Origin of the sequence: Spongiactinospora sp. TRM90649, from assembly GCF_029382225.1 — a bacterium.
In the GTDB taxonomy this organism is placed as follows: Bacteria; Actinomycetota; Actinomycetes; order Streptosporangiales; family Streptosporangiaceae; genus Spongiactinospora.
In genome coordinates, this window is the sequence record NZ_JARLTC010000026.1 from 56940 (window position 1) to 170849 (window position 113910).

Annotated in this window: 104 protein-coding genes (2 of these 104 running past the window's edge); 43 read left to right on the forward strand and 61 right to left on the reverse strand. The window is 70.0% G+C overall.

Features of this window, described 5'->3' with window-relative positions; genetic code table 11:
• The 4 genes from P3X83_RS26940 to P3X83_RS26955 form a co-directional block, all read left to right on the forward strand.
• On the forward strand, window positions 1-431 hold the 3' portion of the coding sequence (locus tag P3X83_RS26940) for an SDR family NAD(P)-dependent oxidoreductase (protein WP_277308022.1). It extends 418 nt beyond the left edge of the window; 431 of the gene's 849 nt are visible here — the last part of the coding sequence; its start codon lies off the left edge, out of view; the stop codon is at window positions 429-431.
• Between the two features lie 142 nt (window positions 432-573).
• Complete coding sequence (locus P3X83_RS26945) at window positions 574-1539, forward strand: ATP-binding cassette domain-containing protein (protein WP_277308023.1); 966 nt, start codon at window positions 574-576, stop codon at window positions 1537-1539.
• Window positions 1536-2339 carry an ABC transporter permease gene (locus tag P3X83_RS26950; RefSeq protein WP_277308024.1) on the forward strand — a complete coding sequence of 268 codons (804 nt, stop codon included), beginning with the start codon at window positions 1536-1538 and terminating at the stop codon, window positions 2337-2339. Before P3X83_RS26945 ends, P3X83_RS26950 begins: the two co-directional genes overlap by 4 nt.
• Window positions 2336-2872, forward strand: coding sequence for a DUF1707 domain-containing protein (locus P3X83_RS26955; RefSeq protein WP_277308025.1), 537 nt, complete (start codon window positions 2336-2338; stop codon window positions 2870-2872). Before P3X83_RS26950 ends, P3X83_RS26955 begins: the two co-directional genes overlap by 4 nt.
• A 246-nt stretch (window positions 2873-3118) precedes the next feature.
• Here P3X83_RS26955 and P3X83_RS26960 read toward each other — a convergent pair whose 3' ends face one another.
• From P3X83_RS26960 to P3X83_RS26970, 3 genes are all read right to left on the reverse strand, one after another.
• On the reverse strand, window positions 3119-4489 hold the full coding sequence (locus P3X83_RS26960) for a Dyp-type peroxidase (protein WP_277308026.1): 1371 nt from the start codon (window positions 4487-4489) through the stop codon (window positions 3119-3121).
• Between the two features lie 131 nt (window positions 4490-4620).
• A complete protein-coding gene (locus P3X83_RS26965; protein WP_277308027.1) occupies window positions 4621-5190 on the reverse strand; it encodes a TIGR03086 family metal-binding protein in 570 nt (189 codons plus the stop codon).
• Complete coding sequence (locus P3X83_RS26970) at window positions 5187-5684, reverse strand: MerR family transcriptional regulator (RefSeq protein ID WP_277308135.1); 498 nt, start codon at window positions 5682-5684, stop codon at window positions 5187-5189. The genes P3X83_RS26965 and P3X83_RS26970 overlap by 4 nt, the downstream gene beginning before the upstream one ends.
• Window positions 5685-6275: 591 nt before the next feature.
• Between P3X83_RS26970 and P3X83_RS26975 the strand changes: the two genes are divergently transcribed.
• Window positions 6276-9410 carry a S8 family serine peptidase gene (locus tag P3X83_RS26975; protein WP_277308028.1) on the forward strand — a complete coding sequence of 1045 codons (3135 nt, stop codon included), beginning with the start codon at window positions 6276-6278 and terminating at the stop codon, window positions 9408-9410.
• Window positions 9411-9475: 65 nt separating this feature from the next.
• Here P3X83_RS26975 and P3X83_RS26980 read toward each other — a convergent pair whose 3' ends face one another.
• Together P3X83_RS26980 and P3X83_RS26985 are read right to left on the reverse strand one after the other, a co-directional pair.
• A complete protein-coding gene (locus P3X83_RS26980; protein ID WP_277308029.1) occupies window positions 9476-10594 on the reverse strand; it encodes a hypothetical protein in 1119 nt (372 codons plus the stop codon).
• 250 nt (window positions 10595-10844) lie between these two features.
• Complete coding sequence (locus tag P3X83_RS26985) at window positions 10845-11969, reverse strand: hypothetical protein (RefSeq protein WP_277308030.1); 1125 nt, start codon at window positions 11967-11969, stop codon at window positions 10845-10847.
• A gap of 757 nt (window positions 11970-12726) precedes the next feature.
• On the opposite strand from P3X83_RS26985, the gene P3X83_RS26990 reads away from it, so the two are divergent.
• Window positions 12727-13221, forward strand: coding sequence for a MarR family transcriptional regulator (locus P3X83_RS26990; RefSeq protein WP_277308031.1), 495 nt, complete (start codon window positions 12727-12729; stop codon window positions 13219-13221).
• A 4-nt stretch (window positions 13222-13225) separates the two neighbouring features.
• Here P3X83_RS26990 and P3X83_RS26995 read toward each other — a convergent pair whose 3' ends face one another.
• Together P3X83_RS26995 and P3X83_RS27000 are read right to left on the reverse strand one after the other, a co-directional pair.
• Window positions 13226-14008 (reverse strand): glucose 1-dehydrogenase, encoded by a 783-nt coding sequence (locus tag P3X83_RS26995; RefSeq protein WP_277308032.1) that lies wholly within the window; start codon window positions 14006-14008, stop codon window positions 13226-13228.
• A gap of 70 nt (window positions 14009-14078) precedes the next feature.
• Window positions 14079-14870 carry a helix-turn-helix transcriptional regulator gene (locus tag P3X83_RS27000; protein WP_277308033.1) on the reverse strand — a complete coding sequence of 264 codons (792 nt, stop codon included), beginning with the start codon at window positions 14868-14870 and terminating at the stop codon, window positions 14079-14081.
• A 165-nt stretch (window positions 14871-15035) separates the two neighbouring features.
• Here P3X83_RS27000 and P3X83_RS27005 point away from each other — a divergent pair, with 165 nt between their 5' ends.
• Together P3X83_RS27005 and P3X83_RS27010 are read left to right on the forward strand one after the other, a co-directional pair.
• Entirely contained in the window at window positions 15036-16217 is a 1182-nt protein-coding gene (locus tag P3X83_RS27005; RefSeq protein ID WP_277308034.1) for a hypothetical protein, read from the forward strand.
• Window positions 16217-17140 (forward strand): hypothetical protein, encoded by a 924-nt coding sequence (locus P3X83_RS27010; protein ID WP_277308035.1) that lies wholly within the window; start codon window positions 16217-16219, stop codon window positions 17138-17140. Before P3X83_RS27005 ends, P3X83_RS27010 begins: the two co-directional genes overlap by 1 nt.
• On the opposite strand, the gene P3X83_RS27015 is transcribed toward P3X83_RS27010, so the two are convergent.
• Window positions 17127-17579 carry a hypothetical protein gene (locus P3X83_RS27015; RefSeq protein WP_277308036.1) on the reverse strand — a complete coding sequence of 151 codons (453 nt, stop codon included), beginning with the start codon at window positions 17577-17579 and terminating at the stop codon, window positions 17127-17129. The genes P3X83_RS27010 and P3X83_RS27015 overlap by 14 nt on opposite strands.
• Before the next feature lie 112 nt (window positions 17580-17691).
• On the opposite strand from P3X83_RS27015, the gene P3X83_RS27020 reads away from it, so the two are divergent.
• Together P3X83_RS27020 and P3X83_RS27025 are read left to right on the forward strand one after the other, a co-directional pair.
• Window positions 17692-17946, forward strand: coding sequence for a hypothetical protein (locus P3X83_RS27020; protein ID WP_277308037.1), 255 nt, complete (start codon window positions 17692-17694; stop codon window positions 17944-17946).
• Window positions 17947-17991: 45 nt separating this feature from the next.
• A complete protein-coding gene (locus P3X83_RS27025; RefSeq protein ID WP_277308038.1) occupies window positions 17992-18981 on the forward strand; it encodes a zinc-binding dehydrogenase in 990 nt (329 codons plus the stop codon).
• Between the two features lie 202 nt (window positions 18982-19183).
• On the opposite strand, the gene P3X83_RS27030 is transcribed toward P3X83_RS27025, so the two are convergent.
• The 5 genes from P3X83_RS27030 to P3X83_RS27050 all read right to left on the reverse strand — a co-directional run bounded on the left by P3X83_RS27030 (window position 19184) and on the right by P3X83_RS27050 (window position 23821).
• Window positions 19184-19573, reverse strand: a complete 390-nt coding sequence (locus P3X83_RS27030) for a hypothetical protein (protein ID WP_277308039.1) — start codon at window positions 19571-19573, stop codon at window positions 19184-19186.
• Between the two features lie 96 nt (window positions 19574-19669).
• Complete coding sequence (locus P3X83_RS27035) at window positions 19670-20707, reverse strand: iron-siderophore ABC transporter substrate-binding protein (RefSeq protein WP_277308040.1); 1038 nt, start codon at window positions 20705-20707, stop codon at window positions 19670-19672.
• Between the two features lie 135 nt (window positions 20708-20842).
• Window positions 20843-21658 (reverse strand): ABC transporter ATP-binding protein, encoded by an 816-nt coding sequence (locus P3X83_RS27040; RefSeq protein ID WP_277308041.1) that lies wholly within the window; start codon window positions 21656-21658, stop codon window positions 20843-20845.
• 13 nt (window positions 21659-21671) lie between these two features.
• Window positions 21672-22757, reverse strand: a complete 1086-nt coding sequence (locus tag P3X83_RS27045; protein WP_277308042.1) for an iron chelate uptake ABC transporter family permease subunit — start codon at window positions 22755-22757, stop codon at window positions 21672-21674.
• Entirely contained in the window at window positions 22754-23821 is a 1068-nt protein-coding gene (locus P3X83_RS27050) for an iron ABC transporter permease (protein WP_277308043.1), read from the reverse strand. The genes P3X83_RS27045 and P3X83_RS27050 overlap by 4 nt, the downstream gene beginning before the upstream one ends.
• A 227-nt stretch (window positions 23822-24048) precedes the next feature.
• Here P3X83_RS27050 and P3X83_RS27055 point away from each other — a divergent pair, with 227 nt between their 5' ends.
• Complete coding sequence (locus P3X83_RS27055) at window positions 24049-24450, forward strand: hypothetical protein (RefSeq protein WP_277308044.1); 402 nt, start codon at window positions 24049-24051, stop codon at window positions 24448-24450.
• Window positions 24451-24496: 46 nt separating this feature from the next.
• Here P3X83_RS27055 and P3X83_RS27060 read toward each other — a convergent pair whose 3' ends face one another.
• Window positions 24497-24919: a hypothetical protein gene (locus P3X83_RS27060; RefSeq protein WP_277308045.1), complete on the reverse strand. Its 423-nt coding sequence runs from the start codon at window positions 24917-24919 to the stop codon at window positions 24497-24499.
• Between the two features lie 159 nt (window positions 24920-25078).
• Complete coding sequence (locus P3X83_RS27065; RefSeq protein WP_277308046.1) at window positions 25079-25732, reverse strand: hypothetical protein; 654 nt, start codon at window positions 25730-25732, stop codon at window positions 25079-25081.
• Window positions 25733-26337: 605 nt separating this feature from the next.
• Here P3X83_RS27065 and P3X83_RS27070 point away from each other — a divergent pair.
• From P3X83_RS27070 to P3X83_RS27080, 3 genes are all read left to right on the forward strand, one after another.
• Window positions 26338-35454 (forward strand): SpvB/TcaC N-terminal domain-containing protein, encoded by a 9117-nt coding sequence (locus tag P3X83_RS27070; RefSeq protein ID WP_277308047.1) that lies wholly within the window; start codon window positions 26338-26340, stop codon window positions 35452-35454.
• 13 nt (window positions 35455-35467) lie between these two features.
• Window positions 35468-35908 (forward strand): hypothetical protein, encoded by a 441-nt coding sequence (locus P3X83_RS27075; protein WP_277308048.1) that lies wholly within the window; start codon window positions 35468-35470, stop codon window positions 35906-35908.
• A gap of 133 nt (window positions 35909-36041) precedes the next feature.
• Window positions 36042-37469 carry a S1 family peptidase gene (locus P3X83_RS27080; RefSeq protein ID WP_277308049.1) on the forward strand — a complete coding sequence of 476 codons (1428 nt, stop codon included), beginning with the start codon at window positions 36042-36044 and terminating at the stop codon, window positions 37467-37469.
• Between the two features lie 23 nt (window positions 37470-37492).
• On the opposite strand, the gene P3X83_RS27085 is transcribed toward P3X83_RS27080, so the two are convergent.
• Window positions 37493-38572, reverse strand: a complete 1080-nt coding sequence (locus tag P3X83_RS27085; protein WP_277308050.1) for a P1 family peptidase — start codon at window positions 38570-38572, stop codon at window positions 37493-37495.
• On the reverse strand, window positions 38572-39177 hold the full coding sequence (locus P3X83_RS27090) for a TetR family transcriptional regulator C-terminal domain-containing protein (RefSeq protein ID WP_277308051.1): 606 nt from the start codon (window positions 39175-39177) through the stop codon (window positions 38572-38574). Before P3X83_RS27090 ends, P3X83_RS27085 begins: the two co-directional genes overlap by 1 nt.
• 151 nt (window positions 39178-39328) lie before the next feature.
• Between P3X83_RS27090 and P3X83_RS27095 the strand changes: the two genes are divergently transcribed.
• Window positions 39329-40756, forward strand: coding sequence for an APC family permease (locus P3X83_RS27095; RefSeq protein ID WP_277308052.1), 1428 nt, complete (start codon window positions 39329-39331; stop codon window positions 40754-40756).
• A gap of 30 nt (window positions 40757-40786) precedes the next feature.
• Here P3X83_RS27095 and P3X83_RS27100 read toward each other — a convergent pair whose 3' ends face one another.
• On the reverse strand, window positions 40787-42424 hold the full coding sequence (locus tag P3X83_RS27100; RefSeq protein ID WP_277308053.1) for a PucR family transcriptional regulator: 1638 nt from the start codon (window positions 42422-42424) through the stop codon (window positions 40787-40789).
• Between the two features lie 126 nt (window positions 42425-42550).
• Here P3X83_RS27100 and P3X83_RS27105 point away from each other — a divergent pair, with 126 nt between their 5' ends.
• From P3X83_RS27105 to P3X83_RS27130, 6 genes are all read left to right on the forward strand, one after another.
• Window positions 42551-44047, forward strand: a complete 1497-nt coding sequence (locus tag P3X83_RS27105; protein WP_277308054.1) for a CoA-acylating methylmalonate-semialdehyde dehydrogenase — start codon at window positions 42551-42553, stop codon at window positions 44045-44047.
• Window positions 44048-44074: 27 nt separating this feature from the next.
• Window positions 44075-45487 carry an aspartate aminotransferase family protein gene (locus P3X83_RS27110; RefSeq protein ID WP_277308056.1) on the forward strand — a complete coding sequence of 471 codons (1413 nt, stop codon included), beginning with the start codon at window positions 44075-44077 and terminating at the stop codon, window positions 45485-45487.
• A 226-nt stretch (window positions 45488-45713) separates the two neighbouring features.
• On the forward strand, window positions 45714-46883 hold the full coding sequence (locus tag P3X83_RS27115) for an ABC transporter substrate-binding protein (RefSeq protein WP_277308057.1): 1170 nt from the start codon (window positions 45714-45716) through the stop codon (window positions 46881-46883).
• Window positions 46883-48772 (forward strand): ABC transporter permease, encoded by a 1890-nt coding sequence (locus tag P3X83_RS27120; RefSeq protein ID WP_277308058.1) that lies wholly within the window; start codon window positions 46883-46885, stop codon window positions 48770-48772. Before P3X83_RS27115 ends, P3X83_RS27120 begins: the two co-directional genes overlap by 1 nt.
• Window positions 48769-49461, forward strand: a complete 693-nt coding sequence (locus P3X83_RS27125; RefSeq protein ID WP_277308059.1) for an ATP-binding cassette domain-containing protein — start codon at window positions 48769-48771, stop codon at window positions 49459-49461. The genes P3X83_RS27120 and P3X83_RS27125 overlap by 4 nt, the downstream gene beginning before the upstream one ends.
• Window positions 49458-50141 carry an ATP-binding cassette domain-containing protein gene (locus tag P3X83_RS27130; protein ID WP_277308060.1) on the forward strand — a complete coding sequence of 228 codons (684 nt, stop codon included), beginning with the start codon at window positions 49458-49460 and terminating at the stop codon, window positions 50139-50141. Before P3X83_RS27125 ends, P3X83_RS27130 begins: the two co-directional genes overlap by 4 nt.
• 12 nt (window positions 50142-50153) lie before the next feature.
• Here P3X83_RS27130 and P3X83_RS27135 read toward each other — a convergent pair whose 3' ends face one another.
• The gene (locus P3X83_RS27135; RefSeq protein WP_277308061.1) at window positions 50154-51233 is read right to left on the reverse strand and encodes a hypothetical protein; all 1080 of its coding nucleotides are present in this window, start codon (window positions 51231-51233) and stop codon (window positions 50154-50156) included.
• A gap of 457 nt (window positions 51234-51690) precedes the next feature.
• Here P3X83_RS27135 and P3X83_RS27140 point away from each other — a divergent pair, with 457 nt between their 5' ends.
• Both P3X83_RS27140 and P3X83_RS27145 read left to right on the forward strand, forming a co-directional pair.
• Window positions 51691-52794, forward strand: coding sequence for a histidine kinase (locus P3X83_RS27140; protein ID WP_277308062.1), 1104 nt, complete (start codon window positions 51691-51693; stop codon window positions 52792-52794).
• The gene (locus P3X83_RS27145; protein WP_277308063.1) at window positions 52791-53465 is read left to right on the forward strand and encodes a response regulator transcription factor; all 675 of its coding nucleotides are present in this window, start codon (window positions 52791-52793) and stop codon (window positions 53463-53465) included. The genes P3X83_RS27140 and P3X83_RS27145 overlap by 4 nt, the downstream gene beginning before the upstream one ends.
• Here P3X83_RS27145 and P3X83_RS27150 read toward each other — a convergent pair.
• Window positions 53355-54179, reverse strand: a complete 825-nt coding sequence (locus P3X83_RS27150; protein WP_277308064.1) for a DUF2306 domain-containing protein — start codon at window positions 54177-54179, stop codon at window positions 53355-53357. The genes P3X83_RS27145 and P3X83_RS27150 overlap by 111 nt on opposite strands.
• Window positions 54180-54350: 171 nt before the next feature.
• On the opposite strand from P3X83_RS27150, the gene P3X83_RS27155 reads away from it, so the two are divergent.
• From P3X83_RS27155 to P3X83_RS27170, 4 genes are all read left to right on the forward strand, one after another.
• Window positions 54351-55340 (forward strand): NAD(P)-dependent alcohol dehydrogenase, encoded by a 990-nt coding sequence (locus P3X83_RS27155; RefSeq protein ID WP_277308065.1) that lies wholly within the window; start codon window positions 54351-54353, stop codon window positions 55338-55340.
• Between the two features lie 80 nt (window positions 55341-55420).
• Window positions 55421-55720, forward strand: coding sequence for an STAS domain-containing protein (locus P3X83_RS27160; RefSeq protein ID WP_277308066.1), 300 nt, complete (start codon window positions 55421-55423; stop codon window positions 55718-55720).
• A gap of 46 nt (window positions 55721-55766) precedes the next feature.
• Window positions 55767-56222 (forward strand): DUF4383 domain-containing protein, encoded by a 456-nt coding sequence (locus tag P3X83_RS27165; RefSeq protein ID WP_277308067.1) that lies wholly within the window; start codon window positions 55767-55769, stop codon window positions 56220-56222.
• A 121-nt stretch (window positions 56223-56343) separates the two neighbouring features.
• Complete coding sequence (locus P3X83_RS27170) at window positions 56344-56508, forward strand: hypothetical protein (RefSeq protein WP_277308068.1); 165 nt, start codon at window positions 56344-56346, stop codon at window positions 56506-56508.
• A gap of 157 nt (window positions 56509-56665) precedes the next feature.
• Here P3X83_RS27170 and P3X83_RS27175 read toward each other — a convergent pair whose 3' ends face one another.
• Window positions 56666-57076: an Hsp20/alpha crystallin family protein gene (locus P3X83_RS27175; protein ID WP_277308069.1), complete on the reverse strand. Its 411-nt coding sequence runs from the start codon at window positions 57074-57076 to the stop codon at window positions 56666-56668.
• Window positions 57077-57168: 92 nt separating this feature from the next.
• Window positions 57169-57633 (reverse strand): WSD1 family O-acyltransferase, encoded by a 465-nt coding sequence (locus P3X83_RS27180; protein WP_277308136.1) that lies wholly within the window; start codon window positions 57631-57633, stop codon window positions 57169-57171.
• A gap of 176 nt (window positions 57634-57809) precedes the next feature.
• Between P3X83_RS27180 and P3X83_RS27185 the strand changes: the two genes are divergently transcribed.
• Window positions 57810-58670, forward strand: coding sequence for a universal stress protein (locus P3X83_RS27185; RefSeq protein WP_277308070.1), 861 nt, complete (start codon window positions 57810-57812; stop codon window positions 58668-58670).
• 83 nt (window positions 58671-58753) lie between these two features.
• Here the strand turns inward: P3X83_RS27185 and P3X83_RS27190 are convergent, their stop codons facing one another.
• Together P3X83_RS27190 and P3X83_RS27195 are read right to left on the reverse strand one after the other, a co-directional pair.
• Window positions 58754-59443: a CBS domain-containing protein gene (locus P3X83_RS27190; RefSeq protein WP_277308071.1), complete on the reverse strand. Its 690-nt coding sequence runs from the start codon at window positions 59441-59443 to the stop codon at window positions 58754-58756.
• Window positions 59444-59481: 38 nt separating this feature from the next.
• The gene (locus P3X83_RS27195) at window positions 59482-59907 is read right to left on the reverse strand and encodes a CBS domain-containing protein (protein WP_277308072.1); all 426 of its coding nucleotides are present in this window, start codon (window positions 59905-59907) and stop codon (window positions 59482-59484) included.
• Between the two features lie 415 nt (window positions 59908-60322).
• Here P3X83_RS27195 and P3X83_RS27200 point away from each other — a divergent pair, with 415 nt between their 5' ends.
• Window positions 60323-61015 carry a TNT domain-containing protein gene (locus P3X83_RS27200; protein WP_277308073.1) on the forward strand — a complete coding sequence of 231 codons (693 nt, stop codon included), beginning with the start codon at window positions 60323-60325 and terminating at the stop codon, window positions 61013-61015.
• 6 nt (window positions 61016-61021) lie between these two features.
• Here P3X83_RS27200 and P3X83_RS27205 read toward each other — a convergent pair whose 3' ends face one another.
• The 3 genes from P3X83_RS27205 to P3X83_RS27215 form a co-directional block, all read right to left on the reverse strand.
• Window positions 61022-61219 (reverse strand): hypothetical protein, encoded by a 198-nt coding sequence (locus tag P3X83_RS27205; RefSeq protein WP_277308074.1) that lies wholly within the window; start codon window positions 61217-61219, stop codon window positions 61022-61024.
• Between the two features lie 72 nt (window positions 61220-61291).
• Window positions 61292-61942 (reverse strand): response regulator transcription factor, encoded by a 651-nt coding sequence (locus tag P3X83_RS27210; protein ID WP_277308075.1) that lies wholly within the window; start codon window positions 61940-61942, stop codon window positions 61292-61294.
• Window positions 61939-63096 carry a sensor histidine kinase gene (locus tag P3X83_RS27215; protein WP_277308076.1) on the reverse strand — a complete coding sequence of 386 codons (1158 nt, stop codon included), beginning with the start codon at window positions 63094-63096 and terminating at the stop codon, window positions 61939-61941. Before P3X83_RS27215 ends, P3X83_RS27210 begins: the two co-directional genes overlap by 4 nt.
• 174 nt (window positions 63097-63270) lie before the next feature.
• Here P3X83_RS27215 and P3X83_RS27220 point away from each other — a divergent pair, with 174 nt between their 5' ends.
• Window positions 63271-63804 (forward strand): hypothetical protein, encoded by a 534-nt coding sequence (locus P3X83_RS27220; RefSeq protein ID WP_277308077.1) that lies wholly within the window; start codon window positions 63271-63273, stop codon window positions 63802-63804.
• Window positions 63805-63828: 24 nt separating this feature from the next.
• Here the strand turns inward: P3X83_RS27220 and P3X83_RS27225 are convergent, their stop codons facing one another.
• The 6 genes from P3X83_RS27225 to P3X83_RS27250 all read right to left on the reverse strand — a co-directional run bounded on the left by P3X83_RS27225 (window position 63829) and on the right by P3X83_RS27250 (window position 68726).
• A complete protein-coding gene (locus P3X83_RS27225) occupies window positions 63829-64134 on the reverse strand; it encodes a hypothetical protein (protein WP_277308078.1) in 306 nt (101 codons plus the stop codon).
• An 87-nt stretch (window positions 64135-64221) separates the two neighbouring features.
• Entirely contained in the window at window positions 64222-64977 is a 756-nt protein-coding gene (locus tag P3X83_RS27230) for a GntR family transcriptional regulator (protein WP_277308079.1), read from the reverse strand.
• A gap of 9 nt (window positions 64978-64986) precedes the next feature.
• Complete coding sequence (gene trpA, locus P3X83_RS27235; RefSeq protein ID WP_277308080.1) at window positions 64987-65784, reverse strand: tryptophan synthase subunit alpha; 798 nt, start codon at window positions 65782-65784, stop codon at window positions 64987-64989.
• Window positions 65781-66941: a tryptophan synthase subunit beta gene (trpB, locus tag P3X83_RS27240; protein WP_277308081.1), complete on the reverse strand. Its 1161-nt coding sequence runs from the start codon at window positions 66939-66941 to the stop codon at window positions 65781-65783. The genes trpA and trpB overlap by 4 nt, the downstream gene beginning before the upstream one ends.
• 139 nt (window positions 66942-67080) lie before the next feature.
• Window positions 67081-67914, reverse strand: a complete 834-nt coding sequence (locus P3X83_RS27245; RefSeq protein WP_277308082.1) for an LLM class F420-dependent oxidoreductase — start codon at window positions 67912-67914, stop codon at window positions 67081-67083.
• Window positions 67911-68726, reverse strand: a complete 816-nt coding sequence (locus P3X83_RS27250) for an SDR family NAD(P)-dependent oxidoreductase (RefSeq protein ID WP_277308083.1) — start codon at window positions 68724-68726, stop codon at window positions 67911-67913. Before P3X83_RS27250 ends, P3X83_RS27245 begins: the two co-directional genes overlap by 4 nt.
• Before the next feature lie 88 nt (window positions 68727-68814).
• On the opposite strand from P3X83_RS27250, the gene P3X83_RS27255 reads away from it, so the two are divergent.
• Window positions 68815-69570, forward strand: a complete 756-nt coding sequence (locus P3X83_RS27255) for a carboxymuconolactone decarboxylase family protein (RefSeq protein ID WP_277308084.1) — start codon at window positions 68815-68817, stop codon at window positions 69568-69570.
• Here the strand turns inward: P3X83_RS27255 and P3X83_RS27260 are convergent.
• The 11 genes from P3X83_RS27260 to P3X83_RS27310 form a co-directional block, all read right to left on the reverse strand.
• Window positions 69567-70292 (reverse strand): ABC transporter ATP-binding protein, encoded by a 726-nt coding sequence (locus P3X83_RS27260; RefSeq protein WP_277308085.1) that lies wholly within the window; start codon window positions 70290-70292, stop codon window positions 69567-69569. The two genes, P3X83_RS27255 and P3X83_RS27260, sit on opposite strands and share 4 nt — an antisense overlap.
• Complete coding sequence (locus P3X83_RS27265; RefSeq protein ID WP_277308086.1) at window positions 70285-72135, reverse strand: branched-chain amino acid ABC transporter ATP-binding protein/permease; 1851 nt, start codon at window positions 72133-72135, stop codon at window positions 70285-70287. Before P3X83_RS27265 ends, P3X83_RS27260 begins: the two co-directional genes overlap by 8 nt.
• 8 nt (window positions 72136-72143) lie before the next feature.
• The gene (locus P3X83_RS27270; protein ID WP_277308087.1) at window positions 72144-73010 is read right to left on the reverse strand and encodes a branched-chain amino acid ABC transporter permease; all 867 of its coding nucleotides are present in this window, start codon (window positions 73008-73010) and stop codon (window positions 72144-72146) included.
• Window positions 73011-73096: 86 nt separating this feature from the next.
• Window positions 73097-74281, reverse strand: a complete 1185-nt coding sequence (locus tag P3X83_RS27275) for an ABC transporter substrate-binding protein (RefSeq protein ID WP_277308088.1) — start codon at window positions 74279-74281, stop codon at window positions 73097-73099.
• Window positions 74282-74588: 307 nt separating this feature from the next.
• On the reverse strand, window positions 74589-75395 hold the full coding sequence (locus P3X83_RS27280; protein WP_277308089.1) for an IclR family transcriptional regulator: 807 nt from the start codon (window positions 75393-75395) through the stop codon (window positions 74589-74591).
• A gap of 4 nt (window positions 75396-75399) precedes the next feature.
• Window positions 75400-75813 (reverse strand): cobalamin-dependent protein, encoded by a 414-nt coding sequence (locus P3X83_RS27285; protein WP_277308090.1) that lies wholly within the window; start codon window positions 75811-75813, stop codon window positions 75400-75402.
• On the reverse strand, window positions 75810-77375 hold the full coding sequence (locus P3X83_RS27290) for a methylmalonyl-CoA mutase family protein (protein ID WP_277308091.1): 1566 nt from the start codon (window positions 77373-77375) through the stop codon (window positions 75810-75812). The genes P3X83_RS27285 and P3X83_RS27290 overlap by 4 nt, the downstream gene beginning before the upstream one ends.
• A 1-nt stretch (window position 77376) precedes the next feature.
• Window positions 77377-77823: an OB-fold domain-containing protein gene (locus P3X83_RS27295; RefSeq protein ID WP_277308092.1), complete on the reverse strand. Its 447-nt coding sequence runs from the start codon at window positions 77821-77823 to the stop codon at window positions 77377-77379.
• The gene (locus tag P3X83_RS27300) at window positions 77814-79016 is read right to left on the reverse strand and encodes a thiolase family protein (protein ID WP_277308093.1); all 1203 of its coding nucleotides are present in this window, start codon (window positions 79014-79016) and stop codon (window positions 77814-77816) included. The genes P3X83_RS27295 and P3X83_RS27300 overlap by 10 nt, the downstream gene beginning before the upstream one ends.
• Window positions 79009-80592, reverse strand: coding sequence for an AMP-binding protein (locus tag P3X83_RS27305; RefSeq protein ID WP_277308094.1), 1584 nt, complete (start codon window positions 80590-80592; stop codon window positions 79009-79011). The genes P3X83_RS27300 and P3X83_RS27305 overlap by 8 nt, the downstream gene beginning before the upstream one ends.
• A gap of 27 nt (window positions 80593-80619) precedes the next feature.
• Window positions 80620-82029 (reverse strand): amidase, encoded by a 1410-nt coding sequence (locus P3X83_RS27310; protein ID WP_277308095.1) that lies wholly within the window; start codon window positions 82027-82029, stop codon window positions 80620-80622.
• A 73-nt stretch (window positions 82030-82102) separates the two neighbouring features.
• Here P3X83_RS27310 and P3X83_RS27315 point away from each other — a divergent pair, with 73 nt between their 5' ends.
• The 7 genes from P3X83_RS27315 to P3X83_RS27345 all read left to right on the forward strand — a co-directional run bounded on the left by P3X83_RS27315 (window position 82103) and on the right by P3X83_RS27345 (window position 90445).
• A complete protein-coding gene (locus P3X83_RS27315; protein WP_277308096.1) occupies window positions 82103-82990 on the forward strand; it encodes a carbon-nitrogen hydrolase family protein in 888 nt (295 codons plus the stop codon).
• A gap of 7 nt (window positions 82991-82997) precedes the next feature.
• A complete protein-coding gene (locus P3X83_RS27320; RefSeq protein WP_277308137.1) occupies window positions 82998-83978 on the forward strand; it encodes an aldo/keto reductase in 981 nt (326 codons plus the stop codon).
• 308 nt (window positions 83979-84286) lie between these two features.
• Entirely contained in the window at window positions 84287-84955 is a 669-nt protein-coding gene (locus tag P3X83_RS27325) for a Crp/Fnr family transcriptional regulator (protein ID WP_277308138.1), read from the forward strand.
• 104 nt (window positions 84956-85059) lie between these two features.
• Complete coding sequence (locus P3X83_RS27330) at window positions 85060-85986, forward strand: hypothetical protein (RefSeq protein WP_277308097.1); 927 nt, start codon at window positions 85060-85062, stop codon at window positions 85984-85986.
• A 19-nt stretch (window positions 85987-86005) separates the two neighbouring features.
• Complete coding sequence (locus P3X83_RS27335) at window positions 86006-88000, forward strand: hypothetical protein (protein ID WP_277308099.1); 1995 nt, start codon at window positions 86006-86008, stop codon at window positions 87998-88000.
• Window positions 87997-89121 carry a hypothetical protein gene (locus P3X83_RS27340; RefSeq protein WP_277308100.1) on the forward strand — a complete coding sequence of 375 codons (1125 nt, stop codon included), beginning with the start codon at window positions 87997-87999 and terminating at the stop codon, window positions 89119-89121. The genes P3X83_RS27335 and P3X83_RS27340 overlap by 4 nt, the downstream gene beginning before the upstream one ends.
• 1 nt (window position 89122) lies before the next feature.
• Entirely contained in the window at window positions 89123-90445 is a 1323-nt protein-coding gene (locus tag P3X83_RS27345; protein WP_277308139.1) for a DUF4407 domain-containing protein, read from the forward strand.
• An 11-nt stretch (window positions 90446-90456) separates the two neighbouring features.
• Here P3X83_RS27345 and P3X83_RS27350 read toward each other — a convergent pair whose 3' ends face one another.
• Entirely contained in the window at window positions 90457-90834 is a 378-nt protein-coding gene (locus P3X83_RS27350; RefSeq protein ID WP_277308101.1) for a hypothetical protein, read from the reverse strand.
• Complete coding sequence (locus P3X83_RS27355; protein WP_277308103.1) at window positions 90831-91991, reverse strand: aminotransferase class I/II-fold pyridoxal phosphate-dependent enzyme; 1161 nt, start codon at window positions 91989-91991, stop codon at window positions 90831-90833. Before P3X83_RS27355 ends, P3X83_RS27350 begins: the two co-directional genes overlap by 4 nt.
• A gap of 52 nt (window positions 91992-92043) precedes the next feature.
• Between P3X83_RS27355 and P3X83_RS27360 the strand changes: the two genes are divergently transcribed.
• Window positions 92044-92496 (forward strand): Lrp/AsnC family transcriptional regulator, encoded by a 453-nt coding sequence (locus tag P3X83_RS27360; protein WP_277308104.1) that lies wholly within the window; start codon window positions 92044-92046, stop codon window positions 92494-92496.
• Between the two features lie 136 nt (window positions 92497-92632).
• On the opposite strand, the gene P3X83_RS27365 is transcribed toward P3X83_RS27360, so the two are convergent.
• Both P3X83_RS27365 and P3X83_RS27370 read right to left on the reverse strand, forming a co-directional pair.
• Window positions 92633-93136 carry an inclusion body family protein gene (locus P3X83_RS27365; protein ID WP_277308105.1) on the reverse strand — a complete coding sequence of 168 codons (504 nt, stop codon included), beginning with the start codon at window positions 93134-93136 and terminating at the stop codon, window positions 92633-92635.
• 393 nt (window positions 93137-93529) lie between these two features.
• A complete protein-coding gene (locus tag P3X83_RS27370) occupies window positions 93530-93715 on the reverse strand; it encodes a hypothetical protein (protein WP_277308106.1) in 186 nt (61 codons plus the stop codon).
• Between the two features lie 1068 nt (window positions 93716-94783).
• Between P3X83_RS27370 and P3X83_RS27375 the strand changes: the two genes are divergently transcribed.
• From P3X83_RS27375 to P3X83_RS27385, 3 genes are read left to right on the forward strand one after another with little or no spacing between them, the layout of a single operon-like run.
• Window positions 94784-95434, forward strand: coding sequence for a response regulator transcription factor (locus P3X83_RS27375; RefSeq protein ID WP_277308107.1), 651 nt, complete (start codon window positions 94784-94786; stop codon window positions 95432-95434).
• 38 nt (window positions 95435-95472) lie between these two features.
• The gene (locus P3X83_RS27380) at window positions 95473-96861 is read left to right on the forward strand and encodes a HAMP domain-containing sensor histidine kinase (protein WP_277308108.1); all 1389 of its coding nucleotides are present in this window, start codon (window positions 95473-95475) and stop codon (window positions 96859-96861) included.
• 44 nt (window positions 96862-96905) lie between these two features.
• Window positions 96906-97808 carry a TAXI family TRAP transporter solute-binding subunit gene (locus tag P3X83_RS27385; protein WP_277308140.1) on the forward strand — a complete coding sequence of 301 codons (903 nt, stop codon included), beginning with the start codon at window positions 96906-96908 and terminating at the stop codon, window positions 97806-97808.
• 35 nt (window positions 97809-97843) lie between these two features.
• Here P3X83_RS27385 and P3X83_RS27390 read toward each other — a convergent pair whose 3' ends face one another.
• From P3X83_RS27390 to P3X83_RS27400, 3 genes are read right to left on the reverse strand one after another with little or no spacing between them, the layout of a single operon-like run.
• A complete protein-coding gene (locus P3X83_RS27390) occupies window positions 97844-98449 on the reverse strand; it encodes a response regulator transcription factor (RefSeq protein WP_277308109.1) in 606 nt (201 codons plus the stop codon).
• The gene (locus P3X83_RS27395) at window positions 98446-99531 is read right to left on the reverse strand and encodes a histidine kinase (protein WP_277308110.1); all 1086 of its coding nucleotides are present in this window, start codon (window positions 99529-99531) and stop codon (window positions 98446-98448) included. Before P3X83_RS27395 ends, P3X83_RS27390 begins: the two co-directional genes overlap by 4 nt.
• Window positions 99528-100250, reverse strand: coding sequence for an ABC transporter permease (locus tag P3X83_RS27400; protein ID WP_277308111.1), 723 nt, complete (start codon window positions 100248-100250; stop codon window positions 99528-99530). Before P3X83_RS27400 ends, P3X83_RS27395 begins: the two co-directional genes overlap by 4 nt.
• Before the next feature lie 101 nt (window positions 100251-100351).
• Here P3X83_RS27400 and P3X83_RS27405 point away from each other — a divergent pair, with 101 nt between their 5' ends.
• Window positions 100352-101485 (forward strand): IS110 family transposase, encoded by a 1134-nt coding sequence (locus tag P3X83_RS27405; RefSeq protein ID WP_277308141.1) that lies wholly within the window; start codon window positions 100352-100354, stop codon window positions 101483-101485.
• A gap of 17 nt (window positions 101486-101502) precedes the next feature.
• On the opposite strand, the gene P3X83_RS27410 is transcribed toward P3X83_RS27405, so the two are convergent.
• From P3X83_RS27410 to P3X83_RS27455, 10 genes are all read right to left on the reverse strand, one after another.
• Window positions 101503-102399, reverse strand: a complete 897-nt coding sequence (locus tag P3X83_RS27410) for an ABC transporter ATP-binding protein (protein ID WP_277308112.1) — start codon at window positions 102397-102399, stop codon at window positions 101503-101505.
• 68 nt (window positions 102400-102467) lie between these two features.
• Complete coding sequence (locus P3X83_RS27415) at window positions 102468-103724, reverse strand: cytochrome P450 (RefSeq protein WP_346742753.1); 1257 nt, start codon at window positions 103722-103724, stop codon at window positions 102468-102470.
• Window positions 103721-104362, reverse strand: a complete 642-nt coding sequence (locus P3X83_RS27420; RefSeq protein ID WP_277308113.1) for a TfuA-like protein — start codon at window positions 104360-104362, stop codon at window positions 103721-103723. Before P3X83_RS27420 ends, P3X83_RS27415 begins: the two co-directional genes overlap by 4 nt.
• Window positions 104362-105690 carry a YcaO-like family protein gene (locus tag P3X83_RS27425; protein ID WP_277308114.1) on the reverse strand — a complete coding sequence of 443 codons (1329 nt, stop codon included), beginning with the start codon at window positions 105688-105690 and terminating at the stop codon, window positions 104362-104364. The genes P3X83_RS27420 and P3X83_RS27425 overlap by 1 nt, the downstream gene beginning before the upstream one ends.
• Complete coding sequence (locus P3X83_RS27430; protein WP_277308115.1) at window positions 105687-107057, reverse strand: nitroreductase family protein; 1371 nt, start codon at window positions 107055-107057, stop codon at window positions 105687-105689. The genes P3X83_RS27425 and P3X83_RS27430 overlap by 4 nt, the downstream gene beginning before the upstream one ends.
• Entirely contained in the window at window positions 107054-108136 is a 1083-nt protein-coding gene (locus P3X83_RS27435) for a thiopeptide maturation pyridine synthase (RefSeq protein ID WP_277308116.1), read from the reverse strand. Before P3X83_RS27435 ends, P3X83_RS27430 begins: the two co-directional genes overlap by 4 nt.
• Complete coding sequence (locus P3X83_RS27440) at window positions 108133-109062, reverse strand: lantibiotic dehydratase C-terminal domain-containing protein (RefSeq protein ID WP_277308117.1); 930 nt, start codon at window positions 109060-109062, stop codon at window positions 108133-108135. Before P3X83_RS27440 ends, P3X83_RS27435 begins: the two co-directional genes overlap by 4 nt.
• Window positions 109055-111667 carry a lantibiotic dehydratase gene (locus tag P3X83_RS27445; protein WP_277308118.1) on the reverse strand — a complete coding sequence of 871 codons (2613 nt, stop codon included), beginning with the start codon at window positions 111665-111667 and terminating at the stop codon, window positions 109055-109057. Before P3X83_RS27445 ends, P3X83_RS27440 begins: the two co-directional genes overlap by 8 nt.
• Window positions 111668-111678: 11 nt before the next feature.
• The gene (locus P3X83_RS27450) at window positions 111679-113163 is read right to left on the reverse strand and encodes a SagB family peptide dehydrogenase (RefSeq protein WP_277308119.1); all 1485 of its coding nucleotides are present in this window, start codon (window positions 113161-113163) and stop codon (window positions 111679-111681) included.
• A 13-nt stretch (window positions 113164-113176) separates the two neighbouring features.
• Window positions 113177-113910 carry the final stretch of a TOMM precursor leader peptide-binding protein gene (locus P3X83_RS27455; protein WP_277308120.1) on the reverse strand. 1213 nt of this gene lie beyond the right edge of the window, so 734 of the gene's 1947 nt are visible here — the last part of the coding sequence; its start codon lies beyond the right edge, outside the window — the gene reads right to left on this strand; its stop codon occupies window positions 113177-113179.

Below are 113910 nucleotides of genomic sequence, written 5' to 3' on the forward strand. Positions count from 1 at the left end.
CCGCGAGCGTCTCGCATCGGCTGGGCCGTCTCGACCTCGACCGGGTGGCGACCCCCGGCCTGCGCTCCGGGTTCCGGGCCTACTGCGATTCCAAGCTGGCCAACGTGCTGTTCACCCGGGAGCTGGCCCGGCGTCTCGCGCCCGCCGGCGTCACCGCGAACTGCATGCATCCGGGGTTCGTCCGCAGCCGGTTCTTCGCCCGCGACTCCCGGTTCTGGACGGCGGTGGCCGGGAGCCCGCTCGCCGCGGCGCTCGCCCGCGCCCCCGAGCGGGCCGCCGACACCCTGGTCTGGCTCGCCGCCGACCCCGGGGCGGCGGCGCACACCGGTGAGTACTTCGTCGATCGCGCGGTGACCCCGGTGAGCCGGATGGCCCGCGATGCCGCCCTGGCGTCGGATCTTTGGGCGCTGAGCGAGCGTCTCGCGTCCTAGTGACGCCAGCCCGACGTCACTCTTCTATCCCTGGTTGACCATGCCTTTCGTGGTATGGCGTCATTATGCGCAGAATTGCACTTGTCTTGACGCCATAGTGGCGTCATTATGAGGTCAGGCGCCAAAGTGAAGGAGAGATCCCATGCCCCCTGCGATCGAGGCTGAAGGACTGGTCAAGAAGTACGGCGACGTGACGGCTTTGGACGGGCTGAACCTGTCGGTCCCCCAGGGCACGGTGTTCGGCCTGCTCGGCCCGAACGGCGCGGGCAAGACCACCACGGTGCGAATCCTCACCACCCTGCTGAAGCCGGACGGCGGGCACGCCCGCGTGGCCGGATTCGACGTCGTCCGCGACGCCGGTCGGCTGCGCTCCCACATCGGTGCGTCCGGCCAGTACGCCGCCGTGGACGACCACCTCACCGGCGCCGAGAACCTGGAAATGGTCGGCCGCCTCTACCACCTGGGCGTAAAGCGCAGCCGGGCGCGGGCCCGCGAGCTGCTGGAGCGCTTCGACCTGACCGACGCCGGCGACCGTCCCGTGCACGGCTACTCCGGCGGCATGCGGCGGCGGCTCGACCTGGCCGGTGCGCTGGTCGCCGATCCACCGGTGCTGTTCCTCGACGAGCCCACGACCGGGCTCGACCCCCGCGCCCGGGTGGGCCTGTGGGAGGTCATCGCGGAACTCGTCGCGGCGGGCACGACCGTGCTGCTCACCACCCAGTACCTGGAGGAGGCCGACCGGCTCGCGAGCCGGATCGCGGTCGTCGACCACGGCCGCATGATCGCCCTCGGCACCCCCGACGAGCTGAAGGCCCAGGTGGGCGGCGACCGGATCGAGCTGTCGCTGACCAGCGCGGCCGACCTGATGGCGGCGGAGCGGGCGCTCGCGCCGCTGGCCGCCGGAGAGGTGCGGACCGACCTCGCCGTGCTCCGGCTGACCGTCCCGGTCGCGGGCGGCGTCGCCGCGCTGACCACGGCGCTCGGCCACCTGGCCGCCGAGCGCGTCGCCGTCCGCGACGCCGGCCTGCGCAGGCCGGCCCTAGACGACGTGTTCCTGGCCCTGACCGGACAGCAGACCCGCGAGACGCACAAGGAGACCGTCCGATGAACACCCTCCAGATGGCCGTCGCCGACGGCATGACCATCGCCAAGCGCAACGCGCTGAAGATCAGGCGGGCCCCCGACCTGCTGGGCGGCGTCATCATGCTGCCGATCGTGTTCGTGCTGCTGTTCGCCTACGTGTTCGGCAGCATGATCGAGCTGCCCGGCATGTCGTACGGGGAGTACCTGCTCCCCGGCATCTTCGTCATGACGATCGTGAGCAGCGCGCAGATCACCGGCTATACGCTCACCCTGGACCTGCAGAAGGGCATCTTCGACCGGTTCCGCACGCTGCCGATGTCGCCGTCGGCGGTGCTGACCGGCCAGACCCTCAGCGACGTGATCATGAATCTGACGAGCGTCGTCGCGATGGCGCTGGTCGGGCTGCTGGTCGGCTGGCGGGTGCACTCGTCGCCGCTGGAGGCCGCCGGAGGGTTCCTGCTCCTGCTGTTCTTCTCCTACGCCTTCTCATGGGTGACGGCGACGGTGGCGCTCAGCCTGCGCACCCCCGAGGTCTTCAACAACGTGGCCACCATCATGTCGTTCCCGCTGGTCTTCCTCTCCAACGCCTTCGTGGACAGCGCCCGCCTGCCCGGCCCGCTGCGGGTGATCGCCGACTGGAACCCGGTCTCCACGCTGATCCAGGCCGCGCGTGAGCTGTTCGGCAACACCAGCCCGGCCATGGCGGTGCCCGACGTCTGGCCGCTGCGGCACGCGGTGCTGGTGTCGGTGCTCTGGTCGGTGCTGCTCCTGGCGGTGTTCGCGCCGCTGGCCACGCGGCTGTACCGGCGGGCCGTCAGCCGATGAACGGCGGGCGCCTCTCCGACGAGGACCGCGAAGACGCGGTGGACCGGCTCCAGCGGGCGTACGCGGACGGGTGGTTCGGCCCGGCCGAGCTGGAGCGCCGGCTGGAGCTGGCGCTCACCGCCACCCGCGGGGGCGAACTGGAACCGGCCCTCGCCGACCTGCCGGACGAGGCGGACGAGGTGACCGAGATCGTCTCCACCGCCGGGAACATCGTCCGCACCGGCGACTGGCAGGTCCCGAGGCTGCTGCGGGTGGACTCCGAGTACGGCAAGGTGCGGCTCGACATGTCCCGGGCCGCCCTCGGCTCCCAGACCGACATCGAGCTCTGCCTCACCTACGGCTCGGCCGTCATCCTCCTGCCGTCCCTGGCGACCGCGAACGCCGACGGCACCCGAACCCGGTGGGGCACCGTGACCTGCACGGCCCCGGGCCGCACCCGGCAGGGACGGCCGCACGTCAGGGTCACCGGGGAACTGACCTACGGCAACCTGGTGATCCGCCACCCGCGCGCCTGGCGATGGAACGCCCGCTGAGCCGACCGCTTCCGGACGGCACCGTGGGCGACGAGCTCGACGCCACCCGCGCCCGTCTGGAACAGGACGCCCCAGCGCCGGAGCTGGAAGCGCTCTGGCGCGACCGGCTGCGCCGCCTGCTCGACCTGGATCCCGGCCGCGCCCTCGCCCTCGGGCCGCTGACCGAAAGCCTCGCGCCCAGCGGAATGAGCGCGGGCCGTCCGGGGACGGCCCGCGTCATCACGGCCTCACAGGTTCTTCAGGGCCTCACAGGTTATTCAGGTAGGCCAGCGAGGGCATGAAGAAGTACTCGCCGCCCTTCATGGTGACCGTCTGCGCCACCTGCGGCTGGGCGGGCGACATCTCCGGCTTGCCCCAGACCTTGGGGAACGTGACCTTGAGGCTCCTGGTCCCCTGCCCGATCACCGCGTCGTGCCCGGTGCCCGGGTTCTGGAAGTCCGGGTTGTTCGCCCACGACTGCTGGGTGAACTCGAACTGGTCGATCAGGCGGGCGTTGAACGCCATGAACAGCAGCCCGACGCCCGAGCTCGGCCGGTTCTCCGGCGGGGAGTCGTCCGTGGGGTCGTCGGTGCGCTCGCCGTAGGTCTGCCCGCGCCGCGCCATCAGCACCTCACGGCCGAACGAGCGCGGATTGGTCTTGCGGACGTGACCGCTGAACGGGCACTTGCTCCCGGTGTCGGCGTCGAAGTTGAAGTCGTTGCTCACCGGACCGCCAGACGCCTTGGGCTTGCTGGTCAGCGGCGTGCCATCGCGGAACCGGCCGATGAGCATCGCGCCCGCCCGGTCCCGGTCCGCGCCGACCAGCCCCAGCTCGTCGGCCAGGTTCCGCTCGATCTCGTGGAACGCGCGGACGTCCTGCTCCAGCTTGCGGAACACGAAATAGCTGCCGAAGTGGCGGTTCCGGTTCGGCGCGAACGGGTCGGCCACCAGGATGTTGCTCAGCGGGAACGCCGGGTTCCAGTGCTCCTTGGGCTCCCGGTCCACCTCGTCCTTGACGAACAGCGGCTGGCTGCGGCCGTCCACGTAGCCGAAGTGCTCGATGCCGTCACCAGCGTCGTTGTGCAGGCCCCGGCCGGTCTCCTCGCCGAGCAGCCTGGCCGACTCCGGCAGGTCGCCGAGGATCTCCTCGCGCAGCGCCGCGACGGGCCCCGGCCGGGCGTCGCCGATCACGATCACCGCGTGGATCTCCCGCTGGTACGGCTTCTCCCACTGGTCCACCGGCGGGTCGTCGACCACCGCCACCCTGCGCTTCATTCCATCGCGGAAGACCGGGTCGGCGAACTTCCGAACCTCCTCCACCGAATGGCCGAGGTCGCGGTATCCGGCTTTGCTGATACCGATGCCGACATAAGGAGTACCGGGCCGCGCGTTTCTCGCGAAGTCGCGCACCTCCTCCAGATGGCGGCGCGCCGTCTTCACCTTCGTCTCGGCGAGTTCGCGCAGGAAACGACGCCCTTCCTTGACGTCGTTGAACCGGACGAACAGCACGCTGAGGTGCTCCCGCACATGCGCGCGCAGGATGTTGGCCTGCAGGTTGTTCAGCATTCCCTTGGTGTCGGCGTCGAGCGTGGCCGAATCCCAGTCCAGGGGTCGCGCGTTGTTCAGGTCGACGGGCATCGTCGACTCCTCCCCGTATGTTGATGCGTTTCGTCTTCACTCGCGGGTGAATCCGAGCCCCCTACGCATTTCTACATATTACGACTATCGGGGGAGTGCGAAGGTTTCCGGAATTCGGGAAATCTCGATTTTCATTTCGCGGAGCCGTGGGCCCGATCCCGGCCGAGGTAGGCGGCCAGGCGGTCGGCGGGGGTGGCGTCCGGGGACGGCTCGCGGGCCGGGCCGAGGGAGCCGCCGGGGGTGCGGGGCAGCGCGCCGTAGATCCCGCGCACGGCGGGCATCGGCGCGCCGACCTCCGGGGCCAGGTCGGTGGACGCGCCGGTCGCGACGGCGAGGTCCCAGCCGTGCACGAGCATCTCGATGACGACCTGCTCCACCAGCCGCCACCCCGGCGCGGGCCCGAACCGCTCCTCCAGCATCCCGGGACGCCGGAACGCGGCGAGCGTTCCGGCCGCGGCGTCCCGGAAAGCCGCGACGTGATCGTCGCCGAGATGGTCGGCGTCGTGGTCGGCGCGCGGGCTTCCCAGGGCCAACCCCGTCCACATCAGGTTCTCGTACGTCAGATGGTCGAGCAGCGCGCGGACGTTCCACCCGGCGCACGGCGTGGGGTCGTCCATCTGGCCGGGGGCGACGCTCTCGACGAGCGCGCCCACCTCGTCCAGGATCCGGGCGCAGCCGTTGAGCAGCTCGGCCGGGGTCATCGCGGCGGGCGCCTCCAGCGCCCAGGCGACGTCGCTCTCCAGGCGGCGGCCTGCTCGGCGGTCGGCTCGCCGGGGAGGCCGGGAGTGGCGGCGAAGATCCCCTCCCGGTACGGGGACGGGCACACGTCCCGCATCGTGCGCGCCACGAAGCCGTGCACGATCGCGTCGCGTTCGGCGGCGGGCAGCCGGGCCAGGTCGGTCATCGTCGTGAGCTCCTCGATGTCGGGCCGCCGGTGGGTGGCCGATCTCAGTACCGCCAGTTGCAGTTGGAGGGTCGCGATCCGGGCCTCGATCGCGTCGGCGTGGGCTCCGGCGACCTCCGCGAGGTCGCGCCGCTCGCCGACGACGTCGCGGATCACCGCCATGCCCATGCCGAGTTCGCGCAGCGCCCGGGCCAGGCGCAGCCGGGCGACCGCGTCCGCGTCGTAGCGCCGGTACCCGGCGCCGGTGCGGGTGACCGGCGCGACCACGCCGATGTCGGACCAGTGGCGGATCGTCTCACCGTCATGCCGGTGAGCCGGGCCACCTCACCGATGCTCAGCAGAGGATCGTCGTCCGCGTTGCCTGGGTCGGCCGCGTTGTCCATGGGACCAAGTCTCCGGTCTCCTGGCGTGGGAGAGTCAAGCCCGCCGCCATAGCACGGCGTAGATGACTCATTGGTATCGCCGAAAACACCCGTGAGATGCCCTGGAAAAGCCGATGCCGCGATTTGCGCGGGCTGGAAAAGCCTGTCTTGACAACGTGATCCAGGTGGATGGTCATGACGATTGAAGCGGTTCGTGTTAGGAGTGTAAGAGTCGCTTTGACAAAAGAGCGACCTACCGGCCGACAGGAGGATCCGTGTCGCACCCCCCACAAGAGCAGGGTCCGGAGAAGGGACGTCGCAGATGACCGGGAAAACCAGGATCGCGACGTTCGGCCTGGCCGTCACCCTGGGGCTGATCATGCCGCTGGGTTCGGCGAACGCGACCCGCACACAGTATGCCGCCGATCGAGCACATAGCGATTCCAAACGTGCATCCAATCATTCGCCGGAAACACGAAAAGCCGGAGCGTCGATATCCGGCGCGGCCTCGGTCACGCTGGTGACCGGAGACCGGGTCAAGCTGTACGCGCAGGGTGAATCGGGCCCCACCTACGAGATCGAGCCCGGCCCCGGCCGGGAAAAGGTGCGGTTCAGCGCTCAGGAACGCGACGGTCACTTGAGCGTCCTTCCGCTCGACGCGGCGCCGCTCGTCGCGCGCGGCCTGGTGGACGCGCGCCTGTTCGACGTCACACGGCTCGTCGCGTGGGGCTACGACGACGGCCACAGCGCCGAGGTGCCGTTGATCGTCCGCTCGGCCGCGGCCCCCCGGCTCGCCGCCAAGGCGGCCAAGGGCGGCTGGCGCAGCGACGCGCTCGACCTCTCCACGATGAAGATCGCCAAGAGCGGCGCGGGACAGGCGTGGCGGGAGCTGACGGCGGGCGCGTCCGGCCGTTCCCTCGCCGCCGGGGTCACCCGGGTGTGGCTGGACGGCAAGCGCACGCCGTACCTGGACCGCAGCACGCGCCAGATCGGCGCGCCCGCCGCCTGGAAACGGGGCCTCACCGGCAAGGGCGTAACGGTGGCCGTGCTGGACAGCGGCTACGACGGACGCCATCCCGACTTCCAGGACACCGCCGTCACCGGCGCGGACTTCTCCGGCGAAGGCGACTTCATGGACGCCATGGGCCACGGCACCCACCTGGCCTCCATCATCGCCGGATCTGGAAAGGGATCGGGCGGCAAGTACCAGGGCGTGGCCCCCGGCGCCGACCTCGCCATCGGCAAGGTCGCCGGAGCCTTCAGCGGCTACACCGACTCCTCCATCCTGCGCGGCATGGACTGGGCCGCCGCCGACGCCAAGGCCAGGGTCGCCCTGCTGAGCCTCGGCACGAACGGCGACGACCAGGCGTCCGATCCGCTTGAGGAGGCGGTCAACACCCTCACCGAGCTGTACGGCACGCTGTTCGTGGTAGCCGCGGGCAACGACGGCCCCGGCAAGGCCACGCTCGCCAGCCCGGCGGGCGCCGACGCCGCGCTCACCGTCGGCGCGGTCAACAAGAGCGACCTGCTCGCCGGATTCTCCGCCCGGGGGCCGCGCACCGGCGACCACGCGGTGAAGCCCGACCTCACCGCGCCCGGAGTGGCGATCACCGCCGCGACGACCGTCGGCCTCGACCAGAACGGCGTCTACACCGCCGAGAGCGGCACGTCGATGGCGGCGGCGCACGTCGCGGGCGCGGCGGCGCTGCTCGCCGAGGCGCACCCGGACTGGAAGGCCGAGGAGCTGAAGGGCGCGCTGATCGGCACGGCGACGCCGCACTCGTCGCTCGGCGCCTACGAGCAGGGCGCGGGGCGCGTCGACGTGGACCGGGCGACCGCACGGCCGCTGACGGCCACGCCGGGCAACGTGTGGGCGACCCTGCCGCACGGCGAGGCCGCACCGGTGACGAAGACGATCACCTACACCAACGCGGGCGACCGCACCCTCTTCCTCGACCTGCGCGTGGAGAGCGCGCAGCCCGGCGCCGAGTTACCCGCCGGGCTGCTGAAGCCGTCCGCGACCCGGGTGAAGGTGCCCGCGCGCGGGCAGGCGTCGGTGACGCTGACCCTGAACCGCGCCGGCGCCGAACCCGGCGAGTACCCGGGTGTCCTCGTCGCGTCGCTGGGCAAGGACGTGGTGCTGCGGACCCTGGCCGGCGCGTACGTCGAGCCCGAGTCGTACGACGTCACGTTCCGGCTGCTCGGCAGGGACGGCGAGCCCGCCGTCTTCTCCGGCGCTCTGGTGTACGACCTGGAGCGGGACTGGCTGGAGAACGTGGCGCTCTACGAGGGCGTCGGCCAGGCCAGGCTGCCCGCCGGGAACTGGACGGTGCAGGGCTACATCACGAACCCGGACCCGACCATGCGCGACCCCTACAGCGTGCTGGCGCACACATCCGTGCAGGTGGACGCCGACCACCGCGAGGTGGTCGTGGACGCGCGGCAGGGCCGCAAGGTCGGCTTCACCCTGGACGACCCCGGCGCGGTGCAGAACGCGACCGTGATCACGACCATGACCCACGCGGCGGCGGGCCGGGTGTTCCGGTCGATGCAGGGCGGCTCGGTCGCGGGCCCCGAGGGAAGCCTGTACGTCATTCCCTCGCAGGTCCCGGGGGCCACGTACCGGGCGCACAACGTGTGGTTCAGGGGCACCGACGTCCGGTATGACCTGGTTCAGGAGCGCCGGGGCGGCCTGCCCGAGGACCCCGTCTACGGCGCGGCCGTCAAGGACCTGGCGAAGATCACCATGGTGAACCGGGGGCCGGGTGTGTCGTTCCCCGGAGCCGTCGCGGCGGCCCCCACGGGAACGCCCTTCATGTCGACGCGGGCGCAGGTCCCCGGCACGCTGGTCAACTACCGCACCTATCGGCCGGGCACCCTGCTCTGGGACACGGTGCTGCACGTCGGGCCCGGCCACAACGTGCTGAGCCTCGGCCGGAACATCGTCGAACGGTCCGCCACCGAGACGTGGAACCGCGCCGCCTACGGGCCGGGCCTGCAGCCCAGCGGCCTGGTCAGGGACGGCAACGAGCTGAGCTTCTCCGGCGGCATGCAGTACGCCGACCCAGAGCCCGGCCGGATCGGGATGGAGATCTACAGCGAGGGCGAGGCCACGCTCACCTCGGACGGCGAGGTGCTCGAACGCACCGACTGCGTGATCCCGAGGGGCGGCATCGCGTGCGGGCTTGAGGCGACACTCCCGGAGGAGAACGCGTCCTACACGCTGACGGAGGTCAGCAAGCGGAACGTCCCATACGCCTCGCTGGCCACGCGGGTGGAGACGAGCTGGACGTTCGACTCGCAGGGCACCGCGGACGCCCGGCCGATCCAGCGGCTCGCCGCGCGGATCGCCCCGGCCGGGCTGGACGAGCTGAACCGGGCCAGGCGCACGGTGAACATCCCGCTGGGGATCACCATCGACTGTGTGCCGAGTGACCACTACTTCTGGTTGAAGCGGCTGACGGTGGAGGCGTCGTACGACGACGGGGCGACGTGGCAGCCGCTGGCCGTCCGGAACAGTTCGGCGCGGCAGTACTCGGCCGTGGTGAAGCCGTCGGCCACCGGGGAGTTCGTGTCCCTGCGGGTGACGGCGACCGCGTCCGACGACAAGCGGCTGACCCAGACGGTCATCCGCGCGTACGGGCTCAAGGACTGAGACCGGCCCCCGCCCCGGAGGCTTCCAGTGTTTCCTGTGTTTCCGGTGTCTCTCCGGGGCGGGGTTCAGTTCACCAGCAGGGTCACGCCGAAGTCGGTGAAGGCACTGGTGATCGGCTGGAACAGCAGATGCGAGCCGTTGACGGCGGAGACGGACCCCTTGGCGATCACCTTGCCCCCGGACGTGGTATGGACGGGGCCGCCGCTGTCGCCGGGCATGGCCGCCGCTCGGCCGCTGATCCGGACGGCGTCCACCAGGTTGGTGACATATGTGGACCCGCCGTAGTTGTCGGTGAGCACGGCCGCGTAGACGTGACCGGTCACCCGCAGATCGGCGATGCCCCGGCTGGCGGCGCCCGACGACTCGACCACCTCGCCGGGGTAGACGTAGTCCCAGCCCGCGACTCCCGCCTTGGTGTCGGCGCCCACGCCGACATAGACGGTCGCCGCGCCGCTCGACTGGATCAGCAGCAGGTCGTGCGGGGCGCTCTTCTCCTCGGCGACGCCGACCACGCGGCGGTTGTCGCCGTTGTGCCACCCGCCGCCGACCCGGCCGCAGTGCCCGGCGGTCAGCAGGAAGGTCCGGCCGTTCTTGGCGACCGGGAACCCGCTGGTGCAGCGGGGGAGCGGCAGGCCGGGGTCGTCGTTGGACAGCACCGCGCCGCCGGAGAACGGCGGCGTGTCCGCCTGCCGCGAGGTCAGCGTGGGCACGTCGGAGACCTCGGTCGTGTACGGCACGCCGATCTCGGGTGTGCCGAGGTCGGCGGGGTCGGCGTCCTTGCGGATCCACAGGACGAGCCCACTCGAATCGGGCGCGAGCCGTACGCCGATGACCGGGCCCTCTGGGTTCGCCTGGATGGCTCGCGCGATGATCTCGGCCTGCGAGCGCAGTTCGGCCAGCGAGTGCGCGGCCGGGGACACCTCGACCGGGGCGACCCGGCGCGCCCGGTCCAGCGCGGCGCCGATCGGGGGGACGCCCTTCCAGTACAGGCGGACGCTCTGGGCGGTGACGACGATGCCGCCGAAACCGCCGTCCTCGCCACCGCTTTCCTGCTCGACGGCCGTGCGAATGATTCCGGCCGCCGCGGTGACCGCGTCCGGGCCCGCCGTCGCACCGGCCGGAGGTGGAGTGAGCCCGACCGCGACGAGGAGCGCGACAATCGCGATGGTCAGACTTCTGGACATTGGAGTGGCCTTTCAGAAAATGGCCAGGGAAATCGCCGTAAAAAGACGGGTCCCCGGCGAGTGGAGAGGCTACTCGCCGGGGGGTGTGACGGGGATCAGCCGCTGGGGCCGACGTGCCGCCGGGAATGGAGTTAGGTGTTACCGGTTTCGCTACCGGTTTTCATTGGCGGGGTTCAGCGCACTGGGCGCGGAAGGCCCGCCGGTTCAGGAAGGCCAGCCGGTTGGGAAGGCCGCCCGGTCGGGAAGGCCGTCAGTTCACCAGCGGCGAGACGCCGAAGTCGACGATCGCCGTGGAGAAGGGCTGGAAGAACAGGTGGGTGCCGCTGACCGCGGAAGCGGAACCCTTGGCGACCACCTTCCCCGTCGCCCCGTAGTCGACGAAGATGGGGGCGCCGCTGTCGCCGCCCTGAGCCGGCACCTGCCCGTTGAGCTGGACGGTGTCGACCTGGTTGGTGATGTACGCGTTGTTGCCGTAGGTGTCACGGACCACGAGCGCGTACACGTAACCCGTCACCCAGAGGTTGGAGACGGTGCCGCTGGTCGCCCCGGAGGACTTCACCACATCACCGGTGTAGACGTAGTCCCAGCCGGCGACGCCCTTCTTGGTGTTGGTCGTGGTCGAGCCGTCGTAGATGTTCCCGGCGGCGTTGGCCGGCACCAGCAGCAGGTCGTGCGGACCGTTCTTCTCGGTCGTCGTGCCGATGGTGGTGGTGCCGTTGCGGAACTGGCTGCCGACCTGGCCGCAGTGGCCGGCGGTCAGCAGGTACTTCTGGCTGTTCTTGGTGACCGGGAACCCGCTGGTGCACGAGTACTGCGCGCCGGGGTCCTGGTTGGTCAGGACGATCCCGCCCGAGTGCGGAGCCGTGTCGGCCTGCCGCGAGGTCAGGGTGGGCACGTCGGAGACCTCGGTCGTGTACGGCACGCTGATCTGCGGCGTGCCGAGGTTGCCGGGGTCGGCGCCCTTGCGGATCCGCAGGATCAGGCCGCTCGAATCGGGGGCCAGTTCCACCCCGATGACCGGGCCGTCCAGGTCGGCCTGGATGTCGGCGGCGATCACGTCGGCCTGGCCCTGCAGCTCGGCCAGCGAGTGGTCGGCGGGCAGGACCTCGACCTCGGCGACCTCGCGCGCCTGGCTCAGCGCGGCGCCGAACGAGGCGGGCGGCGTGCCCTTCCAGAAGAGCTGGACGCCGTCGTCGGTCAGGACGATGTTGCCGAAACCGCTGTCCTTCTCCTTCTCAACGGCCGCGCGAATGATCTTCGCGGCCTGGCTGACCTCGGTCCGGTCGGCCTGCGACTTCGCGTCCGGACGAGGAATCTGATAGGTGGACGCCGGCGTGGTGGTGCCCGGCTTGGGGTTCTGTATCTGGCTCGCCATCGCACTGGCGGCCGGCAGGGCGAGCCCTGCGGCGGTGGCTAACGCGACAACGGTAAAAGTAAGTCTCTTACGCACCGAGTAGTCCTTTCGGATTCTCACTTGAGCGTTTTCCCGTGTGACGCTTCCCGCCGTCGTACGCGACGGCACCAGGATATGGCGCTCATCGAAGGCGGGAAACGACGGATATTAGATGACCACTTCCCGACATACCCGTTCGGCCTTTTGGGCCGCTGTCCCAAAGCCGACAGTACATAGTCTCGCCGCAATCTTCAAACAAGATCACCGGGCGGACATTTCGGCATTCTTATTAGTCCCCTTACATCCCGGTCGATTGTTGCGGAATCACTGTGGCGGGCAGTGGTCTGCTCCGTTGGGGTAAGACCGGCCTTACCTTTACGTCAAGGCTCGTCACCGAGGGCATGGACGGCGGTGCGGAGAGTGGATAGGGCCGCTATCACGCCGCGGGTAGAGCGAGGAATTATGACCTTCGTCACATGGCGCTTCGTGTCAGGGAATGCCCTTTCCGTCAACGGCGGCCCCATCAAGGAAAGATCGTGTCAATCCACAGGTCAGCGCGCCGCCGACCGGGTGATAAAACGGTCGAGAGCGTAATCCGGTCATCATCCGATCGGTCCGGAACCGGCCTTTATGGCCAGCCGAACAATTTGTTCGACAATCAAAATCCCGTCCAGATAATGCGATAAGGGGGTGGCCGGCCGTGCCGGGCCCTCGGGCGGGCGCGGTTAGATTGGGCCTCGTGACAGGCTCGGACCCGACCGCCACGCCCGGTCGATGGCAACTCGTGCACGCCCTGCTGGCCGAGATGGACGCGCAGATCGAGTCCCTCTACGTCGAGCGCGGCATCGAAGGGGTGCGGCCCCGGTACGCCTATCCGCTGATCCGCCTCGCGCACACCGGGCCGCTGACCATCCGCGAACTGGCGGACTCGCTGGGCCGTACGCACTCGGCGATCAGCCAGACGGTCGCCGCCATGCGGCGTGAGGGCCTGGTCGAATCCGAACCCGGGGCCGACGCCCGCACCCGCCGTATCCACCTGACCGACCGGGGCCGCGCCCTCGTCCCCTTCCTGGCGGCCGAGTGGCGCGCCACCGAGGCCGCCGTCGCCGAACTCGACGACGAACTGCCTCACCCGCTCAGCGCCGTCGCCGCCGAACTGGAGGCCGCCCTGCGGCGGCGTTCGCTCCGCGACCGGATCCTCGCCCACCTCGACGCCACGGCCCCCGGTAGCTGAACGCTCACTCCGCCAGGCCGAAGGCGGTGGAGACCAGCCCGCCGTCGATGATCAGGTCCTGGCCGTTGACGTAGGACGCCTCGTCCGAGGCCAGGAACGCCACCGCGTCGGCCACGTCCTCCGACGTGCCGAGCCGACCGGCGGGCACCGCCGCCACCACGGCGGCCCCGTCCTCGGGCGAGACGTTCTCGTGGAGCATTGGCGTGGCGATATAGCCCGGGCTGACGGAGTTCACCCGGATCCGGCGGGGGGCCAGCTCGACCGCGAAGGTGTGCGTCAGGTTGTGCACCGCGGCCTTGGTCGCCGCGTAGACGGTCGCGCCCGGCAGGCCGCGGTTACGCGTCCAGGAAGAGTTGATCACGATGGCCGCGCCGTCGGACAGCAGTGGAAGCGTCCTGGTGATGGTGAAGAACACCCCCTTGAAGTTGGTGTTCACCATCCGGTCGAACTCGGCCTCGGTGACGTCGCCGCCGTGCTCGAACGACGCGACGCCCGCGTTGGCGAACAGGACGTCCAGCCGTCCGTACCTGTCCCGGGCGGCGGTGGCCAGCGCGTCCAGGTCGGCGAGGTCGGCCACGTCGCCGCGCACCGCGAGCACCCGATCGTCCCCGCCGAGCTCCGCGACGGTCTTGTCCAGGCGGGTCTTGTCGCGCCCGGTGATGATCACCTGGGCGCCCTCGGCGAGCAGGCGTCGCGCGGTGGCCAGGCCCATCCCGCTGGTGCCGCCGGTGATGAGCGCGATCTTGTCGATGAAACGGGAGTACTGCCGGGTGTCGATCAGTGCCATGGCACCCAGACTGCCGCCCGCCGTCCGTGGCAAACAGTGCCGGCTTATCCGGGGAGCGGCACCACCACCCTCACGTCACCGGGTTGTACAGCTCCAGATACCAGTCGGGGCGGTCGGCCACCGTCAGGGTGGTCACGTCGAAGAACAGGTCACCGGCCTCCGGATGGCGCACCGCCTTCATCGCCTGCGCGGGCGGCCCCACCTCCTGTCGCGCCCACAGCTCGGCGAACTCCGGGCTCACCGCGCTGAGGCCGTCCACCACCCGCCTGAACTCCGGATCGTCGGGAGCGTGCGCCGCGTCGGAGCGGTAGGCGGCGACCACCGCCGGCGCGATCGCGGCCCACTGTGGGTGCATGCCCCGGTATCTGGCATTGGTGAAGAACGAGTTCAGGCAGTTGTGATCGGTGTCGTCGTACCCGAACACCATCCGCGTGGCCTCGTTGATCACGACCAGGTTCCAGTACCGGTCCCGCAGGATCGCCGGACGCGGCATCCAGGCGTCGAGCAGTCGCCGCAGCTCCGGGGTGACCGATCCGCCGCGCGCCCCACCGACCCGCGGCGGCGGGTTGAGCCCGGCCAGCAGATAGAGGTGCGCGCGCTCCGGCTCCGTCAGCCGCAGCGCCCTGCCCACCGCGTCCAGCACCTCGGGCGACACCCTGATGTCGCGCCCCTGTTCCAGCCACGTGTACCACGACACCCCGACCCCGGCCAGCACCGCGACCTCCTCGCGCCGCAGCCCCGGCGTCCGCCTCCTGCCCGCGGCCGGCATCCCGACGTCCTCGGGTGTGAGCCCGGCCCGGCGGGCACGCAGGAAATCCCGGAGCTGTTCACGCCGCCCCACGGTGTGGATCTCAGTGCTCATATGTGCAGGAACAACGACACGCGGCCCATACTTCCAGGCTGGGATAAATACTTTTACAATGGCGCGGCCGATTAATCGGTCTTTACCCGATACGAGTCCGCTGAATGACGGCTGAACGCCGGGGAACCCTCGCACTCCGCTCTTCCGTCCCCGATGATGGACCGCATGACAGAGTCCTCCTCTGTGTCCCCCTCTGTGTCCTCCTCTGTGCCCCCGGGAACCGGCCCCCTCGCCCCCCAGTTCTCCGGGATCGACCCGGTCCTGATGGGCGCGTTCATCACCGAGTTGGAACGCGCGGGGCAGGTCATCGCCGAACAGGCGGAGAACATTCGCCGGGAACTGACCACCGTCGACCTCCCCGCCGCCGGACTCGCGCCGATCAGGGAGATCGGCGGCTGGGCGGAACAGGAACTCCCCCGGCTACGGCAACGCCTGGAGACCATCACCAGCCCCATGCCCGGATTGGCCGGACTGGCAGGGGTGCCGGGGCTGCCCGGCATCGGCCTGCGGGCGTACCAGGAGACGTCACTCCTCACCCCCGCCGAGGCGCGCCGCCAGGGCACCGCCCTCGGCGAGCGGTTCGCCGCCATCGACCCGGATGAGTTCCGTCTCACCGGCCCCTACGCGTCGGACAGAATCGCCGAGGCGCTCAAGGAACTGAGCGCGCATCGGCATGACGCCGTCTACAACGCCGCGTTCTTCGCCGCTCTGGGCCCCGAAGGCCCCCGGAAGATCGCCGCCGCCGTGGAACGGCTGCCCCGTGAGGACCGTCCGGACGCCATCATGCTCGCCGGTACGGCCTTCGCCGCGGCGATCACCGGCGGCGCGTCGGTGGCCGGATTCGCCGCCGTGCTCAAGGCCGCAGAGAAGACCAAGACCGCCGACCCCGGAGACCGCGACGACGCCGAGGACATCGACGCCGTCGCCGCCCTGCTGAGCCACGGCGACTACCCGGACGTATGGCTGGCCGAGTTCGCCCGCCCCGCGCTGTCACCGGACAGCCGGGTCAGCGCCTCCGCCCTCACCGACCTGCTCAACGCCCTGGGCAACAACCCCGCCGCGGCCCGCCTGGCCATCGGCTCCGCCGTCCGCTTCGGCCCCGGCCCCGGCATGCCGTCCCTCGCCCTGCCCTTCGGCCGCATCCCGGCCACCCCAGAGAAGTGGGAACGCTGCCCCGACCTGGCCACGTTCCTGCGCGGCCTCCACGACCGCGCCTCGACCTCACCGCAGTCAGCCGACGCCTTCGGCCGCCTCCTCGCCGCCGCCTCCTCGCCGCCGCCTCCGGAGCCTACGACGAACAGGACGGCGAGCACGGCAAGGAGTCCGCCGCCTTCGCCTACACCGTGATGATCTCCGCGGACGGATGGCCCCTCCCCGACGCCACCCGGATCCACCTGGGCGAGATCGCGGGCGCCTACGCCACAGAACTCACCCTGGGCGCCGACCTCGGCGACCCCGACATGACCCAGGACAGCGCCCTGCGCACCACCCCCGACCCCTTCCAGCCAACCAGGATCCCCGGCCTGTACGGCGCCTTCCGCCTGAGCCCCGAGGACACCTTTCGCTTCATGACCACCTTCACCGCCACCGCTGACTCCCGCCGCCCCTTCGACAACGGCATGGACACCCTCCTCCAACGCCTCCTCCCACCCATCGCCGAACAGTCCCGAACCACCGGCGACATCACCCGCATGGACCGCCTGTTCCGCACACTGGGCAACGTGCGCGGCTTCGAACTGGCCGCCGCCGTCAGAGTCCTCCAGCCCCAGGACGAGCGGGCCGAGGAGGCGAAGGACGCAGAAAGCCTGCTCGCGGGCACCTTGATGGGAGCGTTCGGCCTGATACCTCCCTTCTCGATCATCCCCAAGACCTGGACCGCCCTGTCCACCGGCGTGGCCGTGAAGGACACCTACGGACCCCAGCCGAAGAACCTGGTGCAGGAGACCGAGAAGCTGGACGGGGTGGAAACCCTGGCTCGCCAGCACGTAACTGCCCAACTCCTGATGGAACAGGGGTTCGTCCCGAAGGTGCCGCCATCCGGTTTCCTCGCCGGGCCGGACGGTGCCCTTCGCCCGTTCAGCGAGATCATCGAGGACGGGAACACGGGCATGCAGGCGTTCGAACAGTGGCTTATCGAGAACGGCATGGGCACGAACGACGAGTTCTCTGTGGGAGAGTCCAGTCTTCGCGTCGCGCGGAACTTCGATGGTGGAAAGGACGGCGCCTACCACAGAGCGCGGCTCTACACGAACACTCTCACGACGGACTAAGGCAGTAGGTCTCCCCGCTTGCCGAGTATGTTCCATTCTTGGAGGAGTTCAAATGAATTGAGGTTCGTGTCGCCTTGTTGATGAGATCGAAATTCGGATCCCCCGGGCCGGTGAGCCGATAGTCGGCGAACTCCTTCACGGCGCTGAGCATCATGGTGTTGAGAGTCCGGGGATCGCTCTGCTCGGCGCTGTCCGGGCCAGTCGCGGCGAAAGTCCGTTTGACCCTGCCGTTGCCGCAGGGAATGTCCTTCCCTCCGGGGTCGGTGACCTGCGGGCTCTCGTAGCTGACCTCATCGATGAGCCGAAGAATATGGGACTTGAGGGTCGCGCCCGCCTCCGAGGCCGTTGGTTCGCGTTGGCCGCAGCCGGTCGTGGCCGGTACGGCCAGCAGGAGTATCGCACCGAACCACGCGAGAAGGCTTCGGTTGGAACGGGGCACTGGATACCCTCCTAAGAGTCGGCCGCCTGAGCGCACCATCTCACATCGCCTGGCGAAGGGCGCAGTCGTTCCATGGAGAAAGGGGACGCGTTTGACCCCGGGATCACAGGATATGGCCGCTAATCTCCGTAGAGAAGAACTGCTGCGGGCCCTGGCCCAGGTGCGGGCGCACGCCGCGCGGCTGGAGGTGGCGCTGGATTCGGCGCACGCCACGCTCACCGGCAAGGCCGTCTGGGTAGGGCCGGCGGCGCAGGATTTCATCGGGGAGCTGACCGGTCGCAGGGCCCGGCTCCGGACGCTCACCCAGCGGATCGTCGAGGATCTGGAGGCCCGGCTGCAGGCCATTCCGGAGAAGGCGCCACGCTGAGCCCAGGCTGTAGGGCCCGCACGGAAACGAAACAGGAGAGCGGTATTGGGTGAGACGATGCGTGCCGTCGTGCTGAGCGGTCCCGGTCCGGTGGAGAATCTGCGGTTGACCAAGCTGCCCAGGCCCGAGCCGGAGCCGGGGTGGGTGCGGATCCGGGTGGAGGCGTTCGGGCTCAACCGGTCCGAGCTGCACACCAGGCTCGGCCTGGCCGAGGGTGTGATCTTCCCGAGGGTGCCCGGGATCGAGGCCGCGGGGGTGGTCGACGCGGTCGGGCCCAGCGGCGCGCTGAGTCCCGGTCGGCAGGTGGTGACCATGATGGGCGGGATGGGCCGCGTCTTCGACGGCGGCTATGCCGAGTACACGTGCGTCCCAGAGGCGCAGGTGCTGCCGATCAGTACGGACCTGCCGTGGGAGGTCGTGGGCGCCCTGCCGGAGATGGTCCAGACGGCCAACGGCTCGCTCACCGTCGGGCTCGACCTGCGCGCGGGGCAGTCGCTGCTGATTCGCGGCGGCACGTCCTCGGTGGGGATGGCGGCGGCGGCGTTGGCCAGGCGGGCCGGGGCCACCGTCCTGGCCACCACCCGGCGTGCGGAACGGGCGAAGGACCTGGCCGCCGCAGGGGTGGATCATCCGATCGTGGACACCGGCGAGATCGCCGCCGCCGTCCGCCGTATCGTGCCCGGCGGGGTGGACGCCGCGCTCGAACTGGTCGGCACGCCGACCCTGCCCGACACGCTGCGCGCGGTCCGCGTGCACGGCACGGTCTGCTTCACCGGCATGCTGTCCAACCAGTGGATCGTCAAGGACTTCTACCCGATCGGCTACCTCCCCAACGGCGTGCGCCTGACCGCGTACGGCGGCGAGGCCGCCGACCTGCCCGCCGTGACCTTCCAGTCGATCCTCGACGAGATCTCCGCCGGACGCCTCACCATCCCGGTCCACCGCGTCTACCAGGGCCTGGACGACATCCGGCAGGCCCACACCGACATGGAGGCCGACACCGCGGTCGGCAAGCTCGTCGTCCGCGTCACCTGATCCGGTTTCTGGGTCGTGACGGGGCACCCGACGCCGTCGAATGTGAGATGCCAGTAGATCATCACAGCGGTCCGCGAGGCGGTCGTGAGTGTGCTCAATCGCAGGGAAGTGATGTCCTGGCCGGCCGGGGGCGCGTTCGGCGCGGTCGCGGCGTCCGTCTGGCCAGGCGGGTCGGCCGCAGCCGCAGCCGCCGACGACGGCGTCATCGTGCTTCTGCGGGCCACGCTGATCGACGGCATCGGCGCGCCGCCTCGGCCCGGCGCGGGGTGAACGTGCGGTACATGATGCGGCGATAGCGGGTGTGCTCGGGCGGGTCCTGGTTGACCAGGGACGCCGGGTCGTCGTCGATGGCGGTGCCGGTGACCATCCGGGGCAGTCCGGGCATGCGCAGGTTGCGGCTGGCCGTGGGGGCGGCCAGCAGGGCGCGGACGTCGTCGTACCTGACGGCGACCGGGACGCGGTCGCCGCTCGGCATGGCCGCGGGCGCGAGCGGCCCCGACTCCCGCCTGCGGTCCAGCTCAGGTGATGGTGTGCCCAGCGGCCCCGGCACGATGTCCGGCCACGACTCTTCCGGTTCAGCTCCGCCGGCCATCGCAGCCTCCGCGATTCCTTGATGCCTGGAGGACAACCCAGACTGGAACGTACGAAATGCCGCGACGCCCGTCAACACTCGCTACTGGGGGACGCCTTACTGGGCCGACTTGACCAGCTCGTCGATCGCGTACGGCAGCGACAGCAGCGTGCTCTGCGACATGGCCGCACCGATTGCCGGGCCCTCGCTGTCCAGCAGGTACGACACCTTGCCGCCCTTGACGGCCGGCAGGTTGGCGAACAGCTTGAACTTCTTCAGCGCGTCCTGGTCCGCCTGGTCGGCGATGACGAAGAGGCGATCGACGTCGATCAGGTCGATGCGCTCGGGCGACAACACGGTGTAGAAACTGCCCCCCGCGATCTTGTCGATCTCGGTGGCGCCCTTGAACCCGATGCCGGTCACCATGCGCCCGCGCACGTCGGTCGTGGTGAACGGGGCGACCGAGTTCTTGTACCAGGACAGCGCGACGGCGGTCTGGTCCGCGAACTCCGGGTTCGCCTCGCGGGCGGCGGTGAGCTTGTCGTCGATCGATTTCACCAGCGCGGCGCCTTCATCGGCCTTGCCGAGCGCCTTGGCGATGTGCAGCGCGTTGTCCTGCCACGGCGCGCTGAACGGCTCCTTCTCGGTCTTGGTGCGGCCGACCGTGGGCGCGATCTTGGTGAGCCGGTCGTAGGCGGCCTGGTCGATCTCGGAGTAGACCGCGATGATCAGATCCGGGCGCAGCGCGGCGATCTTCTCGTAGTTCGGGCCGGAGTCGCCGTTGCTCATGACGACCTCGGGGCGGGTGTCGCCCCACTTGTCCTTCACCCAGGGCCACTGGGTGTTGATGTCGGGGGTCTTGCCGGGCGGGTTCGGGTACTGGTCGACCATGCCGACCGGCTTGACACCGAACGCCAGGATGGCCTGGTCGTCGGTGTAGCCGACGGAGACGACCCGCTGCGGGGCCTTGGCGATCTCCGTGCTGCCGAACGCGTGCTCCACGGTGACCGGGAACGCGCCGCCGGCGGTGGCCGTGGTCTCGCCGCCCGGCCGGTCGGCCGCGGATCCGGCCGCCGAATCGGATCCTGATCCGCATCCCGCCAGGAGGCCGGCGCCGAGGGCCGCGGCGGAGATCGCCGTCGCGAACCGTCGCAAGGACTTCGTGGTCGTCGTTCGTTGGTGAAGCATTCGAATTCCTTGCTCACTTCGTGCTGTCTAGGCGAGCCCGTGCAAAGGGCAGGCAAACCGTAGCACGCACGATAAGGCTAGGCTAACCTAACCCTGCCCACGTCAAGTTACCCGTGTATGGGCCCGGCCGATCGGCACGATGAGCGGCCGGTCGCTCACCGGATCGTCGATCACTCGGGCGCGCAGCCTGAACGCCTCGTGCAGCAACTCGGCGGTGATCACGTCACGCGGGTGTCCCTGGGCCAGGATCGACCCCGACCGCATCACGATCAGGTTGTCGCTGTAACGCGTGGCCAGGTTGAGGTCGTGCAGCACCATGACCACCGTGCGCCCCGACTCGTGCAGGTCGTCCACCAGATCGATCACCTCGATCGCGTGGGCCAGGTCGAGGTAGGTCGTCGGCTCGTCGAGCAGCAGCAGGTCGGTGCCCTGGGCGAGGGTCATCGAGATCCAGACGCGCTGGCGCTGCCCGCCGGACAGCGCGTCGATCGGACGGTCGGCCAGGTCGGTCACGCCGGTCATGGCCAGGGCGCGCTCCACCACGTCGGCGTCGTCCGACGACCACTGCCGCAGCCAGCTCTGGTGCGGGTGCCGGCCCCTGGCGACCAGGTCGGACACCGTCAGCCCCTCCGGCGCGACCGGGGCCTGGGGGAGCAGGCCCAGCTTCTTGGCCACGTCTCTGGTCTTGAGCTTGGCGATGTCCTCGCCGTCCAGCACGACCGTGCCGCCGGCCGGTTTGAGCAGCCGGGACAGGGTCCGCAGCAGGGTGGACTTCCCGCAGCCGTTGGGGCCGATGATCGTGGTGATCACCCCCGGCGGTATCACCACGTCGAGATCGTCGATGACGGCCCGGCCGCCGTAGCCGACGGTGACGCCGTGGGCGGCCAGGCGCGGGGTGGTGATGTGGTGCGTGGTCACAGGGACACTCTAGTTAGGCAAGGCTTGCCTTCACATCCCTCCTGAGGTTCGCGCGCACCAGCAGGTAGACCAGGAAGGGACCGCCGATCGCGGCGGTGACCACGCCGACCGGCAGGCTGAACGGCAGCGCCGTCCGCGCCACCAGGTCAGAGCCGATCAGCAGCAGTGCGCCCACCAGGCCGGACGCCACCAACGGCGGTGTCGCGCACCGCGACAGGCGCATCGCCACCTGCGGCGCCACCAGCGCAACGAACGGCACCGGTCCCGCCGCGCCCACCGCCACACCCGCCAGCAGCACCGCGCACAGCAGCAGGGCGGCGCGCACCGCCGAGTACCGGACCCCCAGGCCGGCCGCGATGTCGTCGCCGAAGTGCATCGGCCGCAGATGGAACGCGCAGTAGCCGACGACGGCCAGCAGCGCGGCCGTGGCCCACGGCGCCACCTGGACCTCGTCCCACGTCCGGCCGTCCAGCGAGCCGACCAGCCACGCCTGGGCCCGGGCCACGTCCCGGATGTCCGCGCTGACCAGCAGCCAGATCGTGACCGCCTCCATGACGGCGCTCACCGAGATGCCGATGAGGATGAGCCGCAGGCCGTCGACGCCGCGCCGCCACGCCATGAAGTAGACCAGCAGGCCGGTGCCGAGGCCGCCCGCGAGCGCCGCCGCCGACAGGCCCACCGAGCCGGTGATCGCCGTGGCGACCCCGCCCGACGCCGTCACCAGGAAGATCGCGACCGCGCTCGCGCCCCCGGTGATCCCCAGCACGTCCGGGCTGGCCAGCGGGTTGCGCGCGACGGACTGCGTGATCGCCCCGGATACCCCGAGCGCGACGCCGACGACAAGCCCGGCCAGGGCGCGCGGCATCCGCAGGTCCATGATCACGAACTCGTCCACCCGCTCGCCCCGGCCGAAGATCGTGGCGATCACCTGGGGCAGGCCGATCGGGAAGTCCCCGACGGCGATCGACAGGCAGAACACCACGAAGGCCGCCGCCGCCAGCAGCAGCGCGACGAACATCATCCAGGGCCGCCACACGAACGACGTACGGCCGAGCCGTACCCCCGGCGCGACCGGCCGCTTCACCACGATCTTGCTCATGCCTTCTTGAACTTTCCACGCCAGACCAGCACCGCGAAGAACGGCGCCCCGACGAGGGCGACGACGACGCCCGCCTGCAACTCGCCCGGCCGGGTCACCACGCGTCCCGCGATGTCACAGAACAGCAGGACAAGGGCCCCGAGCAGCCCCGCGTACGGCACCAGCCAGCGATAATCCGGCCCGGTGAGATACCGGGCCACGTGCGCCACCATGAGCCCGAGGAACGCGATCGGCCCGCACGCCGCGGTCGTCGCGCCCGCCAGCAGGGTGATGGCGACGATCCCGACGGTCCGGCTCCGCGCGATGCTCACACCGAGCCCGCGCGCCACGTCGTCGCCCAGGTTGAGCAGGTTGATGGTGGGCAACGTGCTCAGCGCCAGGACCAGCCCGGCCGCGACGAACCCGGCCACCGGCCAGATGACGTCGAACCCGACGCCCGCCACGGTGCCCGCGTTCCAGAACCGCAGCGCGTTCATCGACGCCTGATCCGACAGCGAGACCGCGATGGTCATCGCCGCGAGGAACACCGTCACCCCCTGACCGGTCAGCGCGAGCGTCAGCGGACTGCCCGACCCCCGGCCGAGGCTCGCCAGCCCGAACACGATGACCCCGGCGACCGCCGCGCCCAGAAAGGCGAACCAGACGTACTGGTACGGATTGGAGAACCCGAACAGCAGGATCACCGACACCACGGCGAACGAGGCGCCGGAGTTCACCCCAAGCAGCCCCGTGTCCGCGATCGGATTTCGCGTGTAGCCCTGGATCAGTGCCCCGCTGACGCCCAGCGCGACGCCCGCGACGACGGCGAGCACGGTCCGGGGCGTCCGCACGGTCTGCACGATGAGCGCGATCTCGGTAAGCCGCTGATCCGCACCCGGGGTGGGGCCCGAGGCCGCGAACAGCCCGAACCAGACCTCACCCGGACTCAACCCCCGAGCGCCCACGGCCAGCGACACCGCCCCGGCGACCACGAGGCCCACCAGCAGCACCCCCGCCCCCACGACCCGCCGCCGCCGGACCACCCCGCCCTCGGAAACCGGCCGCTTCCCAACCGTCGCACTCATGGCGACGTACCGTATCCGGTGATCCCCCAGCCCCTCACGCCCAGGTCTTCAACCATCGCCGCTCATGCCGAGCGAGAGTGACGGGGCCAGCTGAGGCGGAGGCTGGGATGGGCGGGGCGCATCATCGCGACCTGTGTAAGCGCGTCCCTTCCGCAGGCGGTATAGGCGGTGGTTATGGGGGAAGCGTTGGGTGGGCGGGGGCGTGGGGCGGTGTCATCGTGGGGTGGGTGGGCGCTTGTCTCGCGGTAGTGGAGGAGACCGGTATGAGGAAGAACCTCATGAGGGTGATCGCGGTCGTGGTGCTGGCGTTCGGGGTGGGGATCGGGGCGCCCGGGGGGCAGGCGTGGGGGGTCTCGTCGGAGGCGGGGCTCGGGATCTGGCTTGATCCGGCGGCGGGGAGTGTCGTGCCGGGTGGGTCGGTGGTGACGACGCTGCACACGGACACGGCTCCGACGGGGATCTTCGTCGCGGGGTTGCCGGCGGGGGTGAGCATCGGGCTCGGCTCGGGAAGGCCGACGGTGTTCAGGATCTCGATCAACACTGCGGCCTCGACGGTGCCCGGGGTGTATTTGATCAGGTTCGGGGCGTCGGGATCGACGGCCACGTACACGCTGACCGTGATCGGCTGAGCTACTGGGGCGTCCCGAGGCCGGAGGACGGGGTCACCGCCTTGTTTCAGGTGCTCGGCAGGGGTGTGTCGCAGGTGGGGCAGACGAAGTGATCGTCTTTGACGATGCTGGACGAGGCGCATCGCGGGCAGTGGCGGAAGGTGATCGGGTGGGTGAAGGCGCCCGGATGGGGGATGCCCGCGTGGTCGAGGGCGATGGCGACGGCCGGCCATGATGTGACGGCGGGGCAGTAGCCGGTGGACTGGTTGCCGATCTCGCGGACCGACCACCGGCCGCCCTCGTGGGAGAAAGTGATCTCTCCGGCGCTCAGGACGGGATCGCCTCCGGCGCACGCGACGTGTTCGCTTCGGCGCGGGGCGAGGCGGAGCACCCCGTGTAGGTCGATGACGAAGGTGAACGGCTCGTCCCGCTCATTCGCGGCCTGGCCCGTCATCCAGCGGCGAGGTCGGCCGGTGCGGTGATCGGACATCCGGAATCGCCGGGCCGGGCACGATCGCGGATCTCCTCGGGCCCGACGTAGGGGGTATCGCCGGCTCACATGGGGATCATGCCGGGACATCGGGTGGATTCCCGGGCGGTGGCCCGCCTTCCACCCGATCCGCGGGTGGGAGGCGGGCGGTGGCGCAGGTCAGGTGTGGGTGACCGGGCAGCCGTTGGTGAGGGTGCTGAGGAAGGCGTTGGGGTCGTAGTAGTGCTCGACCTCCAGGAGTCGCAGGTCGTCGCTGACCTTGGCGACGCTCATGCCGTACATCTCGATGCGCTCGCCGGTCGGGCTGTGGCCCTTGTACTCGCCGGAGAAGGTGCCCCAGTGCCGCCACTTGAAGGCGACCACCGGCGGGGGCGAGATGACCTCCAGCACCTCCCAGAAGAAGCCCTGGGGGAAGGCGGTATGGAAGACGTGGTGCTGGGACTCGAAGGTCTCGTCCTCGCGCCGGTAGAAGGCGCTGTCGCCAATGAGGATGTTGTAGCTGCCCTGCTCGGCGATGTCCCGGGCGGAAGCCCATTCGCCGCCGTTGACGCGGGTGCGGAAGTGTTCGGTCACCATGGAGACCCATGTTTCCGGGTCCTTCTTGTGGGAGACCTCCATCTCGAAGACCTGCACGATGCGTTCGACGATGGCCTCTAGTTGGTCGGACTCGAAGCGGTGGGTGCGTTCACCGGGCATGACCTCGTGTGACAGGTGGTAGTCCGGCGCGCTTTCGCGCCAAGCGCCCGGCTCGGCGGCGGCGATGACCGCTTCCCGGCCCTGGAGCCACAACGGGGCTTCGGTGGTGTCCGGCATGATGCCTTCCTTTTCGGCGAGGATCGGCGGGGCGCACCGGTACGATCACAGGCTTCGGAAAATCATGCACCGTTCGAAACCGATAGACAAGTTCACCGTCGGCGTCCATTCGGAAAAGTACGGACGGCGATGCGGCCACTCCGCTCCGAATTCACCGTCGCGGGGGCGGTCACCGCGGGTTCCGGTCGTGTCGCACGCTGATTCGGGATGGCCGGCGGTTGGTCACGGACATGCGTTTGTGACACCTGCGGAGAAGTCCGAGTTCTATATGGTCGTGTTATAGGGTCCGCTCGCGCGGTTCGGCAAGGCCGATTTTCCATTATGTCCGATGCCGGTCACCGGCCTGGCAACTTCCGGACACATCCAGGGTGATGCCGTCCGGGCGCTTTGATGAATCGGCTGGTCCGGGCGCATCCGCCGACGCGGGGCGGCGTCGATACAGGGTGAGAACGACCCCTGGACACCACGTGATGATCGATGTTATCGATTAGGCGCGAGTCTGATCACTTTATGTCTTTCTTATGCCAAGTCCGCACCTCAGTCGTGCATTTTTCCCGAGCTTGGAGTCGGTGAACGTGATCAGTATCATTTCGCGCTTCTTATGCGTGTTCACCTGTTTGGCGTTGCTGGCCACCGGGGTCGCGCCGATGATGCGGCCCGCCGCCGCGCAGACGGTTTCTCCCGGCTGTGCTCCCGGTTCCCCGGCGTCCTCCGCGGCCGAGGCCGCCCGGCCCGCCTACCGTGCCACCGCCGAGGGCGGGACGGCGAAGACGATCACCTATGACGACGTCCGGCTGGAGATCGGCGCCAAGGCGCTGGGCGGCCGGACCGAGATCGGAATAACCCCGCTGGCGAAGGGGCAGTTGCCGGTGCTGGGCGCCGGGATGGAGAACGTGACCGAGGGGCCGCGCGCCGGTTACCGGTTCACGCCGACGCCGTTCCGGTTCGAGAAGGAGATCACGATCAGCCTGCCGTACGACGCGGCGAAGCTGACCGCGGCCGGACTGACCCCGCAGGACGTGCGGACCTTCTACTTCGACGAGCGGGACGACTGCTGGCGGGCGCTGACGCGGGTCGGAGTGGACACCGAGCAGGGGCTCATCGTCTCCAGGACCGACCACTTCACCGACATGGTGAACGCCACGGTGAGCGCGCCGGAGGGCCCTGACCAGGTCTCGTTCGACCCGACGAGGATCACTGGTATCCAGGCCGCGGACCCGTCGGCGAACCTGAACCAGATCGCCGCGCCGACCGCCAACGAACTCGGCGAGGCGCGGCTGTCGTACCCGATCGAACTGCCGGGGGGCCGGGCGGACCTGGAGCCGTCGCTGGCCGTGGAGTACTCGTCGGCGGCGGTCAACGGCTGGATGGGCGTGGGCTGGGATCTGTCGGTGCCGTCCATCTCGATCGACACGCGCTGGGGCGTGCCCCGCTACGACGCGCGGAACGAGTCCGAGACGTACCTGTTCGGCGGGGAACAACTGACCCCGGTGGCGCACCGGGGGGCGGTGCGGCCCCGTACCGCCGACAAGGTGTTCCGTCAGCGCGTGGAGGGCCGGTTCGCGCGCATCGTGCGCAAGGGGGACTCGCCGAAGACCTACACCTGGGAGGTGACCGAGAAGTCCGGCACGCACCGGCGGTACGGCGGCGAAGGGGCCGTACTGGCGGATGACGCGGGCAACGTCTTCTCCTGGGCGCTCCGCGAGGTGCGCGATCCCAACGGCAACACGATGCGGTACCAGCACACCACCGTCGAGGACACCGGGGTGCCAGGTGGATCGGTCGCCGGGCGCGCGCTCTATCCGAAGAAGATCACCTATACCGGGCGCGGCGACGCCGACGGCCCGTACTCCGTGACGTTCGTGCGGGACCGCGAGCTGGCCGAGGAGCGGCGCTCCGACGTGTCGATCGACGCGCTGGGCGGATTCAAGCGTGTGGTGGCCGACCTGCTGCGCCGCGTCGAGGTACGGCTCGGCGACAGGCCGATCCGCCGCTACGACTTCGGCTATACCCAAGGGGCGTTCCAGAAGACGCTGCTGAAGACGATCCAGCAGTACGATGCCGCCGGGAAGCTGTTCAACACTCACGAACTCGGCTATTTCGACGACATCCGCGACGCCACGGGCAAGTACACCGCGTTCCAGCGGGTGGACTGGTCCTCGCCGGACGACGACCTGTCCAACCGGGTGGTCAACGGGGTACGGCCCGGCGCGGGCGAGGCGGGCGCGCTCAACGGCAACACCTCCCGGAGCGCGGGCGGTCACCTGTACGTCGGCTGGGGGGCGTCGGCGAGCAAGTCGGGTTCCGTCGGCGTGAAGGCCGGGTTCGGCAAGGGCTCGGACGAGGGACTCCTGGCGCTGGTGGACGTGGACGGCGACACCCTGCCGGACAAGGTCTTCAAGGGTGGCGGCGGATACGTCTTCCGCAAGAACCTGTCGCGGCCCGGCGGCGAACCGCGCTTCGCCGCGCAGACCACACCGCTGCGAAACCTGCCGGGGATCTTCGCGCAGAGCTCCAGCACCCGCACCATCGGTGTCGAGGCGTACCCGGGCGCGGCGGTGCAGCTCGATCACGTCGACACGATCAGCACCACGAACCGGTATTTCACCGACGTCAACGCCGACGGCGTCGTCGACCTGGTCAACGGTGAGAACGTGCTGTTCGGGCGGGTCGGCGCGGACGGAGTGCCGGTGTTCGGCGCGGTGTCCGACACCCCGGTGCCGATCGGGGCCAGCAAGGTGGACGCCGAGGGCCTGCTGTCGGACTACTCGGCCGACATCGAACGGCGCAAGCAGTCGTTCCCGCTGGTGGACACCCTGCGCCGGTGGACCGCGCCGTACGACGGCACGGTCAGTGTCACCGGCGCCGTGCGGCTGGCCGAGGTCGAGGGCGAACTGCCGGCATTCGCCAGGCCCGACGGGGTCCGGGTGGCCGTGCAGCACGAGGACTCCGAACTGTGGTCGGCCCGGATCACCGATCACACCGAGCACACCCCGCAGGGGGTGGACGCCGTCCAGGTCGGCAAGGGCGATCACCTGTACTTCCGGGTCGGCTCGGTCATGGACGGGGCGGCCGACCGGGTGACCTGGAACCCGAAGATCACCTACACCGGCCTGCCGGAGACGGCCGACGCCAACGGCCTGCCGCTGACCACCTACACCGCCGCGGACGACTTCACCCTGGCCGGGCGCGCGGCCAGGGTCACCGTGCCGAGGGACGGCACGCTGACCCTGGGCGGCGCGCTCACCAAGAGCGCGGTCACCACCGACGACCTCACCGTCCGCGTCACCCGGGCGGGGGAGACCGTCTTCGAGAAGCGGGTGGAGGCCGCGTTCACCGGCGAGGTGCCGGTGGCGGCGACGGTGCCGGTCACCAAGGGGCAGGTGCTGGCGTGGCGGGTCCAGACGGACTCGCCGATCGACGTGACCGCGCTGACCTGGACCCCGACGGCCGCCTACGCCGAGACCTCACCCGTGCCCGGCGAGTTCGGGCAGGAGTTCAGCGCGCCGTACGACATCAGCACCTTCACCGCGGCGAGCGGGGCCGCGCCACCGCGGCCGTACACCGTGTCCACCGGCGGGACCCTCACCGTCACACCGCGGCCGGTCGCCGCCGACGGCGCCACCGGCCAGGTGGTCTTCACGGTCAAGCGGCGGGGCGCGCTGCTCGCCAAGCAGGCCGTCACGCTGGGCGCGGAGCCGGTGCCGATCCAGGTCGAGGCAGCCACGGGCGACGGGCTGTTCTTCGACTTCAGCACGGCGGCGCCGGGGGTGCTCACCGGAGCGTCGGTACTGGTCGGCGAGGCCGAGGCGGCGGCGACGGTGCACAGCCCGGAGCCCGAAGGAGTGTACGGCCGGCCGTACCGTGGCTGGGCGTACGCCGGTTACAACGGCAACGGCGATCGGGCCACCCGGCCGATCCGGCAGGGCGACCTGGAGAAGGCGGACGACGTCCAGGCGCAACTGCCCCAGAGCGTCGATCCGGAGCGGGACCGGGCGGAGTTCGAGCAGGACCCGAAGGTCACTCCGCCGAACGCGGTGCTCTTCGTGCCGCAGCCGGACCGGAAGCGCTGGGCGTCGGGTGAGGACCTGTGGATCTCCGGTGGCACGGTGACCAGTTCGCGGCTGGGCGGGCAGGCGATCGGGCTGCCCGCGGCCTCCGACGTCTCCGGTCCGCGGGCGGTGCCGAGAATGTCCCGTTCGCAGCAGATCTCGGTGACCGGCGGAGTCGGCGGCGGTGTCGGGACCGTCGGCGGCAGCGTCGCGACCGGTACCTCCAGGGGGGAACTGGACTTCATCGACATGAACGCCGACGGGTTCCCCGACGTGCTGGGACCGGGCGGCATCCAGTACACCGGCCCGAGCGGCGTGCTGGGCGAGACGCGCGGCGACATGCCGGGCCGCGCCGTGCGCACGTCGAAGAACGTGTCGGGCAACGCGAACGCGGGCAGCGCGGCCCGGACGATCACCACCGGCCGCGGCGAGGCGGCGCCCGGCGGGACGAACACCGCGAACACCTCCGCGAGCGGCAACGACATGCCACCGCTGGGCATCGGCGGCAACCTGGGCTCAGGGACCTCCGACGCCGAGTCCGACCTGCTGGACATCAACGGCGACGGCCTGCCCGACCGGGTGTACGAGAACGGCCGCGCGGCGTTGAACCTGGGTTACCGGTTCGCCGCGCCCGAGCCGTGGCCGGGCGGGCCGCTGAACGACGGCAGCAGCGACAACACCGGCGTGAACATCGGCTTCAACACCGACTTCTACGGCTTCGCCGGCGGCGCCTCGCTCAACCAGGGCGACAGCTCGACCTCGGCCACGCTGGCCGATGTGAACGGCGACGGCCTGGCCGACCGGGTCTTCGCGGGCTCGCCGATCCGGGTGGCGATCAACACCGGCAGCGGTTTCGCCGCCCCGGTCGAGTTCGGCGGCAGCCTGTCCGGGGTGAACGCCGACGTCAACGCCAGGCTGGGCGCCGGTGTGTACTTCACCATCTCGATCCCGATCCTCTTCGGGTTCATCATCGTCAACCCCGGCGCCGACACCTCCACCGGGGCCTCCCGCGCCGCGCAGATGCTCCGTGACATCAACGGCGACGGCTTCGCCGACCACCTGGCCTCCAGCGCGGACGACCGGCTCACCGTGGCGGCCAACCAGACCGGCAGGACCAACCTGCTCAGGTCCGTCGAACGGCCGCTGGGTTCGGCCATCGAGCTGGATTACACCCGGGACGGCAACACCTATGATCAGCCGGGTTCCCGGTATGTGCTGAGCTCGGTCAAGACCGATGACGGCCTGGCCGGGGACGGTGCGGACGTCCAGCACACCACCTTCGGCTACGCGGGCGGTGTGCACGACCGGCTGGAGCGCGAGTTCACCGGGTACGCCACGGTGAAGGCGCAGGTCCGATACCGGAACGGCGGCGTCTACCGGACGATCACCTCCGAGTACGACACCGGCGGCCACTATACGCGCGGCCTGGTCACGCGTGTCCTCACGGCCGACGGGCAGGACCGGCCCTTCACCGAGACGCTGCACACGTACGAACTGCGCGATGTCGCCACCGGCGAGGCCGGCGACGGCGACAGCACCACCGCGGCGATCTTCCCGATGCCCGTCCGCAAGGACCAGCGCTGGTACGAGGGCCAGAACCAGCCGGGCAAGCAGACCCGCACCGAGATGGTCTACGACGGTCTCGGCAACGTCACCAAGACCACCGACCAGGGCGAGAGCGGCGTCGCCGACGACGTGGTCGCCACCACCGGCTACGCCGACTGCGCCGACGCCTACATCGTCGGCGTGGCCAACAGGTCCGAGGTACGCGGCGGCGGCAGGGTGATGCGGCGGAGCGAGGCCACCGTGGACTGCGCCACCGGCAACGTGACCCAGCATCGGGCCAGGCTCGACGACGCCGGGCCGGTCGCGGTGACAGACGCGACCTACCATCCCGGCGGGACCCTGGCCACGCTGACCGGTCCCGTCAACCACCGCGGACAGCGCTACCAGGCGACCTACGGCTACGACGAGGTGACCGGCACCTACGTCACCTCGACCAAGGACAGCTACGGCTACGAGTCCTCGGCCACGTACGACCTCAGGTTCGGCGAGGCCGAGACGTCCGTCGACATCAACGGCCAGCGGCTGGTCTACGCCTACGACGACGCCGGGCGGGTCGCGACCGTGACCGGCCCGCACGACCACGGGGCCGGCAGGCCGACCATCGCCTTCGACTATCACCCCGAGGCGGCGGTCCCGTACGCCACCACCCGCCACCTGGACCGGGCGGCGGACGGATCGGTCAAGGCGGACACCATCGACACCGTCACCTTCACCGACGGCCTGGCCAGGGTCGTGCAGACCAAGAAGGACGCCAGGATCGGCGGCGTCGACGGGATGACGGTCTCCGGCCGGATGGTGTTCGACGAGTTCGGCCGCACGTCCGAGCAGTACTACCCGCTCGGCGAGCCGAAGGGCGCGGGCAACGTCGCGTTCAACCCGGCCTTCGACACGGTGCGCCCGACCACGAACGGTTACGACGTGCTGGACCGGCTGGTGCGAACCGTCCTGCCGGATCGAACGGGCAGCAGCACGGCCTACGGCTTCGGCGCGGACCGCTCCGGCACGCGGCAGCTCTCGACGGCGGTCACCGACGCGGAGGGCAACACCAAGACCACCTATACCGACGTGCGGGAGCAGATCACCTCGGTACGCGAGCCGAGCGCGGTGAACGGCGGCCCGCCGATCTGGACCGGCTACACCTACGACCCGCTCGGTCAGCTCACCAGGGTCACCGACGACAAGAACAACCACACCATCAGCGCCTACGACGGCTTCGGCCGCCGTACCACGGTGACCAGTCCCGACTCCGGCCGGACCAGCACGGCCTACGACCTCGCCGGCAACACGATCAGTAAGATCACCGCCAACCTGGCGTACCAGGGCAAGAAGATCACCTACGGCTACGACTTCAACCGGCTGGTCTCGATCGACTATCCGATCTTCCAGCACAACGACGTCCGCTACACCTATGGCGGGCCCGGCGCGCAGTACAACACCGCCGGCCGGCTGGCCAAGATCGAGGACGCCGGGGGCGTGACCACCCGCCGGTACGGGCCGCTCGGTGAGATCGCCTTGGAGAGCAAGACGCTGCCGGGGCCCGGCCACTATCCGAGGACCTTCACCACGGGCTACAGCTACGACAGCCTCGGCAGGGTGCTCCAGCTCACCTACCCCGACGGGGAGGTGCTCAGCTACGGCTATGACTCCGGCGGCCAGGTGATCTCGGCCACCGGCGTCAAGGGCTCCCACACCTACTCGTATCTGCGCGACATGCACTACGACGAGTTCGAGCAGCGCACCCGCGTGTCGCTGGGCAACGGCACCACCACCACGTTCACCTACGACGCCGCCGACCGCAGCCTCGCGCTGCTCAACTCCACGCTGCCCACCGGGTACGAGTTCCAGCACCTGCGCTACGGCTACGACGACGTCGGAAACATCACACGCATCCAGAACGACACCGACATTCCCGGGTCGTCGACGACACCCGCGCTCGGCGGGCCGTCCACCCAGACCTTCGCCTACGACAACCTCTACCGGCTGACCCAGGCCGGCGGGCAGTACACGCCGGACATTCACCGGACCGACACCTACGCGTCCCGCACCACCTACGACACCATCCACAACATCGTCGGCAAGCAGCAGCGCCACGCCATCGTCGCGAGCAACGGCAGCGAGTACGTGCGACCGGACACCACCTACTCCCACGTCTATGGTTTCGGTTCCCGCCCGCACGCGCCCGTCGACGTGGGCCCGCAGAGCATGCGGTACGACCACAACGGCAACCTCGTCGACCAGTACCCGGCCCTGCCGGGCAAGCCCCGCCGCCAGTTGATCTGGGACGAGGACAACCGGCTGGCCTGCTCGCACGACACCATCACGTTCGACACCAAACCGCAGACCCCCGCCGCCTGTGACGACTACTTCCTGCCGCCCACGGTGCGGTTCACCTACGACAGCCAGGGCCAGCGGGTCGTCAAGGACGGTCACCAGACCACCCTGTATCCGAACCAGAACTACACGACGCGCAACCTGACCGATTACAAACACGTTTTCATCGGCACCACCCGGATCGCCACGAAGACCGCCAGACCGAGCACCGTCTACGAGAAGGACCAGTTCTTCTATCACGGCGACCAGATCGGCTCGACCACCTTCGGTACCGACGGCGGCGGCCGGCTGGCCGAGCACCTCAACTACTTCCCCAGCGGGGAGACCTGGATCGAGGAGAGCCCCGGCCGGCCCGACCCCTATCAGTTCACCGGCAAGGAACTCGACCCGGAGACCGGCTACTACTACCACGGCGCCCGCTACTACGACCCTCGCCTGGGCCTGTGGAAATCCGCCGACCCGATCATCGGCGACTATCTCGACGGCCAGGGCAACGACGGCGTCTACAACCCCGGCAATCTCAACCTCTACGGCTACGGTTACAACAACCCCGTCCAGAACACCGATCCCGACGGCAACCTGGTCTTCCTGATCCCGGCCGCCATCCTGGTCGGCAAGGGCGTCATGTGGGGCATGACCGCCTACGCGGCCTACCAGGGCGCGCGATCGGTGGTCAACACGGCCACCGACATCGCCGAGGGACGTAAGACCTGGCAGGAGGGGGCCACCGAGGCGGGCTGGGCCCTGGCCGAGGCCGGCGCGGAGGCAACCCTCGGCAGGCTCAGGGTGGTCGAACGCACCGCCGAGTGGGTCGGCAACACCCAGGTGGGCAGACGCGCCACCAACTGGGCCGCCGAGAAGGCGGGCGACCTCTACGACGCGGCCCGGCAGAAGTGGGGCAGGTCCGGTGGTTGCCTGAACAGCTTCACCCCCGGCACCGGCGTGCTGATGGCGGACGGCACGGCCAAGCCGATCGAGGAGGTCGAGCTCGGCGACGAAGTCCTCGCCACCGATCCCGAGACCGATCGGACCGAGGCCAAGGCGGTCACCGATCTGATCCTCGGCGAAGGGGACAAGGATCTGGTCGAGATCTCCGTCGACATCGACGGTGATCGCGGCGACCGTACCGCCGACATCACCGCGACCGACGGCCACCCCTTCTGGGTGGCCGGGGAGAACCGCTGGGTCGATGCCGGAGAGCTCAAGCCCGGCATGTGGTTCCGCACGTCCACCGGCGCGTACGTGCGGGTGGACGCGGTCAGCGAGCGGACCGCGCAACGACGGGTGCACAACCTGACGGTCGAGGACATCCACACCTTCTACGTGCTGGCGGGCACCACACCGATCCTGGTCCACAACAGCGGCCCGTGTCCGATCGGCACCGAGGTCCGTGTCAACAGCGGTGGTCTCGCCACCCTGGCGTTCGAATTCCGCAGAAGCCAGAAGATGAACACGTCCGGGCGGAACGTCGCGGTGGCGCGGGTGTCCGGATCGGACAAGCCGATCTACGGCCGAAGCGGTGACGGCGCCCACTCCGAGGATGAGATCATCGCGCAGTTGAAGCCGGGGCAGAAGATCCTGGAGCTGTACTCTGAGCGCCAGCCGTGCCCCCGGTGCAACGGCCGCCTCGGCCCGCACATGGCGGACGACGCGGCGGTGACCTGGTCCGTCCCCTGGGGCGACCCGGCCACCGAGGTGGGGAGACTGATGAATTCCCAGTCGAACGAACGGCTGAGAGAAATGCTGGCCAGGGCCCTCGGCTACAAGGACTGATTCCTGTCGCCGGGTGACTCTCGGCAGGGCCGGCGTCCATCGGGACGCCGGCCTTGTCAACGACGCACAGAGGATCGCATTGATTCAGCACCGAATCCTGGCGGAGAAGGTAAAGTCCGCACTGGCCAGAGCCGGCCTGCCGATCGCGGCGACGCTCGATGGCGCGCTTTCCAGTGGCGTGTTCGTGGAAATCGTGGATGATGAGCGGCTTCCACCGGAGCTGTTGCTCAAGTGGCGGGTCCACCCGATTCTGCGGGAGCATTTCCTGGAAGTGGCCGCCGACCGGCTGCAGGGCGATCCGGTGGTCCGCGAGATGAAGCACGCCGAGCGGGCGATGAACACGGCGATCATCGCGATCCTGGAATTCTCCGGCTTCTCGGCGAGGGTGCTGGAGGATGAGCGGGTCGGCGAGATCCTGGTCGGTGAGTCCGGCCGTTCCGGTGCTGCTGGATAGATGATGGCCAGTGAATGGGCGGTAGAACGGCCTGTTCGCTCATGGACGGCGCGACGCATGCTCTTTCTGACCGAACCGGGAAGGGGTAAAGGACGTCACTCCCTTTCCTGGATCTTTCAGCGGAAAGGGCGAAATGAACAAGCGTCTTTTGGTCGCGTTATCCCTCTGCGTGGCCGTACCCGCGTCCGCGGGCGTCGCGAACGCGGGTAGCGCCGCTTCGGCGACCGGCGGCACTTCGACCGTCGTGCTGACCCGGGATCGGCAACCCCTGCTCGAACACCCCACGGTGGACAGGCTCCTCCAGGACGCGCGCGCATCGAAGACCCCCTTCAGGAAGGCCCTCGACGAGTACGCCAGGGAGACGGCGCGGCGGATCCCGGCGGCTCGGTCCGCGCTGCCCGACGGACCTGTCTCGGACCCGGTCGTCAAGATCGACGGAATCCCGCTGGCCGAGCTGATCGACCTGGCCCGCCTCGCCGAGGGCATGGGCATCACTCCGGAAGAGGCCGTCGGCCGGTACGCCTGGGCCCCCGCGGTCGCTCGGGTCGCCCAGCGGCTGACGAAGGAGCTCCCGGCCGAGGTGGCCGGGGCCGCCCTGGTCAAGGACGGCCGCGCGCTCCGGCTCGGCTTCAAGGGAGCCGTCCCGCGAAGGGCTGTCGAACTCGCGAGGACACTCCCCGGCGAAGTGCAGCTCGTCGGTGACAAGGGCTTCTCCACGGCGGAGCTCAAGGAGATCCGCGACAGCAACCACGCGGTACTCGCCGCGCGACCCAACGTGGAGCGGGTGAAGGGCACATACGACGCCGAGACCGGCACCGTCTCATTCAAGATCCAGCCGAAGCGGCCCGTCGGCGAGGACCTTCGCGCCGACCTGCGACCGGCGGAGCCGGCGAATCCCCGCATCACGATCGACGTCAGTGTCGTCGATGACCTGGGCATCAAGGAGAAGGACGACAACCTGCGCGGTGGCGGGTTCTCCTACCTTGAGGACGACACCCCATGGTGCACAATGGGCTTCAGCGTCATCCGCACCAACGGCACGCGAGGCATCACCACGGCGAAGCACTGCGCCGACGATGCGGCCATCCAGTACGCCAACCACCCCGACGACGACACCGGCAGGACGACGGTGACCCGGTCGGCCCGCGCCGCCAGCTACGACATGGCGCGGTACCAGGGGGGCGACTTCACCTACACCCGCACCTTCTACTACGAGCTCAACCAGTCGCGCTACGTGACCCACGCCGCCTATCCCACGGTCATCGACATGCCGATGTGCGCGTTCGGCCGGGCCAGCGCGGAGGACGACGGGGTCGGTACGGCGTGCGGCGTGGTGACCGACACCGACGTGTGGTGGGACGAGGGTTACGAGGACAACTTCGAGACGAACTTCGACCGGATCGGCGGCGACAGCGGCGGCCCGGTCTACTGGGGCTCCACAGCGTATGGCCTGGTGTACGCGGGCACCGAGGGCTTCACCTTCAGCGCGAAGATCGCGAACGTCGACCAGCCCGGCGGCTTCGGCGGCAACTGGCGGGTCTGGACCTGCCCCACCTGCTGATCAAAGCGTCACCGGCCGGCGCGTCACCGGCGGGCCTTGAGCACGGCGTCCACCAGGCGGTCCACCGGGATGCCGGGCGAGCGGCGGCCGAGCCGTCCGGTCATGGTGGTGGCCGCGACCAGGGTGTTGAGGACCGCCTCCTCGACGGCGTGTACCACGGCGGCGAAGAAGCCGTCGATCCGGTTCCACGGGATGTGACGAAGGTGGTCGTAACCGGGCTCGCCCCGAGGAAACTCCGAAGGGGTGAGCACGTTGCCGGTGGAGAACGCCAGGAAGAGGTCACCGGAGAAGTGGGATCCCGTGGTGCCGGTGCGGGCCAGGCCGAGCGGGACGCGTCTGGCCAGCGCCGCGCACTGGCCGGGCAGCAGCGGGGCGTCGGTGGCGACGACGACGATCACCGAGCCCGCGCCGGGCGGGTTCCGCGATTCGCCGCGCTCCATCGGGTTCTCCTCGGCGAGCAGCGCGCCGACCGGCACCCCGCACACCGTGAGCTCCCCACGGGAGCCGAAGTTGGCCTGCACGAACGCGCCGACCGTGTAGGCGTCGGCGCCGTAGCGCACCACCCGGGAGGCGGTGCCGTTGCCGCCCTTGAAGCCGTAGCAGTTCATCCCGGTGCCGCCGCCGACCGAGCCCTCCACGACGGGGCCGCCGGTCGCGGCGTCGATGGCGGCCACGGCGTGCTCGGGCCGCACGTGCGGGCCGTTGATGTCGTTGAGGTAGCCGTCCCAGGTCTCGGCCACGACGGGCAGCAGCCACTCCTCGGCGACCTGCGGCTTCTCCCGCGCGACCCAGTCGATCACGCCCCGGTGGCAGGGGCCGATGGCGTGCGTGTTGGTGATCAGCACCGGGAGCCGCACGGACCCGATCTCGTCGAGCAGCGCCGTGCCCGTCATCTCGCCGTTGCCGTTCAGCGAGAAGCGTCCGGCCGCGACCGGCAGGTGGACGTCCTCGCGGCGGCGCGGCAGTATCGCGGTCACGCCGGTGCGGACGTCCTCGCCCTCGATCAGCGTGGTGTAGCCGACCTCGACGCCGGGCACGTCGGTGATCGCGTTGAGCGGGCCGGTGTCTCCGGTCAGGGGCAGGCCGAGGTCACGGGCGCGCATCAGTTCTCCAGTTCGCAGCGGGTGGCGTCGGTGGCGTAGGCGATGAGCATCGCCTCGGCCGCGGCCGGGGTGAACGTGGGGACGGCCTGCGTGAGGTGCAGGCCCAGGCCGTCCTCCATGGCGACGAGGCCGCGCGCGATGGTGGCGGCGTCACGGGTCAGGTCGAACACGCCGGTGGCCGCGCCGGTTTCGAGGATGGCGGTGTAGAGGCCGGCCTGGCGCTCGTACAGGCGGATGTGCTGGGCGGCGTAGGCGGGGGTACGGCGTGCGTGCGCGCCGAGTTCGTAGAGCAGCACGCACAACTGGTCGTCCTGGCCGCTGGGCAGGCCGGCCTTGATGGTGCCGACCAGCTTGCGGCGCGGGTCGGGCTCACGCCGGGCCGCCTCCTCGCGGTCCACGCAGAAGCGTTCGACGGCGTCGCGCTGCACCTCGTACAGCAGGTCGGCGAGCGTCGGGAAGTAGTACAGGACCGAGCCGGTGGACATCTCGGCCTGGTCGGCGACGTCGCGCAGCCGCAGGTCGAGCACGCCCCGGTCGAGGACGGCCTGACGGGCCGCGGCGACGAGCTCGCCGCGCCGCTGATGTGCTCGGCTTGGTCGTGGCATGACGGTCATTTTTCAACCGAACATAAAGGAAAGCAAGACCGTGTTTTGCGATGACCTACCGTGACCTAGTCGTGCTCAGGTGTGGTATTGACGTCACCGGGGGGCGAGTTCTTTGATGGCGACTCAAAGAACTGCGAACGAGGAGGCCGCCATGTCGGATCCGTCGTCGTCACCCTCCGCCCCGCCCCTGCGCCGAGGACTCAAGCTGCTCGGCACCCTGCTCATCACGCTCTCCGCCATCACCCCCGCCTCGTCCGTGTTCATCATCGCGCCGGGCGTGGTGGGCCAGGCGGGCAGCGGCGCGTTCTGGAGCTTCGTGATCGCGGCGGTCGTCGGCGTCTTCATGGCCTTCGTCTACGCCGAGCTGGCCTCGGCCTATCCGCTCAGCGGCGGCGAGTACGCCATCGTCGGGCGCACCCTGGGCAAGCTGCCCGGGTTCATCATCCTCGGGCTGCTGGTGATCACTCAGCTCCTGATCATCGCGGTCATCGCGCTGGGCGTCGGCACCTACCTGGCGGTGCTGATCCCTGGCGTGCCGGGGCCGGTCGTGGCCGCGGTGACGACGGCGGCGGCCACCGTGCTCGCGGTGTTCGACATCAAGCTCAACGCCTGGATCACCGGCGTCTTCCTGGCCATCGAGATGATCGCGCTGGTCGTGGTGAGCGCCCTGGGGCTGTTCGACCCGGCGCGCTCGCTCGGTGACCTGCTCACCGCGCCCGTCGTGGCCGTGGACGGCGGCGGCGTCACCTCGGCCTCGGCCGGTCTGATCGTCGGCGCGGCGGCGGTGGCCATCTTCGCCTACAACGGCTACGGCTCAGCCGTCTACTTCGGTGAGGAGACCACGGACGCCCACCGGGGCATCGCCCGCGCCATCCTGTGGGCGCTGGTGATCACGGTCGTGGCGGAGCTGGTGCCGGTGACCGCCGTGCTGCTGGGCGCGCCCTCGCTGGAGGAACTGTTCGCCTCCGACAACATGATGGGGCTCTTCGTCGCCACCCAGGCGGGGGAGACGGTGAACACCGTGATCAGCCTGGCCATCGCGCTGGCCATCATCAACGCGGTGCTGGCGATCATCCTGATCTCCTCGCGCATGGTGTTCAGCACCGGCAGGGACACGGCGTGGCCGGGCGCGGTCAGCCGGGCGCTGGCCGCGATCCACCCCCGCACCGGCACGCCGTGGATCGCCACGCTCGTCACCGGCGGGCTCGCCACCATCCTGTGCTTCGCCGACGAGCAGCTCCTGCTCGTTGTGACCGGCACCTCGCTGGTCGCCGTCTACGCGGCGCTGTGCCTGGCGGCGATCAACGGACGGCGCAACGGCACCACCGCGCACGCCGTCTACCGGATGCCGTGGTTCCCGGCCGCGCCGGTGCTCGCGCTGGCGGCCCTGGCGTACGTCATCTGGCAGAACGCGATGGACCCGGCCGTCGGGCGGACCAGCCTGCTGATCACGCTGGGCGTCTGCGCCGTCGCGGCGCTGTACTACGCGCTGGTGCTGCGCGGGCGCGACCAGTGGGTGCTGCGCGGCCCGGCGCAGGACGAGGAGCCCAGCACTTGGCCGGAGGCCGCGGCGCACTAGCGACCAGCCGACGCGGCCGACTGGGCGAACTCAGCCGCGGAGCCGCGCGGTCTGGTCGTAGGCCAGCACCGCCAGGTGCAGGGAAAGCCGCGTCTCCGCGTCGGTGATATCGCGCCCCAGCACGTCAGAGAGCCGCCGCAGCCGCGCGTACACCGCGGGACGGCTCAGGTGCAGGTCACGGGCCAGTTCGGCGACGTTGCCGGTGACCGCGAGATAGGCGCGCAGCAGGCCGAGCAGGTCCTGTTCCTCGCCGGGCCGGTGCGCCCGGTGGTTGAGCAGGGCCTGCAACTGCAGTTCGGCGAACCGGTGCAGCCGGGGGTCGGCGCGCAGCGACCACAGCAGGCCCCTGGCCCCGAGGTCGCGGCTGCGGTAGACCTCCTGCCTGCCCGCCCGGCCGGGCGCGGCGGCCACTGTGTCAGCGGCTACCGTGTCGGCCACGTGGGCCGCCTCTTCGAGCGCCGCCGCCAGGCCGGTGAGCCGGGTGGCCGGGGCCGAGGCGGCGGCGATCACGTCGGCCGGCAGCCGTGGGTGGGCGGCCATCGCCGCCAGGAACGACCGGACGGCCGACGGCTCGTCGGTCTCGGCGGGGCAGGAGAACACCACCGCGACCCGGCCGGGGCCGATGCCGCCGGTCAGCGCGCCCCGGCCCTGACCCCGGGCGGTCGCCGCGGCGACGTCGAGCACGGCCTGGTCGACGTCGGCCGACGGCGCGCCGGTCGGCCCGACGGCGAGCACGAGCACCGCGTAGGCGCGGCCAGGACGCAGCCCGAGGGCGCGCAGCCGCACGCTCATCCCCCGCTCGTCGGTCACCTGCCCGGCGAGCAGGTCGCGGAGCAGGCCGCCGTGGGCGTCGAGGGAGACGTCTCTGCCCTCGCCCTGGAGCATCCGCGTGATCGCCAGGGTGTCGGCGGCGCGGTCGAGCACCGAGGTCAGCCGGTCGGCGTCGGGCGGGGCCACGGCCAGCGGGACGACCAGCCTGCCCCAGCGGCCCCGGCGCGGGCCGACCGGCGCGCACAGCCACCGCTCGGGACCGGCCACCGTGGTCTCGTCGCCCGCGACGGCCAGCCGGGAGCGGGCCTCCCAGTCGCGCAGCAGGTCGTCGGCCCTGGTGGTGCCGCTGAACGCGACCGCGTGGTGGGCGAGGTCCTCCAGCACCACGGGGTGGCCGCCGAGCGCGCTGGCCTGGGCCAGGATCTCCTCGACCCGGGCGCCCTCCACGGTCAGCGTGGTGAACACCTCGCTGACCTTCTGGGTGAACCGCAGCCGCTCGTGCTGGACGTTGAGGATCCGGGCGTGCACCGCCTCGGTGATCTCGACGAACCGCACCGTGCGGCGCAGCTCCACCAGCGGGAGGCCGAGCCGCCTGGCCGTCCGGACCATGGGCTCGGGCAGCGCGGGCAGGTGCCCGCCCAGCTCGACGATCAGCCCGCTGGCCCCCGCGTCGCGCAGGCCGGTGACGTAGGCGACGAGGTCGGCGCCGGGGGCGGCGGCGACGATGCCGGTGGACAGCAGCAGCTCGCCGCCTTCGAGCGTGCCGGCGACGTTGGCGATCTCGCTGACGTGCACCCAGCGCACCGGCTGCCGCAGCGCGGCCTCGCCCGCGCGCACCAGCGGGTCGCCCGCCTGGACGCTCGGCGTGGCGAGGACGTCCGCCACCGTGGGGTACACGCCTCGGACCCTAGCACGGGCTTTACATATCGTCGGTCATGGCCGCAGATTCGCGTCACTGTGAAACTGGCAGGGGATCCCCGCCGGACGGACGCTGATGGCACCGAGTGCGGCGAAGGGAAACATATGAGCACGGGTGTCCTCGGCCACTGGATCAACGGCGCGGAGGTGCCAGGCGCCTCGGGCCGGACCGCCGACGTGTACGACCCGGCCACCGGAAAGGTCGCGCGCCAGGTGGCGCTCGCGGGCCCGGCCGACGTCGAGCGGGCCGTGTCGGCGGCCGTCGCCGCGTTCCCCGGCTGGCGCGACACGGCGCTGTCCCGCCGGACGCGCATTCTGTTCGAGTTCCGTGACCTGCTCGACGAGGCCGGGGACGAACTCGCCCAGATCATCACGGCCGAGCACGGCAAGGTGATCTCCGACGCGCGCGGCGAGGTGGCGCGCGGGCTGGAGGTGGCGGAGTTCGCCTGCGGCATCGGGCACCTGCTCAAGGGCGGTTATACCGAGAACGCGTCGGCCGCCGTGGACGTGCACTCCATCCGCCAGCCGCTCGGGCCGGTCGCGGTGATCAGCCCGTTCAACTTCCCGGTGATGGTGCCGCTGTGGTTCGTGCCGATCGCGATCGCGGCGGGCAACACGGTGGTGCTCAAGCCGAGCGAGAAGGACCCGTCGGCCGCGCTGCGCATGGCCGAACTCTGGCGGCGGGCCGGGCTGCCCGACGGGGTGTTCACGGTGCTGCAGGGCGACAAGGAGGCCGTGGACGGCCTGCTCGACCACCCGGCGATCAAGGCGGTCTCGTTCGTCGGCTCCACCCCGGTGGCCCAGGAGGTCTACCGGCGGGCGAGCGCGGCCGGCAAGCGGGTGCAGGCGCTGGGCGGGGCGAAGAACCACATGGTCGTCCTGCCGGACGCCGACGTGGACGTGGCCGCCGACGCGGCGGTGAGCGCCGGGTTCGGCTCGGCGGGCGAGCGGTGCATGGCGATCAGCGTGGTGGTCGCCGTCGGTCAGGTCGCCGGCCCGCTGGTGGCGGCGATCGCCGAGCGCGCCCGCGGCCTGCGCACCGGGGACGGCAGGCAGGGCTGCGACATGGGCCCCCTGGTGACCGCCGCCCACCGGGACCGGGTGGCGGGGTACGTCGCCGAGGGCGAGCGGTCGGGGGCGAGCCTGGTGGTCGACGGCCGCGACGTGGTGCCCGACGCCGACGGCTCCGGCTTCTTCCTCGGCCCGACGCTGCTCGACCACGTGACCCCGGAGATGTCCGTCTACACCGACGAGATCTTCGGCCCGGTGCTCTCGGTGGTCCGGGTGGACACCTACGACCAGGCGCTGGCCCTGGTCAACGCCAACCCCTACGGCAACGGCACGGCGATCTTCACCACCGACGGCGGCGCGGCCCGCCGGTTCGAGAACGAGGTCGAGGTCGGCATGGTCGGCGTCAACGTGCCGATCCCGGTCCCGGTGGCCTATTACTCCTTCGGCGGCTGGAAGAACTCCCTGTTCGGCGACACCCACGCGCACGGGGCCGAGGGCGTGCACTTCTTCACGCGGGGCAAGGTGGTCACCTCCCGCTGGCCCGGCGGCGGGCGGACGGGTCTGAACCTCGGCTTCCCGCGCAACGACTAGGGCACCCGCACAAGGAAAGGATCGTCGATGACCCTCATCGAGCGCGACCCGGCCACAGCCGACACAGCCGGCACAGCCGACGCCACTAGAGCAGCCGACGCCGCCGACGCGGGCTGGGGCAACCTGTGGCCGCACTTCACCAGGCTGTCGGCCGGTCGCGGACCGATCATCACCCGGGGCGAGGGCGCGTACATCTGGGACGACCGGGGCACGCGGATGCTCGACGGGTTGTCCGGCCTGTTCGTCGTCCAGGCCGGTCACGGCCGCCGCGAGCTGGCCGAGGTGATGGCCGCCCAGGCCGCCGAGCTGGCCTACTTCCCGGTGTGGGGGTACGCCACCCCTCCGGTGGTCGAGCTGGCCGAACGGCTCGCCCACGCCGCGCCGGGCGACCTGAACCGGGTGTTCTTCACCACCGGCGGCGGCGAGGCCGTGGAGAGCGCCTGGAAGGTCGCCAAGCAGTACTTCAAGCTGACCGGCCGTCCGCTCAAGCACAAGGTGATCAGCCGGTCCGTGGCCTACCACGGCACGCCGCAGGGCGCGCTGGCGATCACCGGGCTGCCTGCGATGAAGCAGCAGTTCGAGCCGCTGACGCCGGGCGGCTTCCGGGTGCCCAACACCAACTTCTACCGGGCCCGCGAGCACGGCGACGACCTCGTCGCGTTCGGCCGGTGGGCGGCCGACCGGATCGAGGAGGCCATCCTCTTCGAGGGGCCGGAGACCGTCGCGGCCGTCGTGCTGGAGCCGGTGCAGAACTCCGGCGGCTGCCTCACGCCGCCGCCCGGATACTTCCAGCGGGTCCGGGAGATCTGCGACGCCTACGACGTGCTGCTCGTCTCCGACGAGGTGATCTGCGCGTTCGGCAGGCACGGCACCACGTTCGCCTGCGAGAAGTTCGGCTACGTGCCGGACATCGTGACCTGCGCCAAGGGGATGAGCTCCGGCTACGCGCCGATCGGCGCGATGATCACCACCGACCGGGTCATCGAGCCGTTCCTGCACGGCAAGACCGTGTTCCCGCACGGCTACACGTTCGGCGGTCACCCGGTGGCGGCGGCGGTGTCGCTGGCCAACCTGGATCTTTTCGACCGCGAGCTGCTCAACCGGCGGGTGCTCGGCAACGAGGCCGCGTTCGGGGCGACCATGCGCAAGCTGCTGGACCTGCCGATCGTGGGCGACGTGCGGGGCGACGGCTATTTCTGGGCGGTGGAACTGGTAAAGGACAAGGCCACGAAGCGGACCCTGGACGCGGGGGAGCGCGAGCGCCTGATTCGCGGCTTCCTGCCGGGGGCGCTGTGCGACAATGGCCTGTACTGCCGCCCGGACGACCGAGGCGACCCGGTGGTCCAGGTCGCCCCGCCGCTCATCTGCGGTCAGGCGGAGTTCGACGAGATCGAGCGCATTATGCGTCATACTCTCACCGAGGCCGCCGTCCTGCTTTGAGCGAATGGCCATAACGATGGCTTTTCGGGATCGGCCCCACGGTAAAGGGGCCTATGCAAAAATATGTGACTTCATACATGATTCTCCTTACGGCGCAGGACGCGCGGCGCTTCGAGGAGGGTTTTTCATGCGGTGTCCACGACTCCTGGCCGGCTTGGCGGCGATCGCTTTGCTGGCTACGGCCTGTGGCACGGGCTCGGACGGTGAAACCGGTACGGCCGGCAAGATGGCCTGCGGTACCGGAAAACCCGCGACCGGAAGCCCGATAACCGTCGGGGCGATCGTCACCGCCAGCGGCGGAATCGACTTCAGCTCGGCCACCAAGTCTGCCCAGGCGTATTTCGACTGTGTCAACGCGGGCGGCGGCATCGGCGGCCGACCCGTCAAATATCTCGTGGAGGACGACGGGCTCAACCCGCAGAAGGCTTCGGAACTGGCCACCAAACTGGCCGGCAACAAGGACGTGCTCGCCCTGGTGGCCGGCTCCAGCTTCGTGGCCTGCGGCGTGGCGGGCCCCATCTACCAGCAGAACAACCTCTATGACGTGCTCGCCGTCGGCGTCCCCCGGGACTGCTTCGAGTCGCGCAACATCGCCCCGGTCAACGCCGGTCCCCGGATCAGCGCGGTGGCCGCCGCGCGGTACGCCGTAGAGGTCGTCGGCGCCAAGAAGGTCGCGCAGATCAGCAACCGGGTGCCCAACACGGGCGACTGGACCCAGGACGGCGTGAACGCCTACCTCAAGTCCAAGGGCATGACCTCGGCCGGAGACGTCCTGCACGATCCCGGGATCAAGGACGCCGCCGCCGTCCTGCTGGAGGCCATGCGCAACCAGCCGGACGCGATCCTCCTGGAGGATCCCGCCCCCGACGCCGCCGCGCTCCTCAAGGCCGCCCAGGCGCAGGGCCTGAAGGACAAGGTCACGTTCGTCTGCCTGACCCCCTGCTACGACACCACCTTCCCCGGGCAGGTCGGCTCCTACTGGGAGGGGTTCGTCTCGAACTCCGAGTTCACCCTTCTCGACGCCGACACCCCGGACAACAAGCTCTGGCGGCAGGTCATGGACGCCTACGCCGACGAGAAGGCCCCCCGCGACTCGTTCTCGCAGGGCGGCTTCCTGGCTGCGAAGATCTTCGTGGACACGATGAGCAAGGTGGAGGGCACCCTCGACCGGGCCTCCGTGGGCAAGGCGCTGGTGGGGATCAAGGGCTTCCGCAGCGACATGCTCTGCACCCCGTGGTACTTCGGCGACGCGCAGCGGCACAACGCCAACCACGACACCCGCTACGTGAAGATGCAGGGTGACGGCTGGGTCAAGGCGCAGGACTGTACCCCGACCCCGGACCCGGACCTCGCCCCGATCCTCTCCGCCGAGAAGGAACTCGGGTTGACCGACTGATGTTGCCGTTCGTGGTCAGCGGCCTGGCCCTGGGCGCGGTGTACGCGCTGTCAGCGGTCGGGATCGTTGTGCTCTACCGCGCCACCGGCGTGCTCAACCTCGCCTACGGCGCGGTGGGCGCGATCGGCGCCCTGCTGTCCTGGCAACTGTTGCAGGACGACTGGCCGGTGGTGCCCGCACTGCTGGCCGCGCCGCTGCTGTCGGCGTTGCTGTCCGGCCTGTACGGCGCGCTGATCAGCCCGCTCGTCGCGGCCCGCGACCCCCTGGTCAAGGCCGTGTGCACGCTCGGCTACGCGCTCATGCTGCTCGGCACGTGCTTCTGGCTGTGGAGCGACGACGCGCGCACGCTCACCCTGCCCACGGACATCGCCGGGTTCGACCTCGGCACCGCCCGGGTCACGCTCACCCAGGCGCTCGCCCTGGGACTGGCCGTGACGCTGACCGTGGGCACCGCCGCGCTGCTGCGGTGGACCGCGTTCGGCACCGCCATGCGGGCTCTGGCCGACGACCGGGAGATCAGCGCGCTGCTCGGCGTGCGGATCCGCCGGGTCGAGACGCTGACCTGGGTGGCGGGCGGCGCGATCGCCGGGCTGACCGGGCTGGTCCTCGGGTCGCTGACCCGGCTGGAGGCGGGCACGCTGACCTTCCTGGTGATCGCCTCGCTGGCGGCGGCAGTGGTCGGACGGTTCCGCTCGCTGTCGGTCACGCTGGTCGCGGGGCTGGCGATCGGGCTGGTCGAGGCCATCGGCGCGGCCTGGCCGGAGACCGCGCCCTACCGGTCGGTCGCGCCGTTCGCGGTGGCCGTGGTGGTGATCCTGTGGTTGCAGCGCACGGGCGCGCGGGCCAGGCGCGGCGGCACCGTCGAGGTGCGGTCGGCCGAACGGCCGGTGGGCGCGCTCACCCGGCCGCTGCCGCCCGGCGACGCCCGCTCGGTGCTGCGGGTGCTGGGCGGGCTGGTGGCGGGGGCGGCGGCGCTGGCCGTCCTGGTGCCGCTGGTCGCCGACGGCTACTGGGTGCGGGTGCTGACCTCGGCGGTGATCTTCACGATCCCGGCCGCCGGGATCGCCCTGCTCTACGGACGGCTCGGCCTGGTCTCGCTCGGCCAGGTCGCGCTGCTCGGCGTCGGCGGCTGGGTGGCGCTGCGCCTGGCGTTCGCCACCGGCTGGCCGTTCCCGCTGGTCGTGCTGGCCGCCGGGGCGGTCACCTGCCTGGTCGGGATCATCTACGGGCTGCCCGCGCTGCGGCTGTCCGGCGTCGATCTCGCACTGGTCACGCTGATGGCCGGGGGCGCCTTCCAGATCGCCTTCTCGGCGACCGGCTTCCCGGACGGCGGGCCCGGGTTCCTCGGCAAGGTGGCGGGCAGCGGCATGCAACAGGCCATGCCGCGCCCCTCGATGGCGATCTCCGACGCCGCGTTCTTCCGGGTCGCCCTGGTGTGCGCGGTGCTCGCGCTGATCCTGGTCGTGCTGCACCAGCGCGGAAGGCCCGGCCGGGCGTGGGCCGCGATCAGGAGCGGCGAGGCCGGGGCGCTGGCTGTCGGGGTGGCGCTGACCAGGTACAAGGTGTGGGCGTTCGCGCTGGCCGCGTTCATCACCGGGACGGCCGGGGCGCTGCTCGCGGCCAACACCGGACGCCTGGACCCGATCTCGTTCAAGGCGTCGGACTCGGTGCTGCTGTTCGCCGTGGTGCTCATCGGCGGCGCGTACGGCCTGACCGGCGTCGTGCTGGCCGGAGTCGTCGGCCAGGTGGTGCCCGCCGCGCTCGACGCCGTCGGGATCAACGGGAACCTGATGCTCGTCGTGTTCGGCGCGGGCACCGTGCACGCGCTGGTCACCGCGCCGCGCGGGATCGGCGGCCAGCTTGAGGACCTGGCGGGACGGTGGCGATGAGACTGCTCGTCGAGGACCTGCTGGTGCGGTTCGGCGGCGTCCGCCCGCTGGACGGCGTCACCGTCGCGTTCGACTCCGGGCTGTGCGGGCTCATCGGCCCGAACGGCGCGGGCAAGACCACCCTGTTCAACGTGCTGTCGGGGTTCGTAAGGCCGGTCTCCGGCCGGGTCACCGCCGACGGCACGAACCTGCTGGCGCTGCCGCCGCACCGGCGGGCCCGCTGGGGGCTGCGCCGTACGTTCCAGCAGGAGCAGGTGGTCACCGAGCTGAGCGCGGCCGACAACCTGCGGCTGGCCGCCGACCACCTGGGCGGGCGCGACGCGGGCCTGCTGGACTTCTGCGGGCTCGACGATCCCCGGCGGCCCGCCGGGGAGCTGACCCTGCTCGAACGGCGGCGGCTGGAACTGGCCCGCGCCCTGGTCGGCACGCCCAGGATCGTGCTGCTCGACGAACCCGCGGCCGGGCTGTCGGACGCCGAGTCGCGGGCCCTGGCCGAGGTGGTGGTGGCCGTCCCCGACAAGTTCGACGCGCTGGTCGTGCTCATCGAGCACGACGTGGCCCTGGTCGGCGAGGTGTGCGCGACCACGGCCGTGCTCGACTTCGGCCGCCTGATCACCTCAGGTCCGACCGCCGACGTGCTCGCCGACGAGCGGGTGCGCGCCGCCTACCTGGGGGAGGGACCTTCATGACGCTCGCCGTACGCGATCTGCGCGTCAGCCGGGGCGGGCGCGAGGTGCTGCACGACGTGACCCTCGACGTGCCGCCCGGGCAGATCACCGCGTTGCTCGGCGCGAACGGCGCGGGCAAGAGCACGCTGGTGCTCACCGTCGCCGGGCTGCTGCCGGTCACGGCCGGGAGCATCACCGCCGGGGACGACCGGCTGACCGGCCTGCGGCCGGAACGGGTCCGCAGGCTGGGCGTGGCCGCGGTGCCGGAGGGGCATCGGGTGCTGCGCTCCCTGACCGTGGCCGACAACCTGCGCGTGGCCGGGCCGGACGCCACCCCCGCCCTGGAGGCGTTCCCCGAGCTGCGCGACCTGTCCGACCGGCTCGCGGGCGCGCTGTCCGGCGGCCAGCAGCAGATGCTCGCCCTGGCCCAGGCCATGGTGGGCGGGCCGCGCTACCTGCTCGTCGACGAACTGTCGTTCGGCCTGGCGCCCGCCGTGGTCGGCAGGCTCGTGCCCGCGCTGGTCGCGCTCGCCGAGCGCGGGGCAGGGGTGCTGCTCATCGAGCAGTACACCCGGCTCGCGCTGGAGCTGGCCGAGCGGGTCCACGTACTGGATCGGGGACACATCACCATGCACGGCACGCCCGACGAGGTGCGCGGCCGGCTGCATTCGGCTTACCTGGGAGAGGGCAACGGCGGCTGACGGCCGGTCGGCTCAGTCGATCAGGCGGCGCAGCAGGTCGACATGGTCGACGCCGACGCTGTCGAGCAGCCGCACGCCGCCCTCAGGCGGGATCTGGCCGAGGCGCATGGGCCGTCCGACCAGGCCGGTGGCGGGCAGGCCGTCGCTCGCGACGCCCAGGCGTGACTCGGGGGTGGCGGGTTCGGCGATCCGGTACAGCCGCCAGGCGTATCCGGCGGGCGCGGAGGCCAGCAGCAGGTTGGGCCGCCGCCAGGCGATGAACGCCCACTTCCCGGCCGAGCGGGCCTGCACCAGGACGGTCTCGTGGTGGCGGCCGAGCAGCGTGGCCGCGCGAGCCGCGATCGGGACCGGATTGGAGAAGCTGCCGGAGACCAGGTAGAGGCCGTCCTCGCGGTCGAGGTCGAGCCCGTGCTCGGCCAGCTCGCCGGTGACGGCGGCGTCGGGATCGTCGTCGAGCGCCTGTTCGATGACGGTCTCCACGTCGGTGCGCGTCACGACGACCGCGCGCGGCATGGTCGGCGGCATCAGCAGGTCCTCGGCGAGCCGGGCGTCCGCCATCGCGACGAAGTCCCGCACGCCCGCCCAGGTCTCCTGCGCGACCCGGTCGGCCGGACGGGTGCCGGTCAGCGAGGCGTCCTGCCGGACCAGCGCCGTGCAGACGGCGGCCAGCGCGGCCAGGTGATCGAGGGCCTCGCCGGGCACCTCGTCGCCCTCCTGCTCCTGCAGGGTGCCGGTGAGCCGGGCCAGCGGCTCCCGCCAGCTCCCGTCGCCGAGATCCCACACGCCCTGGCCGAGCAGCCGGACGAACAGCCTGCCGATCAGGACGCGGACCATCAGGCGCGCCGGTGGGCCGTCGCCGGGGGCGACCTTGTCCACGGCACGCCCGATCCAGGTGCGCCAGCCCCGGCGCTCGCCGTCGGACATCGGGCCGAACGCGGCCACGCCGTCATCGGCTTCCGGCAGGTCTGGGACCGGCTCGCCGGAGAGGTCCGCCCCGGCGATGAGCCGATCGAACATCTTGCTGCTGAGCGGCCGGCCGAGGGCGCGCTCGTATTCGCCGAGATAAGCCGTCCACCGGTCGTGCGGAGTCATGATCGCCTTCCTGTCGATGCCGCTCGATCTGGTCGCCGGCAAGGCGCAGATCACGGCGGAACCGGCGGGCGAGGACAGGGAAGCTCGCCTCGTGGCAGGGGGTCTCTATACCGTACGGTCGGATCCTAACCCCATCAGAGCGTCACCATCTCCCCGGGGGCGATCGGGGCGGGCTGGACCTGGTGATGGTGTTAAGGAAGTCGATAACGGACCTCCGTAGCGTGCTCCCGAAACAAGGGTGTTCCTCCGGGGTGGTCAGGCCGGGGGCGTGCTTCCGGATGTACCTGAACGTCGACACCATGATGCTCGACGGGATTCAGGTATACGCCCGCTAGCTATAGCTAAGGGTGGATTTGGGGGGATACGGGGGAGTCGTGCCTCTCGTACGATGATGGGCGTGCAGGGACTCCTCCGTTCCTTGTGGGCCGAGCCGCGGCCCCCCCATGCTCCGCGGCGAGTGTGGCGGGACTGGGCGCTGGTGGGAGTGCTCGTTCCCGTCATCGTGCTGGAGGGGGTCCTGCGGACCGACCTGCAGTGGCGGCCGGTGTCGATGATCTTCAGCCTGGTCATGCTGCCGACGCTGCTGTGGCGCCGGGCCCATCCGCTGCCGATGCTCGCGGTGCCGGTCGTGGTCACGGGCGCGGTGCAGTACCTAACCGGGGCCGATCCGGCCGAGATGGCCTCCCTGGCGTACATGCTGATCCTGCTCTACTCACTGTCGCGGTGGGGATCCGGGCGGGAGGCCGTCACCGGGCTGGGGCTGATCAGCGCGGCGATCCTGGTGGCCGCCGTCTCCGGACGGCTGGTGGCGGGAGACATCGTCGGGGCGTTCACCGTCGTGTTCGCGGCCCTCGCGCTCGGCGGGACCTTCCGGTACCGCGCGCGGGCGCGGATGCGCGAGATCGACCAGGTCAAGCTGCTCGAACGCGAGCAACTGGCACGCGACCTGCACGACACCGTGGCCCATCACGTCTCGGCGATGGCGATCAGGGCGCAGGCGGGCATCGCGACGGCGGGGGCGGATCCGGACAACGCCGCCGAGGCCGCCGTGGACGCGCTGCGGGTGATCGAGGCCGAGGCGTCGCGCACGCTCGCCGAGATGCGGGCGATGGTGCTGGTGCTGCGCCGGGACGCGTCGCCTGCGCCGCCGGCCCTGGCGCCCAGCCCGCACCTCGCCGACCTCGAAGGGCTCGCGGACGGCCGGTCGCGGGTCGGGCCGTCCGTGGAGGTGCGGGTCGAGGGCGACCTCGACGGCGTCGCGCCGTCCGTCGGTGCGGCGATCTTCCGCATCGCCCAGGAGTCGGTCACCAACGCCCGGCGGCACGCCCGGCACGCCACCCGGATCGAGGTCAGCGTGGCGGTCGACGACAGCTCGGTGCGCCTGCGGGTGAACGACGACGGCGACAGCACCGCGGGCCGTCCCGTGGTGGCCGCCGGGTACGGCCTGCTCGGCATGATCGAGCGCGCCGGGCTGCTCGGCGGCACCTGCGAGGCCGGCCCCAACCCCGGTCGCGGCTGGACCGTGACCGCCGTACTGCCCCGGACGGGAGCCCTGACATGACCACGGCCGACACCGGCGCCATCAAGGTGATGGTCGCGGACGACCAGGAGATCGCGCGCACCGGGCTGCGGATGATCCTCGACGCGCAGCCCGGCATCGAGGTGATCGCCGAGGCGGGCGACGGCCTGCGGGCCGTCGAGCTGGCCCGGCGGCTGCGGCCCGACGTGTGCCTGTTCGACATCCGCATGCCGCGCTGCGACGGCATCGAGGCGACCGCGCGCCTGGCCGGGCCCGACGTGGCGGACCCGATGGCGGTCGTCGTGATCACCACGTTCGACCTGGACGAGTACGTCTACGCCGCGCTCAGGGCCGGTGCCCGCGGGTTCCTGCTCAAGGACGCGGGGCCCGATCTGCTGTCGCAGGCCGTCCGCGCCGCCGCGAACGGCGACGCGCTGATCGCGCCGAGCATCACCGCGCGGCTGCTGGCGGCGTTCGCGGGCACCGGCCCGGCGCCGCCCCAGGCGCAGCCGATCGAGGCGCTCACCGATCGGGAGGAGCAGATCCTGCTGGCGGTGGCCCGGGGCCGGACCAACAACGAGATCGCCGACGAGCTGCACATCTCACTCAGCACGGTGAAGAGTCACGTCGCCAGCCTGATGACCAAGATCGGCGTCCGTAACCGGGTGGAGGTCGCCATGTGGGCCTTCGAGACCAAGCGGGTGGCGCGCTGACCGGATCGCTGACCGGGGCGCCGACCCGGGCGCTGACCGGATCGCTGGCCTGGACCCCGATCGGGAGGGCCGTTCCCGGCGGATGACCCACTCGGCCACGGCCAGGTTGATCGCCCAGCCCGCGCCCAGCAGCAGCGCCCGCGTGGACCCGCCGGGCGGGCCCATGGGGACGATCCAGGCGGCCTGGGTCAGCGCCTGGGTGCCCGCGCCGAGCCCGATCGCGTACCCCCGGGTCATCCAGGCGCGGTGCCGGGCGAAGTCGCGACGGCGGGCGGCGGCGAACCCGAGCACGATGGAGCCGAGCATGGCCGTCCCGAACACCAGCCGGAACACCGTCAGCAGACCCGTGTCGCCCGGCGGGAGCACGGAGAAGAGCGTCAGCCACAACGCCGACAGCGCCCCCGCGAGGCCGCACGCCACCAGCACCCGCCCGGCCGCGCGGTGCCACTTCGGCCTGCGCCGCCGGAACCGGGGCGAGAACTGGAACGCGCCCACGAGCCCGTAGACGGTGACGCTCACGATGTGCACCGCGAGCGGGACGGCCGACCCGGCGGGCCGGTCGCCCGCTGCACCGTGCGCCCCGGTCAGGCCGGTCAGCTCGCCCAGGCGGACGGCGCCGGCGAGCACGGGCACGAGGACGAGAAGGATGAGCCCGGCGGGCGCGAGCCATCCGCCCCGGGGTTCCCGCCTGGTCGCGGGCGCGTCGTTTCGCATGTATCGATGGTGGTCGCGGGGCGTCCGCGGCTCATCACACCAACGGCCGGACTCCGCTGAGCCGATCGGCCCAGCACGGCGTAGTACCTTCGGCGGTTACGCCTCGCCGGGGCCGCGCGCACACTCGTGCCTGTCGGCAACGTAGCGGACACCGGCACCGAGGAGAACCCGATGAAGGCGTATGTACTGCGCTCGTACGGCTCGCCCGACGAGCTCCAGCTCACCGACGTGGCCACGCCCGTCCCCGGCCCGGGGGAGGTCCTGGTGCGCGTGCGCGCCACGTCCGTCCAGCCCTGGGACTGGCACCACATGCGCGGCGAGCCGTACCTGTCGCGGCTCATGCCCGGCAGCCTCGGGCTGCGCGAACCGAAGATCACCATCCTCGGCGCGGACGTGGCCGGGGAGGTGGCGGCCGTCGGCGAGGGGGTGACCGAGTTCGCGCCGGGCGACGAGGTGTTCGCGATGCCGCCCGAGGGAGGTGGTTTCGGGGAGTATGTCTGTATCGCGGAGCGCCTGCTGGCGCCGAAGCCGAAGTCGCTGTCGTTCGAGCAGGCGGCTGCGGTGCCGCTGGCGGCCGGGACGGCGCTGCTCGCCGTCCGCGACGCCGGTCGGGTCGAGCCGGGGCGGCGAGTGCTGATCAACGGGGCTTCGGGCGGGGTCGGGACCTTCGCGGTGCAGCTCGCCAAGGCGTATGGCGCGCACGTCACGGCGGTGTGCGGGGCCAGGAACGCCGACCTGGTGCGGTCGCTGGGCGCGGACGAGGTGATCGACTACAAGAAGGAGGACTTCACCCGTGGTGCGGAGCGGTACGACGTCCTGCTCTACCTGGCCGGGAACCGCTCGTTCGCCGAGTGCCGCCGGGTGCTGACCCGCAAGGGTGTCTGCGTGCTGGTCGGCGCGGCGGCCGGCCGCTGGGTGCAGCCGATGGGACGGATGATGGGGACACTCGCGGCGGCGGCGTTCACTTCCCAGAAGGCGGTGCTGGCCGACGTGGTCGGCTACCCGGACAGTCGCGGGAACCTGCTCGAACTGACCGCCTTCATCGAGGACGGCACGCTGCGGCCCGTCATCGACCGCGTCTACCCCTTCGAAGACCTGCGCGCGGCCGTCCGCTACCAGGAGGAGGGCCACGCTCCCGGCAAGGTCGTCGTCACGGTGTGAAGGACCGCCGGGCGACACGATTGATTCGTGTGACAGGGGGTAGGGGAGAGCCTCCAGAGGCATCCGAGCCAAGGACCTACATGCAACTGCATCTCAGCGTCGGCGTGTCCGCCGGCGTTCCGGTCGTCGAAGTGCGCGGTGAGGTCGACCCGCTGGCCGCGGACGACCTGTACGAGTTCGTCGTGACGGTGATCCGCCAGCGCGGGGCTCGGCTGGGCATGGATCTGGCGGGGGTGACGTTCATGGACCCGGCCGGTGTCGCCGCCATGCGCCGCGCCCGCCGGTACGCCCGGGCGCGGGGCGGCGACCTCGACATCGTCGCAGGCCCGGACGGGGCGGCCGCGCTCTCATCGCCGCCGCCCATGGCGAGTATCGGCTGACCTGTGGGTAGGGGGTGGGGCCGACCTCCGATCGGAAGTGGGCATCATGAACACCGCTCGAACCCGTACCGCGAGCAGAACGCCGGTACAACTCGCCGTCCTGGTCATCAGCATCGTCTTCCTGCTCGTGGGCGTGCTGGGCTTCATTCCGGGGATCACCACGAACTACGACAGCATGCAGTTCGCCGGCCATCACTCCGAGGCGCTACTGCTGGGGGTGTTCCAGGTCTCGGTCCTGCACAACATCGTGCACCTGCTGTACGGCGTCGTCGGCCTCGCCCTGGCGCGCACCTGGGCGGGAGCCCGCGCCTTCCTGATCGGCGGCGGGGTGATCTACGCTCTGCTGTGGATCTACGGCCTGCTGGTCGGGCAGGACAGCCCGGCCAACTTCGTGCCCCTCAACACCGCCGACAACTGGCTGCACTTCGGCCTCGCCGTCATCATGATCGGTCTGGGATTGCTCCTGACCCGCCGCCGCCCCACGACGAACCGGCTCGCCTGACCGGGGCCGGTCACCGTCCTCCTTTCGAGGAGCCGGGTGGTCCCGGTTCTCTGCCCATCCTTTCCACGACGCATAGCCACAGACCGGCGTACTTTCGGAAGCTAGGTGACATGCTCGGCGTATGACCACGGACGACACCACTCCTACGATTCCGGATGAGCCTGCCGGGGACCGGGTGGGGAACGAGTGCGTCCTGCTGGTCCAGGAGGCGCTGGCCGCGTGGCGGCTGTGCGGCCGGCTTCCCGAGGCGGCCGACGATGAGGCGCCCGCCGGGGATGGGGCCTAGTCCCAGTTCCAGCCGGTGAGCGTGGCGCGCATCGGGCGGGCGGCGGACCTCGTCCTGCCCTGGCCTGGACCTTCACGGGACGATCGGATCCGGGCGGCGTCCTTCGGACCCCGGTGCCGGACCCGTGTGGGTCCGGCACCATCGCGGGCGTGTCCGGTCACTTCTCGATGGAGATGCGCTGCGTCTCCTGTTCCCTGGGCATCGGAACGGTGACGGTCAGGATGCCCTTGTCGTAGGTGGCCTTGACGTCATCGGCCTTGACGCCTCTGGGCAGCGTCAGCGACCTGGACAGCGAGCCGTAGCGGAACTCCGAGTGATGTTCCTGCTTGCGCTCTTCGCGGCGTTCGGCGTGCAGTTGCAGCACCCCTCCGGAAACGGTGATCTCGACGTCCTTGTCGGGATCAAGTCCGGGCAGTTCGGCGCGGACGACATAGTCGCCATCGTCGACGTAGTCCTCGACCCGGATGGCGGCTTCCCCCGTCCGTGCCACGCCCCATGGCGCCTGCAGCCACTCGAACAACTCTGGGAACAGGGCGTGCGTCGTCCCCTGGCGTTCCAACGTACCCATAGCGACCCCCCTGCATGTCGCGATGTGCCTTCCCAAGGACGCCTACCCAGTTCCCGGATGAAGAGGCGTAGCCGGACGCCCGTGTGTGAATGTCAGCCGCGCGCGTCGGCCAGGGCGGTGAGTTCGCCCAGAACCTCGCGCAGAGCGGGAGATGGCCCATACGTCGGGACGATCGCCCGGCACGCGGTGAGCCCGACGTCGACGCGACCGTCGTAGGAGAAGGCGGTGATATTGAGGCCGCCGCTGATGTCGGTGACCACGGAGACCGGATAGTGGGCCGGCACCCGCGCTCCCGCGAGGTAGAGCGGAAACTGCGGCCCCGGAATGCTGGAAACGATGATATTGATCGCCGGCGGCGCCTGGCCGAGCAGCGCGAACGCGGCCCGATCCGCGAGGCCGGTCGGCGCCGCGGGCCTACTTGCGGCGAGCTCCCCCAGCCATCGCGCCGACGCGGGATCGAACCGCTCCTTGACCCGGCTCATGGCGGCGGAGACCTGGGCGAGCCGTTCGCCCGGGTCCGTGATGTGGGTGGGCAGCGGCGCCATCACCATGGTGATCTGATTCCCTTGCCCCTTGCTCGCGGCAGCGAGAAGGGGACGCCCGCGACGAGGGGCTGCTCCGGCAGCGCTTCATGCGAGATCAGCCATCGCCGGACGGCCGAGGCGGGCTGACACATCGACCCGACTCATGCGGGTAGGAAGAGGAGGTGACGCGGGGCCATGGGGGAGTCGGCGTGACAGGGCCGATCGTCGTCGGGGTCGACGGGTCCCCGTCCGCGCTGGAGGCGGTGAGCTGGGCGGGCGCGGAGGCCGTGCTCCGCGAGGCGCCGTTGCGGATAGCCTACGCCGCGCTGAGATGGAACGCCGACATGCCTTTCATCCCACAGCCTCCCAGCTGGGATGAGAACGCGCGGGCCGCGGCGCTGCGGATGCTGCGCCAGGCGGCCGGCCACGCGAGGGCTGGCTGTTCGCGACTGGAGGTCACCACCGAGATCCTCGATGGAGGGGCGGGCGACGCACTGGTCGCCGCAGCAAGGGAAGCGCGACTGCTCGTGGTCGGGAACCGCGGCCGTGGCGGATTCGCCGAACTGCTGCTCGGTTCGGTCAGCCGTGCGGTGATCTCGCGCGCTCCGTGCCCCGTGGCCGTCGTTCGGCGATCGGACACCGGCGGTCGCGGCGACATCGTCGTGGGCGTCACCGGCGGCCCCGATCAGGAACCGGTTCTGGAATTCGCGTTCCGGGAGGCGGGGCTGCGCGGGGTGTCTCTCCGGGCGCTGCACGCGTGGCGGCACCCCTCACGAACCATTCCCTGGGACGAGCGGCCACTGGTCTACGACGTCGAAGAGGTGGGCCGGGAGGAGGAACGGCTGGTCGCCGCAGCGTTGGCCGGCTGGCGGGAGAGGTTCCCCGACGTGCGGGTGACCTGGCGGGTCGTGCACGAACACCCGGCGAGGGCGCTGGCGGCGGCCTCGGCGGAGACCGATCTGGTGATCATTGGCGCTCACACCGGGCCGGGCGGGCTACCGGGCCTGGGCGCCACCGCGCACGCGGTCGTCCACCACGCACGGGCGCCGGTCGTGGTGGTGCGCCGATGACCGGCCGAGGGCGACGGGTGCCGCGGCACGTCGTCGAGCCCGACCGCCGCACCCGGCGGATGCGCGGTGCCGCCCTCCTTGCCTCATTGCCGGTATCCCAGGCCCCCCGGAGACGTGTCGTCAGTGGTGAAGGACAGATCGTCGCCCACGACTTCGACGACGCCGTCGATCGCCCGGGTCAGGGCGATGGCGAGCGGGATGTGGCTCTTGCGTTCCACGGTGCCGCGCAGGGTCACCGTGCCACCGTGCACATCCACCTCGATCCGCTCCGGATCCTCGCCCAAGGCCCGGGTGATCACCTCGGAGATGATCTCGTCGCGGATCTCGCGGTCCGGTGTGAGGAACACGCCCATCACGTCGCCACGGCTGATGATGCCGGCCAGGGTGCCGTCGGGGCGGACGACGGGCAGTCGTTTGACCCCGTGCTGGGCCATGGCGCGTGCCGCCATGACGAGCGGGGTGTCCGCCGGCACCGTCATGGCGGGTGCGTTCATCAGCTCGGCCGCGGTGTTACCCGCCGCCTTGGCGCGCGCGGCCCGGTGTCGTCGGCTCTCGAAGTAGTGCCGCGACTCTTGGGAGGCCGTCTTGAACTCCTCTTTGTGCAGGATGTCGGCCTCCGAGACCACCCCTAGGACCCGGCCGTCCGCGTCCACGACCGGAGCGCCGCTGACGCCGCGTTCCGCCAGCGCGCGGACGATCTCCTTGAAACCGTCCTCGGGCCGCAGGGTCACCACGTTCACCGTCATGTAGTCGCCTACTGTCGCGCGTTTCATCGCCCCTCATCCATCGGGGATCGCCGCCCCTCGCCGCGTCAGTGCGAGGTGGAGGAGATGGCCTGCACGAGTTCGCCGATCTTGTCCTCGGGCAGTTTCGCGGCGAGATCGGCCTGGCTGATTATGCCGATCAACTCTTCGTTCTCCAGGACCGGCAGCCTGCGGACCTTGTGCTCCACCATCTGGCGAAGCACCTCGTCGATATCGGTGGTCGCGTCGATGGACCATACCTCGGCGCGGCCGATGAGGTCGCCGGCGTTGATGTCGGCGGGGTCCTTGCCCTTGGCGATGGCCTTCACGACGATGTCGCGGTCGGTGATGATCCCTTTGAGGCGCTTGTCGGCACCGCACACCGGCAGGGCTCCCACGTCGAGCTCCGCCATGCGCCGGGCCGCGGTGGCCAAATCGTCGTCCATCCGCAGACATTCGCAGCCTGCGTGCATCACATCACGTGCTGTGGTCATGATAGATCCCGTCTTGTGTGATTTGTTCACTTTTGACGTGCTCCGCGCTCGGTGGAGGTAAGCCCGCGGCTCGTGCCGCTGATGGCAAAGAAGGGCCCGGCCTCCCCTGTGCGGCCGCCTGTCGGGATGGGGGCGCGGCTCGCTCGTCGTACCGGTTCCCCGGATGGGTGAATGCTGGCATATGCCGACAAAGGGTGGCAATTGCTATCCGATCAGGAAATACAACCGAATGGCGGCTGTTCTCACCTTAGTCGCCACATCCTTTGCCTTTCCCTTATATTGCTGGAGATGCAGTAAGTGTGCTGTCGGGAATGTAGGGATCGATCACTGCATCCGTGATCGATCTCTTCGCCCGCTCTTATGTGCGATCCATGGGAAAGTCATGCAACTTTATCGACTTTATCGACGAAGTGCCGTGCTGGCCGCCGCCATATGCGTGGCGGCCGGATCTCTGGGCGGCGTGCCCGCACAGGCCGCACAGGCCGTCGCGACGCCGCCGCCCGGCGTGGTCTGCGGTCCGCCGTACATCAGCGGCGACCCGGACCTCGGGCCCAGAGTCCTGCCTCGGTCGGGCTATCTCGGGGCTCTCATGTACCACTATGTGCCGCTGGGTGGCCTCAAGCCGCAGCACTTCCTCTCTCGTTACTGGGACTACACCACGAACAACTATCGATTCCCGCCGGACTCCGGATTCGGCCGCTCCGGCGATTACCCGAACGGGCGGCTGGAAGTCAAGACGACGTTTCTGCAGATCGGCATGAGAGTCGACCGTTTCGGCGGCTACACGGGGGCGTTCCTGTCGCCGTTGGGCGATCCGTTCATCGTACGGGCGCTGCCACCGCGGAATCTCAACACCAATCCGGCGGACCCTCGGCATCCGTGCAACTACCATGCCTTCCGGGTGCTCAAGTCGTTCCGCGTCGACGTGGGCCCGGCGGCGCCCGCGTTCGAGCAGCCGGGCGGCGGCACGCAGTATCACGTGCTCAGCAAGTACATTCCGGAGGCTCCGCAGTCCAGCGAGGAGGTCCCGGTGAGCTGGCTGCTCGCGAACGGGTACCTGGAGGAGATCGAGCCGGTCCTCCCGAAGGAACTCAGGCGCTCAGCCTGAACGCGCTCAGCCTGAGACGCGCCGCCGGGACGCGTGGACGGCTCCGAAGGCGGCTGCCACGACGGGGACGGCCACCGCGTCCACCCGCACCGACCTGCGGAGCAGCGAGCGCCGCCGCCGGACTCCCCCCAGCACCTGGAACCGGGACCCGCGGATACGCGTCGCGTGCGGCGTGCTCGGCGTCGGCCCGCTGAGGTAGTCCATGTGGCTCAACAGGACGGTCTTCGCGCCGTCGTCCGCCGCCGCGATGTACCGCCACCGCCAGCGGCCGTACCCTCAGGATTCGCCGGGTCGCACCAGGCCCTGTTCGTAGGCGAAGACGACCGCCGACACGCGGTCGCGCAGCCCCGCCTTGGCGAGCACGCGGGAGATGTGGGTCTTCACCGTCGCCTCCGACAGGTGCAGCGCGGCGGCGATCTCCGCGTTGGAACGGCCGCGGGCCACGTGGGCGAGCACCTCGCGCTCTCGCTCGGTCAGCCGTTGCAGGGCCTCACCGCCGCCCGGGGGCACGCTCAGGAACCGCTCGATCAGCCGCCGAGTCACGGCGGGGGCCAGCAGCGCCTGACCGGCCGCCACCGTGCGCACCGCCTCGGCGAGCCGGCCCGGCGGGGCGTCCTTCAGGAGGAACCCGCACGCGCCCGCGCGCAACGCCTCATAGACGTAGCGATCCAGGTCGAAGGTGGTGAGCACGAGCACCGCGGGGGCGTCGGGGGCCCGCCTGATCCGCCTGGTGGCCTCGATGCCGTCGAGCACCGGCATCCGGATGTCCATCAGCACCACGTCCGGCCGGATCACGCCCACGGCGGTCACCGCCTCGGCGCCGTCGGCGGCCTCGCCGACCACCTCGATGTCGGGCTGCACGCCGAGCATCGCGGCGAGGCCCGACCTGGCCAGCGCGTGGTCGTCGGCGACCAGGACCCGGATCACTTCGCCTCCACGGGCAGGCTCAGCCGTACGCGGTAGCCGCCGTGCCCGCTGGGACCGGCGTGCAGCGCGCCGCCGTAGAGCCGGGCGCGCTCCCGCATGCCGACGAGTCCGTGCCCCGGCCCGTCGCCCAGGGGCGCGTCGGCGCGGCCGGGCGGGGCGTCGTTGGTCACCTCCAGGTCCAGCTCCGCCGTGCCGTAGGTGAGCCGGACCTCCGTCTCGGCCGGGCCGGCGTGCCTGCGGACGTTGGTCAGGGCCTCCTGCGCCACCCGGTACGCGGTCAGCTCCACGCCGGGTGGCAGCGTGCGGCGTTGGCCGCGCACGCTCAGCCGTACCGGCAGGCCGCCCGCGCGGGCCTGTTCTACCAGCTCGGGCAGCCGGTCCAGGGTGGGCTGCGGCGCGAGGGCGTCGTCGTCCTCGCCGCGCAGCGCCTCCAGCACGTGTCGCATCTCCGCCAGCGCCTCCCTGGCCGTCGTCGCCACCGCGTCCAGGTGCGCGCGGGCGCGTTCGGAGTCGTGCCTGCCCACCTCGACGGCCGCGCCGGCGTTCACCGCGATGATCGACAACGAGTGGGCCACCACGTCGTGCAGCTCCCGCGCGATCCGCAGCCGTTCGGCGGCCACCGCCTGCCTGGCCCGTTCGGCGACGCGCTCCTCCGACTCGTGCAGCCGCACCTCGCGGCTGCGGAGCAGGCGGCCCGCCGTCCAGGCCCCGGTCACGAAGAAGACCATGATCAGTGCCGAGCCGACGTCACGAGAGTCGTGCGGATAGAACCGCAGCTCGATCGCGGCGGCCATGCCGCTCACCGTCGCCGCCCAGCCGCCGAGCGCCCACGGCAGCGAACGCACGTGCAGCGCCACCGAGAAGGCCGCCACCAGCAGCGAGGGGAACGGCGCGACCGTCGCGGGCGGCCCGGCCGCGGTGGCCGCGCGCGCCACCAGCGCCAGCGTCACCACGGCCAGCACGGCCAGCGGCGCCTGCCTGCTCACGACCAGCGGCAACGTCGTGACCAGTGCGAACACCACCGCGACCCACACCGGATCGGCCATGGGCACCAGCGCCTCGGCCACCGCCCAGACCGCCAGCAACGCCGCCACCGCGACATCGGCCCGCGCCGGTCGGCGCGGCACCCGATCGACCAGGACCAGTGGCTCCACGCCCCGAAGCTATCGCCCGCCCCCGCTGACGGCGTCAGCCCCCCGATCGACCCCCGTCAGCCCCCGGGATGACGGCTGTCATACGGGTGGCCCGGTCATCCGCCCCGGACGGCGCAGCAGGTCGCGCCCACGGGCCGACGCCCCGAAGCGGCGGCGATTCCTAACGTGGGCGCCATGAACCTCCAGCACCACCGCGTCGCCGGCCCCGCCGCCGTCGCGGGCGGTCTGGCCGCCGTCGCCACCGGCGTCATCCAGGCCATCCGACCGCAAGACACCGATCCACGCGTCATCGGCCAAGAGCACCTGGTGCTCAGCCTGTTCGCCGTCTCCCTGCTGCTCGTCATCCCCGGCCTGCTGGCCCTGGCCGCCCACGGCGGCCCGGCCGCCCGGCCCGTCGCCTGGGCGATCTCCGCCGCGCACGTCCTGCTGGCCTTCGGCGCGACCTCCTCCAACCTCAACGGCGAAGACTTCTCCTGGTTCTTCTACGTCGCGGGCTCGGCCAACGCCGTCATGCTGATCGGCGCGATCCCAATGGCGGTCTCGCTCTGGCGGGCCGGACGGCTACCGCGCCCCCTGGCCGCCGCACTGCCCGTCCTGTGGATCTTCGAGATCCCGCTGTCCCAGTTGGGCGGCGGCATCGTGGTCGGCGCCTACTGGATCCTGGCCGGCCTCGCACTGCTCTCCGGGAGTCGCGAACCGGTGACATGAGGTCCCCTCGGGCCCGGCCTCCGGTCACGCCTCCGCGTCGTCGAACGGCTCGTCACTCCAGCGGAACCAGGGGTCGTCGCCCTCGATGTGCAGCAGGAACTCGGCGACCGGCGTGCCGTCCTCCCGGACGAGGGTGAGCGCGTCGGTGATCTGCCCGCAGCCGCCATGCGGTGGAAGGTCTCGGCGCCGGAGTTGAAGGCGCCGATCAGCCGTACGGCGCCGTAGCTCGTCGCCAGGAGCGGCCCGCCGGAGTCGTTGCGGCAGGGCCAGGAGCAGGGTCGGGTGTCCCTCGACCGGCGGAGTGCCGAGCCGGACCGGCGTCGCGGACACCGGCTGGTTTCTTCCCTGTTGGAAATCAACCGCAGGTATGACAATGCGCCAAGCGGCTGGTCGAATCACACTCCAATAGGTGCTCATTCAGCTGGTGGCGCGCCAGGTGAGGGAGAGGCCGGTCGCGGCGCGTTCGGTGCGGATCTCCATCATGGTGCCCAGGATGGTGGCGTGGTCGGACACGACGGGCACGGCGTCGGGCGTGTAGGTGATCCGGGTGCTGACGAGCACGGCACTGCCCTCGGGCTCGTGCAGGTGACGCGCGGCGGCGGGGTCGAGCAGGCCGGGCCGTACCACCTCGGACGCCCGGGCGACCGCCACTCCCGCTTCGGCGAGCGCCGTGTAGAGGGAGACCTCGGCGAAGTCGCGGTCGCGGATCTGCTCGGCCACCGGCCGGCGGACCCAGGACACCTGGTGGACGGCGGGACGGCCCTCGAACTCGCGGACCCGCTCCAGCCGCAGGGCGGTGTCGCCGGGACGCAGCCGCAGCTCCGCCGCGATTCGGGCGGGGGCCCGGCGGATCGCCCGCCCTGCCACCACTGTGCGCACGTCGTGGCCCTGATCGCGCAGGTCGTCGGCGAGGCTGCGGAGCGAGCCGAGCTGGTACGCCAGGTGCGCCGGGGCCACGAAGGTACCCTTGCCGGCCCGCTGCACGATCAGCCTCTCGTCGCTGAGCTCCCGCAACGCCTGGCGCAGCGTCATCAGGGTCACCCCGTAGGAGGCGCTCAGCTCCCGTTGCGCGGGCAGGGCCGCACCGGGGGCGTAGTGCCCCGACCGGATCTTCGCGGCGAGGTCGGCGGCGATGGCGCGGTATCTCGCCTCATGCCCGGCGTCGGGGGTCATCGTGGTGCGTCACTCCTGGTCGAGGGCCCTGCGCAGGGTCGCGAGGAAGGCCCGCAGGTCGTCCGGCCCCGCCCCGTCGAGCACCCGCCGCATGACCGCGGCACCGACCACCGCGCCGTCGGCGTACCGGCCGGCCTCCCGCGCCTGGTCGGGCGTGGAAATGCCAAATCCTAGCAAGACAGGCCGGTCGTCGGCCTGCCTGAGCCGCGCGGTCAGCTCCGCCGCCGAGGCGGCGAGGGCGGCCCGCTCGCCGGTGGTGCCCATCACCGACACCGCGTAGACGAATCCGCGGCTGCGGCGCGCGATCTCGGCCAGCCTCGGGGGCGGCGTCGACGGCGACGCCAGCAGGACCAGTTCGACCCCGGCGGCGTCGGCCACGTCCATCAGCTCGTCCGCCTCGTGCAGCGGCAGATCGGGCACGATCAGACCGCCGACACCGGCCCCGCGCAGCGCGGCGCAGAACGCCTCAGGCCCGTCGTGCAGCACCAGGTTGTAGTAGGTGCTGGCGACCAGCGGCACGCCCGGATCCGGGACCTCGGCCAGGTCGGCGAGGATCCGGCGGGTGCTCGCCCCCCGGGCCAGCGCCGTCTCGCTCGCCCGCTGGATGGTGACGCCGTCGAGCGTGGGGTCGGAGAACGGCAGGCCGACCTCGATCGCGTCCGCGCCTGCTTCGGCGAACGCCTTCAGGTAACCCGTCCAGCCGGGCGTGACGCCCCCGGTGATGTACGGCATGAGCAGACCACGACCGGTGTCCCGGCGAGCACGCAGGTGGCGTTCCACCGCGCCCGGCGCGAGGATGTTCGTCACACCAGCTCCTTCAGGGTGGAGATGTCCTTGTCGCCCCGGCCGGACAGCGTCATCAGAACGGTCGATCCGGAGGGCAGTTCGTCGCTGCCCGCCGCGCGGAGCACCCAGGCGAGGGCGTGCGCCGATTCGAGTGCCGGGACGATGCCCTCGGTGCGCGCCAGCCGTACCGCCGCGCCGACCGCCTCCTCGTCGCTCGCCGTGACGTACCGGGCGCGGCCCAGGTCGCGCAGGTGGGCGTGCTCGGGACCGACCCCCGGGTAGTCAAGCCCGGCGGCGATGGAATGCGCCTCGACGATCTGCCCGTCGTCGTCCTGTAGGAACAGTGAGCGGCAGCCGTGCAGCACCCCGAGCGTGCCACGGGCCGCTCCGGCTCCGCCCTCGGCCTCGACTCCGACGAACCGCGCCGGCGTGTCGGCGAAACCGGCGAACGTGCCGGCCGCGTTGGAGCCGCCGCCGACGCACGCGACCACGTGGTCCGGCACGCCGATCGGCAGCTCGGTGGCGCACTGCCCGCGCGCCTCGTCGCCGATGACCCGCTGGAACTCCCTGACCATCCAGGGGTACGGATCCGGCCCGATGACCGAGCCGATGCAGTAGTGGGAGTCGCGGGTGGCGCCCACCCAGTGCCGCATGGCCTCGCTGGTCGCGTCCTTGAGCGTACGGCTGCCGGTGGTGACCGGGACCACCTCCGCGCCCAGCATGCGCATCCGGAAGACGTTCAGCGCCTGCCGTTCGATGTCGCGCTCGCCCATGAAGACCGTCGCCTCAAGCCCGAGCAGCGCGGCGGCGGTCGCGGTGGCCACCCCGTGCTGGCCCGCCCCCGTCTCGGCGATCAGCCTGCGCCGCCCCATCCGCGCGGCGAGCAGGGCCTGCCCGAGCACATTGTTGATCTTGTGCGACCCGGTGTGCGTGAGGTCCTCCCGCTTGAGGTAGAGCCGCACGCCCAACTCCCCCGACAACCGCCGGGCCGGCGTGAGCGGAGTCGGCCGCCCGGCGTGCAACGCGAGCAACTCCGCCAGACCACCACGAAACCCCGGATCCCCCCAAGCCTCCCGAAACGCCTCCCCGACCTCACGACACGCCTCCACCAACGACTCCGGCGCGTACCGCCCCCCATACTCCCCGAACCGCCCCCGCACCCCCGGCGCATCTCGCATCTCACACCCACCTCGTTCTATAACTCTGACGAGAGTTCTATAACAGTGAGTGTGCCACGCCCGCTGGGCCCACGCCACACCGCCGTGCTTGATGGATCATCCGGTCAGGGATCCGCCGATGAGGGCGGACGGTTGACGGTCAGCGGAATCGGGATATGGCGGCTGTGACCTGGTCGAGGAAGTGGAGGGTGGCTGAGGGGGTGTCGGAGGGCGGGGCGAGGGTGAAGGTGACGGAATCCACATCGATGGCGGCGAGGCGGTGGATCTCGGCGGGGTCGGGGGAGAGGCCGCAGGCGGTGATGGTGATGGAGCGCCCGTGGTCGGCGAGCCAGGCGCGGGTGCGGGTGATCTCTTCGGGGGTGGTCTTGGCGCGGGGGAGCCAGCCGTCGCCGAAGCGGAGGAGTCGTTGGACGGCCGGACGACTCTCGCCGCCGATGAGGATCGGCGGGTGCGGGTGCTGGACCGGCTTGGGCCAGGAGAAGATCGGGTCGAAGTCGACGAACTCGCCGTGGAACTCCGGCTCGTCGTGGGTCCAGATCTCCTTCAGCGCGGCGAGTTTCTCGTCGAGCACCGCGCCGCGCCGCTCGGGTGGGATGCCGTGGTTGCGGGTCTCCTCCTTGTTCCACCCGACGCCGACGCCGAGGAGGACGCGGCCGTCGCTGACCCGGTCGAGGGTGGCCACCTCCTTGGCGAGGTGGATGACGTCGCGTTGCGCGGCGAGCGCGATCGCGGTGCCCAGGCGCAGGCGTGACGTCCTCGCCGCCGCGGCGGCGAGGCCGACGAACGGGTCGTAGGTCCGGTAGTAGTGCGGTGGGAGTTCCGGGCCGCCCGCCCAGGGCGTCTCCCGGCGGACCGGGATGTGCGAGTGCTCGGTGACCAGGAGGCTGTCGAGGCCGCGTTCCTCGACGGCGCGGGCCAGCGCCGCGGGGGGCATGGTCTGGTCGGTGATGAAGGTGTCGATGCCGAACTTCACTGGGCCTCCCCGCCCTGAGCGGGCTGTTCGTCGGGATGGGCGTCTCGTGCGAACCACGGGTTGCCCGCCAGGAGGCCGCCGTCGACCGGCAGGGTGGCGCCGGTGATCCAGGTGGCTTCGTCAGAGGCCAGGAACAGGACGGCGGCGGCGATCTCCTCGACCTGGCCGATCCGGCCGGTCGGGTACCAGTGCGCGAGCCGGTCGAGGATGTCCGGGTGGCGTTGCCGGCGCAGTTCCCAGGCCTCGGTGGCGAACGTCCCGGGGATCACCACGTTCGATCGGATGCCGTGCCGCGCGTACTCGACGGCGATGCTGCGGCTCAGCGATTCCACTCCGGCCTTGGCCGCGCTGTACGCCGAGGCGCCCACGTAGGTGTGGGCGTTGACCGTGGAGAGGTTGACGATCGCGCCGCGCCGTCGTTCCAGCATCGACGGCAGCACGGCGCGCGCGCACAGGAACGCGCCTTTGAGGATGACGTCGACGTCGCGCATCCAGTCGTCCAGGTCGGCGTCGAGGATCGAGTCGGGGCACGACGTGAACGCGTTGTTGACGAGGACATCCATCCCGCCGAAGGTCTTGGACACCGTCTCGGCCATTGCCAGGACCTGATCCGGCCGCCGCACGTCGACGGTGAGCGCCAGGGCTTCGCCCCCGGCGTCGGTGATCGCGGCGGCGACGGACTCGGCCAGGTCACGGTCTCGATCGGCCACCGCGACCCGGGCGCCCTCCTTGGCCAGGCCGCGCGCGATGGCGCCGCCGAGGCCGTTGCCTCCGCCGCCGGTCACGATCGCCGTCCGGTCAAGGAATCTCATCGCACGTCCCTCTCATGGTCTTGTCGCAATTCAATATCATGTTATGAAATATGAATACTGTACAGTGAAACGATAGGTGGATCTTGGTATGAGTGAGCCGGCCGAGAGTGTGGTGGAAGACCTTCGGGCGCGTTGCCGTGCGGCGCTCGGCTCGTGGGACGAGCGGCTCGACGCGGTCATCGAGCGCGACCCCGGTTACGCCGAAACCTTCGTCGCGCTGGCCGAAGCGGCGGCGGCCGGCCCGCTCGGCGCCCACGCGAAGACACTGGTGCTGCTGGCCTGCGACGCCGCGATGACGTACCGCAACCGCGAGTCCCTGCCCGCCAGGATCCAGGGCGCGCTCGACGCCGGCGTGCCGCCGGAAGGGGTGCTGGAGGTCCTGGAACTGGTCAGCGTGCTGGGCATTCACGCCCTGAACGTCGGCCTGTCGATCGCGCTCGCGGAGTACCCGGACGGCGAGCGCCCGGAGTCGCCGCCCGCGCGCCAGGCGCCCGTCCGCGAGCGGTTCGAGCGCCTGCGCGGCTACTGGGACGCCGGATGGCAGCCGGTGCTCGCCCACCTGCCGGGCTTCCTCGACCGCTACACCGACTTCAGTGCCGCGTCCGGACGGCACGGCGTCCTGGACGCCAAGACCCGCGAGCTGGTCCTGATCGCGATCGACGCGGCGAGCACCCATCTGTACGCGCCCGGCATCCGGATCCACGTGCGCAACGCCCGCGCCCACGGGGCCACCTTCGGCGAGATCGTCCAGGTGTTCCAGCTCATCAGCCTGCTGGGGGTCGAGTCGTGCCTGCTCGGGGTGCCGCTCCTGGACGCCGAGGCCGCCCGGCCGCCCGCACACTAGTCCGCGGTCTGTTCGACGACGCCGAGGTAGGCCGCCCGGACCCGGTCGTCGGTGGACAGCTCCCGCGCCGATCCCTCGATGGCCACCGAGCCCGACTCCAGCACATATCCCCGGGAGACCAGTTCGAGCGCGGCCGCCGCGTTCTGCTCGACCAGGCCGATGGCGATGCCCCGCTGGTTGATCTCGCCGACCACCCGCATCACCGTCTGCACCAGCAGCGGCGCCAGGCCCAGCGACGGCTCGTCGAGCAGCAGCAGCCGGGGTTTGGCCATCAGCGCCCGGCCGATCGCCACCATCTGCTGCTCGCCGCCGCTGAGCGAACCGGCGTACACCGTCCGCTTCTCCTTGAGCGCCGGGAAGATCTCCAGGACCTCGTCTATCTCGGCGGCGATGGACGAGCGGCCGATCTTGCGGGAGTACGCGCCCAGCATCAGGTTCTCGCGCACGCTCATCTGCGGGAACAGGTGCCGGCCCTCCGGGCAGAGCACCAGGCCGCGGCGCACGATCCGGGCGGCCGGCAGCCCGTGGATCCGTTCTCCCTCGAACCGGATCTCCCCGCCGCGGATCGGGGTGAGCCCGGCGATGGCCTGGATCAGCGTGGACTTGCCGGCCCCATTGGCGCCCAGCACCGTGACCGCCTCGCCCCGATCGATGGTCAGGGACACGCCGCTGAGCACGGTGCTGTTGCCGTAACCGGCCGTGATGTCGCAGACCTCAAGCATTCTTGGTCCCCAAGTAGGCCGAGATCACCCGTGGATCGTTGACGATCTGGTCCGGTGAGCCCTCGGCGATCAACTGTCCCGAGTCCAGTACGTACACGTGGCTGCACAGCGACATCAGAACGCGCATCTTGTGCTCGACCAGCAGGATCACCATGCCCTGGTCCCGAAGCCATTCGAGCAGCCGCATCAGCCGGGGCGTCTCCGACTCGCGCAGCCCGGCGAACGGTTCGTCCAGGAGCAGCATCCGCGGGCGTACGGCCAGCGCCATGCCGACGCCGACCAGCTTCTGCTCCTCGATGGACAGGCCGCTCACCACCTCGCCCGCCTTCGCGCGCAGCCCGGTGAGGTCGAGGATCGTGTCCACGAAGCCGTCGTCCGCGTCCGCCGACCGGGACTTGCGCGTGGGGCGGTGCAGGTACCCGGCCGTGATCAGGTTCTGCAGCACCGTCTCGTCGGCGAGCAGCCGGTTGGTCTGGAACGTACGGCCGATGCCCAGCCGCGCCCGCTCGTGGACCGCCAGCCGGTTCAGCTCCTGTCCGGCGAAGGTCGCGGTTCCCGACCATCCGCCGACCACACCCGAGATCAGGCCGAACAGGGTGCTCTTGCCCGCCCCGTTGGGGCCGATGACGCCGATGATCTCGCCTTCGCGGGCGACCAGCGAGACGTCGCTCACCGCGGTCACCCCGCCGAACTTCTTGGTGAGGGCGCGGGCCTCGAACAGCACCTTGCCGGGCTGGGCGGGGTCACCGCGATCGTCCGGGCTCAGGTGGGGCAACGCGAGAAGGGCGGCGTCGGTCTCGGCCTCGGCCGCGGGGACCACGTCGGCTTCGGGCGGACGCCGGCGGGCCGTCACCCGGGACCACACGCGGGCGACGCTTCCGACGACCCCGCCCCGGAAGAACAAGAGCACCAGGAAGACGATGCCGCTGAAGATCAGGGTCTGGTACAGCTCGGTGAACCGGAACGCCTCCGTCACCCCGACGACCAGGGCCACGCCCACCAGCGGACCGGCCAGCGTCGCCGATCCGCCGATGATCACGTAGACCAGCAGGTTGAAGCCTTCCATGATGCCGGCGCTGCTCGGAGTGATGTAGGAGACCCAGCTCGCGAACAGCGGACCGGCCAGCCCGACGATCGCCGCGCTCACCGTGAACGCCATCAGCTTCGTGGCGACGACGTTGATGCCGAGCGACGCCGCCAGCACCTCGTCGGCGTGGATGGCCCGCAGGTTGCGCCCGAGCGTCGAGCGGCTGAGCAGGAACATCGCGACCAGCACCACGGTCAGCACGATCAGGCTCAGGTAGAACAGCGCGGTGGTCGAGTCGAACCCGGGGGGCGTGGGAATCCCGTAGATTCCGCTGGCCCCGTTGGTCAGGCTCGTCCACTGGGTGATCACCACCACGGTGACCGCGGCGAACGCCAGACTGCTGACGGAGAAGTAGTGCCCCCTGCTGCGCATGGTGAGCCCGGCGAGCAGGAGCCCGGCCAGGGTGCTGACCACGACTCCCGCGATCGCCGCCCACCAGTAGCCGACGCCGTACTTGGTCGTGAGGATGACCAGCGTGTACGCGCCGACGGTGAGCAGGGCGGCATGCGCGACGGACACCAGCCCGAGGTGGCCGAGGACGAGGTCCAGGCCGTAGGCCGCGATCGCGTAGATGAGGATCAGGGTCATCACCCCGACCTCGTACCGGCCGCGGATGATCAACGGCAGCAGCGCGCAGACGGCCACGATCGGGACGATGACCAGCCATTCCCGGCTTCTGGGCGCGCGCGACCTCAGTCCGGTGCCCAGACCGGCGCTCAAGGTGGCGGCGGCGCGGGTCATGACGGGTTTACTCATAACAGACCTCACCGCACCAATACGCTCTTCGTGAACAGCCCGTTGGGCCGCACCATCAGGGCAATGATCAAGAAGATGAAGGCGTACGCGTCCGAGAAGCCGACGCTCAGGTAACTCGCCCCGACGCTCTCGGCGACGCCCAGCAGCAGCGCGGCGCTGATCGCGCCCAGGCTGCTGCGCATCCCGGCCAGCACGATGACGATCAAGCCCTTGATCAGGATGTTGTCCCCCATGGTCGGGTAGACCAGATACATCGGCCCGAGCAGGGCGCCGGCGACGCCGGCCAGGCAGCTACCGAGCAGCATGGCGATCAGCGCCGTCTTCTTCGGCGAGATGCCCACGATCTCGGCCCCGCGCCGATCCTCCAGCGTCGCCCGCATGGCCCGGCCGCCCCTGGTTCCCCGGAGGTAGCCGTGCAATGCGCCGATCAGGACGAGCGCGACGACCCCGGCGAGCAGGCGCTGCTCGGTGATCCGGATGCCCGCGAAGTCCAGGAGCTGCGCCTCGTACGGGCTCGGCAGCTTGCGGAAGTCGGCGGTGAAGAGCAACTGCGCCGTGATCTCGGTCGCGGTGAGAAGCACCAGCGCCCCGATGAATCCGCTCAGCAGGGGACGGGGCGTGCTGCGCAGCCATCGGTAGACGGCGAGCTCGCTGACCACGCCCAGCAGTCCGGCGGCCAGCGCGGCGGCGATGACCGCGATCCAGTAGTTCAGGCCCAGGGGACCGGCGACGAAGTAGCCCGCGTATCCGCCGAGCATGATTCGGCCGCCCAGGGCGAAGTCGGGAATCTCTAGGATCCCGAAGATCAGCAACAGGCAGGACGCGACGAGAGCGTAGATCGCTCCAAGCGCCAGCCCGTTCGCTAGGACTTGCATAGGTAACCCGATCCACTCGGCGATGTGAGACGCGTGGGGGGCGCCTGCCCGGTGTGGGGCGCGGGATGCCCCACACCGCCGCGGCGCTAGTTCTGACCGGCCAGCGGGTCGAACGACCGGCCGTCCGGCTTGGTCTGGGCCAGGAAGGTCGTCATCTCGATGTCCCCGGTGTCCGGGAAGTACTTGGTGATGCCCAGGATGTTGGGCTGAAGCCGCCCCAGCGCGGGTTCCAGTGCCGCGTGCACCTTGGCGGAGTCACTCGTGGTGCCCGCGACGCTCACCGCCTTGGCGAACCACTCGACGCCGAAGTAGCCGAATTCGAGGATCTGCTGTTCGAGGGCCGACTTGTACTTCTCATCGCTGTACTTCTTGTGGAAAGCGCCGACCACCGGAATGCTGTCGAAAGCATTGCTCTTCACGGTGGAGACATTGCTGCCGACGAGTTGGCTGTTGCTCATGTACTTGGTCATTCCGGGGCCACCGGCGCACACCGCGTTGATGAATGTCCCCTTGAAACCAAGGTGTCGCGCCTGATCCATGACAAGGGCCGCCGACTGGCAGACCGTGGTAATGGCTATGGCATCCGGATTCCCACGCAACAGACTGGTGAGCTGGCTGGTGAGGTCGGTTGTCACGGTGTCATAGGAGGCAGTGCCGGTGATGGTGCCGCCGTTCAGCTTCCACGCCTTGGAGAAGGTGTCGGTGAACGCCGGGCCGAAGTCGCTGCCGACCTCCATGATCGCGACCGACTTGAGGGTGAGCTTCTCCTTCTTGGCGTATTCGCCGACGAGGCGGGCCAGGTCGGGGATCTGCCGCTCCAGGTTGTAGGTGGAGCGCACCACCAGCTTGTTGCCCTGCGCGGTGAACGTCGGCGTCTGGGAGGTGGACATCAGGATGAAGTCGTCCTTCTGATTGAAGCCCATCAGCGGGAACGACGACTGGGTGGCCGGAGTGTAGATCATCAGCGAGTCGCTGAGCTTCTGACCACAGGAGACGGACTTGGACGGCACGAACTGGTCGTCGCAGACGGTCGCCTTCACCTTGTGGCGCTTTCCGTTGACGAGGACTCCGCCGCTCTTGTTGATCTCGTTCTCGGCGGCCTGCACGCCGAGCCAGAAGCCGCTTCCGTACGCTGCCGCGTTGCCGGTCAGGGGAGTGATGATCCCGATCTTGATCAGATCGTCGTTCCCGCCGCTTCCGTCACCGCCGCAGGCGGTGAGCGAACCAAGAACGCTGAGGATCAGACCGAAGCTGATCGCGCGTTTCTTCATGTGGGGCCTTTCCTGGAGAGCCGGCGACTCAAAGGCGATCCTTTAGGAAACGGGAGCCCGACCCGCCGACCGATCGTTTCACGATATGACCCGGCCGTTTCATTGTCAATGTTTCAGCCATGTCAATGGCCTGGATCCGGATGGTCCGTATTTATTGATCGCGAGAAGCGGGGAAGCGCCATTTGGGCATGGTCGTCCTAAGGCGTGACGGCTCAGCCGGAGCCGGTACTGGAATATCGAATAGAGCTCATGTTCCGGCCGCCGGATATGTGGCGGCGACGGCTATTTTTCGGCTTCTCGCAAGTGACTAGCGGGTGTGAATGCGCTTGGAAATGTCTTCACCGGTTCGGGCCACCAACCTTTCGAACTCGCGGCGACGATCGTCGTTGACGCGCGACGCGGGGCAGAGCACGCTCAGGGCCGCGACCGGATTACCTCGGTCGTCGAAGACCGGCGCGCTGACGCCCACCGCCCCGACCACCCGCTCTCCCGCGCTGTACGCCGTCCCCCGGCGGCGCACGGAGTCGAGCTCCTGGCGCAGCACCTCGACATCGGTGATCGTGCTCGGCGTCATCGGCCGCATGTCCACGGTCCGCAGCACGTCTTCCAGCTCGTCGGGCGGCAGGAACGCCAGCAGCACCTTGCCCGCCGAGCCGATGTGGATGCCCGTGGCCACGCCGAGCCCGGCGGTGTAGCGGATCGGCTGCGGGCTGGGCAGCTCCTCGATGCACATCCGGGACAGGCCCGCGCGCACGTGCACCGTGATCGTCTCCCCGGTGGCGGCGCGCAGCGCCTTCAGGTCGGCGTCCGCGTCGAACGGGAAACCGGCCCGGAGGTCGATGAGGCCGGACATCATGCGGAAGCACCCCGGACCGAGCCGGTACTCGCCGTTGGGCGCCTGCAGCACCATGCCCTTGTTCTTCAGGGTCGTCAGGATGCGGTACGTGGTGGCCTTGGACAGGATGGCCGCCGCGCTGATCTCGCTCAACTGCCCGGGGCCGTCGCCCAGCACCATCAGGATGTCCACGGCTCGGGCGATCGCCCGGACAGGGGTGACGCTCTGCCCCTCGGCCTCGGCGGAGGACGACTCTTCGTCGATCTCGTCCACGTTCACCCGTTCACGCTCCCTTGCCGTCGTTTCCTGCCGCGGCGAAGGCGGCCACCACGTCCTCGGTGGCAGAGCCAGGACCAAAGTAGCGATACACACCCGCGTCGAGCATCCTACTGATCTCGTCGGGCTCGTCGATCCCGCCGGCGATCACCGGAATGTCGAGAACGTCGCGTGCGCGCAGCTTGCCGATCAGCCCGGTGGCGAAGTATCCAAGACCGCCGCTGAGACAACTGACTCCGATGACGTCGGCGTCCTCCGCGACGGCCGCCGCCACGATGTCGTCGGTGGGCACCCGCTTGCCCAGGTAAACCACCTCGAACCCGCCGTTGGTCAGCGCTTTCGCGATCAGGTTGACGCCCACGTCGTGCCCGTCCAGGCCGACCTTGGCCAGCACCACGCGGATCGGCCGGGCGGCGCTCATCGGCCGAACCCCTTTCCGGTGGCCTCGACGATCTCCTGCCCGGTGGCCCCCGCTCGCAACGCCGCGATGGTCGGCGGAACCAGGTTGTCGGTGGTGGCCGCTGCGGCCCGCACCCGCTCCAGCGCCGAGCGCGCCGGCGTCTGGTCGCGGTCGCGGCGGTGCGCGGCCACCCGCTCTCTGGCGGTCTTCTCGACCTGGGCGAAGTCGACCTCGCCGGTGCTGTGGCCGCCGAACAGCTTCGGGCCATGAGGGCTGCGCAGCAGGTTGGCGCCCACCATGACCCGCTCGCCCCGGGCGAGCTGACGCTGCCGGGTGCCGCGCAGCTCGTCGATGCGGCCGCTGATGTAGCCGTCGTGCAGCGCGGCCAGGCCGCCGCCGTGGTCGTCGATGCGGCGTAGCTCGGCCTTGATGCCCGCCGCGACGTGCTCGTCCAGTTCGGCCAGCTTGTGACTGCCGGCGAGCGGGTCCACGCTGGCCATCGCGCCGTGCTCGTAGGCCACCACCTCCATGGTGCGCAGCGCCAACGCCGCCGCGTCGACGGACGGGATGCGCAGCGCCTCGTCGTAGGCGCTGGCGCACAGGTAGTCGACACCGCCGAGCATCGAGCCGAGCACGCTCAGCGTGATCCGGGGGACGTTGACCAGCGGTTCGTCCGCCGACTCCAGGCCGTGCGCGTAGCCCATCAAGGTCATCGGCGGCTGTTCGCGGACCGGCAGGCCGTACCGCTGTTCGACCAGCTCGGCCCAGACCGTCCGGGCGGTGCGGAACAACGCCGCGCTGACGTAGAGGTCGCTGCGCTCGTTGAGGAAGAACATCATGTGCGCGAGCGCGTCGCGCACCGCGTAGCCGCGCGCGACCAGCTCGTCCAGGTAGACCTGGGCGTTGGCGAAGGCCATCGCGGTCGCGACGACGGGCCCGGCGCCGGCGACGTCGAGGTGGTTCGAGCACACGGTGAGCGCCGCGCCCGGCAACCGGTTGTCGATGGCGAAGGCGACGCAGTCGCAGGCGATGCGCACCGCCTGCTCGGGAGTGAAGATCTCCGTGCCGCGCGCGGTGAACTCCTTGAGCGGGTCGTTCTGCATCACCAGGCGCACGTGCCCGGCTCCGGCGTCGGTCAGCACCGAGTGCACCATGCCCAGGCCGATGTGCCCGATCGAGTTGGCCAGCAGCCCGACGCTGTCCACGCGGGAGAAGTCCAGCTCGGAGCAGATCTCGGCGAAGTCCGCCAGCGTCGAGCAGGAGACCCCGGCCCGGCCGACCTGGGCGTGCGCCAGTTCGTGGTCGGGGTCGAAGCCGAGCTGGGCGGGCAGGTCGGCGGCCAGCAGGAACGACTCGGCGCCCAGCTCCTGCAGGATCGCCAGCCGGCGGGCGGTCATGTCCGGAGTGCCCAGCCCGGAGTAGACCATGAACCGGGGACGGTACGGTCCAGGAGACGCGGTGAGCCGGTCGGCCCACTGGTCCAGCGCGGCCGATCCGCTGCCGCCGTACCCGCGCCGGATCGGCACCTCGCCGTCGTTGGCCCGGGTCGGCGCCTCGTCGAGGCTTGGTTGGCCGTCGTCCATGTCAGTTGCCCATTTCGTCCGACGATATCCTCGTTTCAATTCTGCCGCCCGGCGGTCGGCTCATGCAAGCCCCGGCGTGGGGGGTGAACCAGTAGCGGGCTTCGCCCACCTGAACGGCGACCGGGCAGGGCACCGCCTCCGGGTCGTCCAGGCCGAGGATCTGGCCGAACACCACCGGCCCGTCGTCGAGCCGCACCTGTCCCAGCATGTACGGCGAGTCCAGCCCGGGACGGGGCACCATGACGCGGGTGCAGCTCACCAGCGTGCCGGTACGGGCGAACGCGCCGAGCCGTACATCCGCGCCGCCGCACCGATGACAAACCGCGCGAGCCGGCCACGCCGTGGCGCGGCAGTTCGCGCAGCGCCCGCCGACCAGGGCACCGGCCGCGAGATCGAATCGTGGCCGCTCGCCGGTCGGGGCGCGGTCGAGCGCGGCAGCTAGGTCCATCGTCCCATCCGTTCCAGAAGGTGTACGTTGACGGCGGCCGATTCGCCCTCCAGCCAGCCGCCGCTGTTCTGCGCCAGCGCGATGCGCGGACGGCGGACCTGCCGCTCCCCGGCCTCGCCGCGCAACTGCCAGGTCAGCTCTGCCAACTGGGCGAGCCCGGTGGCTCCCACCGGATGGCCGCGCGAGGCCAGCCCGCCGCTGGGGTTGATCGGCAGCCGGCCGTCCAGGGCGGTCGCGCCGCTGCGGAAGAACCCGGCCGCGTCGCCGGGCGGGCAGAAGCCCAGTTGCTCGGCGTAAAGCAGTTCGGCCGGGGCCATGGCGTCGTGCACCTCGGCGACGTCCACGTCTCCGGGCCCGATTCCGGCCTGTTCGTAGGCGCGTTGTGCGCACAGGGTCGCGCCCGACGGCCCGCCGTCCGGGTCCAGGGTGAAGCCGGATCCGGACGCCGAGGCCAGGACGCGCACCGCAGGACGCTCCCCCTGCGGCAGCGCCCCGCTGCGGGCCAGCACCACGGCCGCCGCGCCGTCGCAGATCGAACTGCACATCAGCAGGGTGAGCGGGTCCGCGATGCAGCGCGACTCCAGCACCTGTTCCGCGGTGACCTCTACCCGATGCTGCGCGTACGGGTTGCGGGCGCCGTTCGCGTGGCTCTTCACCGAGACCTCGGCCAGGTCGCGACGGGTGATCGACCCGTCGGCCAGCCGGAGCCGCAGCCGCAGGCCGTACACGGCGGTGAACTGGATGCCCAGACCGGCGACGACGTCGAGGTCGGCGGCCGACTCCAGCGCGTCCAGCGTGCGGGAACGGTCGGCCACGAACATCTTTTCGAAGCCGATCGCCAGCACGACGTCGGCCGCGCCGGACCGGATCGCCATGACGGCCTGCGCGAACGCGGTCGAGCCGCCCGCGCAGGCGTTCTCCACGTTGACGATCGGCACGCCCTCGATGCCGATCTCGCGCAGCACGGTCTGCCCGCGCACCATCTCCTGCCCCTGCAGCATGCCCGCCATCGCGTTGGAGGAGTACACCATCCCCACGCGCTTCGGCCCGATGCCGGCGTCGATCAGCGCACGCAAGCCGGCCACCCGGACCAGGTCTTTCAGGGACCTGTCGGAATGCCGGCCGAAGGGGTGCATGCCCACACCGGCCACCACCACGTTCTCAGCCGTGTTCTCAGCCCTGTTCTCAGCCATGGGCCGACTCCGCCGACCTGCCGGGGCCGTCCAGGGCCGCGCGGATGGCGTTGCGATCGACCTTGCCGTAGGCGTTTCGCGGAATCCGCGGCCAGACGGCGACCCGCCTGGGCACGCGGATGCCCAGCCGGGGCCGGGCGAAGGCCAGCAGCTCCTCGACGTCGACCTCGGTGCCCGCGGACGGGCGCACCACCGCGGTCACCGCGTCTCCCCAGCGTTCGTCGGGCATGCCCAGCACGACGACCTCCTCCACGTTCCGGAAGGTCGCCAGCACGTCCTCGACCTCGCGAGGCGCCACGTTGAACCCGCCGGTATTGATCATTTCGTCACGGCGTCCGCGCAGGAACACGAAGCCGCGTTCATCGGTGATCGCGAGGTCCTTGGTGCGCAGCCAGCCGTCGCGCAGCACCTCGCCGGTCTCGGCCGGCTTGCCGTGGTAACCGCTCATCAGATGCTTGCCCCGCACGTAGACCTCGCCCAGTTCATCGGGGCCGAGCGGGGTTCCGTCGCCGTCGCGGACCTCCACCGCGACGCTGTGCCAGGGACGGCCGGCCGACAGCCGCGCCGACGGATCGAGGTGATCGCGCTTCTGCAGGCACGTGATGGTGACCGGCGCCTCCGACTGGCCGTAGTCCTGCACCAGCGTGGGGCCGAAGCGCTCCACCGCGAGGTTCAGCAGCGCGGGGGCGATGGCGGACGCGCCGTACACGATGGACTCGAAACCCCAGTTCGCGGTGCGTCCGGTGGTCGGCTCGGCGGCGAGGACGGCCTCCAGCATGGCGGGCACGGCCTTCAGGGTGCGCATGGCCGGGTTCCCCGAGAGGTGCCACACCTGCTCGGGATCGAATTGCCGCATGACATGGACGCCCGCGCCGGACATCAGATACGGCAACACGAAATACCCGGCGCCGTGGGAGATGGGTTGGGTGAGCACGATCTGCTCTTCGGGAACGACCGGGCCGACCTCAAGGAGCAGGTTGAGGGCGACCTCCCGGATCGCCCGGTGCGAGAGCACGACCCCCTTGGGGCGGCCCGTGGTGCCCGAGGTGTACGAGATCCAGGCGACGCCCTCGGGGTCGGTGTCGCGGACCCGGACGGCCGACGGCGCGTCCGCGATGAGCGACTCGACGCTGTGTCCGCCGCTCACCTCATCGGCGGCGACGTCGAGGGCGATGGGCACCACGCCCGGCTCCTCGGCCAGCGCCGCGGCGTGCTCGGCGAACTCGGCCGAGTAGAACAGCGCGGCCAGGCCCGCGTCGCTGGCCATGTAGCGGAAGTCGTCCAGGTGCAGCCGCGCGTTGAGCGCGACGCGCACCCGCCGCCCGAGCGCCAGGGCGACGTCCGCTTCCACGTATTCCGTTCGGTTTCCGGAGAGGATGCCGACCGCCGCGCCGGGCGGGACGCTCAGGCGGTCGAGCCCGTTCGCGAGGCGTTCACCCCGCCGGATGAGCTGCGCGTGGGTGCGGGCGATCCGGCCGTCGTCGACCGCGAGCGCGTCCGGGTACATCCGGGCGGCTCTGCGCAGTAGGTACGCGATGTCCAGGACACTCCTCGTTTCATTCTGCAGTCTGGCCATTTCGCGCCACGATACCCAGAAGCCCGATCAGGCACAATCGTCGGTTTTGTCCGCTGTGGACCCGAGTGCCTCCTCGACCGCGGCGCCCACGGCCAGCACCAGGTCCTCCGCGTGCCGGGCCCCGACGATCTGCAATCCCACCGGCAGCCCGCGAGACGTCACCCCGGCCGGGACGCTGAGCGCGGGCTGCTGCGACAGGCTGAACGGCAAGGTGAAGGGCGTCCACTCCAGCCAGCCGCGAGCGGTGCTCCCCGGCGGCACGTCGTGGCCGGCCTCGAACGGCTCGATCGGCACCGTCGGGGTGAGCAGCACGTCGTAATCGCGGTGGAACGCCCCCATCGCGGTGCCGATGTCGAGCATGGCCCGGCGCGCGGCGAGGTAGTCGGTGATCGAGTAGCGGGAGCCCTGCTCGATCAGCTCGGCCAGGCCCCGATCGATGCCGTGCGGCGAGCCGTCCAACTGCGAACGCAGCAGCGGGGCCATGCCGGTCGACCACAGCACGGTGAAGACGTCCAGCGGATCGGAGAACGGCGGATCGACCGCCTGGACCCGCACGCCGGCCTCGTCCAGCGCGGCCACCGCGGCCTCGACCACCTTCGCGACCTCGGGTTCGACCCGGGCGTACCCCAGCGTGGGGGAGTAGGCGGCGCGCAGCCCGCGCACCGGCCGTCGCATCCCGGTCCGGTGCGAGCCGGTCGGCGCGGGCATCGCGCTCGGGTCGCGGTCGTCAGGGACGGCCAGCACGTCGAGCAGGGCCGCGACGTCGCCGACGGTCCGCGCCATCGGCCCGGCGCATCCGAGCCGGTCGAGGTCGCTGACCGGGTAGAGGGGGATGCGCCCGTAGGTCGGCTTCAGCCCGACGACCCCGCAGAACGCGGCGGGGATGCGGGTCGAGCCCGCCGCGTCGGTGGCCACCGAGAGCGCCCCCATCCCGGCGGCGAGGGCGGCCCCGCTGCCGCCGCTGGATCCCCCGGCGGTCAGGCCGGGATCGATCGGGTTCCTGGTCACGCCGTCGATGGGGTTGTCGGTGACCGCCTTCCACCCGAACTCCGGGGTGGTGGTCTTCCCGATCAGCACCGCGCCCGCCTCGCGCAACCGAGCGGCGGCCGGGCTGTCCACCGTCCACGGCTGATCGGGGTCGACGCGTTGTGAGCCGCGCCGGGTCGGCCAGCCGGCGGTGAGGAACAGGTCCTTGATCGAGGCCGGCACGCCGTCCAGCGGGCCGAGCGGCTCGCCTCGCCGCCACCGCCGGTGTGACGCCTCGGCCTGCACGAGAGCACGGTCCTCGTCCACCAGGCAGTAGGCGCGCAGCACCGGATTGTCCCGCCTGATCCGTTCGAGCACGGCCCGCGTCACCTCGACGGGGCTCACCCGGCCGTCGCGATATGCCCCGGTTAGGGCGCTCGCCGAAGCGTGCACCACCTCTTCCGGCCGCATCGGCGCCTCCTCCTGCTAGACCACTAGATGAAATGAAGGTATCTCGGTATGGTTTGCCGAAGAAGGGGGTGCGGTGAAGGAGAACGTACAGGTCTCGCTCGTGCAGTTCAGCAGCGAGACGCTCGCGCCGGAGCGCAACGCCGAGCGGATGGCCGAGCTGGTGCTCGCCGAAGCGGGCGCGCACGGCGCCGAACTGGTGGTCTTCCCCGAGCTGAGCAACACCGGATACGTGCGGTCGGCGCGTGACGACGACTACGCCCGTCGTCTGTACGCCGCGTCCGAGACGGTGCCCGGACCGACCACCGAGCGGCTGGCCGACGCGGCCCGGCGGTCCGGCGCGCACGTGGTGGCCGGCATCTCGCAGCGGCACCCGCGGATCCCCGAACTGCTGTACAACGCCGCCGTGCTGATCGATCCGGACGGCGAGCTCGTCGGCGTCCAGCACAAGGTGCACGCGTGCCGGGACGAGAAGGAGTACTACGTGCCCGGCGACCACGTCGCCACCTACGCCACCTCGCTCGGCCGGATCGGGCTCCAGCTCTGCTACGACGTGCGGTTCCCCGAACTCGCCCGCGTCCAGGCGCTCGACGGCGCCGAGATCATCCTGTCGCTGTGGGCGGCCGCGGTGCAGCCGGGCCGGGTGCCCGAGACCAGCATCATCGCCCGCTGCGCGACCCGGGCCATGGAGAACGCGCTGTTCTTCGCCGGCTGCAACCGGACCGGCACCGACCACGACCAGGTCTTCTTCGGGCACAGCGCGATCGCCGGTCCGGACGGCGGCACCCTCGCCGCCTCGGCCGGCCAGGACGAGGAGAGCATCCGCGCCACCCTGGTGGCCGGCCAACTGTCGGCGCAGCGCCGCTACCTGACCCTGTTCCGCGACCGGCGGCCCGAGCTGTACGCACCGATCACCGCGCCGCTGTCGGACCCGTCCACCATGCCGACCGGGAAGGGGCGCTAACGTGACGATGCCGCTCCGCCGCCTCGGCCCGCTCCGGGTCGGCGCGCTCGCCCTGGGATGCATGGCGATGAGCGACTACTACGGCGCCAACGACGAATCGGAATCCCTCGCCGCCATCCACCGCGCGCTCGACCTCGGCGTGACCCTGCTCGACACCGCCGACGCGTACGGATCGGGCGCGAACGAGGAACTGGTCGGCCGGGCGATCGCGGGTCGCCGCGACCAGGTCGTGCTCGCCACCAAGTTCGGCGTGGTGCGGCACGGCGGCCGGACGACGGGCGTCTGCGGACGGCCCGACTACGTCCGCTCGGCCTGCGAGGCGTCGCTCAGACGCCTCGGCGTCGAGCACATCGACCTCTACCAGCAACATCGCGTGGATCCTGCGGTACCGATCGAGGACACCGTCGGCGCCCTCGCCGAACTCGTCGCCGAGGGCAAGGTGCGCCACATCGGGCTCTCGGAGGCGTCCCGGGAGACGATCCGCCGCGCCCACGCGGTGCACCCGATCGCCACGCTGCAGAACGAATGGTCGCTGTGGTCGCGCGAGATCGAAGGCGACCAGCTCGCCCTGTGCCGTGAGCTGGGCATCGGCATCGCGCCGTACGCCCCTCTCGGCCGCGGCTTCCTCACCGGCAAGTACCGGTCGGCCACCGATTTCGACGCCGACGACTTCCGCCGCGTGGCCCAGCCCCGCTTCGCCGACGGCAACCTGCGGCACAACCTCGCGATCGTCGACGCCCTGACCGCCCAGGCGACCCGGCTCGGCATCACCCCGGCCCAGCTCGCCCTGGCCTGGCTCCTCGCCCAGGGCCAGGACGTGGTCCCCATCCAGGGCGCCACCACCCGCGCCCACCTCGAAGAGAACCTGACGGCGGCCACCCTCACCCTCACCGAGGCGGACATCACCGCAGCGGCGCAAGCCGTCCCCGCCGACGCCATCCGCGGCGAACGCTACGCGCCGGACCGGATGAAGCTCCTCGACGACTGAACCCAAGGGCTCTGGCCGCCACGGATGAGGACGGTCGGCACAGCAGGCATCCCTATAGGGACATAAGCCGCAGACGGTGCTGGCGCTTTCGAAATTCACATTTGATCGGACATTATTCCGATTCTGCGGTATTAACCTTCTTCCATCGACGGCTGGATATACTGCCGCGAAAGCCTGTCTCTGTGGGCCAGGCAAAGCTGGCATCCGTCCATTTAAGGATGTGGCTTCTACAGCTCAACAACAATGACTCAAGGCGCATGATCGTAATGGATGATCGTTTTCCGGCCAGGTGGCCCGTCGGCACGCTCATGGACCGACTCAGCCCCCAGGACCGGACGGAACTTCTGACTCTCGCGCCATCATCCGCTAGAGCGGCCGGCGAGCCACTCATACACCAGGGAGATCAAGAGAGGTCCGAGGTCTATCTGCTGCGTTCCATGCCGGGGCAGCGTCGCACGGCGTGCGTGAAGGTGACGGCCTACCTGGAATCGGGCGGAGCGGCCATGCTGGGCATCCGCGTCAGCGGCGATGTGGTGGGTGAACTGGCCGCTCTGCGCAGGCAGCCACGGGCGGCCATGGTGACCACATGTAGCCCCTTGTTGGTACATGTCATCCGCGCACACGTCTTCACCGACTTCCTCGATCGCCATCCGGCGGCCTGGAACGCACTGGCCCGAATGATCGCCGACCGGCTCGACTGGGCCAATCGGCGAAGGTGTGACTTCGCGCAGTTCAGCGTGCCGGTACGAGTCGCGAATGTGCTCCTGGAAATCGCCGGCCGGCACGGGGCGGACCGAGTCGATGGAAGGCGAGACCTCGGAGTCGATCTCACCCATGCGGAGATCGCCAACCTTGTCGGGGCCAAAAAGGACGCCGTATTCAAAGCGATCCGACGTTTCAAAGACCTCGAACTGATCGCCCTCGGTCATCGGCGGAAGATCGTCATCGACCCGGTCGGTCTGGCTGAATTCCGGTAAAGCGTACTGGTACGTCTCGGGGCGAAGAGGTCTTCGCCAGGCTCTGTCTCCGGCGATCTCCTGGTCACTCCTGTCGATCTTCCCCGCAACCACAAGGTGACGTGATGCTTGATTCTGATTTCAGCCGCCGCTTGGTCATGGCGGTCGACGCGGAGGGATACGGCCGCGGTGATGATCTACGGCACGACTCGATTCAGTCGGGCCTGGCCCAGGTCATGGACCGTGGTGCCCGAGAGGCCGGACTGCGCCGCGAGACCTGGGCCCGCCAGGAGGCCGGCGACGGTGAGATCGCCGTCCTCCCCGAGGAGGTGCCTGAGCTCCGGGTCGTCGACGACCTGGTCCGCCGCGTGCGCAAGGCGCTCTACGACCACAACCGCGACCGCCGAGACGACGCCCGCCTGCGGATACGCGTCTCGATCGGCCATGGAGTCGTGAAACGTGGCGAGATGGGCTTCGTCGGCCAGGTCGTGGTGACGACCTGCCGACTGCTCGACGCGGAGGCCGCGCGTACTGCCCTGAAGGTGAACCCGCGCGCCGACCTGGTGCTCATTCTCACCGATCGGCTCTATGAGGACGTCATTCGACAGTTCCACACCTCCTACCGGCCGGAGTCCTTCACCCGGGTGACGGTGCCGACCAAGGAACGCACCGAGATCGCCTGGATGTGGATTCCCGCGGAAGACCTGGATCAGAAGGGAACGCTCAACATGGACAACCTGCCTGCGGTCGCCGACACCCTGTGGCCGCTGATCGTTGGAGGCGCCCTCGAACGCCTCGGCGCGTACGGCACCGAGACCGGACTCGGCGGCGCACGGAAACTACTCGCGAAGATCAAGGAGTTCCGGTCCGAGCAGGGCCGACCGGCCGACCCGGAGTCGCGCGACGACCTGCTGGAGTCTCTGGAGCAGTTGATGCGCGCCGACCCCACCGCGGAGAAGTTCGCGCAGCGGTTCAACGCACAACAGATGACCGTGAACCAGATCACCGCCCCCGTTTCCGGTGAGGGAATCAACTTTGGTATCCGAAACTGACTCGCCCGGCGAGGGAGTCATGGTCGGTGAGCCGGCCACCCCGGTCGACCTGACCGATCAGACCGAGGTGGCGGACGAGAGTTTCGCCCAGATCTCCCAGGTCCAGACCGTCATCAACCACATCCACGGCAGCATCGGAGGAGCCTCGTTCGGCATCACGGGTTCCCGCCCGGAGTCCCGCCGCGCGTCCGGCCCGGTGCCCCCGTACGAGATGGAGGAGGCCCGCACCGGCTATGTGCGCCACACCACCTACCGGGCCGCGGCGGAACGACTGGAAAGCGGCAACATGGTGGCCCTGATCGGCAAGGCCGGTACCGGCCGCCGGACGGCGGCGCTCAACCTGCTGCATGACTTCGTCGGCGGGCGGCGTGAGGTGGTCGAGCTCAGTCCGGCCTACACGCTGGAGAAGCTGGCAGCCCGGGAATACCGCAAGGCGCACGGCTACCTGCTGTGCGACTGGCCCAATGACGATGTCGATGGGAGCATCGCCGACTTCCACGTACGGGAGATCAGGCGCCGGGTTCGCGATGCCGGGGCCTACCTGGTGATCACCGGGACCGCCACTTCGCTGCCAGAAGGAGATCAGATCCCCTGGCTGCCGCCGCCGGTCCGTGACGTTTTGCTGGCTCATCGGGTGGCGTCCGAGATCGCGTGGGAGGCGGTCGCACAGATCACCAGCGACTACGCCATGACCGATGTGGTGACACTGGCGCGTGATCTGGCGGACGGGGTTCCGCTGGACGACGCGCTCGGCAGGCTGGAGTCCGCCGGCCGGCGTGAGGTGGCCACCTGGTTCGACGGCCCGCGTACCCGGGGTGAGCTCTTCGAGATGGCCGCCATGGCCTTCACCGCCGGCCTGCCGGAACGCGGCTTCGAGGAGTTGCTCGCCCGGTTGGAGTCGATCGCCGGCATCGGCACGGAAGCCGCCGAGGCCGTCTCGGCGGATGATCCGATGCCGAGCCGCCGTCTGCTCCGAGTGGCAGAGGGCTCGCTGTTCAGCCTGTCACCGGAACGCAGACTGAGGTTCAAGGTCGAGGGCCACCGGACACATGTGATGCGGGAGCTGTACCAGCGGCACGGCATGCGGCTGTGGGATCCGGTCACCGAATGGCTGCACGAGTGCGCCGCCCTGCGTAACCCGAGCGCACAGGCGGAGATCGCCAGAGGAGTTGCCATCCTGGCCTTCGTCGCCGGGTACTCGCACGTCGAGAGTGCGTTTCTCACCCCGTGGGCGCGCGGACGAGGCGTCATGCGCAGCCAGGCCACCGCCGCGATGGCCGTCTCCTGGCTGTGCCTGGACGAGACGACCCGCCCGGAGGTCCTGCGCACGGTCAGCTCGTGGACGAGGTCGTCCGCCGCCCGGCCCAGGTTCACCGCCACCCTTGCCTGGTCCGGCGAGCTGGGCATTCGGTTCCCGTTGGAGGCCGCTCGGATGCTCTGGCTGCAGATCAGGGACAGTGATAAGCCGGTCCGGCATGCGGAGATCGCACTGGCGCGGCTGTTCGCGGCGCTGACCGAGGCCACCGGCAATGCCCTCCCGATGCTTGACTGGCTGGCGCATCGGATCGGCAATGACCGGCGGATCGGCCGTGCGGTCGATCCGCTGATCCGGGGGATCCTGAGTGTGCTGTCGGCTCGCGCGGACGGTGTCGGGATCCCCACGGTCACCGTTCACCTGCGCAGCCGCCCCGATTCGGCCGCCCCCCTGGCCAAACTCTGGGCCGCGGTCCTGGTCAAGCGTCCACACCGCAAGGACGCGCTGGCCGCCCTGTATGACGCCGTCTGCGCCTTCGATGAGCGCGACGGCGACGAGTGCGACCGTGTCCGTGCGCTGTTCGCCGCGCTCGTGGCGACTCTCCCCGCTAAGGAACGGCCGCTGCTGGCCTATGACCTGCGGCGCTACGCCATCTCCCGCAACGCCGACGAGAACCGGCTGGAGATTCTCCTGTCGCTGCTCCGGGTCTTCCTGAGCCCCGCCGTACTGTCTCTCGACACCATTGGAAAGCGTCCATGAGCTATCCCGTGATCAGGCAGGTCGCTCTTGAGCCTGTCGCCAGGCAGAGGTTCCTGAGCAGACCGCGCCGCCCGATCTCCAGCCTGCCCCGCCAGCTCCCGCACCAGCGGCTCGTCTTCGAGTACGACGGCACGTTCGTGCTGGGCGACAGGCGGTTGCGCGGCGACGAAGCTCACGTGCTGCACGGCGAGAGCGTCAGCGTCGTGGACATGGCCAAGGACCACCCGGTGACGATCAACGTGTCGATCAGGTCCTCCGGCGCGCACGACTTCACGGTCGTGGTGCAGTTCCGCTGCACGGTCGACGAACCGATCAAGGTGGTGCGCGCCGGCCTGACCGAAGTCACCGAGCATCTGGTCACCTACATCCGGGCTTACCACAAGCTCTTCGACCTCGGCCGCGGCTACGGACTGCACGAGGTCCACGAGTTGTGGAAGAACGTGCACGCCCAGGTCAAGGCTTACACGACCCTGGTTCCCTGTGCGCTGCCCGGCATGTCTGTCGAATTCGCCGGCCTCGACGTGTACGCCCCCGACGAGATCGCCCAAGGGCGACGGCACTACGAGACCAGCCTGCACAACATCCACGGCGAACACGGCCTCCGCGACGCAAAACGCAAGCTCGACCGTGACTTCGAACTCGATGAGCAGGACTACCTGCACACCAAGGGCCACAGCGCGAACGACTTCACCCGGCAGGAGGCGGCCCTCGACCGGGATCAGCAGATCACCGAGGCCACGAAGGTCAAGGACTTCCTGAACAGTGGCCCCGGCGCCGCCGACGGCCTGTACGCCACCACCCCCGGTCTCAGCGATCAGCAGATCGCCGACCGCTATGCCACCTTGGGCGACCGGGAGTACACCGCAATGCAGCACGAGATTCAGCGTGAGCACGAGATGCAGGTCGTTCAGGAACGCGCCCGGGCCGACGTTGTACGGGCGGCGATCTCCCAAGGGCTGTTCAACGAGACGACCGGCAAGGAACTGCTCGCCACCTTCGACGACGTTGAGGCGGAAGCAGGGCCGAAGGACCTCGAAGGACCCGCCTACGAGGCTCGCGCCGAGGTGACGGCGGGCGACGCAGGTGACGACTTCTTCATGGAGGAGGACGTCCGTGGTTGACATGCTCCACGGCCGCAAGGCGGCTGAACAGCACGTACGGCACCCCCGGCGACGGGAGACGCCCACACTCGGAGCGTTCCTGCGCCGGTTCACGGGAGTCGACGAGAAGATCCTGGCGAGTGTTCCTCAGGAGCGTTCCCGCTACACCAGCCTCGGCGGAATCGTGGTCAGCACCGCGCTCATCGCGGGCACCTCCATGCTGGGCGGACTGACCCTGCTCTCGCAGGCGTCTTTGCTGTACCTGGTGCCGATCGCGGTGCTGTGGGGCTTGATCATCGCTAACATCGACCGATTCTTGATCACAGGTCTGCATGGCGACAATGACGGCTGGTTCCGCTGGGGCAATGTACTGATCCGGCTCGCGCTCGCCATCGTCATCGGCGTCTTCATCGCCGAGCCGCTCACCCTCAAGATTTTCCAGGAACGGCTCGACCGGCAGATCATGGAGGAACGTGACAACGCGATCAGTCTGACGGAGAGCCGGTCCAAGCAATGCAATCCCTTCAAGGGGCCGGCTCCTTCGGATGTCGACTGCACCGGTTACATCATTGAAGGCGGCGACCGGGCACTCGCCGTCGAGGGCAACCTGGCGCACCGGCAGAGCGTCCTCAAAGCCGCGGAAGATAGGTTGGCGGCGGACGTACGACAGCATGAGTCGCTGAAGGGCCTCCGCGACCGGGAGTGTTATGGCGTCAAGGTCCGGGACCAGACCACGGGCGTGACCGGGAACGGCCCCGAATGCCGGGCTCGGAAGAACGAGCTCACCACCTTCCTTGCCAGCCACGACATTCCTCAGCAGCAGGCGGAGGTCGCGAAACTGAAGGCGGAGATCGGCTCGCTCGCGGCCGATCGCGCCGGCGCTCAAGCGGAACGCGCGGCGGCCATCAGTAAGGAGATCGCCAAGCGGAAAGAGGATAAAGAGCGCACCTACGACGACATCGGCCTACTCGACCGGTGGGAGGCCCTGGGCACGGTCGCAGGCGAGAGCGGCATGGTCAACTTCGCTCACTGGCTGTTGCGCATCATCTTCGTCCTGCTCGACTGCCTGCCGATCCTCTCGAAGGCGCTGAACGGCAAGACCGAGTACGACCGCCTCCTGACACAGGAACTGCGTGCGAGTTCGGCCTGCCATGAGGCTGAACTGAACTTCACCACGCGGCAGACGACCGGCGAGTACGAGATCAGGCTGCGTGAAGAGGAGCGCCGGCTCAAAGCAGAACGTGGGCGGATCGACCGGGACCAGCGGGTCGACGAGGCCTCGAGGGACGAGGACATCGACAGCCTCGCCCGTACCTTCATGGCCTCGACGCCCCCGCGACCATGACGACCGTCCGGTCAAGGTGAGGGGCGTACCCGGCGGAGGTGACCGTGGGTGGCGAGGAGGGCGGCGATGGCCGGGAGGTGTCCGGCGGGGTCGGCGGGCAGTTCGAAGGCGATGGACAGGTGGCCGTCCGTGAGGGGGATGACCAACTGGTGGAAGTGGCCGTAGCCGATGATCAGGTGATCGAGGCCCCCGCAGTCGATGTCGCCGCGCCGGCCCGCGAGGGTGATCAAGGTGGGGTTGACCAGGAGTTCCTCGTAGAGGTCGCTCTCCGCCGCCGAGGCGTCGGCAAGGTCCGCGCGGGAGCGGGTGGTGACGCGTCCGTCCGTCGCCACCGCGACGTAGCGAATGTCCGGTGAGACGGCGAAGACATCGTCGTGCAGATCGGTCATGAGTCCTCCTTGAGCGCGCCGGTCAGGTCGCCGAGCAGGGTCTCGAACGGTTCCAGGCCGATCGACATGCGCAGCATGCCGGGCGGGATGCCGATGGCGGCCCGCTCCTCGGGCGTCATCGTGATGTGGGACGACGTCGGCGGCGCGCTGATGAGCGAGTCGGTGAAGCCGAGGCTCGTGGCCTCGAAGAAGTGGGTCAGCCGACGCATGACCGCGCGGGCCCGCTCGTCTCCGCCGCCGACGACGATGGAGAGCATCGCGCAGGCCCCGCCGTCGAGGACGCGCACGGCGGTGTCGTGGTCGGGGTGGTTCGTGAGGCTCGGGTGGATGACCCGGGTCACTTCGGGATGCCGGCCGAGCTCCTCGGCCAGGCGCGCCGCCGTCTCGCACTGGGCCCTCAGCCGCAGGTCGAAGGTGCGCAGGCCACGGCTGAGCTGAGAGGCCGCCCAGGGATCCGCGATGCCGCCCAGGGTCACCGTCTGCCTGCGCAGCCGGGTGGCCGTGGCGGAATCGGTGACCACCGCGCCCGCAGTCACGTCGGCGTGCCCGTTGAGGAACTTGGTGGCGGAGTGGACGACGACGTCGGCGCCGTGCCCGAGGGGTCGGCAGGTGTACGGCGTGGCGAAGGTGTTGTCCACCACCAGCCGGGCCCCTTGCTCGTGGGCGAGCTCCGCCAGGGCGGGGAGGTCGGCGACCCGGAGCTGCGGGTTGGAGATCGTCTCGACGTACGCGATCGTGGGCTGTGGCCGCGCCAGCGCGCGACGCCAGGCGTCGTGGTCGGCGATGGGCACCAGCACGACGTCGATGCCCCACCTGGGCAGATCCCGCTGGAGCAGGGTGAGGGTGTCACCGTAGAGCTCGCGGGCGGCGACCACGGTGGTGCCGGCGTCCGCGAGGCAGAGCAGCGTGGTGCTGATGGCGGCCATCCCGCTGGCGAACAGCAGGCCCTCCGCGCCGTCCTCCAGCTCGGCGATCCGGGCGGCGGTCGCGTCGGAGGTGGGATTGCGCAGCCGGGAGTACCAGTACTCGTTCAGCCCTTCGTGCGCGCCGATGTCGAGGTACACCTCGTCGTCGGTCCGCTGGATGGTCGAGATGTGCACCGGCGGGACGGCGCTTGTCGTGCGGGGTTGCGGGGACGGCGTGCGGGGTCGCGACATACGCACAGCCTAGGAAGGATGGGCCCGCGTTTGGCGCTGATATTGTGGCGGAATGCGGCTTCATCCCGTGCTTTTCTCGGCACTTGAGCGCATCGACCGTGATATTCTCGGTGGCCTGCTCGGCGAGGGGCGGATGACGTTCCGCGACCTGGCCGAGCTGGTCCGGCTGAGCTCCAACGCCGTCGCCGATCGGGTGCGCTCGCTGGAACGCCGGGGCGTGATCCGCGGCTACCACGCCGACGTCGACCTGACGCGGCTCGGTCTCACGCTGACCGCGCTGATCGACGTCAAGCTCGGGCAGACCATGCCCGCGGCCCAGGTGGAGGCTCGCCTGGCGGAGATCCCCGAGGTCCTCGAAGTGCTGCACGTCACCGGGGCGCCCGACTACGTCCTCCGCGTCGCCTGCGCCGACGTGGCCGGTCTCGACCGGCTGATCGGCAGGCTGGTCGACGAGGTCGGCGTTCAGTCGACCGATACGCGTGTCATTCTGCGCACGGTGTGCTGAAGACCCGCCGTGTCGCCGCGGCGGGTCTCCCGAAATCGCACGTGCCGGATGTCCGGTCTATTGCTTGTTTGTCAAGAGGTGCGCTGTCGAGGTCATCGATCCGTCATTTATGAATCGACCGGAGACGTCTGCGGCGTCAGGGGCGAATATTGATGAAGGGGTCCCAGTAGTAGTACCCCAGCTTTTCGCCCTTGCTGTTGAGGATCACGAAACGGAAGTGATAGGTGACCGACCCGGTGTCCAAGACGTCGCATTCCCAGTAGTACGTGTAGACGTTCTGGGTGGTGATTTCCAAGGGGTCGCCCTTGCCCGGCAGCGGCTGGTTGATGTGCACCAGCCTCGGCTCCGGGGTGCTGATCAGATCTCCCCCGGACGAGGCGTCGAACCGGTAGAGCACGCTGGTGTAGTTGGAGTTCAGGGACAGTGTCGTCTCACGCCACCTGATCACGTCCATCGGAGAGGCGTTGACCGTCAACTCGCTGCCCGGCGAGCTGCCGAGCTGGTTCTGCCGGGTGGTCATGTAGATCAGGTTGCTGCTGTCGGAGACGTACGCCGGGCTGTTCGGATCGGAGTTCTTACCGATCTGCTCAAGAATGGTCTCCGCGTCGATGGCGATGAGGACGTTGATGATTTCCGACATGCAGAAATTCCTCCTGACGTGCCCAACGAGAAAGGCCGGTGTACCAGAATCCCGCGACGCTGACCCGGACGCCGATCGCCGTATCGGCGGCCTCGCCGGGTCGGTGAGATATTCACATCGGAAGCGGGGACGAAGTGCGAAGTCGAAGGCCGCTGGATGAACTTCTCCACCATGACCTTTAACGTGGAGTGCTGTCAAGGCCGCATAATGCTACCTACCAGTATCGAATTATCCCGTATCGCTTCGCGCCGGTGCGATGAGCTGCCGGAATCCGTTCCCGGGAATCAGGAGGGCATGTGCTGCCCTGCGCAGAAAGTTTGAATCGGCTTGCCGTCGTCCGCCTCATCGGCACGTTGGTCGACGAGCTCGGCGTACAGTCGACCGATACCCGGGTCATCCTGCGCACGGTGTGCTGACGGCGGTGGCCGGGCGGGCCTTCGTCTTGTCCGCCTGGTCGTGCGACGTGGCGGCCTTGCGCTCGGTGTTGGCCCGCTCCCGCTCACGCCGCCGCCGCTCCGTCTCGCGCCGGGTGAGATGGGTGGAGATCCATGATCTCGGCACGTACGGCTCCGCGGCCACCCGCGTACCATTCGTCGATCGATTCCGCGCGCTCGCGTCCGCCCACGGCGATGGGCATTCATCGCGACGGTCACTTCTTCCCGCACGTCCACGCCCGCCATGGGCCCGGTGACATCACCGGCGTACTTGATCCCCAATGGGAACGGCACGGTGGTGCCGCGCCGCCTTCGGAGCGGACACGCCCCGGGGCGCACGGGGTGGACCGCACGGACCATACGCGTGGACGCCGGCCGGCGCATGCCGGATCGGCCACGGCATCCTGCCGCACGACCCGGCGAGCCCCGGCGGCCGTTCCGGCGGACGCTGGGGAGGCAAAAGCGAGGGCGGAAATCCCTCTCCGGGCTCATTTAGTAAGCGGCGGCGTATTCGACTCATTATCGAACCAGAGGAGTGCTCACTTTCCGGCGGTGCGGCTCGCATTGGCACCGATTGTTGTTTCGCGCCAGGGAATGCGTGCACGGGTACCCCCTCGCCGCTGGGTGATGGCCAGCGTGGGACGTGTCGCATAGCGATCACGGCGTGGTGGATAGGAACGAGTTCTAGTTCGCAATGACTTCGTGTCCTCCGGATGGGCGGTAATTACGTATGCCCCTTATTGACATTTCCTGTGCCGCCAATCAGGCTGTGCCCTGACGGTGCCGGGCTTGGCCCGGACCACGATTCCGGAGGAGGACCCGGTGGGGGACCGGCGACGGCCATGAGAGTGTTATGCGCGACCGCGTCAGCTCGTCACGCTGATGTCCGTACGGGAAGATCGATGCGCGCGAGGGCGGCTCCTCCGCGATTGCTCACCTCTCTCGCGGACACCAGGACGCGAAGTGGCCGTCATGGACCGTCCGCCCGCCGATGGTGAGTGGTTCGGCATGCCCGCGGCCCCGAGTGGGGCGAGTTTGGTGATCTACGGTGGTCGCACCCCGCCGCGTCACGCGATCGGCGTCCTTCCGTCCGGCGCCTCCCGGCGACGGTTTAGTGCCCACGATGCGCCCGGCACGGCGATATGAGCCGCGAAGGTGGTTCGGCCCGGCCGCGATCCCAACATCATGATCTTGACAGCGGCCTGGGGGACGTTTGAGGATTCTCATTGTCGAAGATGATCTGCGGCTGACCGCGGCACTCAGCCACGCACTGGTGAGGCGGGGCTATGAGGTCAAGCACGCGCCGGACTGTCTTTCGGCGTGTTCCACCTACGGCTACGACCTGATGCTCCTCGATCTGGGCCTGCCGGACGGTGACGGCGTGGAGGTTTGCAAGCAGATTCGCAGGTCCAGTGACGTTCCCATCATCGTGCTGTCCGCCAGGAACGGCGAGATGGACCAGGTGCGCGGCCTGCGCGCCGGTGCCGACGACTACGTCATCAAGCCCTTCGGCATCGCGGAGTTGGAGGCGCGCGTGCAGGCTGTCATGCGCCGGTCGCGAGGCTCCATGAAAGAGCGGATGATCCTGGGTGAGCTGGAGATCGACCTGCGGAGCCGTCTGGTGCGGCGGCACGGGCAGGTCGTGCAGCTCACGCCGAAGGAGTTCGCCATCCTGGTCAGGCTTGCGGAGGCCTCGAACGACGTGGTCAGCAGGAAGGACCTGCTCATGGACATCTGGCAGGACTTCAACGGTTCCGCGGGGCGTACATTGGACGTGCATATTACGCGTCTGCGCACCAAACTAGGCGAGCCGAACATCCTGGAGACGGTCCGGGGCATTGGATATCGGCTCCTCATGGCCTAGCAGGGGATTCCTTTCATCCGGGTGGAGATGAGAGTGTTATGGTGAGCATTCAAAAGCGCCTGGTCGTCCTGTTCTTCATATTTCTCCTGGCCACCACCCTGTGTCTCGCCATCCCCTTCGCCGCCACCATCGCCCTGCAGGAGACGCGCGCACTGCTCGTCGACCGGCAGGCGGATGCCGAGCATTTCTCACAGGCGGCGGTTTATAAGCTCGGCACGGGCCAGCTGTCCGAGCTATCCGATGAGTTCAGCAATTACAGGGCGCTCTATGGAATAAATGTGGTCCTGGTCAATCGCGGCGGGGAAATCCAGGCATCGTCGGGGAAGGATGTCTCGCTCCGCGACTTGAATCCCCAGTACGTGCTGCGGTTCTTGCGCGGTATTCGGGCCAGCGCCCCCGACATAGTCTGGCCGTGGACCTCGGGCGTCTTCGTGGTGGGTGTTCCCGTGGTCGTCGATGACGAGGTCAGGGGAGCGATCATCAGCATCTCGCCCGTCGGCGAAGTCCGCCGTGACGTCGTGGTCTACTGGGGGATGCTCGCCGGGTTCGCCGGTGCCGCGGTTTTCGCCGCGAGCCAGGGCCTGCGCCCCATGAGCCGCTGGATTCTGCGTCCGGTGGACGAACTCGGCAAGGTCGTCAACGAGGTGGCCCGCGGCAACATCTCCGCCCGTTCCACCGTGCAGGCCGGGCCCACGGAGCTGCGCTCCTTCGCCAAATCCTTCAACGCGATGGTCGACACCGTCGAGCGAATGGTCGAGGAGCGCAAGGAACTCGTCTCTCATGTGAGCCACCAGATCAGGACGCCGCTCACCGTGTTGCGACTGCAGTTGGAGAACATCAGGGCGCAGCCGGGCGACGTGGAAGCCGCCGATGTGCAGCTCGTCATAGACGAGGTGGATCGCCTCACCTGGCTCTGCGACGGCCTGCTCACACTCGCCCGGGGCGAGGCGCTCGCCGGGACCGCCGCCCAGACCGATCTGTCGCACCTGGCCGACGAGCGGGTTTCCATGTGGCAGACCGTCGCCACCGAGACGAACGTCCAGCTCATCCGCACCGGTGAGGACGCGGTGCAGGTCCGCGCCTCCTGGACCGCCCTGGCCCAGGTGTTCGATGTGGTGATCGACAACGCGGTCAAGTTCTCTCCGGAGGGAACGTACGTCGTGGTCCACGTCACCCGGGAGGACGAGTGGGCCGCCGTGCATGTGATCGACATGGGACCCGGACTCCCGCCCGAAGCCCGTGCACAGGCCGTCAAGCCGTTCTGGCGGGGGAAGGGCCACGAGGACCTTCCAGGGTCGGGTCTCGGGCTGACCATTTGTGCGACTTTGGCCGCGAAATACGACGGCGAGGTCAACTTCTTCAATGCGCCTACCGGTGGGCTGGACGTCCGGGTCAGGTTCCCCGCGGTCAAGGAGGCGGAGCAGTGACCCGAGTGCGGAATGTCCTCATAGTGGGCCTGTTGGTGTTATGCGTGGTATGTGACATGCCTACGAAGCCGCGCCGGATCGTCATCGCCGGTGGCAGCCCCGGCGGGGTCTACCATGCCCTGGCCGCGGCGCTGGCCAAGGAGATCGGCGAACTGCCTGATTACCGGCCCGAAGCGTGGGAGACCAGCGGATCGGTGGAAAATCTGACCGCGCTGGCGGAAGGACGAGCCGACATCGGCTTCGCGTCGGTGGACGCGGCAGTCCTGGCGATCACCGGACGCCCGCCCTTCGGTGAGAAGCGCGAGCTGAGTGCGCTGGCCCGGGTTCACGACGACTACCTGCACGTCGTTGTCAGATCGGACTCTCCCGCGCTGCGACTGGAGGATCTGCGGGGCATGCGGGTGTCGACCGGGGCTCCCCAGTCGGGCACCGAGTTGCTGAGCCGCCGGCTGCTGGACCTGGCCGCCATCGGTCCGGGCGACATCTCCGTCTCCCGGCTCGACATCACCGACTCCGCCGAGGCGCTGCGCGACGGCGGCATCGACGCGTTCTTCTTCAGTTCCGGACTGCCCAACCCCGCCATCAAGAAGCTGGCCGGTGAAGTGCCGATCCGGATTCTGCCGATGGACACCTACATCGATCGTATCCGGGCCGCCTACCCGTTCGTTTACACCAAGCTGTCGATGCCGGCCGGCCTGTACGGCCAGAACGTGAGCATTCCGACGATCGGTATCAGGAACCTGCTGATCGTGCGTCGCGACACGCCGGTGGAGGTCGCCCATGACCTTACCCGCGTCTTGTTCCAGGAAAGTGCCGAGCTTTCCCGCGCGCATCCCGAGGCATTGCGGATAGACGAGCGGCTGGCGATCGCGACGACGCCGGTCGGGCTCCATGCCGGTGCCGTGCGCTATTACCGTGAGGTCAAAGAGGCGATCACGGGCTTCTGACGGCCGCGTCGGTGGCAGCACCGAGTGGGTGATCATTACAGCCAGCCCTTGTCCCTGGCGATCAGGGCCGCGTCGACCCGATTGCGGGCCCGGGTCTTGGAGATGGCGCTGGACAGGTAATTGCGGACGGTTCCCGAAGACAGGGTCAGTTCCTTGGCGATATCGGCCACGGTCGCCCCCGTGGCGGCCACCCGGAGCACGTCCCGCTCGCGTTCGTTGAGCGGGTCGGCCCCGCTCTCCAGCGAGGCCACCGCGAGATCGGGATCGACCACCGTGCGGCCGTCGGCGACCTTGCGCACACTGTCGGTGAGGCGGCCGGGCCTGCTGTCCTTCAGGACGAACCCTGACGCGCCCGCATCCATCGCCCGGCGCAGATAGCCTGGCCGCCCGAAGGTGGTCAACATGATCACTTTGGTGGCCGGCAGTGCCTCGCGGATGCGCCTGGCGGCCTCGATCCCGTCGAGCACGGGCAACTCGATGTCCATCAGCACGACATCGGGCCGATGCTCGAGCGCGGCCCGCACCCCGGTCTGGCCGTCGCTCGCCTCCGCGACCACGGTGATGTCGGGCTCCAGGGAGAGCAGGGCCGCCAGTGCCCCCCGGACCAAGTGCTGATCCTCCACCAGCAGCACGCTGATCAATGCGAACCTCCCGGTACCTCCACCCGCATCTGGAAGCCCCCGTCGGCGGGACCGGCCGACAGACGGCCGCCGACCGGCTCCAGGCGCTCTGCCAATCCTCGCAGGCCGCCACCCGCGTGGTCGGGATGCACAGCGCGGCCGTCGTCCCGGACGGTGACCACGACCTGATCGCCCGACGTCACGGTGATCGTGCATCGGCGGCCCGTCGAATGGCGCAGCACGTTGGTCACACCCTCCCGCACGGCGTGGGCGGCCAGGCCGTCAAGGACCTCGGGCAGCGGGTCGTCCGGCAGGGTGACGGTCAGTTCGATGCCCGCCGAGCGCATCAGGGTACGGGCCGCGGCCAGTTCGCCGGACAGGGTGATCGGACGGAAGTCCGACACGGTCGCCCGGACATCGCCCAGTGCGCCCCTGGCCACCTCGGCGAGTTCCGCCAGTTCCCTGGTGGCTCGTTCGAGATCTTCGTGCACCACGCGAGTGGCGAGTTCGGCCTTCAGCACCACCTCGGTGAGCCGCTGCCCGAGGATGTCGTGCAGGTCTCTGGCGATGCGCAGCCGTTCCTCGGCCACCGCGGCCAGCTCGGCGTGCGCCTGGGCCACTTTGATCTCCTTGGACAACTGGATGATCCGGTACCCGCCGGCCACGAGCAGGCCGAACCCGCCGATCTGCGCCGCCGTGCTCAGGACGGTCTGCCCTCCCGCCCCGAACACCCACAGGCAGACCGCCACATCGGCCCCGACGATCATGACGAGCGCGGGCATCCAGCGGCGTTGCGGCTGATCCAGGAGTGTCAGGGTGACCAGGTAGTAGGAGGCAGCCAGGAGCCACGAGTGGCCCATGACTCCGACGAGCGCGGCTGCGACCGCCGTCGCCGCCGCCAGCGGGAGGGTGCCGCGTCCCTGGTGGGCGGGCGGCACCGCGCGCCAGATCACCGCGGCGGACAGCAGGGCGAAGAGCGCCGTGCCCGCCACCGCCACGGCGATCTCGGCCCCCGAGGGTCCCTCGCCGAGGAACCCGGTCAGCGGCAGGGCCAGCAGCCCCAGCAGCGTCAGCGCGCCGACGCGGGCGGCGTCGCCGCTCACCCGATTCGCCGGTAGCGCCATACCGCCAGGGCCGCGAACAGGCCCGTCCAGCCGAGCAGGATGAGCAGTCCCCAGGTCAGCGGCGACTGGTCGGAGAGGATCAACCATGACGGCTCCGCGGCTCGATAGGTCGGCATCAGCTTGCCGATGGTCTCCAGCCAGTCAGGGAAGACGATGACCGGCATCCATAGCCCGCCCAGCAACGAGAGTACGAAGTACAGCGTCATGGAGGCGATCTGCGCGACCTCGTCGCGGAAGACATAGCCGATGGCGATGCCGAGCGCGACGAAGGGCAGCGCGGCCAGCCAGATCGTGGGCGCCAGCGCCACCCAGATGCCGAACGGGAGGTTCACGTCGTTGATGAACCTGCCACAGATCATGATCAGGCCGATGACCGGCACGGTGAGCAGGGTCGCCGAGGCCAGCTTGACCGAGATGTAGGCGCTGGGCCGCAGCGGCAGCAGGGCGAGCTGCCTGGTCCATCCCCGGGTCCGCTCGATGGCGATGCGCCCCCCGATCCCCATCATGCAGATGCTCATCGACCCGTAGAGGGCCATCGAGACCATGTAGTAGGCGTCGAAATCGGTGTTCTGCACCGGGCGCATCTGGAAGAGGGTGGTGAACAGCAGGTAGAAGGCGACGGGGAAGGCGATCGTGAACATCACGAACGCCGGGCTGCGCAACGTGCGCAGCACCTCAAGCCGCAGGTAGGCGGTCACTAGGGCACCCTCTTTCTCGCAGGCACCACTACGGTGCTTGGTGAAGGGACTCGGCGGGAGCCGGGGTGACGGTCTGTGTTGGTCGCCGCTTGACGGCCTGCATGACACCACCGCCCTCGGTTCTCGCGAGGCTTCGGACCGGCCGCCGCCTGGCCAAACACGCCGACCCCGGTGACGTGCAGATCGGAATCGAACGCCCCAACGGGCGACTGGTAGACCTGCTGCCGGAGGCCGGCCATCCGGTTGTCCCGGTCTCCCCGAACGCCATCAAGGCCTGGCGCGATGGTGAGGTGCTGTCCGGGGCGAAAGCCGACGCCGGAGATGCGGCCGTGATCGCCGAATATGTCCGGCTTCGCCAGCACCGGCTGCGCGTCGCGGTGCCCTACGGCGACGACACCCGTGCGTTGCGCACTGTCGTGCGTACCCGTACCGATCTCGTCGAGATGCGGGTGGCGGCCACCAACCGGCTCTCCGCGCTGCTGGACGCGTTCTGGCCCGGCGCCAAGACCGTCTTCGCTGATGTGCGGTCGCCGATCAGCCTGGAGTTCCTGACCCGTTATCCCACCCCCGCCAGTGCTCGCCACCTGGGGGAAAAGCGGATGACCGCGTTCTTGATCAAGCATGGGTACAGCGGACGCCGACCCGCGGCCGTGCTCGTGGAGCGTCTGCGTTCGGCGCCGGCCGGAGCGGCCGGCGAGGCATTGACCGAGGCCCTGCGCGACGCTGTCGTGGCCTTGGTGGCCGTCCTGCGCGCGCTCAACGGCGCGGTCAAGGACCTCGACCGATCGTGCGCCGCCCACCTCGGGGAGCATTCGGACGGTGAGATCTTCGCGTCGCTGCCAAGGTCGGGTCAGGTCAACGCCGCCCAGATGCTCGCCGAGTGGGGCGACTGCCGCCAAGCTTACGAGAGCCCTGACTCCGTCGCAGCCCTCGCGGGTTGCATACCCGTCACCAAGGAGTCCGGCAAGCACCGGGCTGTCCACTTCCGGTGGGCCTGCAACAAACGCTTCCGCGTCGCGTTGACGACCTTCGCCGACAACAGCCGGCACAGCAGCCCGTGGGCGAAGAAGATCTACACCGCCGCCCGCGCGGCAGGCAAAGATCATCCCCATGCCGTCCGCGTCCTGGCTCGTGCCTGGATCAGAGTGATCTGGCGATGCCGGCTCGACGGAGTGCCCTACGACCCGGCCGAACACGGGGCCGCAGCGGCTCTGAAGGAGCCGATCGCTGCGTGAGGTTGACACAGGGAGTGTCATGCCGGGACCTCCTCCTGGGTGAGGGCGAACACCACGTCCGAAAGGGGGGCCGCGACCACCTCCAGATCGCGTGCCTGCGAGTACTGGGCCAGCAGCGCGCGGACGGTGGCGTCGGCGTCCGTGGAGCGCAGGGTGATGGCCATGCCGTTGAGCTCCACGCCGCTGACGCCTGGCAGCAGGCCGAGTTCCGCCTCTGATGAGGGGTCCGGCAGGGTGAAGCGGATCGTGTGCCCCTTGGCCATCGCCCGGATCTCAGTGGTGGGACCGTCCGCCACCACCTTGCCTGCGGCCAGCAGCACGATGCGGTCGGCGACCGAGTCCGCCTCCTCCAGGTAGTGGGTGCTGAACAGGATCGTGCGCCCGTCGGCGGACAGCTTGCGGATCATGGCCCAGAACGAGCGCCGGGCCCCGACGTCCATGGCCGCGGTCGGCTCGTCGAGCACCAGCAGCTCCGGATCGCCCGTCAGGGCCACGCCGAAGCGTAACCGCTGGGTCTCGCCGCCGGAGAGCTTCTCGGTGCGCCGATCGAGCAGGTCGCCCAACTGGGCATGTTCTATCACGTCGGCCATGGCCATCGGGTGGGGGTGGATGGCCTGGACCATCCTGAGCAGTTCTCCGACGGTGACGCTCTGCAGCGGCTCGCCTTCCTGAAGGACGGTGCCGACGCGGCCCGCGTCGATGGCCGCGCGCGCCTGGCCGCCCAGCAGTCGGCTCACCCCGTCGTCGGCCCGTTGCAGGCCCAGCAGGATGTCCAGCAGGGTGGTCTTGCCGGCGCCGTTGGGACCGAGCAGGGCCACCACCTCGCCTGCGGTGACGCGCAGGTCGATGCCGTCGAGTGCGACGACATCCCGGAACCGCTTGCGCAGTCCGCGGATCTCGATAATGTCGCTCATGGTTCGATGATCACCACCAAGGGTCGAACGGAGTAGTGCCTTTCAACCAGATGCCGGCCTGACGAATGTCAGATCCGGGCGATCCTCAGGCGCAGGCCGTCGCGCGGCCGGAGGTGCAGGGTCGGCAGGAGGGACAGCCGGTGATCCGCGGGGAGGGAGAAGCTGACTCGGCGGGCGAAGACGGTCAGCACCACCGCGATCTCCAGCATCGCCGGCCCGGATCCCAGGCAGCGCCGTGGTCCCAGCCCGAAGGGGAAGTAGGCCAGCCGGTGCCGGGCGGGATCCCGGTGGGGGCGGAACTCGTCGGGGTCGTCGAAGAATCTTGGATCGCGCTGGATGGTCCAGCGCGGGATGAGAAGACGCGCGCCCGCCTCGACTCGATGCCCGCTGATCACGTCGTCGCGGGTGGCCTCCCGGGTGAGGATCCACACCGGCGGGTAGAGCCGCAACGACTCCCTGACCAGGCGGCGGGCGTAGGGGAGCCGGTCCACGTCGCTCGCGCGGACGGCGCGGTCCCCGGCGACGTGGCGGACCTCCGCGGCCAGCTCCTCCTGTGCGGAGGGATGCGCGGCGAGCAGGTACGCGGTGTAGGTCAACGCCAGGGCAGTGGTCTCGTGGGAGAAGACCAGCAGCGAGATCAGCTCGTCCCGCAACCGCTCCGGCGTCATCGGATCGGGGGCGGCCAGAGCCCTGGAAAGCAGGTCTTCGCCCGTCGGCGCCGATCGCCGCTCCCGGATGAACTCGTCGATGGCGCTGCCGAGCAGCGCCGTGCGCGCGGCGAACTCCCCGGCGCCCGTATCGGCGGACTCGCCCGTACGGGGACGGCGCTCCATGGCCAGCCGCAACAGCTCCAGCGCCACGCGGGCGTGCTCGTGGATCCTTGGGGACGGCCGGCCGCCGAAGATGATCTTGATCATGACCTCCAGGGTGAGGTCGAGCATCTCCCGATAGAGCTCCGGCTCGGCACCGTCGGCCCACCGCGCCACCCGGTCATCGGCGGTGGCGGCGACGACGCCGGCCGAGATGTCCGCGTTGTCCCGGTCGAACAGCGAGGACAGCCGGTGGCGCTGGAGTACGGCGCCGTCGTCGTCATCGGCCAGCAGTGACACTCCGGCCAGGCGGCGATAGCGCTGAATGCTCCGGTCACGGACGTAGCGTTCGGGGTGCCGTACCAGGACATGTCCAATCATGTCCGGATGGCCCAGGACGTATGCGGGGCCCGAGTGCAGGGGGATGGGGACGAAATCCCCATGCTCTCGCACGCACCGGGTCATATAACCGAGCGGGTCGGCGAGGAACCGCTCTGGGCCGAGGCCGGTGATCATGGCTGTGTCAACTGCCGCAGCAAGGCGACGGCGTCCTCCCGCTTGGCGTCGGGAGCGCGGTCGCCGAGGAAGTCGCGCATCGCCGTTACGTCGTGCCCCATCGCCTCAAGCTCGCGCAGGATCCCCTCATAGGAGCGCTCGGGAAAGTATCGTGCCTTGGCCAGGGCGACGGCCCGTTCCGCGAGATCTTCGTCCACCACGCCCTGAGCCACCGCGGCGGCCAGCGCGATGCGGATGTTGACCATGGGCTCGCACACCGGGCGCAGGGTCTCGGGATCGAAGGCGATGGCCACCTCGTCGTCGGCCTCGACGGCCCCGGAGCGATACAGCTCGAAGATGCGCCCCACGCCGACCATGCCCTCTCCGGCCAGTTCGGTGGCGCGGAGCGCGCCCATGCTGGAGGAGCCGAACACCCGCACGGGCGTTCTGCGGTCTAGCGCCCGCAGGATCTCCTTGGGAGAGATCATCAGGCCGTGCAGGAACTGACCGTCCACGATCCCGATGTGCGTCGGCGGCTCGGGCTCGGCCAGCAGCGCGTCGATGTCGCCCCGCTTGATCGGGGGACGAAGCTCCACCCGAGCGATCTCAGCGACGCTCGCGGCGTCGATGCTGGGCCCCGTGAACACGACGGCGCGCATCAGTTCCCTCCCCCGTCTCGCATCTTGATGAGTTCCCGCAGCGAGCCGTCCCAGAGCGCCCCGGCCCGGGGGCCCAGCCTGCTCTGGTCCAGGCCGAACGACTCCAGCCCCGGGACGATGACCCGCACCACATGCACCGGGAAGCCGGGCGGCGTGCGGTCCACCACGAGCACCCGCCGCATGCCCTGCTCGCGGAGCCGATCCACGATGAGCCGGAGATCGGTCACCACGTCGTCGCTCGGATAGCTGGGCAACTCGCCGAAATCGACCATCCTGCCGGTCTCCCGCCACGGCCAGGCCGATCTGTCCACCTGCCCGCCCCGCGCCGCGTGCTGGTTCCAGCTCTCCACCTGCTCGCCGGGAAGGGTGATGTCCTCGCGCATTCCCTGGATGTCGGTGACCCGGCTCTGCGCGGCCTCGGTCAGCGCCCGGATGACGGCCACTTCGGCGTCGGGATGCGTGCCGTACCCGGCATGGCCGGGGGCGAACGTCTCGGCCACGTCCTCGGCGACCATCGCCGCGAAGCTGGGTATGCCGGTAGCGCCCGTGATGTCCTTGACGATCAGAGTGATCTCCGCGTCCTGGATGCGCTCGGCGAACCATCGTGCGCTCTTGGGCAGGCTGTCGAGATGGACACCGGGGTGCCGGTCCTCCAGCCACGCCTCGGCGCCCGGAGGCAGCGCGGCGCCGAGCCTGCTCGTGACGACCTGCCTGAGCCGGTTGCTGACCAGGTCGGCCAGCGTCCAGGAGTCGCGTTCCAGCACCTCGCACAGACCGTGGCAGATGGCCTCCTCAAGCGTGTTGCCCGAGGCCAGCCCGTTGCCCGTGGTGATGTAGAAGCACTGGGGCTCGTGGAAGGCGACGTAGTACCCGGCCAGGCAGAGCGGGACGTACACGTCCTCGCCGGACAGGAGGTCGAAGGCGGTGACCCACGACATGGGACGGTCGGCATGGTAGGTCGGGGCGGGCTGGAGGTTGTGCCCCGCGGGATCCATCACCGGCCGCCCGCTCTCCGCCAGCTCGTTGTAGGAGGCCAAGACCGCTGCCGTCAGGGGCTGCCAGGCGGCGAACCGCTCCACCGCCTCCATGATCGCCGAAGCCTTGGCGTCCTCGTGGGTCCGGCCCTTGCCGTTGTAGACCGACAGCAGGTCATGCGATCGGGGCGCGATGGCCGCGTACGTGGGGATGCCGACGCGGTCCAGGCCGGTGAGGTCGGCCACCCTGGTGATGCCCACGGTGCGCAGCAGCGGCGTGACGCGCTCCAGGGTACGGTCGGCCGCCTCCTCTCTGACGGGCCCGGCCTTCGGGGCTCGCTCGCGGAGCTTCATCTGACATGCCTTTCATCGAGTGGCTGGGTATAGGACAGCCGACCGCTCTCCCGGCCGACGAGCACCTGACAGAGCGGGCGCAGTCCGGTGGGCATGCCCAGTGCGCCCACGACCGTCTCGACGTCGTATGAGCACTGGATCCTGCAGCCGAGTCCTCGCGCCGCCGAGGCGAGGCAGCAGCGCTGCGCGGCGGCGCCCGCGGCGATGTTCAGCGCCGTGTACCAGCGGTCACCGGCGACCGCGAAACCGGCCTGGTAGTCACCCGCCGGGTAAATGGAGAGCGCGGCGCCGCCGTCGCCGAGCGCGCGTGAGAGACCGGGACGCGGATCGCCGAGACGCAGCAGCCGATGCTCTTCGGCGTTGTAGCAGTAGACGCCGGAGGACAACCCGCCGACCCGGCGTGCCAGCAGGAAGACCCCTGACAGGAGCGGGCCCGCCGTCACGGTCATGAGCGCCGCGACGTCCGCGAGGGTCAGCGGCTCGTCGCTGAACCCGGCGTCCGCCGTGCGCCGTGCCTCGACACCGTCGATCAGCCGGGGATCGGCGTCCGGCAGGCGTGTCGCCTCAGTGAACGACAAGGCGGGCGGGTGGGGAGCGGGGTGCTGGTGGCCGCCGGTCGCCTCACAGGCGGTGACGAGGCGCGCGAGTTCGCGCACCGGGCTGGGACTGGTCCGCGCGGTGGGGGACAGGGGCGTGCCGTCCATCGCCGGAGGCCGCTCTCCCGGTTCCACCCCTGCGACGCGGACCACGGCCATGACGCTTTCGGCGCCGGCGCTCAGACCCAGGCAGACACGGGCCCGTGCGCCGTCGAAGTTCCAGCACGGCTCGGTGTCGCTCCGGACGCTGACCAACTGGCCGGCCAGCACACCGGCGTTCAGGCACAGCAGGCGGTAGGCGAACTCCCCGTACTTGAAGGCCAGCCTCTCGACCACGCCGGTGATCACTAGGCAGAGCGCCGCCTCCGGCACCCCCAGGTCGCCCGGGGTGGCCCCGCCTCGGACGGGGGTCAGCTCGTGGGCCGCGGCGTCATAGTGGTAGGCCCCCACGGCCAGCCCCGGCACCGCGCCCACGAGGTAGAGCTCGCTGGAGGCGAGCCCGCCGCCCGCGGGCACCGGGCGGAAGGGGCGACCCTCGGAAAGGCCCGGTTGGATCACCGGCCCCGGCACACGTGTCGTCCACTGATATCTGGTCAGGCCGTAGCCTCGCCGCAGCAGATCGCTCAACGACGGCGGCACCCCTACCGCCAGCTCCCTCGGATAGCGCTTGACCAGTGACGGAGCCGCCGTCCAATCGACCGAGGCGAGCGCGTCCCTGGGGGAGCGCTCGGCGCGCTCGACATAGCTCCGGACCAGGTCCGTGGCGGTCACGGCGTGATGCCCAGGCCGAGCATCTCCGGTACCTCGACGTCGAACTCGAGCTCCACGGTGCGCGCGGCCAGGTAGCAGAGCAGGAACCGCTCGCGGGGGATCACGCCGACCCGGCCGAAGAAGAGGTACTGGTAGTTGAGCAGCGCCCGGTAGACCGTGAACCAGGACGACTCATCGAGTTCCTTTCGTATCTCCTCGTTACCGAACAACGCCTTGTGAAAGGGACTCACCCGGCTCCACTGGCCGGTGCTCTGCATCGGCAGCCCGACGCGGGGGAGCACCAGCAGGCCCTCCGCTTCGAGCCCTTCCAGACGCCGCTTGTACTCCCGCACGAGGGCGACCCACTCGGCGAGGTGAGGCAGCCGGTGTTCGCCGGACTCCAGGCCGCGCAGCACCTCGTGCAGGCGTTCGGCCAGGGCCTGCCGGTTCGTCTGGTGGATCTGCTGGAACCGGTCACGAATCGCGCCAGGCCGTGAGACGTTGGCCAGAAACCCCTCGGTGTGGGATCGGTAGGAGATCGCGCCCTTGGTGATCGGCGGGCAGGCTTCACCCGCCGTGGCGAGCATCAGCGTGAAGAGCCTCTCCAGCCGCGCGCCGCCCCGCGCGTCCTCCATGATCGCGAAGGCCAGTTCCGTGGTGTCGGCGTGGAACCGGGCGAGCAGGTCGCTCGCCTCGGGTGTTCCGAGTACGTGGAGCCGCCGGTCGAAGTCGGCGTAGTGGATGGAGTTGTCCGGGTGCCAGGGGAAGAGGGGGCCGTGCTCCTCCTCCAGCCTGGCCAGTTCCTCATGGGCCCGCATCTCGTGCTCGGGGTCGGGGTGGCCCTGTGAGGGATGGTCGCTGAGGTAGGCGCCCATGGCCTCGTCGATCATCGGCCGGAGCCGTTGGTCCCACGAGCGCCGGCTGGCCCGCACATTGATCCGGACGTGCGGTCCCTTGGCCCAGTGCCGCTGGAAGTAAGCGGGGAAGCCTTCGTTGTCGAACGACGCGAGGAGCGGGCGCACCCCGGTCAGCAGCAGCTCGTCGGTTCCGTCCGGCGCGTGGTGGAAGACGTGTGCGCTGTGCCAGATCGCCGTGTTCATCGTGACCTCCGCCCGCCGAACTCGGCCAGGGCGCGGGCCATCAGGTAGGTCACGTACATCTCATCAGCCATGGACACTCCCACGCGATTGTTGAACAGATGGGTGCAGCGCATCAGGATCCCCTCGATCGGTGTCGGACTCACCTGCCACGCGAGGGGAGAGCGGGGCGGTTCGACGTCGAGGTCGATCTCTCGCAGTTCCCGCGTGAGCCGGACGATCGAACGGCGCCACTCGCTGTCGTCATCCGCCGACCAGGCGGCGCTGATCTGGGCCCGCAGGCGGTCCCGCTGGGCCAGGTAAGCCCGGTGGAGTTCGGCGGAGCGCAGCGGCGGGCCGTCCGTCCGATCGACGCCCGCCGCGTACTCCGCGGCCACCTCGGGAAGGTCGGGACGGACCACCGCGAGCATGGTCATCGCGTTCTCCAAGGCCAGGCCGCGCCGCCGGGACGCGGACGTGCGGGACTCGATGACGGTGGCCGCGAGTCGGCTGGAGTCGCAGAAATGACGCTCTACCGCCGCGAGCGACGAGCCGTCGCCGTAGGCGTCTCGCTCGGGCCGGTAGGGGATCGACGCCACCGTATCGACCGGCCTCAGCTCCCGTTCGCAGGTGTCCAGCCCCTCGTAGGCCGCCAGTTTCCCGGCGAGGCCCGGGTACAGCTCGGGGTCTTTCCATGGGCCTGACGGGTGCGCGTCGAGGTATGAGCCGAGGCATACGGCCAGTTTCGACTCCACCGCGCCGCGACCCTCCGGTGTCGTGCTCACCCGCACCCTGACGTGACTGCCCGCCTCCCAGTAACGCAGGAAGAACCAGGAGCCGGCCAGCCCGTCTTCGACCAGCCCGCGTACGGCGGGCAGCACCGCCTCCGCGATCAGCGGATCGAGGTCTCCCTGATGGAAGGCGTGCAAGCTCACCCAGATCTCATTCATCGCACAGCTCCACCATGAACTCGGTGACATGCCGGTCAGAGTCGTAGCGCGGCGCATCGCCGAGATCCGGATGTGCTTCGGTGAAGACCACCAGATCGTCCTCCGCTGAGATCACGCGTTCCAGGAGGGCGGTGAGATGCCAGGCCGTGAGGTCGACGTAGAGGGGTTTACGGGCCTTCTGATCGGGCCGGAAAGTGGCCTCCGAGACGCCGATGGCGCGGGCGAAGAACCGGTCGGGGATCTGCTGCCGGCGGGTCCATTCCACCAGGCGCAGCCAGTAGACGGCGTCCGGCTCACCGCGGGAGCGCAGTGGCATCTCCTTCGCCGGGAACACCCAGCACTGACGCGACAGCGTGACGGCGCCGACATCGAGCCGGGGCAGCATGCGCAGTCCCCCATCGCGCGGGTCGGTTCCCCGGGGGACGAAGGGCGGCATGCTCGCGTGCAGCAGTGACGCGGGCGGTCCGAACGCGTTGATCAGGTCGCGGAGGGGCGGTGGCAGCCAGAGGTCCGCCATGATCCCGGGATGGATCGGTTTGATCCGCTCGCCCAGTGAGGCGGCACTCAGATAGAGGGTGTCGCGATCCGCGTCGTGGGCCACCACCAGATCCGCCAGCGGAATGCGCTCACCCGGCGGCCTGGTGGAGGTGACGGAAGGAAGGTCCAGCTCGTATTCGCAGCACGAGGCCCGCAGATTGAGGTTGGACCCGAATATGGCGTCGCTCTCGGCCAGCAGCGCCCCCTCGGGGGCGCGGCGCATCGGAGCGAAATCGGCCTCGATCCCCGCCTGGCGCATGAGCCTGGTCAGGCGTCCCATTCCTCGGCCGTAGCCGCCGGTGACCGAGTTCAGCACCGCCCGTGGCGGGCCCTCCTCGTTCAGCAGCTGGATGTAACAGGTGATCGGGTCCTTGGCGGTGCCGTCGTCGCTCTGCCCCAGCGCTCGCAGGAGGTGGCGCGCCGACAGGCGGACCACGCCGTCGGCGTCCGGCCTGCTGGACAGCATGAGCGCGGTGCCTCGGTCGCGCAGTTCGGCCTGCTCGCGGGCGAAGGGCAGCCGGGCCCAGACATCGGGCGGGCAGCCCATCGGTCCGGCTCTGAGCATGCGCAGCGTGGGGCCGTCCACGCCGCCTGGTGCGGTGTCGACGCCCGACGCGGCCACCTTCGTGATGAGCTGGTGGAAGCGCATCCAGCCGACCGCGGCCCCGGATCCATAGGTGGCCGTGAAAACCCTGGTCAGCGCCTTGCGTAGAGGCCGGGTCGGATCCAGCAGCCCGAGCACGCCGCGAAGATCGGCCAGATCGGTCAGAAGTGGCCGCCAGGCGGCGCTTCCGCAGGTGAGTACCGGCCGGGTGAAGACGGCGTTCTCGTGGAACAGGTTCTTACGCGGCAGCCTGCCGTCGATGGCCAGCCTGCCGGGTGCCGTCAGGCTCTCCACCCGGTGGTAGATCCGCCGCCGCCTGGCGAGGCGATCTCCGGGATCGCGAAGCGCGGGATAGGCGTGCAGCTCGTCGGCGAGGGCCTGGAGGCCGGCCGCGAGCGGCGCGGCGTCCGGGTCGCGGCTCAGCACGCGCGCCAGCCCGGTCACATGGTCCATGTCCTGGTCGCCCACCGGGGCGAGGGCGCAGAGCACGCCCGCCTCGATCAGCTTGGCCACAAAGGCGCCGACGGCCGACGCTTCCAAAGCCGGATCGGTGGCCAGCAGATGATCGACCAGTTCCCGCACGGTGAGATCGGTACGGTCGCCGAGGAACTTCAGGCAGACCTCGATGGCCTCGCCGTGGCGAGCGGTGGCCACCGAGTACTGCGGCGCGGGCGCCAGAAAGGTGAGCCTTTCCCCGTCGCTCACGAGACTGGGATTGCGCCTGATCCGCATCTCCCGCCGCAGCCGCGGTCGCCGCATCGCCGCCGCGCCCAGTGAAGTGATCACCCAGGCGTTCAGCTCGGCGACGCTCCCCCACTCGAAGTCCCCGGTCATCCGATACGTCGCGGTCTGCTCGTCGTCGAACTCGACCGGGCCGCTGATGGTGAAGGTGCTGTAGGGGCTGGTCTTGGCGACGACCCTGGCCAGGTACTTGGCGAGGCGGAGCTGAACCTGCCGCCCCGGCGCGGTGTCCGGTGGCCCGTTGAGCCACTTCTCCAATTCCTGGAAAAGGTCAGGACTGCCCTGCACCAGGCCGTACCGGAAGGCCGGAGAGTGCAGCGCGTCCCGCATGCTCTCCACCGCCTGGGCGTTCTCCTCCAGCAGGGTGGCCTCCAGCCGGGCCGTCAGCTCCTCCCGCGCCAGGTGGACGGAGGCCCACTCGTCGATGCGCCGGGCCAGCTCGCCGGGCAGGTGGTCGCGGGTCTCCGCGGGCCAGAGGGCGGACGGCAACCGGCGCATGCCGTAGATCGCGCGCCTGAGCGCGACCAGGCGGGGCCTGGCGACCGCCGCGCTCTCGGCGCCGATCTGGTCGTAGAGTTCGTCGGAAAGCCCGCGCGCCTGGTCGGCGAGCCAGCCGCCCTTTTTGATGATCTCCTCCATCATGGCGGCGGTCTTCTCGAGTCGCAGCGCCGCCAGCGTGGCCACCGGCATGGCCGCCACCCGTACGGCGAGACGTGTCTGCACGTCCGGACCTCCTAGAAGATGATGGGCATCTCGTACTGGGCGGTGATGTTCCGGTGTCCGATGCCGACCTGGAACATCGGCAGCAGAGCCGGATCGGTGATGCCCAGCAGGTTCTGTACGGCCGGTACGTGGTACCCGTTGACCGGCCGCGCCGCGAGCCCTGCGGCCCCGGCGAGCACGCACAATCGCTGGGTGACCACCCCCGCGTCGGCGTTGGCGACGCCGAAGCCCCGGTTGCCGAACCTGGTGGTCATCTCCCGGCGATCCGACACCGGGTAGCACAGGACGTTGACCGACCTCATGTCCATCACGGGCGGCCCGAGCCCGAGGCCCAGCCTGTCGGGCTGGAGATCCGTCACCCTGTCCATGTCGGGCAGCCGGTAGACGCCCGGCTCGACTCCGGTGACATGCTGCACGATCACGTAGAGCCGGCACATGGGCGCGCTGCCGGTGTCGCTGCGATACGGCAACATGGCGTCGGCGAGCCGGTGCAGGACTTCCGCGTCCACCGGCTCGTTCGTCGGTTTGAAGAAGGTCCCGCCGGAGTTGCGCTCGCGCAGGGCCCGCGCCAGGTCGGGGCCCGGCGCGGCGGCGATGGGCTGGAGTTCGCCGAGGTCGCCGATTCTTGAGTTGACGGCCATCTCGTAGGTCGCACCGGCCAGGCCGAGATCGGCGGGCACGGTCCGCAGCCGTGCCCGCCGCTCCGCCAGCCCGGCCAGCAGGCTGGCCGGTTCGGCCTTCTCCTTCGCGGCGTGCAGCGGCAGCACCGCCAGGGGTTGCTCTTCGCCCTCGGTGAGACACACCAGGCGATCCAGGACCTCGTCCAGGAAACGGAAGTGCACCGCGCCGGTCAAGCCGAGCGCCGAGGCGACCATCAGCAGGTTTCCCGCCACCATGCCCGCCTCCTGAGTGCACAGGCGGAAGGCGTAGTCACGGTATCTGAAGGCGGTCTTCCACAGGTGGGAGGTGAGGATCAGCACGGCGGAGGCGCCCGCCAGGTCGGCGTCCACCGCGTCGCCGATCAGCTCGCGGTGGTCACCGTCACGCAGCGGCACCAGGGCGTGGTGCAACTGGTCGTAGTGGTAGACACCGGCGGCGAAGTCGGGTCCGTCGGGCAGCCACAGGTAGAGCTCGGTGGGATAGAAACAGCGGGCCGATGGCACGGTGCGGTGATACGGCCAGCCCGACACCGGTCCCATGTCGACCCGGGCCAGGCCGTACCCGTAGTAGAGCAGGGTGCCCAGGGTGTGGCCCTCGATCACGCCCGGGTCGGTGATCCGTGGTGGCCGGTCGAGGAACGCGTCCGCCAGGGAACCGATGGCGTCGGGGATCCGCTGCGGGAGTGGACACAGCCGTATGCCCGGGTAACCGCGGAAGCGCGGTGGATCATCGGGAGCCCCCTCGACGCCGACGCCGCTCCTTGTGATCATCTCGGTGGATTCCAGATACGTGTCGTGCCAGTACTTGTCGCTGATCGCGATGTCCCAGTTGCCCATGCCTGGCCTGCTCTCAGGGGAAGGGGTGCGGGTGGGGGTTGAGATCCTCGGGACGCAGCGGAGCGGGCGCGTAGCCGAGCAGGTGGGGCACCTGTGAGACCCGCGGCAGCCCGTCCACCCTGCGCGTTCGGTGGCCGAAGGTCATCGGGAGCAGTCCGGGGATGGTCACCTTGACGCAGGCGAAACCGCCGAGGCGCTGTTCCGGAGTGGTCTGGTCGACGACGATCACGTCTTGCCCGAGGTCCAGGAAACGCTGGACCGTCGCGCGCAGGTCGGCGGTCAGATCATCGTGCGCCGGCTGGAAGGAGCCCGCGTAGGAATCCTCGATCGCCACCGGGGTGCGCTCGGGGTCGAACAGGAAGCCCATCCGCGCGAACGCCGCCGGATGCCCGTTCAGCAGGGAGTGATCGTGCATGGATCGAACTTCGTCGGGATCGCTCAGCATGCGCCGGATGCGGGGCAGTTCCTCGGCGTAGGTCTCGGTTCGCCATTCGACGAGCGGAGCCAGCTCAAGCAGCCCGTTCGCGATCGCCCGCTCGGGTACGAAACCGGCTCCGGCCGCGCACAGCGCTTTGGGCGCCGACTCGTCCTCACCCGGGCGTACGGCCATGACCCACACGCTGGGGACGCCGTTCTCCGTGGTGGTGTCGAAGGCGTGCACAGAAGCGCCCGTGGTCCGGCGCAGGCGCTCGGCCATGAGCGGGATCCGGCGGTCGCGTGCGGATGTCAGGTCGAGTTCTCGGACCC

What these genes read in the sequence shown, in the direction of transcription:
- P3X83_RS27230 (WP_277308079.1), bottom strand. Translation starts at nt 64,977, where the DNA reads ATGACCCCCGACGCCGGGCATGAGGCGAGATACCGCGCCATCGCCGCC.
- P3X83_RS27255 (WP_277308084.1), top strand. Translation starts at nt 68,815, where the DNA reads ATGAGTGAGCCGGCCGAGAGTGTGGTGGAAGACCTTCGGGCGCGTTGC.
- P3X83_RS27265 (WP_277308086.1), bottom strand. Translation starts at nt 72,135, where the DNA reads ATGAGTAAACCCGTCATGACCCGCGCCGCCGCCACCTTGAGCGCCGGT.
- P3X83_RS27380 (WP_277308108.1), top strand. Translation starts at nt 95,473, where the DNA reads ATGGTGAGCATTCAAAAGCGCCTGGTCGTCCTGTTCTTCATATTTCTC.
- P3X83_RS27150 (WP_277308064.1), bottom strand. Translation starts at nt 54,179, where the DNA reads ATGCGAAACGACGCGCCCGCGACCAGGCGGGAACCCCGGGGCGGATGG.
- P3X83_RS27065 (WP_277308046.1), bottom strand. Translation starts at nt 25,732, where the DNA reads ATGCCGGACACCACCGAAGCCCCGTTGTGGCTCCAGGGCCGGGAAGCG.
- P3X83_RS27110 (WP_277308056.1), top strand. Translation starts at nt 44,075, where the DNA reads ATGACCCTCATCGAGCGCGACCCGGCCACAGCCGACACAGCCGGCACA.
- P3X83_RS27160 (WP_277308066.1), top strand. Translation starts at nt 55,421, where the DNA reads ATGCAACTGCATCTCAGCGTCGGCGTGTCCGCCGGCGTTCCGGTCGTC.
- P3X83_RS27285 (WP_277308090.1), bottom strand. Translation starts at nt 75,813, where the DNA reads ATGAGCGCCGCCCGGCCGATCCGCGTGGTGCTGGCCAAGGTCGGCCTG.
- P3X83_RS27190 (WP_277308071.1), bottom strand. Translation starts at nt 59,443, where the DNA reads ATGAAACGCGCGACAGTAGGCGACTACATGACGGTGAACGTGGTGACC.
- P3X83_RS27415 (WP_346742753.1), bottom strand. Translation starts at nt 103,724, where the DNA reads ATGATCACCGGCCTCGGCCCAGAGCGGTTCCTCGCCGACCCGCTCGGT.
- P3X83_RS27060 (WP_277308045.1), bottom strand. Translation starts at nt 24,919, where the DNA reads ATGTCCGATCACCGCACCGGCCGACCTCGCCGCTGGATGACGGGCCAG.
- P3X83_RS27410 (WP_277308112.1), bottom strand. Translation starts at nt 102,399, where the DNA reads ATGAGCGACATTATCGAGATCCGCGGACTGCGCAAGCGGTTCCGGGAT.
- P3X83_RS27270 (WP_277308087.1), bottom strand. Translation starts at nt 73,010, where the DNA reads ATGCAAGTCCTAGCGAACGGGCTGGCGCTTGGAGCGATCTACGCTCTC.
- P3X83_RS27010 (WP_277308035.1), top strand. Translation starts at nt 16,217, where the DNA reads ATGATCTCCGCGGACGGATGGCCCCTCCCCGACGCCACCCGGATCCAC.
- P3X83_RS27050 (WP_277308043.1), bottom strand. Translation starts at nt 23,821, where the DNA reads ATGAGTGCGACGGTTGGGAAGCGGCCGGTTTCCGAGGGCGGGGTGGTC.
- P3X83_RS27095 (WP_277308052.1), top strand. Translation starts at nt 39,329, where the DNA reads ATGTCGGATCCGTCGTCGTCACCCTCCGCCCCGCCCCTGCGCCGAGGA.
- P3X83_RS27360 (WP_277308104.1), top strand. Translation starts at nt 92,044, where the DNA reads ATGCGGCTTCATCCCGTGCTTTTCTCGGCACTTGAGCGCATCGACCGT.
- P3X83_RS27325 (WP_277308138.1), top strand. Translation starts at nt 84,287, where the DNA reads ATGGACCGACTCAGCCCCCAGGACCGGACGGAACTTCTGACTCTCGCG.
- P3X83_RS27355 (WP_277308103.1), bottom strand. Translation starts at nt 91,991, where the DNA reads ATGTCGCGACCCCGCACGCCGTCCCCGCAACCCCGCACGACAAGCGCC.
- P3X83_RS27260 (WP_277308085.1), bottom strand. Translation starts at nt 70,292, where the DNA reads ATGCTTGAGGTCTGCGACATCACGGCCGGTTACGGCAACAGCACCGTG.
- P3X83_RS27130 (WP_277308060.1), top strand. Translation starts at nt 49,458, where the DNA reads ATGACGCTCGCCGTACGCGATCTGCGCGTCAGCCGGGGCGGGCGCGAG.
- P3X83_RS27220 (WP_277308077.1), top strand. Translation starts at nt 63,271, where the DNA reads ATGAACCTCCAGCACCACCGCGTCGCCGGCCCCGCCGCCGTCGCGGGC.
- P3X83_RS27080 (WP_277308049.1), top strand. Translation starts at nt 36,042, where the DNA reads ATGAACAAGCGTCTTTTGGTCGCGTTATCCCTCTGCGTGGCCGTACCC.
- P3X83_RS27310 (WP_277308095.1), bottom strand. Translation starts at nt 82,029, where the DNA reads ATGCGGCCGGAAGAGGTGGTGCACGCTTCGGCGAGCGCCCTAACCGGG.
- P3X83_RS26960 (WP_277308026.1), bottom strand. Translation starts at nt 4,489, where the DNA reads ATGCCCGTCGACCTGAACAACGCGCGACCCCTGGACTGGGATTCGGCC.
- P3X83_RS27365 (WP_277308105.1), bottom strand. Translation starts at nt 93,136, where the DNA reads ATGTCGGAAATCATCAACGTCCTCATCGCCATCGACGCGGAGACCATT.
- P3X83_RS27345 (WP_277308139.1), top strand. Translation starts at nt 89,123, where the DNA reads ATGCTCCACGGCCGCAAGGCGGCTGAACAGCACGTACGGCACCCCCGG.
- P3X83_RS27155 (WP_277308065.1), top strand. Translation starts at nt 54,351, where the DNA reads ATGAAGGCGTATGTACTGCGCTCGTACGGCTCGCCCGACGAGCTCCAG.
- P3X83_RS26995 (WP_277308032.1), bottom strand. Translation starts at nt 14,008, where the DNA reads ATGGCACTGATCGACACCCGGCAGTACTCCCGTTTCATCGACAAGATC.
- P3X83_RS27275 (WP_277308088.1), bottom strand. Translation starts at nt 74,281, where the DNA reads ATGAAGAAACGCGCGATCAGCTTCGGTCTGATCCTCAGCGTTCTTGGT.
- P3X83_RS27435 (WP_277308116.1), bottom strand. Translation starts at nt 108,136, where the DNA reads ATGAACACGGCGATCTGGCACAGCGCACACGTCTTCCACCACGCGCCG.
- P3X83_RS27405 (WP_277308141.1), top strand. Translation starts at nt 100,352, where the DNA reads ATGACACCACCGCCCTCGGTTCTCGCGAGGCTTCGGACCGGCCGCCGC.
- P3X83_RS27330 (WP_277308097.1), top strand. Translation starts at nt 85,060, where the DNA reads ATGCTTGATTCTGATTTCAGCCGCCGCTTGGTCATGGCGGTCGACGCG.
- P3X83_RS27195 (WP_277308072.1), bottom strand. Translation starts at nt 59,907, where the DNA reads ATGACCACAGCACGTGATGTGATGCACGCAGGCTGCGAATGTCTGCGG.
- P3X83_RS27250 (WP_277308083.1), bottom strand. Translation starts at nt 68,726, where the DNA reads ATGAGATTCCTTGACCGGACGGCGATCGTGACCGGCGGCGGAGGCAAC.
- P3X83_RS27085 (WP_277308050.1), bottom strand. Translation starts at nt 38,572, where the DNA reads ATGCGCGCCCGTGACCTCGGCCTGCCCCTGACCGGAGACACCGGCCCG.
- P3X83_RS27450 (WP_277308119.1), bottom strand. Translation starts at nt 113,163, where the DNA reads ATGGGCAACTGGGACATCGCGATCAGCGACAAGTACTGGCACGACACG.
- P3X83_RS27440 (WP_277308117.1), bottom strand. Translation starts at nt 109,062, where the DNA reads ATGAATGAGATCTGGGTGAGCTTGCACGCCTTCCATCAGGGAGACCTC.
- P3X83_RS27290 (WP_277308091.1), bottom strand. Translation starts at nt 77,375, where the DNA reads ATGGACGACGGCCAACCAAGCCTCGACGAGGCGCCGACCCGGGCCAAC.
- P3X83_RS27420 (WP_277308113.1), bottom strand. Translation starts at nt 104,362, where the DNA reads ATGCGCGCCGTCGTGTTCACGGGGCCCAGCATCGACGCCGCGAGCGTC.
- P3X83_RS27105 (WP_277308054.1), top strand. Translation starts at nt 42,551, where the DNA reads ATGAGCACGGGTGTCCTCGGCCACTGGATCAACGGCGCGGAGGTGCCA.
- P3X83_RS27175 (WP_277308069.1), bottom strand. Translation starts at nt 57,076, where the DNA reads ATGGGTACGTTGGAACGCCAGGGGACGACGCACGCCCTGTTCCCAGAG.
- P3X83_RS26980 (WP_277308029.1), bottom strand. Translation starts at nt 10,594, where the DNA reads ATGTCCAGAAGTCTGACCATCGCGATTGTCGCGCTCCTCGTCGCGGTC.
- P3X83_RS27305 (WP_277308094.1), bottom strand. Translation starts at nt 80,592, where the DNA reads ATGGCCAGACTGCAGAATGAAACGAGGAGTGTCCTGGACATCGCGTAC.
- P3X83_RS27165 (WP_277308067.1), top strand. Translation starts at nt 55,767, where the DNA reads ATGAACACCGCTCGAACCCGTACCGCGAGCAGAACGCCGGTACAACTC.
- P3X83_RS27115 (WP_277308057.1), top strand. Translation starts at nt 45,714, where the DNA reads ATGGCCTGCGGTACCGGAAAACCCGCGACCGGAAGCCCGATAACCGTC.
- P3X83_RS27005 (WP_277308034.1), top strand. Translation starts at nt 15,036, where the DNA reads ATGACAGAGTCCTCCTCTGTGTCCCCCTCTGTGTCCTCCTCTGTGCCC.
- P3X83_RS27045 (WP_277308042.1), bottom strand. Translation starts at nt 22,757, where the DNA reads ATGAGCAAGATCGTGGTGAAGCGGCCGGTCGCGCCGGGGGTACGGCTC.
- P3X83_RS26945 (WP_277308023.1), top strand. Translation starts at nt 574, where the DNA reads ATGCCCCCTGCGATCGAGGCTGAAGGACTGGTCAAGAAGTACGGCGAC.
- P3X83_RS27090 (WP_277308051.1), bottom strand. Translation starts at nt 39,177, where the DNA reads ATGCCACGACCAAGCCGAGCACATCAGCGGCGCGGCGAGCTCGTCGCC.
- P3X83_RS26955 (WP_277308025.1), top strand. Translation starts at nt 2,336, where the DNA reads ATGAACGGCGGGCGCCTCTCCGACGAGGACCGCGAAGACGCGGTGGAC.
- P3X83_RS27335 (WP_277308099.1), top strand. Translation starts at nt 86,006, where the DNA reads ATGGTCGGTGAGCCGGCCACCCCGGTCGACCTGACCGATCAGACCGAG.
- trpB (WP_277308081.1), bottom strand. Translation starts at nt 66,941, where the DNA reads ATGCGAGATGCGCCGGGGGTGCGGGGGCGGTTCGGGGAGTATGGGGGG.
- P3X83_RS26985 (WP_277308030.1), bottom strand. Translation starts at nt 11,969, where the DNA reads ATGGCGAGCCAGATACAGAACCCCAAGCCGGGCACCACCACGCCGGCG.
- P3X83_RS27125 (WP_277308059.1), top strand. Translation starts at nt 48,769, where the DNA reads ATGAGACTGCTCGTCGAGGACCTGCTGGTGCGGTTCGGCGGCGTCCGC.
- P3X83_RS27000 (WP_277308033.1), bottom strand. Translation starts at nt 14,870, where the DNA reads ATGAGCACTGAGATCCACACCGTGGGGCGGCGTGAACAGCTCCGGGAT.
- P3X83_RS27300 (WP_277308093.1), bottom strand. Translation starts at nt 79,016, where the DNA reads ATGGCTGAGAACAGGGCTGAGAACACGGCTGAGAACGTGGTGGTGGCC.
- P3X83_RS27340 (WP_277308100.1), top strand. Translation starts at nt 87,997, where the DNA reads ATGAGCTATCCCGTGATCAGGCAGGTCGCTCTTGAGCCTGTCGCCAGG.
- P3X83_RS26965 (WP_277308027.1), bottom strand. Translation starts at nt 5,190, where the DNA reads ATGACCCCGGCCGAGCTGCTCAACGGCTGCGCCCGGATCCTGGACGAG.
- P3X83_RS27145 (WP_277308063.1), top strand. Translation starts at nt 52,791, where the DNA reads ATGACCACGGCCGACACCGGCGCCATCAAGGTGATGGTCGCGGACGAC.
- P3X83_RS27030 (WP_277308039.1), bottom strand. Translation starts at nt 19,573, where the DNA reads ATGGCCGGCGGAGCTGAACCGGAAGAGTCGTGGCCGGACATCGTGCCG.
- P3X83_RS27170 (WP_277308068.1), top strand. Translation starts at nt 56,344, where the DNA reads ATGACCACGGACGACACCACTCCTACGATTCCGGATGAGCCTGCCGGG.
- P3X83_RS27320 (WP_277308137.1), top strand. Translation starts at nt 82,998, where the DNA reads ATGCCGCTCCGCCGCCTCGGCCCGCTCCGGGTCGGCGCGCTCGCCCTG.
- P3X83_RS27135 (WP_277308061.1), bottom strand. Translation starts at nt 51,233, where the DNA reads ATGACTCCGCACGACCGGTGGACGGCTTATCTCGGCGAATACGAGCGC.
- P3X83_RS27425 (WP_277308114.1), bottom strand. Translation starts at nt 105,690, where the DNA reads ATGAAGCTCCGCGAGCGAGCCCCGAAGGCCGGGCCCGTCAGAGAGGAG.
- P3X83_RS26950 (WP_277308024.1), top strand. Translation starts at nt 1,536, where the DNA reads ATGAACACCCTCCAGATGGCCGTCGCCGACGGCATGACCATCGCCAAG.
- P3X83_RS27120 (WP_277308058.1), top strand. Translation starts at nt 46,883, where the DNA reads ATGTTGCCGTTCGTGGTCAGCGGCCTGGCCCTGGGCGCGGTGTACGCG.
- P3X83_RS27295 (WP_277308092.1), bottom strand. Translation starts at nt 77,823, where the DNA reads ATGGACCTAGCTGCCGCGCTCGACCGCGCCCCGACCGGCGAGCGGCCA.
- P3X83_RS27350 (WP_277308101.1), bottom strand. Translation starts at nt 90,834, where the DNA reads ATGACCGATCTGCACGACGATGTCTTCGCCGTCTCACCGGACATTCGC.
- P3X83_RS27205 (WP_277308074.1), bottom strand. Translation starts at nt 61,219, where the DNA reads ATGGACTACCTCAGCGGGCCGACGCCGAGCACGCCGCACGCGACGCGT.
- P3X83_RS27020 (WP_277308037.1), top strand. Translation starts at nt 17,692, where the DNA reads ATGGCCGCTAATCTCCGTAGAGAAGAACTGCTGCGGGCCCTGGCCCAG.